Genomic DNA, 115343 nt, shown 5'->3' with positions numbered 1-115343 from the left:
AAGCGCATGCCCTTTGAGCGGGCGATACATGCCGACACGACACACCGTTACGACTTCATGAACACCTATGTCAGCGAGCTTGAACAGATTATTGATCTGGCCGCGATACGGCATTCTGGCATACGTCTGGGCGTTGATCCGCTTGGCGGTGCAGGCGTGCATTACTGGGGCCGCATCGCGGAAAAATATCAGATAGACCTGACCGTAGTCAGTGATGTCGTCGATCCGACTTTCCGCTTCATGCCGCTGGACTGGGATGGCAAGATACGCATGGACCCTTCATCACCCTATGCCATGCGCCGCCTGCTGGACATACAGTCAGATTTTGACATTGCCTTTGCCTGCGACACCGACCATGACCGCCATGGCATCGTCACGCCCGGCGCTGGCCTGATGACGCCAGACCACTATCTGGCCGTCGCCATCGATTACCTGTTCCAGCATCGCCCGGACTGGGGTAACAAACCCGGCATAGGCAAAACCGTCGTCAGCAGCCGCATGATAGAGCATGTGAGCAGACGACTCGGACGCAAGCTGTACGACATGCCAGTCGGCTTCAAATGGTTCGCTTCAGGTCTGTTTGATGGCAGCCTGGGTTTTGGTGGCGAAGAAAGCGCAGGCGCCAGCTTTGTACGCATGAACGGCAGCGCATGGACAACAGACAAGGACGGCATAGTCGCCGCCCTGCTGGCAGGTGAAATAAAAGCAAGGACTGGACGCGACCCCGGCCAGCTATATGAGCAGCTTACACAAGAATTTGGCAAACCTGTCAGCATACGGGTAGAAGCCCCAGCTACACCAGCACAGAAAAAAGCCCTGTCCAAGCTATCCCCACAACAGATCACCAGCAAATTGCTGGCGGGCAACAGCATCACAGACATCCTCACCACCGCCCCCGGCAATATGACCGCCATAGGCGGCGTGAAAGTCATCACCAACAACGGCTGGTTTGCTGCCCGTCCTTCGGGTACTGAAGAAATCTATAAGATTTATGCCGAGAGCTTCAAGGGGGAACAGCATTTGCACGAGATTGTGGCGGAGGCGCAGGGTCTTGTGGATGTGGCGCTATCAACAATAGATGAGAAGAGACAGCAGTCTTAAAGCTGGCTCCTTGAAAATTATCCATCTTATGCAGACGCTTTCTGTGCAGGCATCATGACGAAAATCAAGTTCAAATAATTCCATTGAAGACAAATTTGGTATAGAGAATCCAGATTGGGATGACTTTGAGTAGAGCCTGCTAAACGGTCGATTATCTGCTCTAAGTTGGGTCTTATGCAGCAAATGGATTGAGCTGCTGACACTGCGCTCAATGGTCAGATAGGACAAGAAGGCTTTTACCTCGACCACGCCCATCTCCAAGGTTGATGCAGGCCATGAAAGCGAGTGTGCCATAGAATCCAGTAGACATACGCTCGTTCAGTGCGTAAACTGAAGCGCTTATCACGAATGCAATTTTTACACAGCTGGGCAAGCTTAGATGTGTAGAGCTTGATTCAGATATGACTGGTGGAATGTCCATGAAGGCTGCCTGCCTTTTTCTGGTTATTATTAGTACTGAATATAAACACCGCATATTTCGGATGGCTTCACAGTTCAACAGTAATAAGCGTATTGCGGACGAACCACCACATTAGGCGGAATTTTTTTCACCCTATTTGAAGTTAAACAACATCATTCCAAGGAGACTCTAGCCATGAGTGAATCAATCGAAAAGGTAAAGCGACCGACGTCTATTACAGTCATTTGTGTAATTGGTTTTTTGGGCGCACTAATCGCAGTACCACTCATTTTTTCTCCAATTGTCCAGCAAATTGGCCCTTGGTATCCACCATATTTAGGCTTTTCATCCTTCGTCGGATTGGTGTGCATGATAGGCCTATGGATGATGAAAAAATGGGCAGCTTATACCTACACAGGTTTTGTCGCTATCAATCAGGTAGTCCTGCTTGCAATGGGGATGTGGAATGTCATTGCCCTGATTATTCCGGCAATAGTCATTTTCTTTGCCCTTAAGCATGTCTCAAAAATGTCTGCATAACATGGCGCTCAAGCTTGCGCCCTTCGGTCGCTGCACAATATCGCCGCGCAGCGTCGGCTAGCTCTACGTTAGGCTTCAAAGACATGCACTCCGGGGATCTGAAGCGAAGAATGCCACCTATTCAAAACCTCTTACGCATCGTGTAATTCAGCGTTATAGCTTACTACCATGAAGAAACTGATCACTATCATGAGCTTACTTTCTGTATTCAGCATCGCCAAAGCGGCGGATTACTCTGAAGGTCAGCTTTGGGCATACAAGACTAGAGCAGGTGAAGAAAAATCGACCGTTTTGATCAACAAGATAGAAACGCATCAGAAGCTCGGAAAAATCTTCCACATCAGTGTCGATGGCGTCAAGGTTAAGAACAATCATATTCAGGGTGGTGTTTCTTCAGAACTACCCCATTTTCCAGTTTCTGAAGAAACACTAAATAAGAGTCTTACCAAACTGCTCGGAAAGAGAAAACCAAATCCAAATTATATTGAAGGCTACAATACTTGGAAATCTGCATTCGATGCTGGCAAGGCTGGAATATTTACAATTTCAGTTTCTGAGATCGTCGGTTTTATTGAAGATGCTATTAACAAACAATGAAAATAGCTCAAGCATAACATTCGAAGATGACGTGCGAATATGCGTTCCCATTCAACTTACTGATCAGCGCGCGTACATCTCAAGTCGACATCATGCATTCTATGTTCAATAAATTACTCACTGCCGTTGGCCTTAATTTTGCTGCTTCGGGTGCAACAGCGGGCGTTTCACACTCGCCATACGCCGATGAGGCTATGAATACAATTTATAACTTACTTTTTTGCGACAACCCAGATGGGTTTAAAAGTAAGTCAGGCGACACCCCCACGCGCTGGCAATCAATTTTGTTTTCCTCGCCTGCCGATTTTTCTGCACTTGAAGCCCTAGCCTCTGACACTACGGCAGAAGGACGTGTTCGATTTTTGGCTTTCTCGCGTCTTCGCGAGCAAGGAAAAACTGTTCAACCAAAGATTTTGCTTGGTGTGATTATTGAAGTGCCACTCACAGGTGGCCTTGATACACTTGCCGCCTTCTCGGAAGGTGGGGTGCGCTATATAAATCAGTCTGGCAAGCTTGTTGTCATCGAGGGTGTTGACAGCTTTTTACCAATGGTTAAGAAATTATTTTCTGTTTCAGAGCCAGTGGTGTCACAGATAGGGCCGTGGGATAAGCCGCGATTAGCGCCGCCAAAACAAGGAAATGTACGATTAACATTTTTGGTCTCTGACGGCCTTTATTTTGGCGAAGGGCCGATGTCCGTAATGCAACGTGAAGCAATGGCGGGACCAATCATTAACCACGCGGCTGAGTTGCTTCAAGCTGTTGTTGCAACAGGCTTGAAATGAAAGTGCATAACTCGACACTCGATTCGGAAACTACGCATTCCAAGTGTAAACAAAAAATATCCCATTTCTCATAGGAGAAATGGGATATTTTTTATAATGCTTAAAACCTATACGTTAGAACGGTTATACCTACCTAAAAATGCAAACAACAAAATTTTCTCTATGAGAAAATTGATTTCTGATATTCACATCAAATTTTTGTAAAAAAAATACTCAGATAAGCATAGTTGTTTACATTTTCAGATTGGATTTGCGAATTAAATAAGCAAAAAAATAAAAACTGCTTTTTGCTTAGAAAGAAGCAAGAGACAAGGTCAATCGTTAAATTGACTATTTGTTTGATAGGATTGAAATTTTCGGGGGAGGCGTTACTGAATACATCATGCCGATGAACGACAATCAAATTGTTATCACAAGCCAAAAGAAATTCAATCACATCTTTGTTACAGCCCAGGATTAGGCCTTCACAAACAAAAACTCCCTGAAAATTATCCATCTTATATCGGCGCTTTCCGTGGAGTATTATGACGAAAATTAAATTTCAAAATCCCCTGCCGACGTGCCGCCAATCTGCAAGCATTAAAACTAGGACAGCGACTTACTGGTAATAGATCGTAAGAAGACGATCACTGCTGGATACCGAAAATCCGGCTTTCTTTAGCTTTTTTAACTAGTTTAGCTGTACAGCTAAACTAAGGTAATCCTTATAAAATTAATCAAAAATCACATTTTCTAAAAACATTAGTGCAATGACCTAAGCAGCTTACGCCGAAAATATTTGGAAAAACTATGCTGACGTAAAGTGCAACAAAAGATGAGGCAGAAATTGAAAGAGATGGGATCGATTTCAAGCAATTTGCTACATATGTCGGCGACTCAAATTGAATAGCTATTCTTGGCCGTCTCGAAGTATCTCTCGCTATACTCGCGCGGTTTCTGAGCCTCTCTGCTCGCGAAAACATTTATGACAATCTTCCCTCGCGCAGCCGCAAATCGAGCCAGTCCCGCTTTGGTCAACGCAATATAGCATCCCTCCCCCCAAATCGACTCGTCATCGATATCCACAGGACCTGCATCGCGCCACCAGACAATTCTTGCCACGATGGCTCCACTGGAGTCGATGTAAATACCAGGTGCATCTGCATGAGCACGCCATTGTAGTTGACGTAACAAGTTGGGACAGAGCACGATGGGATAGGCTACAGAGTCAAGGCCGAAGTCAACTGAACAGACTAGCCTTCTGATGAGCGTCGGTGCCGGTTCGTTGTCGAACGGCAGAACTCGTCCTATCCAGACAGCGGCAGGCAACTGCTGATAGCAGTCATCAAACTTCTCATCATCAATGGATACTCCTGGGGCGCGAATACGGTGAAGTAGAAGTTCTGCTTGCCGTGGCTTGAAAATCTTGAATTGTGAAACCTCTGCTACGACGTGCTCGCCGCCCTGGTCTGACCAAGTAGCAATGTCATCAACTACGCCTTCCGTCCACTTTCGCTCACCCTCCATCCAGCGAGCGTTCCGGGCGACAAGTGGCCGACGCACATCTTTCGGGCGCACCTGCGGAAGCGACAGGGGTAGAGGTGGAATTGGGGCATTCATGCTTTCAAGTAGCATTGGTAAGTCATTGGGTTTCAGCAGGCCTGCTTGGTGGAGCTCTCCTGCCACATGGCGAAGCGCTATTACGCCAATCAAGGCATGTGGCTTTAGATACTTGATTTTCATGTCAAGGGCGCGCAACTGATCTTCAACGCGCGTAACCGCATTTGGCCCGAACGCTTCAAGCCCGCCCCACTCTTGGATAAACATAGCCGCCCTCCGCCGGATCGTCAGCTCGTCAACGTCTGCTGCCTTCGCGAGCGCCTGCGCCGTAGAGCGCAAGATCTGCGTCCATCCAAGCTCTGACTCCACACGCATTGCGCCGGTTCTTTCATCCGTCAACTCACGGTCTACTTTCAGTGAGCCAACGAGCTCGAATTTGTAGAAGAGCGGTAGTGGCTGCCCATCCATCAAGATGGGATTACCCCAACGCTTGGAAAGCAATGTAGCAGCCTCCGCCACTGCGAAATCCCTGTGGCTCACGAGCTTGGCGGCGGTGGGGCCAAGCAGGGGCGCGAGATGATCGAGCTTACCCAAGAGCAGAATTTGAAGAGCTTGTAATGGCGCATCCAAGTCGCCATCTAGGAGGCGTCGCATGACTCGTTCAGATACCGTTTCACCATGGGTTGGCTGCACAGCCAGCTTTAGTGCACAGTTTCGCGCGTTCCGCTGAACTTCGGCGACTGGCAATCGTAGTGCAAAGTGCAACAATTCGACCAAGATTTCCTCATCGTCCAGCGGCTCTGCAGCTGGCTCGAAATTCTTACCGATTTGAAACTCGCGAGTGCAAGTCATTTGCTCTGCCAATAGCGACCAGATTGCTGGCCAGTCCGGCGCCAAACTGATCACCGGCAAGATGGAGTCAAGCTCAGTGAGCAGTGACTGCCTGTTCTCCTGGCCAGCCAATACCGAGTCCACCAAATTTTCAAATGCAGTGGGATACACAATATCGCCGTCAAGTAGCCGCCGCGCCTCAAAGTAGAGGAACTTGCCGCCTCCCATCCACTGACTCCATGAACTCCAGGGATCCTTGCCTTGCTCATAGCCCCGCACCAATTTCCTCGCATAGTCAACTTCGCCGACTTTCGCGAGTCGCTTAACCAGAAGGAAGCGGCAGCGTGTATCGGACTGCAGGCTTTCCCAACGCTCATACATACGCTGCACGAGATGTAGAGGAGCAGACTCAGCCAACTCCGCAAAGCGGTAGGGAGCGTTATGATTTAACTCATCACCATCCGCCTCGAATGCCCTCTCAAGGTCCTCAAGAGTCGGCTCAGAGTCGTACTTGCTAGGTGTATACGAATAGCGGGGTTCTGGTGCTTCTGACGACCAGCGCTCCACAGAAGCGTCAAGTTGGGCCGACTTCAACCCATGTCTGGCAGCGGCTGCGCGAAGGCGTTTGAGTAGCGAGAGTCTCTCGTGCGCTCGGCTGGCTAATTCGATCTCGTCCAGCAACATCTGTACTAACTGGGCAATTTGTCCCGGACCTGCTGCGTTCGCGGCGACGTCTATGAAGTCACCAATATGGTACGGGTCGCGGTAAAACGGTTCCATGTAGAAAGGTAAGCACAACCCGCACCAGACCGTAGTGCAGGCCACGAAGCTCTCTGGACGTCGACGGACCATCCCGATCATCAGCATATCAACCTTGTTGGACCACGGTATCAAGTTCCAGTGTGCAAGTGTCTTTGACACCTCAAACCCGAAGCGAGGACCGACTTGCATCGCTTCATCGATGAGCGGCATGGAAAGTCGACCGGCTGCGGATGACCCTTCCGTCTCCGTCATGCCTCCGACCTGACGCATGAGCACTGAGATTCGCTGAGCCCGTCGCCCCGGATCAACGCCGTTCGCAAGGACCATGATGTCCCGCCAGATGGCATACTGCGGATCCTTCTTCGGGGGCAGCGCGTACCCCAGGCATTGTTCGGGCGCAGTGGCCAGAACAAGCTTTGCGCGTTCAACATCCCCGACCGCGGCGAAGGAGATGGCTAAATCAGCCAACCCATCAAGCTGTTCACTCGGAGTGTCTTCCTGAAGCTCTACAGCGAGGGCGTCCAGCCGGGCCACGGCTGCTGCGCGGTGTCCATCAATCCGATAAGTCTCAACAGCCAACCTCCGCTTGATATACCAGAGGCCGTTCAGGGGCGACGTGGCAATCGCATCATCTATTTCTTTCAGAACAGCACAGTACTCCGACTCGTCGCATTTGGCTGCGATATTGAGCAAGGAGTGAGCAAGCACAGACACCGCCTTCATTGCTTGCTGCACGCGGTAAGAGTCACCTCCCCCTTTGGGGCTGAGTCGCAACAAATACCCCATTGCCTTGCGGGCTAGTATCTGGACACCGCCAGTGTACACAGAAGATGGATCCTTCGCGACGCACCCAAGAAGCATGCCGATTTTGGAGGCGTACGTTTGGAGAGGCTGCCAAGATGGATGCTTAGATGGCGTAACATCCGGCAATGGTTTCTCAAGCAATGCGCAAAGCCTGGCGTGATGCATCACCGCACTAACCAAGTCAACAAGTCCTGAGGGATCAGTATCATCGTCACCCATTGAAACCATGGGTGCAATCAGTTTCTCGAAGATGACTGAGGCGAGATCGCAGCGACCTAATGTAATTGCAACAAGTGCCACTGAGCGACGCAGTCCGTTGGAAATCTCGTCGAATTCTGGTAACTGTAAGGCCGCATCAAACAACGCGAGTGCCTGAGCGGAATTGCCGCGTTCATGAGCGGCGAGCCCGGCGTGAACTATCACAGATGGCCGGTCTTCAGCGGCGACACTGAGCTCGCCGCAGAGTTTCTCTGGGTCTGTTCCATTATGCTGAAGCATGGCCTCAGCAGCCTCTCGCCGGAGGTACCGCTTCACAGCGGCGGTCGTCTCTTCTGAGTCCACCTCTGATGTCTGCCTCATCCCCTCGGTGGCCAGGTGATCGATCGACTGTTGGATCTGCTCAGCGTCTCGGAAGTGAAATGCTCGCCGCGCCCATTTCTCGAACTCCTTGAGGTTGTGTTGGTCACCATAGTTCTGGAACTTCGACGCGTGCAATTGCGATAGCGGCTCTAGAGTCTCAAAGAGATCCTTCGCACGGTCGAAATCGCCGTGCTGCAGTAAGTGATCAACAACTTCGTAGCCCCTACTAGGAAAATCCTGCACGAAGGAGACGGCGGCGTCGATGTCACCGACAGCTAGCATTGCCAGGGGCAGCCGATCGGAATACTCCAGTGCAATTTCGCGCCGCCCCACTTCGTCACTGCACAGAAGTAGCCGAGTGAGGGTGGTCGCGTCGAGCGTCGAACGGACGGCAAACAAAGAGAGGCGAATATCAGCGTGAATGTCGGATATGGGGCGACCTGCTGCGAGTTGTTGTCGGAAGCGGTCAGGCGTCGCCAGCATCAGAACATCGTGTATGTCCCCCGCACGGGCTCGGTAGCGCAGTTCAAACCACCGTTGTGATGACTCCTTCAGTGCAATCTTGCTCAACTGAGCGAGGTCACGGTAGACGCGTTGGGAATAGTCAGCATCGATTCTGCCGAGCCGCATTCGGGGCTGAGCGATCACAAACAGCCGAAAACTGTTGTGAAACACGCTCCATCCTTGTGGTGTATCACGTAGCAGATGGCGTGCGACTACCAGTGCCCGCTCTATCGCGCGCTCTTCTACTACCTTGGCCAGCAACTGCAGCGGCATAGGCGCTTCGGCTCTGGCGATGAAACCCAGCACGTCCATGGCATCGCTGTCACCGGTGATCTCCCGCCATGCAGAAGTGTAGACGGACTCGATATCGCCGTCGAATTTCATACTTCCAGCGAGCAGCTGCTGCCGGCCCACATCGTCAGCATTCAATAGAGCCTGGATAAGGTATCGAGACGCCAGTGGATGTCCATGGCTGAGGTTGCTTACGTCCACGCGTGAAATCGCCGGGGCAAGACCTAATGTGTCAGCAATTCGCGCAATCGCTTCTCTTCCCAGAGGACGCATTTGCACAAGGCGGCCGCTCTTCTCTGCCTGCTCTTTGAGAGCTGGCTTCAGTTGCGCGAGGTCCAGGCGCTGGGTGCCAAGCACGAACGTAACGCCTTTGGGGATGCTAACAGGAAGTGGTAGCTCGCCAAGCAATGAGTGTGTCGGCCGTTCTTCCCGCGGTACATGGTCGAGTCCATCGACAACAATAATGGTGCGTATTCCGTCTCGTTCGTAGCGTTCACCAGCCTGCTTCAGGAGAGCGCCAAACTGCTCTCGGCGCTCATGAAGTGAGTTGTCGCGTAGACGCAGGCTTACCAGGCCACTGTTGCGCAACTGGGTATTTACGTCGTCAAAAAAACTGTCGGCCTCTCCACGTCCCACTCCCTGAGCGGCACCCGGCACATATGCCAAGTAGCGCACCAAGCGAATGTTCGGTTCTGTGGCCAGCGCTACCTGTAGCAACGTCGACTTGCCGGAGCCGGGTGGACCTATTAGTGAAAGGTAGCCTTGGTCGACGGTACGCAATCCTTCCAGCAATGAAATTTCTGTTTCACGGTTGCGCTGCACATAGGCTCCCACCGGAAACCGATGGATGTACTGCATCTTGGCCGGATCTCGCCATCCGAGCTCCTGCAGGAGTTCGTCTCGGGACCACCTGTCCTTGTCTCTGGTGTCGGTAACCAGCTTCGGCAGCGTTTTGGCAATTTCCAAGGCCAATCGAGACTGTTCGGTGCTGAGCTTGTGAGTCTGAACCAAATCCGCCGCGGCGCCATGCACCACACGCAGACCATGCAGGAACCGTTCGAACTCGGATTCGTTTAGACCCGATGCACGTAGCAGCATATCGATCAGACGACTCCAGCTGGAAAGCTGCCATTCCTTCAATGGGCGATTAGGGAAGCGTTCAAACTCATCCAGAAATGCTGCGCTGTGCCCGGGTGAGACATCGCCAGGCTTGTCTTTTACAGACGGAATGTCATTCACAATCAGACGAATCTCGACGCGGGCATCAGGGTTGTCTTTGCTCAAACACGTCCAAGCATGGATTAGTGGCGTCAGCAGACCATCCGCCCCCGTTAATATCGTTCCGATCGTAAAAGTACCTGGGAACTTGGAAGTCTTGAACTGATGGCCGATCACCAATCCGTCGAATCCGAGCACGAGGTCGTCAGCGATACCCGCGCTGCGATCGGCGATGCCAATCCACCGCAGTTGATCGCGCTCAAGTGCGACATAAATTGCAGCGCCAGATTTTTCGTATTGGCCGATGTACCCTCGGAGAGCCCTTCGCTCTCCTTCGGCCGGAGGTGTTGAGTAAACCACTTTAGGGGACCTATTATTCGAATTCACTGTTACTGACATTACCTGTCAGATCAAGCTGAATTACTATGATCGCCTTCGCGATCATAGTGATCCTGCGTTGTCTCACAGAACAAAGGCCAAAATTTCGCGCACGACTATGGCTACGCAAACCCCGTCCGCTGAGCGATTTTTGGTGCCAATCGAATCACTAAGATCCCTTACGGGGACAGATTTGAAGCGATAATCTTTTAATTGTATTTCAGAAATAATCTTCAGTGTCTGAATGTTAGTTTTCTAGCTAAACTGCCCCTGTCGGTTTGATCCACCTTTCGTGTCCCGGCGAGGGTGTCCACCCAGTCAACGATCCTTCAATTCCCACTTCTTTCATATGAAGTCGCTTTAATCTAGGCCGCTGTTTACGACTTTTATTAACTTCAATTTTAAGCAAGCCTGAAAGTTGCAATACATATTTCGATCGCACTGGTTGTTTGTTGCTTCGCATAGACTGGCTCATTATCTTTAGAGTTCAGATATTCCTTTTACTATTCTTCTAAAATAGAGAGGGCCAAATGGATTAGATTTTTTTTGTCAACTTCATTTGCTGTTGCCGTAGCCCGCAAACAAGCAGAAACTTTAGCCACTTGATCTCTAAGTATTCCAAGCTCGGTTGACAGTAATTCGTTCATCGCAGCTTCTGAAAGCTCTGCTAATCCTGCTTCTTCATGACGCTGATCAATCCAGCCAAGTGGCTTCTCAAAAGCTTCCTCAATCCTTCTCGCGATCTTCACACCAATATTACGTCTAGGATTTTTGCCTAGTAATTGACTAACTTGAGCTTCCGCCAAACCAACTTTTTCACCAAATCGCCTAAATCCACCAACTGACTCAGCAAGATATCTGGCATTCGCTCGAGATATGTCTGAGTAGATCGAGGTTCTCTCTTGAGTATTTTCAACCAATTAATTTCCCTAACACGAATAGAATTACTCTTCCAAGGATTCAAAGACCAATTCAATCCTATAGTTTCACGTAAGTATTTAATTTCATGCCCCGCAAGTCCGAGCAACCTATACAAATCTCTATTAATGCCTCTTTTTGACGTGCAAGTATTGATAGCGGATATATTGAAGTCCATATTCTGGCACGTAGCTATGTCACTAATCCGATCAACTAAACTGGGAATCTCTCTCCAGAAGGAAAGATAAGTTTGCGAACTTCAAGTGTATTAGCGCCCCACATTATTTACATCCAAAAAAGCCAATAAATGGCATCATTAGAAATTATTTCGAATCGTATATAAACAAAAAACCCATTCCTCGTAGAGAAAATGGGTTCTTGTTTACATTTTAAAAAATCTCGAGGTTAAAACGGAATATCATCATCCATATCCGAGAAATTCGGTGCCGGGCGTGAGGCTGGGGCCTGGCGTTGTTGCTGTGGGGCTGCCTGCTGGCGTGGGGCTGGAGCACCTCCACCGCCGCCACCGCCGTAGCCGCTGTCATCCATAGGTGCGCCGCCGCCCATACCCTGGCGGCTGCCCAGCATTTGCATGCTGTCTGCCTTGATGTCGGTTGCGTATTTTTCTACGCCGTCTTTGTCGGTGTACTTGCGGGTGCGCAGGCTGCCTTCAACGTAGACTTGCGAACCTTTCTTCAGGTATTGACCGGCGATTTCTGCCAGTTTGCCGAAGAAGGTAATGCGGTGCCATTCTGTCTGTTCTTTCTTTTCACCGCTGGATTTGTCTTTCCAGCTATCGGTGGTTGCCACGGTGATGCTGGTCATTGCATCGCCTGATGGCATGTAACGGGTTTCCGGGTCTCTCCCAAGGTTGCCGACGATAATGACCTTGTTCACTGATGCCATGTAATTCTCCTAATTTTTCCTGATACAAATTAATTATGCCTTGACCGCGGCGACAGTTTTGCTGCGCTTGGGTATGTTGGGCATATTGATAGCGATTATAAGCCACGCTGCTGTAAGCACAGAACTAACAACAAAAACTGATGATGGGGTGAAACTTTGCTTGAGCCATCCCCCCAACAAACCGCCGCAGAACAGGCCCAGGGCCTGCAAGGTGTTGTACACGCCCAGGGCCGCACCTTTGGCGGCTGGCGGGGCGATACGCGATACCAGGGATGGCTGGCATGCCTCAAGGATATTGAAGGCAATAAAAAATGCAAACAGCAAGCCTACCAGCATGGCTGGAGATTGCAAGTATTGCCACAAACCAAGTTCAACCACCAGCAAGAGTGCGATTGCGGCAACAAAGACCTGTTTCATTTTGCCAAATTTCTCACCGATGAAAATTGCTGGCAGCATGGCAATGAAAGAGGCGAACATGACTGGCAGATAGACTTTCCAGTGCGCAGCCACAGGCAGGTCGGCATATTGCACCAGTGCCGCAGGCACGACGACGAACATGGCCATTTGCGTGAGGTGCAGGGCAAACACGCCGTAATTGAGGCGCATGAGTTCGGTATTTTTCAAGACCACAGACAGGGGAACTGGCGCATGGCGTATGGCGGGTGCTTCTGGTGTGATGAACAAGACAACGGCGATACCGACCAATGACAAGACACCGGTCATGGCAAAGATGCCACTCATGCCTATGCTTTGGTACAGCAGAGGAGCCGCCACCAGTGAAAACGCAAAGGTCAGGCCTATGGAGCCACCTACCATGGCCATGGCCTTGGTGCGGTGTTCTTCTCTGGTGGTATCGGCAATCAGGGCAGTGATGGCGGCGGAGATCGCGCCTGCGCCCTGTATGCCACGACCGATGATGACACCAACTACTGTGGTTGCAGATGCGGCAACAAAAGCACCGATAGCGAATAACAACAGGCCGATGACGATGATGCGCTTGCGGCCAAATTTGTCAGAAGCTATGCCAAACGGGATTTGCCCGAACGCCTGGCTCAGGCCATACATGCCCATGGCGAGGCCAACCAGGCTGGCATTGTCGCCATCAGGCAGGGTTTTGGCATGAATTGCAAATACCGGCAGGATGAGGAACAGACCCAGCATGCGCAGGGCAAAGATGGAAGCGAGAGAGGCGCTGGAGCTGATCTCCTCACGGCTCATGCCTGCAGGCTCTTGCTCACTCAGTGGGGATGCATCGGAAGATGTTGCAATAGTCATATTCAAAAAACTCGTCTGATATGTTTAGTTTGCGCAAAGCAAAGACGAGCCCGCGGTAATTTTCAAAACCCGTTATAGTATCAGGTTGCACGCCTACTTCCCCCAATTCGGCCCAAATTCAGCACAGAGACTATGACGACACGCACAAAAGCAGCAAAAGCGCCCAAACCGGCAGAAATCGACTTTGATGCCAGTGATGTTCAATTGGCACAAAAACGTGAATTGATACGCGTACGCGGCGCCCGCACCCACAACCTGAAAAATATAAGCATAGACTTGCCACGCAATAAGCTGGTGGTGATCACCGGCCTGTCTGGTTCTGGCAAGTCTTCACTGGCTTTTGATACCCTGTATGCAGAAGGCCAGCGACGCTATGTAGAATCACTGTCTGCCTATGCGCGCCAGTTTTTGCAGTTGATGGAAAAACCGGATGTAGACCTGATCGAGGGTTTGTCACCGGCCATCTCCATCGAGCAAAAAGCCACTTCGCATAATCCACGTTCTACTGTTGGCACAGTCACCGAGATCCATGATTACCTGCGCCTGCTGTATGCACGCGTGGGTACGCCGTATTGCCCTGATCATCCTGAGAACCCGCTGGCTGCGCAATCGGTATCACAAATGGTGGATGCCGTGCTGGCCATGCCTGAAGATACCAAGCTGATGATACTCGCGCCTGTGGTTGCCAACCGCAAGGGTGAGCACATGGATTTGTTTGAGCAGATGCAGGCACAGGGCTTTATACGTTTTCGCGTACAGAGCGGCACGCATGAGGCGAAGATTTATGAAGTCGATAATCTGCCCAAGCTGAAGAAGACCGAGAAGCATACGATAGATGTGGTCATAGACCGCGTCAAGGTCAAGGCGGATATCAAGCAGCGCCTGGCGGAATCATTTGAGACTTGTTTGCGCCTGGCAAATGGCCGCGCCCTGATTGTGGATATGGATAGCAATCATGAGCAATTATTCTCAAACAAATTTGCCTGCCCTATCTGCGGTTATTCATTGCAGGAGCTGGAACCGCGCCTGTTCTCTTTCAATAATCCCATGGGGGCCTGCCCTGAATGTGATGGCCTGGGGCATATAGAATTTTTTGATCCTAAACGTATCGTTGCCTTCCCTAATTTGTCGCTGGCCAGTGGTGCGGTCAAGGGCTGGGACAGGCGTAATCAATTCTACTTCCAGATGCTGTCCAACCTGGCGGCTTACTATGAATTTGATATCGATATGCCGTACGAGCAGTTGCCAGAATCGGCACAGCAAATCATATTGTATGGTTCAGGCAAGCAGCAAATACCGTTTACCTATATCAATGAAAAAGGCCGCACTGTCATCAAGGAGCATAGCTTTGAAGGCGTGGTCACGAACCTGCAACGTCGTTATCGCGAAACTGATTCCATGGCCGTCAAGGAAGAGCTGGCCAAGTTCATCAATGAAAAACAATGTCCATCTTGCGATGGCGCACGCCTGCGCATAGAAGCGCGGTATGTCAAGGTGGGGACAGGCAAGCAAGAGAAGGCGATTTACGATATCAGCGCCATGCCTTTGCGCGAGACCCTGCATTTCTTTGAGCACCTGAAGCTGACTGGCTCCAAGCGCGATATCGCTGACCGCATCATCAAAGAAATCACGGCACGCCTGACTTTCCTCAATAACGTAGGTCTCGATTATCTGTCGCTGGAACGCAGTGCCGATACCCTCTCTGGTGGTGAAGCGCAGCGCATACGTCTGGCATCACAAATTGGTTCTGGCCTGACTGGTGTCATGTATGTGCTGGATGAGCCATCTATCGGCCTGCATCAGCGCGACAATGACAGGCTTATCGATACGCTCAAGCATTTGCGCGATATCGGCAATAGCGTGCTGGTGGTTGAGCATGATGAAGATGCCATACGCTGCGCCGACTTTGTGGTCGACATGGGTATAGGTGCAGGTGTACATGGTGGTGAAATTATTGCCCAGGGTACGCTGGCAGATATCATGGGCAACAAGCGTTCGCTGACTGCGCAATACCTCAGTGGTGCGCTGGAAATTGCCGTACCAAAGAAGCGTACGAAAGCAGACCCGGCCAAGCAATTGCTGATTGCCGGTGCGCGTGGCAATAACCTGAAAAAAGTCTCGATGAAGTTGCCGGTCGGCTTGCTGACTTGCGTGACCGGTGTTTCTGGTTCAGGTAAATCGACGCTGGTGAATGACACGCTCTATCACGTCGCGGCGCGTCACCTGTATGGTTCACAAACTGAACCGGCAACATTTGACAATGTCACTGGCCTTGAGCATTTTGACAAAGTCATTTCTGTCGACCAGGCACCTATAGGCCGTACACCACGTTCCAACCCAGCTACATACACTGGCTTGTTCACACCTATACGTGACTTGTTCGCGACTGTGCCAACTGCAAAAGAACGTGGCTATAGCGCAGGCCGTTTCTCTTTCAACGTCAAGGGTGGTCGCTGTGAAGCCTGCCAGGGCGATGGCGTCATCAAGGTCGAGATGCATTTCTTGCCCGACGTGTATGTACCTTGCGATGTCTGCCACGGCAAGCGTTATAACCGCGAAACCCTGGAAGTGCATTACAAGGGCAAAAACATCAATGAAGTGCTGGGCATGACGGTAGAAGATGCGCATGAATTCTTCAAGGTTGTGCCTATCATTGCGCGCAAACTGCAAACCCTGCTGGATGTGGGCCTGGGGTATATACGGCTGGGGCAAAGTGCCACTACCCTGTCGGGCGGTGAGGCGCAACGCGTCAAGCTGTCGCTGGAATTGTCCAAACGCGATACTGGCCGCACGCTGTACATCCTGGATGAACCAACCACTGGCTTGCACTTCCATGATATCGCCCTGTTGCTGAAGGTCATACACAGGCTGCGTGACCAGGGCAATACTGTCGTCATCATCGAGCATAATCTGGATGTCATCAAAACGGCTGACTGGCTGATTGATCTCGGCCCTGAAGGTGGTGCTGGTGGTGGCAAGATTATCGCGACAGGTACGCCGGAAGAAGTGGCGGCTAATCCTGAGAGTGTGACAGGTAAATATTTGCTACCGCTGTTGAAAAAGTCCAAATAAGTTTTTGATATTCATTGAAGCACCGTTCCTGTCATGGGAGCGGTGCTTTTTTATTGGCTGGCTGTGTCCGTATATGAACAAGCGAACTTGTCGCTGACTTGTTCACTTTCGGACAGTTCAGGACAGTTTTGCAAAAAAAACGCCCTGGATACTGGTTTTACCGGCACGACATGCCTGGCACAGGCTTTGCAATAGGCATACTGAGACAGCAGACAAATCCAGAGATGAACCAGCCAAATGCACGCCCCGCCATTACCGGCGAGGCGATGGACAAAGTGATACCCGGAAAGCGTAAGCAGCGCTGGCTGCGGGCTTGCTTTGCACTGATGTTGCTTGGTAGTTTAGCTGGTCTGGCCTGGTATATGATGCCGCAAGGCTTGATGGTACAGGCAACAGAGCTGCGTATTGCCAGCGTTGAACAAGGGCTTTATCTGGATGACCTGATGCTGCGTGCCACCGCAGAGCCACTCAATTCTGTCGTGCTTGATACTGTTGAATCTGGCCGTGTGGAAGAAGTATTTGCCCAGGATGGCAGCATGGTCGGGCAGGGGCAATTATTGTTTCGTCTGTCGAATCCACAGCGCAACCTGGAATTGCTGGCGCGGCAGGCAGAACATACGCAACAGATTTCCAACCTGGCAAATTTGCGCGTGAATTTTCAGTTGGGTAATACGGATCACCAGCGTCGTTTGTCAGCACTGGAATTTGAACTGGCTCAAACAAAAAAGCAACATGCCAGAAATGAAAAACTGGCAGAGAAAAATTTTATTTCTTTAGTGGCACTGGAAGAATCGGCAGACAAACTCGAGCGTGCACAATTTGCCGTCGCTGAAGAAAAAACCAGCCGTGATGCAGAGTTGAAAGTGAAACGTGATGCGCAACTGCAAATGGAAAATGGCATCAGGGGATTGCAGTCAGGTTTGCAACTGGTGAATGCCACGGTTGCTGCACTGGCCGTGCGCGCTCCGGTGGCAGGCAGGCTGACCGACTTTCATTTGCAAGTTGGCGAAACCATGACGACAGGAAAACGCATAGGCCGCATCGATGACCCAAGGCTGGTAAAACTGGTGGCACAAATAGATGAATATTATTTGAGCCGCATTAGCAGCGGGCGAAATGGCATAGTACATCTGGGGGATAGAACCCTGGCTGTCGTGGTGCGCAATGTCTTCCCGCAAATCAAGGATGGCCGTTTCAAGGTGGAGCTGGAGTTTGTACAACAGCAGGATGATGCAATCAGCCCGGGGCAAAGCCTGGAAGCCAATATTACTTTGGGTGAACCAGGCCCAGCCATGTTACTCCCTAATGCCAGCTTTATCACTGACACCGGCGGCAACTGGGTATTTGTGCTCAAACCCGATGGGACACAAGCCCTAAGGCGTGAAATAAAAATCGGCAGACGCAATAATCGCCAGATAGAAGTCTTGTCAGGCCTGGCAAAAGGAGACAAAGTGATCGTATCGAGCTATGCCAATTATCTTAATGTAAAACGCTTGCAAATCAATAAGTAAAAAACGGAGATTTACCATGATCAAACTCAAAGCCGTCAGCAAAATCCATTTCGCCGGAGAAGTACAAACCACGGCACTGGACCAGATAGACCTGGATATTGATGCAGGCGAGTATGTCGCCATCACCGGGCCTTCTGGCTGTGGTAAATCGACCTTGCTGGGCTTGCTGGGTCTGCTGGATGTGCCTACGCAGGGGAGCTATGAATTTGAAGGTCAGGACATCACGACGTGGAGTGAAAATAAACTCAATCAATTGCGTCGTGGCCGTATAGGTTTCATTTTTCAGAGCTTTAATCTGATAGAAGAATTATCCGTCGCAGAAAATGTGGAACTGGCACTGGAATATACTGCCACGCCAGCCAGGGAAAGACGCGAGCGCGTTGCTGCCATGCTGGAGAAACTGGGCATCAGCCACAGGGCTAAGCACCGGCCTTCACAATTATCGGGAGGCCAGCAGCAACGCGTGGCGATTGCGCGCGCCCTGATTGCCAATCCGGCGGTCTTGCTGGCCGATGAACCTACCGGCAATCTCGATAGTGCGCATGGTGATGAAGTCATGCGCTTGCTGCGCACCATCAATGCAGAAGGGACGACTGTGGTCATGGTCACCCACTCGCCATCACATGCGGCGCAGGCTTCACGCACCCTGCATTTGCTTGATGGCCGCATCGTCGTCGATGCCTTGCAGGCAGCATGAGGCAGAACCTGAAATGAAAATAAAAGACTTTCGCATAGGCTGGCGCGTGCTGGCACAGGAACCTGGCTATTCTGGCATCAGCATATGCATACTCAGCTTGGGCATGGCGATATGCCTTTTAATGCTCGGCTTTGTGCGCTTTGCTTTTGAATACGATAGCCAGATACCGCATGTCGATGAACTATATGTCATCAAGCATAAATACAATGTTGACCCGGCAGAAGCGCGGTTTGACCAGGCCCCGGTCTTGCTGCGTGCACCTGGCAAAAAAATCCCTGGCGTGATCGATATCAGCGGCTATTTTTTGCGGCCTGAAGTCACTGTTCGCGTGGGTGAGCGTCTCAACAGATTAAAAATTCTTCCCGTCTTGCCTGGCTTCGCAGACATGCTGGGCATGCAAGCTGTTCAGGGAGATTTGAAAACAGCACTGGAGCGCCCGGAAAATCTCGCTATCACGGAAGATGCTGCACGAAAAATATTTGACACAACCCCTGCCCTGGGTCAATCCCTGCAAATAGGTGGCAAAAGCCTGCGCGTGGCTGCTGTCGTGCGCAACCCACCAGACAATACGACGATACCCTTTGCTGTCATCATCGGGATGAATTCTTCATTGATACCTGACGATGCACGTGCTGAAGCGATGACAGGTGAGTATGGATCAAATGCCAAACTCTTCATACGTATAAAACCTGGCAGTTCGCTCAAGGCGATAACCGACAAGCTGCAAGATATCGTTGACCAAGCCAGCAGTGTGCAAAACAATATGCTGCCAGATGCCAAAGCCAGGCTGGGTACACGCAAGGCCATGGACCTGAGTCTCGTGCCTTTGCGGGATGCTTATTTTGATCAGGAAATCGCAAAAAACCCTATCACTGTACCGGGCGACCGGGGCGACCCTGTGGTGATCAAGGGGCTAGCGGCCATCGCCATCCTTATCCTGGCGCTGGCAGCCATCAACTATGTCAATCTGGCGACAGTGCGTACGCTGCGCAGGCAGCGTGAAATAGGCATGCGCAAGGTACTGGGAGCAAGCATCCCTCAAATCATTTTGCAATTTCTGGCGGAGTCCTTGCTGGTATCCATGCTGGCAACCGGGCTGGGCTTGCTGCTGGCTTACCTGGCATTGCCACTGTTTGCAGAACTGATGAACCGCAAGCTAGACAGCATAGTCTCTGGCGGCAATCTCGCTGCCGCCATTATCATCGGCCTGCTGCTGGGTCTGCTGACTGCCATCTACCCGGCCTGGATTGCCATACGTACCCGCCCTACCCAGGTATTGGCAGGACGACCTGACAGTGAATCCACGCAGGGCAGACAATTGCGCAGGCTGATGACCGTCTTGCAGATTGCCACTGCCATGGGCCTGGCCAGCGTGACGCTGGCAATCGCCTGGCAGGCAGACTTTGCCATCAAGGCCTCACCGGGTTTTGATCCTGCACCTATCCTGATCGTGGACTTGCCAGAACCTGTCAGTGAAAGCAAGAATGCCCAGGGCCTTATCGCAGCCTTGTCACAAAAACCGGATGTCGCCAGCATGGCTGCATCAACAGATGCCATAGGCCGTTATATCAACCCCTGGCTGATGGATGTCAAGCTACCAGACGGCACCGCAATTGCGCCCGACATGAAATCCGTCAGTGCCAATTTCTTTGCTACTTACCAGATCAAAGCTGTCGCCGGACGCTTGTTTGATCCCAGGCTGGACAAGGAAGGTGATGCTGAACCCATCATATTGAATAGCATTGCAGTACGCCAGCTGGGTTTTGCCACACCGGAAGCCGCTGTCGGAAAAATTCTGGTGTACAAGCAATTCGATGGCAAGCAAGCGACCAAGCGCATCATCGGCATTGCCCCTGAACTGCGCTTCCATTCGATGCGCGAAGCACCACGTGCCATTGCCTATGAACTCTGGGTGGCAGGAACCGTACTCAGCATACGCAGCCGCACTTCTGTTGCCGCGACAGCCAGCACCTTGCAAAGCCTGTGGCCTGTGTACTTCCCTGACAAGTTACTGGAGATGCACAGTGCGCGGCAAATCCTTGATACCCATTATGAAGAAGACCAGCGCCTGGCAAGATTACTCGTCATCTCAAGCCTCATCGCCCTGGCCATCGCGGCATTCGGCACCTATGCCCTGTCTGCCTATACGGTACAAAGACGCGAAAAAGAAATCGCCCTGCGCAAGCTCTACGGTGCAGGCAAGCGCCATATCGCCAGGCTGGTGATGAAAGAAATAGGCTTGCTGACCTTGCTGTCAGCCACCATCGCCCTGCCCGTTGCCGCCATCACGATAGAACGCTATCTGGCAAGCTATGTAGAACATGCCCCCATCGTCTGGTGGACGCTGGTGTTTTCGCTACTATGGTCCTGCACCATCGCCTTCATTGCTGTCACCCTGCAAGCCAGAAAGGCCACCCGCCAGCGACTAGCCCTTTCCCTGCATGCCTGAGTAAAGCCTGTGAATTCCCAGATCTGTTTCCGGGAAACCTGCAAAACAGTTGACCTGAACCTCTTTTCCCGTGCGTCATAAACTGCATGTTTTTTGAGCATGCTGGCACGGGAGTTTTTTTGAAATAAAAGTATCATTCAGAAAAGTAAATCGCCCCAGCTTTAAGAAGTATGAGTGCAGGCGTAGTGACGTCGCTTTTGCTTTTGCTTTTGCTTTTGCTTTTGCTTTTGCTTTTGCTTTTGCTTTTGCTTTTGCTTTTGCTTTTGCTTTTGGTTTTGGTTTTGGTTTTGCTTTTGCTTTTGGTTTTGGTTTTGCTTTTGGTTTTGGTTTTGGTTTTGCTTTTGGTTTTGGTTTTGGTTTTGGTTTTGGTTTTGGTTTTGGTTTTGGTTTTGGTTTTGGTTTTGGTTTTGGTTTTGGTTTTGGTTTTGGTTTTCTGCAGTTCCCATGTGTAGACGCCGTTTGTGCCGTACAGAAAATGGATTAGAAATGCCCGTGTCTGAGCGCAGCGAGTTTCGGGCATTTCCCATTTTTTGTACTGCATAAACGGGAACCCCGCAGGGGCGGCTACGCCTGGGTCGCCTTTTTGGCATCCCTTTTTGGCGAAGCAAAAAGGGATGTAGCTGTCGGGCTACCCCCGACCGGCAATCCTAAATGACGTATAAACGTATTTGAAAAACAGATACGTAAAACAATAAGAATCTGAAGTTAATACGCTTCACGATATACCACGCACGCCGGAGCGCCAGCCAGGTGGAATGACCTTATTAAGATTGTCGAATACCCCGCTTTCGCCTTAGCGCATTCAGCTTAGTTATAATAGCCCCCATTACGCAGGACAACAGTCCTGCAATAACAACAAGATACCAGCTTAGCAATGACCATACGCCTGATCGTCGGCCTGGGTAACCCCGGCCCTGAATATGAACAAACACGCCACAATGCCGGTTTCTGGCTGGTAGACCAATTGCCAGCCAGCCTGCAAAGGGACAAGAATTTCAATGCCCTTGTGGGTAAGACCCGTATCGCCAATCAGGAAGTCTGGTTGCTGGAACCACAAACCTTCATGAACCGCTCCGGGCAATCGGTAGGTGCGATTTGCCGCTTCTACAAGATCACACCTGACCAGGTGCTGGTGGTGCATGATGAACTGGATATCATGCCTGGCATTGCCAAGCTCAAACTGGGTGGTTCATCTGGCGGGCATAATGGCCTGAAAGATATTACAGCCGCCCTTGGAACACAGGATTACTGGCGTTTGCGCATAGGCATAGGCCACCCGCGCAGCCTGAATTTGACACAGGGCGTGGCGGACTTTGTCTTGCACCGGCCACGCAAGGAAGAACAGGGGCCGATAGATGATGCCATCGCCAATAGCCTGGCTGTGCTACCCTTGCTGGTTGAAGGTAAATTCCCTGAAGCGATGATGCAACTCCATACGACAAAATGAGTTTAGCCATACAAATCCATGCTGGTCGCAAAGCTTACGCACATCTGCGTGAGCATGGCTTGCGCGCGCAGGACATTGCCATTATTCCGGCAGCGGCTGGCGGCCCCAAGGGTTTGATATTGCAGGCACTGGATCAATGGATATTTGGCGAATGGCTGCCAACTGCACCGCGTGAACGCACGCTGATCGGTGCCTCAATCGGTGCCTGGCGCATGGCTGCAGCCAGTCATGCTGACCCGGTGGCAGCTTTCCAGCGCCTCGGTGATTTGTATTGTGAACAGCGTTACCCGGAAAAACCTTCTGCCCTGTATGTCACGCGCGAGATACAAAATCTTTTGCATGGCTTCATAGGCGGGTATGAATCAGAGATCGTCAACCAGCCTTTGCACAGGCTGCATTTGCTGGCGGTACGTGGTCGCGGTTTGCTGAGCGCACCAAACTCTGTGAACAGGGCCAAGGCCGGTTTTGTGGCAGCGACCTTTGCCAACCTGGCTTCGCGCTCACGTCTGGCGAAGCATATGGACCGCGTCATCGTTGGCGATACACGTGATCCGCTGTTCTGGCTGAAAGCCAGGTTCGATGGTTTTGATACCCATTTCTGCCCGCTGAAGACAGATAACCTGGGCTGGTCACTGCTGGCCTCCGGCACTTTGCCGCTGATCATGGAACCAGTCGCGCATATACCGCATGCACCGGCAGGCACTTACTGGGATGGCGGCATCATCGATTATCACCTGGCCCTGCCTTATTCACGCGTGGCTGGCAGCAAGGATGGCGACCTGGTGCTATACCCGCATTTTACCGATCACATCGTGCCGGGCTGGCTGGATAAACCCCTGCCCTGGCGCAGGGCGGGCATGGGTGCCAATCGTCAGTGGCTGGATAATGTGATCATGGTGTCGCCATCACCTTCTTTCCTGAAGAGGCTGACACGTAGCAAACTGCCGGACCGCAAGGACTTTTTCTATTACGGCACCAACCATGATTTCCGCATCCTGAACTGGAAGCTGGCGATCAGCGAAAGTTCACGCATGCGCGATGATTTTGCGGCCTTTGTCGACAAGCCAAATCTTGACTTGGTGCAGCCCCTGAATTTCTGAAGCGATCTTGTCTAGCTTGGTGATTGCAATTGCACACGCTGCCCGGCCACATACTGAATAAGCTCTGGAAAAAATTCCTGAAAGCCTTTGCTTAATTCATCGTAGTTGTTTTGCAAATCATCCAGACCAGCACGCAATAGATCACCATTCTTTGACAGTCTTTGGGAAGTGCGCTCCACCGCAATTCTGACTCCATCAAATTCATGATAAGACCCCAGCCAGTCCTGGCTGAGCATGCGTGGCAAGGCTGCCTGCAGGTTATCAGGCAAGATTATTTTTGCTTGCTCTTGCAGGGCTGCGTAGAAGCGTTGTATCAGTTCCGCACGCGGTGTCGGGCTGCCTTGTGGCCAATGCTGGCTCAGCACATGGTCATAAAAAATATCCAGCAAAATACCGGAATAGCGACGATGCTGATCCTGGAATAAGGCCTTCGCCTGCAACACGATAGGATGGCTGTCGGTAAAGCTATCGACTTGCCTGTGTATCTGTATATCAGCCTGGATATCGGGGTGATAAAGCGCCGTGTCTTTCAGTTTGACAAAGTCACCGAGCAAGGCACCCAGCATGGCTTTATCGCTATGCTGTGCCAGGTAAATGTGGGCGAGGTAGTTCATATTTGTAGCAAGTATAGCTGGCTTTCAACTTGCCTGCTGCCACCGACAAGTCCTTCAGCTTTGCCCGTCTGGCTGAGTGTCGTCATTAACATTAGCATCTACATCTGACTTTGCAGTGGGCACATGCCGTCCTTGCTGCTTCAATGCCTGCCTGAGCAGATACTCAACCTGCGCATTGGCACTGCGCAGCTCTTGCGCGGCCATGCGTTCGATCTCGTTCCACAACAGGGGATCGATACGCAGGGGGAAGGATTTTTTTCCTGGGCTGGCCATTATCTGGCATTCAAACGTGGTGTCAGATAACTGAGCAGGCGTTGTGGATCTTGCGTGCCCAGACGTATCATCTTGCCATTGTGCAGTTTCAGGCGTACAGCCAATTTGCCAGTGGCGTTATACAACATGCCTTCTGCGGTTTTTTTAATTCCCAGGCCTTCAAGAAAAGTAGTGCTCGTGCTCTCTGCAAATTGAATATCTGCCAGCGCAACTTTCCAGACAGGCCAACCCAGCCAGCCAAAACTCCAGGTCAGGTGACTGGCATCCATGCGTATGGTCAGGCAACCCAGAACCAGCAAGACCAGGGCATTGATAATGGGGACACTCAGCATGACCCACGCAGCCAGAGGCACGCCTGCCATGATCTGCGTCCCCATGGAAAACAGGGTCATCAGTGGCATGAATATCCACAAAAACCTGAACCACTGCTTTTCCACATACACTGGATGTTCCATCTTTTTATCTCGCTACAAAATCAATTATACAAAGTGCCTGTATTAATCACAGGCTGGGTTTCCTTGTCTGAACACAGCACTACCAGCAAATTGCTGACCATGGCGGCTTTTCTTTCATCGTCAAGCTCGCATATCTTGCGCTCTGACAGACCTTGCAAGGCAGCCTCTACCATGCTGACCGCACCATGCACGATTTTCTTGCGGGCGCTGATGATGGCTTCTGCCTGCTGGCGGCGCAACATGACCTGGGCAATTTCTGCTGCATAAGCCAGGTGAGTGAGCTTGGCATCTTCTACATCTATGCCAGCCGCCGTAAAGCGCTTGTGCAATTCGTCACGCATGGCACCGGCTACCACGTCCATGCCTGCGCGCAGCGTGGTCTCGCCTTCTGCAAGATCTTCACCATCGTCATAGGCATACTGGGTTGCCAGATGGCGTATCGCCGCTTCAGACTGGATATTCACAAACCGTTCAAAATCATCGACATTGTAAATCGCCAGCGCCGTGTCCTGCACCCGCCAGATGATGGCGGCACCAATTTCTACGGGATTGCCGCGCTTGTCATTCACTTTCAGCGGCGCGGTATTCAAAGTACGGGCACGCAGGCTGAGCTTGCGTTTAGAATAAAAGGGATTCACCCAGCGCAAGCCTTCACTGCGGTCTGTGCCCTTGTATTGACCAAACAGTGACAACAAAGCAGCCTCATTTGGCTGCAACATATACAGGCCGGTGATGATGAAAATACCCAGCACCACAATGGCCAGCCGCATCAGCACGCCAGCCAGGCTTGGCTGGCCTTCTCCAAGCAGACCAATAAAACTATAGGCACCGCCTGCAACAAACAGCAAACCCACAACAATCATGAAATAACCGTCCAGCGACGTAAGTGAACGTTCTTGTATTAATTTTTTACCAGTCGCTGACACTGAGGTAGTACTCATACTTTCTCCTGATAGATGGCACTTTGAAATCAAAGTGATATCACTTTAGATGGCAAATAGGAGAATGTCAAGAAAATTGAAAATACTTTGATAAGCGGCCTCAGCAAAGACAAAAGCCTGCTAATGCAGGCTTTTGCGTTCTCTGTGCTCGTAAAAATCAGGACAAGGGGAATAAATTCCTGATCCGGTTAGCCGCCAGTTTGCGACTGGCCAGCAAGACCTGACTGGCTTTCTGTGCACTCGCAGGCCTTGCCTCAGCCTCTGGCTGGACCTTGCGATCTTCCGCAGGCCTGCTGCGAGTACCGGCAAAGTACATAAGCACACCCAGCATGGCTGCCGCTATCAGGGCCCAGAACATGACGTCGCTATGAAAATGCGCCAGCAGGAAACCGCAGATGACGGGGTTGAGCGCAGCACCAAACATGGCCAGGCTTTGCGCGCCATAATAACTGCCGCGCTTGTCAGCCGGAGCGATCATATCGATGAACATGTATTCACAGGGAATGACGATGACTTCACCTACGGTAAAAGCCAGGGTTGCCACCACCCAGCTCATGGTGCTGCCAGCATGCATGAAACCCAGCAAACCCACGATATATAAACTGACACCCAGGCTAACCCAGCGAAACAGGTATTTTTGCTGCATGAGCTTGCCAACAGGATATTGCAGGATGACGACCGCCACTGCATTGGTCATCAGGATAAACGGCAACAATTGTGCCGCCGCATGCGTACCACGGCTGACCAGCAAATACTGGGATAAATAACCAGAGACAAAACGGCCAAAAACAAACGAGGTCAGCACACTGCCCACAGTAAACATAATCAGGCGGCGGTCATTTCTCAACACCTGCAATGTTGCCCTGAAACCAGCAGGGCTGGATTTGGCTTCTGTCGTGGCAACGAGCGGGCTGCCTGGCTTGCCCAGCACTTGCGATGCCAGCAAGGAAAATCCCGCAGCCAGCCACAAGGGGCCAGAGACTTTGATGGCGAACAGCCAGGCTCCCAGCAAGGGCCCCAGGGAAAACGCCACGTTAATGAGCATGTAATTGAATGAAAATGCTTTTGCTCTTTGCTCAGGCGGCAGCAAATCAGCCAGCGTGGCTTTCAGGGAGATGCCGCGCAAGGTGAGTGCCGATTCTATACACATCAAAGCCAGCAAGACAGTCCAGGCATTGGGGGCGACTGTCAGCGATACCGTACACATGGCAACTACCACGCCAGCCATTTTCATCAGTAAATTCTTGCTGAGCCGGTCTGCCAGATAACCGGCATACAGGCTGAACAAGGTGGAAAAGAAAATACTGCCACCCAGGATCCAGCCTATGACTTGCTGGTTCAAACCCAGATGCTCGGTCAGGTACAAGGCCATGAATGGCAATGCCACTGCACGCCCCATGACAAACACAAAAGAACTGCATAAAAGCCGTACGACGGGGGCGGGAAAGCGAGGCATCATCTTCCTTTTTTTACAAAGCAAATACCGGAGAACTGCAGGTGACGAGTAGAACTCATTTCATAAATAGGGTGAGGTGCGTTTGCCTCATAACGTGGGCTGGCAAGGCGGACGAGGCAGTCAATAGCTTTGCCTATTGACAACGAGTCCAACGCAGTCCAGCGCGCGTTATGAGGCAAACCCTTCGGGAACTGACGATTTGGGCGCATTGCAGCGTTGCGCCCCTCGCTAAGGCAAGAGCCTTAGCAGCGGGTCACGCCTTGCACTGCATCCCAAATCGTCTTGTTCGCACTCATCCTATTTATGAAATGAGTTCTAGTATGGTGAAAAAAGCAGAAACGAAAAATGGATATAATTTGAAAAGTTTTTTCCTCTTTTATCGATCTGGATTACGCATAGACTTTTAACCATGAAACTGCTTGATCAATACCGCAAGCTGCATGCTTTCCTGCAGCATCAGGAACAGCAACCAGGTCTGCCCGCGCTGGCGCTGGCCATGCATTGCAGCGAACGTAATATGCGCAATCTATTGGCGAAAATGCAGCAACGTGGCTGGTTGAACTGGCAAGCGGGACGTGGGCGTGGCAATCATTCGCAACTGGATTTTTTGCAAACCCCGGACAGCCTGGCGCTTGATCACCTGTCGCATCTGCTGGCGAGTGGCGACCTGGAGCAGGCCTTTGCCAGCCTGGATGACAGCCAGCGCCAGCAACTGGCGACGCGCCTGCCTGATTATCTGGGCATGTCTGACCATGCCAGCCGCAGCTTGCGCATCCCGCTATTTCGCCGGGTAGAAAGCCTGGACCCATTGAAGGTCCATGGTCGCCTGGAAGCTCATCTGGTACGTCAGATTTTTTCGCGCCTGACGAGGTTTGATCATCAGCAAAAAGCCTTGCGCCCTGGTATTGCCCATCATTGGGAAAGCGAGAAAAACTGCACGGTCTGGCATTTCTGGCTGCGCCCTGGTCTGAGTTTTCATGATGGCAGCGAACTGGGAGTGGAAGATGTGAAAGCAAGCTTTTTGCGCCTGCGTGACGAGTCGGCGATTTACCAGCGCCTGTACCGTCACTTGCAGCATATAGATACCGGCCCCAGCCAGCGCATCAGCTTTTATCTTGAACACCCGGATCATTTGTGGCCGCATTGCCTGGCCACAGCCAACTCATCCATCGTGCCACGCCATCGTGCTGCCGACTTTGCCCGTTTCCCGGTAGGCAGTGGTGCGTTTCGCATCGTGCGCAACAATACCTATCAATTGACCTTGCAGGCTTTCAAGGATTATTACCGCGAACGCCCCTTGCTCGATGAAATCGATTTATGGATGTTGCCGCCGCCATCCGGCCCCTCGGGTTTTGATTTGCAGTTTGGTCATGCCAATCAGGATTGCACAAAAAAACAAACGATTGCCGGTGCAGAATCAGGCTGCACTTACATAGTCTGCAACCCCGCACGCAGCATGTTCAAGACAATAGAACAAAGACTGGCACTGGCAGACTGGCTGGCACCTGAGACCCTGTTTGATACCGAAGAGCGCAGCAGGAAACATGCTTCAGGCTTGCTGATCATCTGGAAGCACAGACAGGCAAAAAAAACCAAATGCAGCAGTTTTAAAGCTGGCAGTAAATTGCGCATGGTCAGCGGCCAGACCAATGAAATACTGGAGCTGGCGCAAAAAATCAAAGCAAGGCTGGAGGCCGGAGGCTTCATCGTCCAGTGGACCAGCCTGCCCTTTGATCAACTACTGGCACGTGAGTGGATGAAAGATGCTGATCTGGTAGTGGCACGCGAAGTCATGCATGATGACCAGGACTTTGGTTGCTATGAATGGTTTGCGGCTGACAGTCTGTTTCGTCGCTGGATGCCTGCTGCAGCATTAAAAACCATGGACGCCGATTTAATGAAAATCAAAAGCATGGCCGATAGCAAGCGCCGCATGCTGGCCTATGCCCGCATAGGAAAGCGCCTGGTGCAGGAAGGCTGGATGATTCCTGTCTCACATGAAAACCAGCTGGTCAGTATCGCACCGCATGTGGCGGGTGTGAGAATGACGCCATTTGGCTTTGTTTCGTTCAATGAATTGTGGCTCAGGCACTAGCACTCATTTCATGCATTGAGTTCTAGCCAAATTTCGTCAACTGCAAGAGAATTGTTTTCTACGGTAAGATGCTGGTCCAATCCCTCTTTGCCTGTTCCGCATGAAAACCCGCATCCGCACCGAAGCCGCCGCCCTCTGGACCATCGCCTGGCCTGTCTTGATAGGACAACTGGCCACAGTAGGCATGAGCGTGGCCGACGTTGCCATGACCGGCCACCTGAGTGCCGATGATCTGGCAGCAGTATCGCTGGGGGCAAATGTCTGGGTCATTATCCTGGTCAGTGTGATGGGCATCATGATGGCGGTGAATACCATGATTGCCCATGAAGTTGGCGCAGAAAATCATGAGCGTGTACCGCATATGGTGCGCCAGTCCCTGTGGCTGGGTCTGGGCGTGGGCCTGATAGGTTGCCTGTTGTTGAACATCTCTACCCTGGTATTCAACTACCTGCAACTCGACCCCGCCATCAATGCCAAGGCTTCAGAATTTGTCCACGTCATCAGCCTGGGCATGCCTGCGTTTGCCATGTACCGCGCCCTGTATGGCTACACTACCAGCCTGAACCAGACCAAGCCTGTCATGATGATCGCGCTGGGTGGTTTGCTCTTCAATATCGTGGTCAACTGGTTATTCATTTACGGTCATCTGGGTTTTCCAAAACTGGGATCGACCGGCTGCGCACTGGCAACAGGTGCTGGTCTATGGCTGATGCTGGGTGCCATGATATTCTGGATACGCCGTGCTGCCGCATATCGCGAGACTTTCCCCTTCGGTCATTATGAAGGGCCAAACTGGGCAGAAATCCGTTCAACTCTACGCCTGGGCTTGCCGATAGGCGTCACGTATTTTGCTGAAGTCTCGGCCTTTGGCGCAGTTGGTTTGCTGATTGCCCGCTTTGGCGTGGTGCCGGTAGCGGCCAACCAGATCGCGCTTAACTTTTCATCACTGGTTTTCATGGTGCCCATGAGTCTGGGTATAGCCCTGACCACCCGCGTCGGGCAAACCCTGGGCGAAGGTGACCCTGAGCGGGCACGTTTTGTTTCCTGGATAGGTTATGCATTGTCGATGAGTTTTGCGGTTGTCTCGGCACTGGGCATCATGCTGTTCCGTGATCAGGTGGCGGCTGCTTACACTTCAGACCTGGCGGTGCAGGCGATGGCATCCGAGCTGCTGTTGTATGCGGCGATATTCCAGCTATCGGATGCAGCCCAGGTCACGGCATCTTGTGCCATACGCGGTTATAAAGTCACGCGCACACCCATGCTGATACATCTGATGGCCTTCTATGGTTTTGCACTACCCATAGGCTGCCTGCTGGGCCTGGCACCGGCATGGCTGCCCTGGCATCCCGAGCATGCGATGGAAGCACGCGGTTTCTGGACTGGCCTGGTACTGGGGCTGACTATTGCTGGCGTATTGCTGACAGGCTTGCTGCATAAACTCAGCCAGCGCAGGATCAGACAGCCAGCAGGCTTGTCTCATGGCATGGCCTGAATCCTTAACTGATAGCAAAAATAAGTAACTTGCTAGCAAATTAGTCACTGAATCTCTATTATTTCCAGGGCAGTTGCCCTCTTTATCAGCAAAATAAGCACCAGATTTCCTGCAATTCAGGCCAAAAACGGTCTGGAGGGCAGGCTTTCCGGTAAAATAGCGGGTTAATCAAATCCAACTGGCAAAACATCATGAGTCTCAAATGCGGCATCGTCGGCCTGCCTAACGTCGGCAAATCCACACTGTTCAATGCGCTGACCAAAGCGGGCATACCAGCAGAAAATTATCCTTTCTGCACAATTGAGCCTAACGTCGGTGTTGTTGAAGTACCTGATCCGCGTCTGAAACAACTGGCTGAAATCGTCAAACCTGAGCGCATCCAGAATGCCATCGTTGAATTTGTTGATATCGCTGGCCTGGTTGCCGGTGCATCCAAAGGTGAAGGCCTGGGTAACCAGTTCCTCGCCCATATCCGCGAAACTGACGCCATCGTCAACGTGGTGCGCTGCTTTGAAGATGACAATGTGATCCACGTCGCTGGCAAAGTCAGCCCGCTGGACGATATCGAAGTTATCCAGACCGAGCTGGCCCTGGCCGACATGGGCACGGTAGAAAAAGCCATTCACCGCGAAAACAAGAAAGCCCGTTCTGGCGATAAAGATGCACTGAAACTGGTTACCGTGCTGGAACGCATCATGCCTGCCCTGAACGATGCCAAACCTGTGCGCGCCCTGGGCCTGGATGCAGAAGAAATGCTGCTGATCAAACCACTGTGCCTGATCACAGCCAAGCCAGCCATGTATGTTGCCAACGTTTCTGACAGTGGCTTCACCAACAACCCATTGCTGGACCAGTTGACTGCCTATGCAGCATCCCAGAATGCTCCTATCGTGGCAATTTGCGCGTCTATAGAATCTGAAATCGCTGATCTCGACGATGCTGACAAAGCCGAGTTCCTGGCCGACATGGGCATGGAAGAACCTGGCCTGGACCGCCTGATACGTGCTGGTTTCAAACTGCTGGGCCTGCAAACCTACTTCACCGCTGGCGTCAAGGAAGTACGCGCCTGGACTATCCACGTGGGCGACACTGCACCACAAGCAGCCGGCGTCATCCACACCGACTTCGAACGCGGCTTCATCCGCGCACAAACCATTGCATTTGATGACTACATCAATTTCAAAGGCGAATCCGGTGCCAAGGAAGCAGGCAAGATGCGCGCCGAGGGCAAGGAATATGTAGTCAAGGATGGCGATGTGTTGAATTTCCTGTTTAACGTCTAAGTAGCTATCCAGTACCAGAAAACCCCACAAAAAGCCGCGACATTCGCGGCTTTTTTGTTTCCTTTATTGCCCTTGTGTCTGGGATGTAATATTTTAGCTGCAGTGCTGCGTTACAGTACTGCCGTACAGTGCTACGTTACCCAGTACCCTTAACCACCTCGCGGAGAGAATTTGCCTGATAAGTATTCCTGCCCTGCCACTCATGCGAGCCAGACATGAATCTTGATGTCCGCACTATCATGCTGATGTGGAGCGGTATAAATCTGCTGGGTGCTGGCATGATGGCGCTCATCAGTTTTCATGCTGACAATATCAAGGGAGCACGTCAATGGGCACTCGGGCATTGCTGCATGGGTATAGGTATTTTTACGAGTACCCAGATGTCGCCCGAATGGCCTGTATGGATTATTGCCAGCGTGCCTTTCATTACTGGCTGTGGCTTTGGCCTGCTCTTCAATGGGATTGAAGCTTTCAAGGGAAAGACCTGTCATTACTGGATCACAGTATGGATAGGCGGACAAATGATGCTGCAAAGCCTGTGGCTGGGCATGGTGCATGACAATATCCGCATGGTGGTAGCCAGCAACTCATTGCTGGTTTGCGTCATCTTCGCTGCCTGCGCCGTGAGCCTGAGGGTCAAAGCGACGCAACCACTGAAAACCGCCTACAGGCTGGCAGCTGCCTCCTTTTCATTTGTTGCATTGATGAGTTTGCTGAGGGCAATAAATATCCTGCTCAAGCCTGCTGAAGACATTACATTGTTTGCGCAAGGCAATGTCAATCCAGTGTTTCTGGTACTCGGTGGTTTGTCGCAACTTTGTATTTCCCTGTCGCTGGTGCTGCTGATCACTTTTCGCCTGGTCAGTGATTTGCGCGAACAAGCCACGCATGACAGCCTGACTGGTACCTTGAACCGGCGCAGCTTTGAAGATGAATCACGGCGTTTGCTGGCACGTGCCACCCGCACTGGTGATGCCATGTCCATCATCATGATCGATGTGGATTTCTTTAAACACGTCAATGACAAGCATGGTCATCAGGCTGGTGATGAAGTGCTGCGTCGTCTGGCAGCACTATTACAGACCGTCATCCGCAGTGAAGATTGCCTGGCCCGCTATGGTGGTGAAGAATTTTGCATTTTGCTGGCAGGCACCAATGAGCAGGGTGCAGCCCTGCTGGCTGAACGCGTGCGGCTGTTGTATGCAGACCTGCGTGTAGCCTGGAAAGGCGAAAGCCTGCAATGCACACTCAGTGCTGGTGTGGCGGACTCATTGCTGGTAGGGACAGACCTGGCCACACTGGTGGATGCGGCAGACCAGGCACTCTACCGGGCAAAAAATGCAGGGCGTAATTGCATCGCCCTGCATTCTGATTCTGTCTGATTGCTTGCTCGCTGTTTGCCTGCTTGATTGACAGATTCAGGCAGCCTTGCGCTGGCGTCCGGCCAGATGCGATTCCAACACATTACTGACAGGCAGCGCCACGCCGTCCCTGATCGCTGCCAACCAGATGTCGGTAGTTGCAACCGCCGCGAAATTGGAATGAAACACGACGCTGTAGGCACGATGAATTTCTTCGGCGCTGACATAGCCTGCCGCATTGGCATACGGCAATGAGCCTGTGGCATCGCTCAGGGTTTCGACCTGATAGCCATTGTGCGCAGCTTCATAGATGGTGCTGGCATTGCAGTTATGCGTCATATAGCCAACGATGCTGAGGGTATTGATTTCATTCTTTTGCAACCAGGCCGCAGCATCAGTACCGGTGAATACGCTGGCCATGTTTTTTTCTATATGGTGATCGGCATGGCGACTGGCGACCACATCATGCAATTCCCAGGATTTGGAACCACGGGCAAAAATCGGCGAGCTTTCTGATGCCGAATGCTGTACCACCAGGACAGGAATGCCTGCAGCTTTTGCTGCATCCATGGCGCGGCCGATATTGTGCAGGGATACTTTTGGGTCAGGATATTCAATCAGCATATTGCCGGTGAAATATTCATTTTGTACATCGATGACGATCAGGGCGCGCTTGACAGTGTTTTTAACAGTGTTGGAGGTGGTCATGACAGTTTCCTTTTGTGTGGATGATTAAATCAGTTTTGAATCGGCTTTTGCTCTGTTGATGGACTGTATGATGGGCTATAGCGCGCTGAAATATAAGTGACCCGATTGCCAATATTCGATACAATCAGGCCATGCAGATATCTCCACCTGAAAAGACCGTGAATATTGCGGTGCTGGCCTTTGATGGCATCAGCCCCTTTCATTTGTCCGTGCCCTGCATGGTGTTTGGCGAGCACCATGGCGGCATGGACATGCCAGCCTTTGATCTCAAGGTTTGCCTCGATAGCACAGGACGAATACAGCACGAGGTGCAGACCAATGCCGGTTTTGGCATACGGGTGCGGCATGGCTTGTCTACCCTTGCCAAGGCCGACATGGTGGTCGTGCCGTCCTGGCATGATGACTTGCGCCCTGCCCCGCCTGCACTATTGAAAGCCCTGCGCCAGGCGCACCAGCGTGGCGCACGCCTGATAGGTCTGTGCCTGGGTGCCTTTGTGCTGGCAGAGGCTGGTTTGCTGGATGGGCGCAGTGCCACTACACACTGGGCATTGGCCAAGGCATTCTCAGAACGTTATCCGCAAATCAGCCTGGACCCAAATGTCTTGTATGTCGATCATGGTGATGTGATTACCTCGGCAGGTACGGCGGCAGGCATAGATTGTTGCCTGCATGTCTTGCGCGCCAGCTATGGGGCTGATATCGCTGCCCATGTGGCCAGGCGTCTGGTGGTAGCGCCACACAGACAGGGCGGGCAGGCGCAATACATACAGCAACCCTTGCCGGTACTGGCAACTGATGACCGTCTGGCAAGGGTACTGGAATGGATGCTGGCTAACCTGGCCCAGCCGCAGCAACTGGATCAACTGGCACAAAGAGCCTTGATGAGCAGGCGTAGCTTTACCCGGCATTTCCAGCAACAAACTGGCACGACAGTAGGTAAATGGCTCTTGAACCAGCGCCTGGCAATGGCGCAACGGCAACTGGAAACCAGCAAGCGTGGCATTGATGATATTGCTGCAGACACAGGTTTTGGTACGGGTCTATTACTGCGACGTTACTTCGCCCGCGAATTTGGCATATCGCCATCCGCTTATCGCCGTGAATTCCAGGGGAATGCCTGAAAGCTCAGCGTGAATGCAGCTTAGCCATTAAAATAGCTGGTACTGAATTTGCTCACCTATTTTGCACCATGCCCAGCATACTTTCTCTCACTCTCTATCCCATCAAATCTTGCGCTGGCATCGCGCTGGACGCAGCTACCCTGAATGAAACCGGGCTGAGCTTTGAAGGCATCCACGACAGGGAATGGATGCTGGTAGACCAGCAAGGCCTGTTCCTGACACAAAGAGAATTCCCCAGGATGGCCCTGATACGCCCTGAGATACGCAGCGATGGCCTGTACATCCATGCACCGGGCATGCCGGTACTGTCCCTGAATCCACAAGAGGATACCAGCGACACCAGCGTCACCATCTGGGAAGAAAGCTTCACAGCCATGGATTGCGGGCAGGCCATGGCAGACTGGTTCAGCAAGGCACTGGATACACCTTGCCGGCTGGTGCGCAGCACGCAACAGACGCAACGCCATGCAAGCCAGAAATGGACTGGCGACAAGCTGGTGCCTACCCGTTTTTCTGATGGTTATCCGATCTTGCTGACGGCGACTGCCGCGCTCGACGATCTCAATCAACGCCTGGAAAAGCAGGGGCGCAGCGCCTTGCCGATGAACCGCTTCCGCCCGAATATCGTGCTGGATGGCATAGAAGCGTTTGAAGAAGACTATGCCGAGAATTTTGAAATAGGCAGCAAGATACAGTTGCGCCCGGTAAAACCTTGCCCGCGTTGCCCCATGCCTTCAATAGACCAGAGTACCGGCGAATTCGGCCCAGACCCTATGGATATACTGCAAACCTACAGGGCCAATCCTCTGGTGGATGGCGGCATCACCTTTGGCATGAATCTCATCGTTGAGCGAGGTGTGGGCCAGTTATTGCGGGTTGGTGATGTCATGAACATGAATATTGCTTTCTAAGCGACAAGACGCCAAACAAACACGACAGACACTACGGACAACAATGGAAAGCATGATGCCAGCACCTTTGGATGAAGAGCCAGATCAGGCCCAGTCTGCGCTGCTGGAATTGCAAAGCGAAAACCAGGCTTTGCGGGCAAGGCTGGATAGCTTGCTGGAACTGGCGCACCGCAATCAAAACATCATGGCGCGTCACCAGAGTTTTGACCTGAAGATTATTGGTGCCAATAGTTTTCGTGAACTGATCACGAATATTTTCAGCGCACTGGCGGTCACTTCCGAGCTGGATGTGGTGTCACTTGTGTTGTTCGACAAGCTTGGTGACTTGCAGCAAATGCTGAGTGACCTGAAGATAGATTTGAATGAATTCCCGCACCTGATTTTCTTGCGGCATGAAGTTGAACTCAGCCAGCCTGAAACTGCCTTGCGCAAACCCCAACTGGGTTTATATCAAAGCCTGGCGTATTCATCTTATTTCAGCAGCTTTAATAAAAAACCGGCCAGCATTGCCATCATCCCCATGCGCAGGCAGGGCCGCCTGATTGGTTGCCTGAACCTGGGCAGCTTTAAGGCTGACCGTTTCCAGCCGAATATGGCGACTGATTTTATCGAGCGCCTGGGTTCCATCATTGCGATCTGTCTGGAAAACGTCATCAACAATGAACGCCTGACCTATATAGGCCTGACCGACCCTTTGACCAATGTCAGCAACCGCCGCTATGTAGAACAACGCATGCTGGAAGAAATTGCCCGCGCACGCAGACAGAGATACAGCATTGCCTGCATGTATCTGGATATCGATTTCTTCAAGCAAATCAATGACCGCTATGGCCATCAAGGCGGTGACGATGTGTTGAAGGAAGTCGCAAAAAGGATCAAGGATGAATTGCGTTTAAGCGATACCCTGGGCCGTTTTGGTGGTGAAGAATTCGTGGTGGTGCTGGTCAACACCAATCTGCATGATGCGATACAGGTGGCCGAGCGCATACGTAAAAGCATAGCAGGCAATGAATTTGTCTTGAGTGAATCTGGCACTTGCCAGGCCACGATATCGATAGGCCTGACGACCATCGATGAGAACAGCAATTACGACGATGCCAGCAGCATCGCCCGTGATCTGGTGTTGCGCGCCGACCGTGCTTTGTACCAGGCCAAGAATGGTGGACGTAACCAGGTCCGCTGTTTTTAAAATTCTTATTTTTCCATAAGCTTGGCAAGCTACCCGCGTTCGCTAGCGTACAGAGCTAAACGCCGCCCCGGTTTATTGTTACCTCGTTATCAAACACTATCCATAACGAGGCCAGCATGACTACTCACAATGATTCCCTGGAAAAAATCCGTGACATGAGCAAAGATGTCAAATTTGGCATGTTGACTACAGTCGATGAAAACAGCCGCCTGAGCAGTCGCCCGCTGACGAGTCAGCAAGTCGATGCTGCTGGCAATATGTGGTTCTTTATTTCAGATGAAGCGACCTTCATCAGCGCCGTGCAACAACATCCTGAAGTCAATGTGAATTTTTCTGATGTGGATGACAGCCTGTATGTCTCTATCTCAGGTCGTGCCGAAGTCTTGCGTGACCGTCAGAAAGCAGAAGAATTATGGAATGCCATGGTCAAACCCTGGTTCCCTGAAGGTGTGGATGACCCGCACCTGCGTCTCTTGAAAGTGCAGATACATGCAGCGGAATATTGGGATAGTGGCTCCAGCAAGATGATGCAATTATTTGCCATGGCCAAGGCCGCCATCACGGGTGAACAACCGAAAAATATCGGTGAGCATGGGACATTGCGTCCTTGATGCCTTGTGAGAATTTGTGTTGAGAGCCTGATATCCATAGCACAGCATGAATAATGTTGTGCTATGAATGCCTTACGCTGATTGCGGCTTTTGCGGTTCCTGCTTTTTTTGCAGCAGTTCGTATTTCGCCTGCAATTGCTCAGGCGTCTCGCGCCAGGCGGGATTAAATGGAATGCAGCTGACCGGGCAAACCTGCTGGCATTGCGGCTCCGTGTAATGACCTACGCATTCGGTACATTTAAGCGGATCGATCTCGTAAATTTCCGGCCCCATGTAAATGGCGTCATTGGGGCATTCGGGTTCGCAGACATCGCAATTGATGCAATCATCTGTAATCATCAGGGCCATGTTTCACTTTCATGTGCTGCTGGCTTATATCTGCCTGGCAGCACCTGCTAATATTTACTTTAAGACTTGTTCTCGGCCAGCAAAGCGACCTTTTTCTTCAACCAGCGGTCGACGGAAGGGAAAACAAATTTTGACACATCGCCACCAAACATGGCGATTTCACGCACTATTGTGCCTGAAATAAATTGATATTGATCAGAAGGTGTCAGGAACAGGGTTTCTACATCTGGCAACAGATAACGGTTCATGCCCGCCATCTGGAATTCATATTCAAAGTCAGACACAGCACGCAGGCCGCGCACGATAACGCGCGCATCATTTTTGCGCACAAAGTCTTTTAGCAGACCTGAGAAACTTTCCACTTTGACATTCGGGTAATGTCCCAGCACTTCATTGGCAATTTCCAGGCGTTCATCCAGGGAGAAAAATGGATTCTTGCTTTTGCTATCCGCCACACCCACCACCAAAGTATCAAAAAGACCGGATGCGCGACGCACCAAGTCTTCATGACCGCGTGTCAGCGGATCAAATGTTCCCGGATAAACGGCTGTGACCATCTTCACTCCCTTTTTTCGCAATCTGCATAAGGATATGCACCAAGTTGAGCAGGCATTATGCCTGATTTTCGTGCGCCTCATGCGGCAAAATGTTGCGTTGCAGTATATGGAAGTAGACGCTGCCTGCTTTATCTGCGCGGATAAGCTGCCATCCGCTTAATAATTTAGCTATTTTCTCATTGCCTGCTTCATCACCTGCAGTTTCAACCAAGGGAAACTCTGATTCGACGTAAATGCAGCCCTTAGGACTCAGCACTTGTGCACATGCTGGCAAGATGCGACCTAGCCAGTCCTGCTCAAAAGGCGGGTCAAGGAAGATCACATCCATCTTTTGTGGCTGGTTTGCCATGCTTTCAATTGCCTTGAGGGCATCCCCCCTCAGCAGTTTGCACTGGCTGGCCTGCAATTTGTCGCGCACTTGCTCCAGTTGCTTGTAAGCCGGGGTATGTGCCTCCACCATAATGACCTGGGCTGCACCGCGGCTGGCAGCTTCAAAACCCAGCGCGCCACTACCGGCGAACAGGTCCAGGCAATGCACGCCGGTCCAGTTGTTGTGCAGCAGGTGGTTAAGCCAGTTGAACAGGGTTTCCCTGACACGGTCTGGCGTAGGGCGCAAACCCTCGGCGTCAACCACGCTGAGCAGGCTGCGTTTCCAGACGCCGCCTATGATGCGGATCTGGTGGTTTTGACGTTTTACCGGTGCCGCTTTTGCGGCCGCGCTTTTTGTTTTTTTATTACTATTTGTTTTCATTGCATGCTTGCTACGGCTAAATCTGTTTATCTTGCGCTGTCTGTTAAAATGGCAGCATTCTAATATCAGGGCTGGCTTTTTTGCCGCCCGCACTCCCAAATATCCCGATGTTTAGTTTTTTCAAAAAGAAGCCCAAAGAAGAGCCGCCAGTTGTTGTGGCTGAGCCGGCACCCCTTAGTACGGCGCCAGCCAGTCCTGCACCTGGTACTGCTACGCCTGCCATTGTTACTACTATTACCGCTCCTGCGCCTGTGGCTGAAGTCAAGCCAGCATCGACAGAAGTTGTAGCCCCTCAGGCCCCCGAACCTGAGCAAAAACGCTCATGGTTAAGCCGCCTGAAAGCCGGATTGGCCAAAACTTCCTCGAATCTTACCACCCTCTTCATCGGTGCCCGCATAGATGATGATTTGTATGAAGAGCTGGAAGCCGCCTTGCTGACTTCGGATGCCGGTGTCGAAGCCACGCAGTTCCTGCTGGATGGATTAAAGAAAAAGGTCAAGGAAGAGAAGCTGACGGATGCTGAGCAAGTCAAGGCAGCACTCAAAGTCTTGCTGCTGGAATTACTGACACCTTTGCAAAAACCGCTGGAACTGGGTCGTTATCAACCTCTGGTCATGATGATCACTGGTGTCAATGGTGCAGGCAAGACCACCACCATAGGCAAACTGGCCAAGCATATGCAAAGCCATCAGCAATCGGTGTTACTGGCGGCGGGCGACACTTTCCGTGCGGCAGCACGTGAGCAGTTGACGATCTGGGGCGAGCGCAATAATGTTACCGTCATCGCGCAAGAATCCGGTGACCCTGCTGCAGTTGCCTTTGATGCGGTAGCCTCGGCCCGTGCCCGTGGCACTGACGTGGTCATGGTGGATACGGCAGGCCGCCTGCCTACCCAGTTGCATCTGATGGAAGAATTGAAAAAGATCAAGCGTGTCATCGCCAAAGGCATGGATGGCGCACCGCAAGAAGTCTTGCTCATTATTGATGGCAATACTGGTCAGAATGCGCTGGCCCAGGTCAAGGCCTTTGATGATGCCCTGCAATTGACTGGTTTGGTCATCACCAAACTAGATGGGACAGCCAAGGGCGGTGTGCTGGCAGCTATTGCTAAGAATCGCCCCGTGCCTGTTTACTTCATCGGCATAGGTGAACAGATAGAAGACTTGCAACCATTTAATGCCCAGGAATTTGTTGACGCGCTGCTCAGCTAAATGTAACTGAGAACAAGTGCAGCAGCCATTGATGAAGCTCAAAAAGACCATACGCGACCATGATTGAATTTGAACACGTCAGCAAACAATATTCGCAAGATGCCTATGCGCTCAAGGATGTTTCCCTGTCGATAGGCGCTGGTGAACTGATCTTCCTGGCTGGCCCTTCAGGTGCGGGCAAGTCTACCCTGCTGAAGATGATTGCAGGCATAGAAAAACCGACTGCTGGCCAGGTCAAGGTCAATGGCCAGGACATCAGCAAACTGAAAAGCAGCAGCCTGCCCTATCTGCGCCGCAAGCTGGGCTTGATTTTGCAAGACCAAAAACTATTGACCGATCGCCATGTGCTGGCCAATGTCATGCTGCCGATTATCGTCACCGGTGCTTCGCAGGCTGAAGCCGAGACCCGCGCCCGTATTGCACTTGAGAAAGTTGGGCTGCCGGACAAGGCTTATTCCATGCCGCTGGCCTTATCAGGCGGCGAACAACAGCGGGTGGCTATTGCCCGCGCGATTGTCAACCGGCCACAAATTATCCTGGCAGATGAACCGACGGCCTTTCTGGACAGAGACAATGCCAACAAGGTGCTGGGTGCACTGAAGGCTTTCCAGAGTGCTGGCGTGACCTGCATTATTTCCAGTCACGATGAACAATTTCTCGACCAGGCCAGCCGTGTGATTTATCTGAGCCAGGGAAAAGTAGTCGAGACCTGGAAATCCTCGCTGGCGGCCTGATCTGAAAAAAAGAATAACAAGGAAGAATTCATGACCAACTGGTTTCGTCAACACTTGTTCGCCATCAAGAGTGCTTGCTCCCATTTGCGCGACAGCCCTGGCAATTTTCTGTTCAATGTACTGGTGGTGGCGATTGCATTGGCCCTGCCGATTGCTGGCCTGACACTGATAGAAAATATACGGCCCATCTCTTCGCAACTGTCTATCGAGCCAGAAATCAGTATCTTCGTCAGCCCGGACACGCCAAGGGCAACTGCTACTGCCTTGTCGATACCGCTGAAGAAACTGCTAAAAGAAAAAAATATCACGGCAAACGTGAACTTCATTCCCAAGGATAAGGCGCTGGCCAGCCTGGAGCAATCATCCAATCTGGCAGAAGTCTTATCCACCCTGGGTGGCAATCCTTTGCCAGACGCTTATATACTGTCCATGTCGAATAATGATGCTGGCAAGATAGAAGCACTGGTAGAAGAAATCAAACAGATGCCAGATGTAGATGTCGTGCAGCTGGATTCAGCCTGGGTCAAACGTCTGGCGGCGCTGGTACAAATCATGCAACTGGGTTTGTTATTCCTGGCAATCACGCTGGGCGTTGTTGTGGTGGTAGTGGTATTTAATGCCACCCGCCTGCAAGTCATTTCACACAGGGCTGAAATTGCCGTGACTCGTTTGCTGGGTGCCACCAACAGCTTTATCCACAAGCCCTATTACTATACCGGCGCACTGCTGGGTTTACTGGCGGGTGGCCTGGCGCTGGGCATGATCGCTGCATCGCTTCAGCCTCTGAACAAGGCGATTGCTGAATTTGCTAAATTATATGCCTCAGAATTTCACCTCGCTCCGTTGGGTATCGTACAGAGCGCCATCTTATTGGCGGTTAGTATGCTACTAGGGTTGGCAGGAGTTTTTCTTTCCGTGCGACGACAGCTGGCGCGCGCAAGCTAAATTATTAGCTGCTATTGCAAAATAAATCCGGTCTTGTTTCGTCTACTCGGTGTTGGCCGTATTTTTATATGGCCGACGTCAGGGTGGAGCCAGGTACCTTGATTTGCAACAGCCTCTTACAATTTGCATCAATAGAACTGCAACTTTCAAGCCTGAGCCATATCTAAGCAGTATAAATGTTGTAAATGAATGCTAGTTTTTCAATAGATTTATTTGATGAAGTTCATAGAATCTGATTATTAGCACTCTTCTCAAGAGAGTGCTAATATAGGAGCTTGAAAGTGCCAAAAGGAGTAATTGATACTCTTAAGGCAGCAATAAGGAGGAAAAATGGCAACTACATCGACACAATTGATCCCTGCAACTGACAGCACAGCACTGGCCCTGGGTTTTAGTGGCACGCTGGGTAATATTGATGCCTATATCTCTGCAGTTAATCGTCTGCCTATGCTCACGCATCAGGAAGAGATAGACTTTGCAAACAAATTACGTAATGACAATGACCTGGCTGCCGCACAGCAACTGGTTATGTCACATCTGCGTCTGGTTGTATCCATCGCCCGTGGTTACCTGGGTTATGGCTTGCCCCATGCAGACTTGATCCAGGAAGGCAATATCGGCCTGATGAAAGCCGTCAAGCGTTTCGACCCTGACCAGGGTGTGCGCCTTGTGTCTTATGCCATGCACTGGATCAAGGCTGAAATGCATGAGTACATTTTGAAAAACTGGCGCCTGGTTAAAGTAGCAACTACGAAAGCTCAGCGCAAACTGTTCTTTAACCTGCGCAGCCATAAAGAAGGCCTGGACGCGATGACACCAAAACAAATTGATGCCCTGGCATCAACTTTGGATGTCAAACGCGAAGAAGTCATAGAAATGGAAATGCGTTTGTCTGGTCACGATATCGCTCTGGATGCACCGACGGATGATGACGATGAGAAATTTGCTCCCATCGCTTATCTGAAAACTGAGTCCGACGAACCTACCCGTGTTCTGGAAACACGCCAGTATGACCGTCTGCAAAGCGAAGGCCTGGAATCTGCATTGTCCAAGCTGGATGCACGCTCACGCCACATCATAGAATCACGCTGGCTGAAAAATGATGATGGTACAGGTGCGACTTTGCACGAACTGGCTGATGAATACGGTGTTTCTGCCGAGCGCATACGCCAGATCGAAAGCGCAGCCCTGAAGAAAATGAAGGGCAGCCTCAGCAGTTTTGCTTGATCAAACATGCAGTAGGAATGACAAAGGCACTCGCGAGAGTGCCTTTTGTTTTATGCGAAGGAATTTTACTACTCTAAAGCGTTATGATTTGCGCCATCTGCCATATCTAGGCCTGAATTTACTTGAGCAAGATTTTCAAATCATGCGCAACAGGCTCCGCACCCTGACCATGACGCAAGAATAAACGTATGCGGCCCTGAGGATCAAATACATAACTGCCCGCAGTATGGTCTACGGTATAGCTGCCTGGTGTCTTGCCTGCTACCTTTTGGTAAAACACCTTGAATTCTTTTGCCACCTTCGCAGTAGCTGCAGCATCACCATACAGGCCGAGAAAGCGTTTGTCGAAGTTGGGTACATAACTGGCCAGCAAGGCCTGGGTATCACGCTCAGGATCGAGCGTCACGAACAAGACCTGCACCTTGTCAGCATCAGACCCCAGCAATTTCATGACGCTTGCCATTTCTGCCATGGTGGTAGGGCAGACATCCGGACACTGGGTATAGCCAAAAAAGATGACGACAGCCTTGCCTTTGAAATCTGCCAGGGTGCGCGGCTTGCCATTGTGATCCGTCAGGGCAAAGTCCTTGGCGTAATCGAGGCCAGTGAGATCTGTATTATTGAATTTTTCCTGAACTGGCATGCAAGCCGCCAGGCCCAGCAAACTCAGCGCCATCAGCATACTGGCCAGATGCTTGAAAATTTTCATAGCTTGATATAGTGGTCAACCAGCAAGGCTGCAAACAGCAGGGACAGGTAGATGATGGAAAATGTAAAGGTCTTGCGCGCCAGCACATCATCATAGTGCTTGTAGATGCGCCATGCATACCACAGGAAAATCAGGCCCAGGATGATCGCGCTGACGAGGTAAATCAGGCCACTCATATGCACGGCATAAGGCAGCATGGTCGTAGCAAACAAGGCAATGGTGTACAGCCAGATATGGAAACGGGTAAATTCCAGACCATGGGTAATTGGCAACATGGGCAGGCCGGAGCGCGCGTAATCATCGCGCCTGTACATGGCCAGCGCCCAGAAATGCGGCGGCGTCCAGACAAAGATGATCAAGACCAGCAACCATGCCTGCATGGGCACATCATTTGCCACAGCCGCCCAGCCCAGCGCCGGTGGCATGGCCCCGGACAGACCACCGATGACGATGTTTTGCGGTGTCGCAGGTTTCAGGATAATGGTGTACACAACGGCATAGCCAACAAAGGTGATAAAGGTCAGCCACATGGTCAGGGGATTAACCATGGTGTACAGGACCCACATACCCATGCCGCCGATTACGCCGGAAAATACCAGGGTCTGCGGCACAGTGATCTCACCCTGAGCAGTCGCACGGCGTGCAGTTCTTGCCATGCGGGAATCAATTTCTTTTTCTACCAGGCAATTAACCGCAAACGCGGCACCTGCCAGCAGCCAGATACCTATGGTAGCGGGGACAACAATGCGCCAGTCAGGCAGCTCCGGTGTCGCCAGGAACATGCCTATGACGGCACAAAACACAGCAAGCTGGGTAACACGGGGCTTGGTCAACGCCCAGTACTGAGCCAGTCGGTTGGAGGGCAAACTTAAAGTGGTCATGATCTATCTTTGGCAGCGGCAAGGCTCACATGCCTTATGCGGTAGTTTAACATGGTCAGCAAAAGCACGAGCATGGCTGCCATTCCATTATGCAAAACTGCCAGCAGCAGGGGCCAGGAAAAAAATACGGTAGAAATACCGATAATGAATTGGGCAAGGATGGCCATCAACAGCTGATTCCCCAGCTTTTCCAGCCCGGCAATCTTGCGTGCCCTTAGTGCAGCCCAGAGGCAGGCAGCCACCACCAACAGGGCAAAATTTCTATGTACCCAGTGTATGGCAACCAGGGCATTGAAGGGCAGATAATTGCCATCGACGGTCTGGCCCAGTTGACGCCAAAGGCTGAAGCCATGTTCAAAGTCCATCGCGGGGATGACCTGTCTATTACACATGGGGTAATCATGACATGCCAGAGCAGCATAGTTAGTGCTTACCCATCCACCCAGAGCGATTTGTATAAAGACCAGTAGCAAAGCCAGGGTGGCAGGCCATAGCATGCGCCTGGCATTCCCGGCAGCGATATTCACGATGGCAAGAGACGAGGCTTGCTGTTCAAGGCTGGCACTTAATAATGATAATAGCCCCATTCCCAGTATCAAGTGTATGGTCACTATGATGGGTTGCAGCTTGAGGGTGACGGTCCAGGCACCAAAAGCACCTTGCAGGCACACAAAGAACAGCAGGAAAGTCGCCAGCCAGGGGCTGGAATTGAGCTGACGGCGGCGTGCCCAGGCGATGCTCATCTGGGCAATGATGAGTATGCCCACGCTCATGGCCAGATAGCGGTGCACCATTTCTATCCAGGCTTTTTGCAAAGTCACGGGTCCACCAGGCATGGCAATTTCTGCCGCCTTGATAGCCGCATGGGATTGCAGCGGATTGGCCTGGCCATAACAACCTGGCCAGTCCGGGCAACCCAGGCCAGAATCCGTCAGGCGGGTAAAGGCGCCAAACATGATGAGTTCAAAAGTTAGCGTGACGGTGACTGCGATGAGTTTGCGGTATTTATTCTTTTCTTTGGAAAAGAAAACCATAGCCGCCGGTATCACCGCGACCATCAGTGCTGTCAATGCTATCTGCAACCACATGATTATTGTTTAACCTATCGCTAATCTATGGATTAACCTATCGCCGAAGCGCGCAATAATTTGCTGAGGTCTTTTTTGATCTTGTTGGCATCGGCATCCTTCTGGTAACGCATCATCAGATTGCCGCGTGGGTCTATCAGGTAAATATGGTCGCTGATCTGGGTGTCGCTTTCTGTCGGCAGCCAGGCTTTCAATGCCGCAGGGTCGACTTTCAGCATGCGCGCACCATCATGCTGGCGTATCAGCATGGTATCGATAGGCGCATCATCAGTGATCAGCCAGACGCGTTCTATCCTGTCCATTTCCTTGCCCTGGGCAGTGCGTAACTGGCGGATGTCATACATTCTCTTTTGGCAAACCTCAGCGCAAGCGCCGCTATCTATCTGCACCATCAGCCATTTACCTTGATAGGCTTCGAGGCCAATTGCAGGATCATTGGGCGCAGCACCCAGCAAATGCCCTGCCAGTTTAGGCATGGGGTAATTGCGCGGGTCCAGTATGGTGCCGTAATTGGTGCGGCCACTGGGTTTGATGACATAGTAGGTGAAATAAGAAAAAATCATGGGGGCGGCACAGACTGCCACTACCAGCAATAATTTCCAGCGACCACTTGAAGTTTGCTTATCAGTTTTTTCCACGACGAAATCCAGTAACAACAAAAAATAAGAAGGCCATCAAGGCCAGCGCATACCATTGAAAAGCATAGCCCCGGTGTTTGTCCGCACCCGCTGAAGGCATGGGCCAGTCACGTGACAAGCCATCGTCAAAAGCAGAAGTCTGCTCCACCACGAAGGGGTAAAAATCCCAGCCCGTCTGTTTCGCCAGGGCTGCGACATCCACATTTTGCAAAAGGCTACCAGGTTTGACGGTTTCGGCCTGGCCAAGTTGCATTACCCGGTCAAGTTTGTCACGCATCATACCCTCGATCACGATCTGCCCTGCCGGAACAGGTACGACCGGCATCTGCATCCTGTCACGTGCATTGCGTGGGTGCCAGCCTCTGGCGACCAGTACATATTTGCTACTGCCTGCCAGTTTCAGTGGCATCAGCACATATACACCAGCCTTGCCCTGCAAGGGGCGATTGTCCAGATATAGCGGCCATTCACGTATCAATTGCCCGTTGAGCTGCAATTTGCGAAATGCCAGCAGTTGCTCAGGCGGGGTCTGTGCATTCAATGACAGGGCGGGTAAATGCTGGCGCGCGGTCAATTGCACAGCCAGCATTTCTTTTTCTTCAGCTCTGTGCGTCTGCCATTGCGCCAAAGCGATACCCAGGCTGATCAACAGCAGGCAGGCAATGAAGGGGATCAGGCGGAAGCGGAAGGAAATAGGCATTCAGGTAGTAAGGTATTACAATGCAGGAGTCGATTAATTAAAGCATCAACAATAAATAGTATGAAAATTCTTGTCGCCATTGCTTTTTTCCTCATCCTTTTCAGCCTGGGATCTGCCTTGGTCTATTTAATGAAAGACAAGGGAAAAAGTAATCGCACTGTCAAAGCACTGGCATTCAGGGTGGGGTTCTCCATCACCCTGTTTTTGCTGATCTTGCTGGCCAATCATTTTGGACTGATACAACCTACCGGCATCAGGTAGAGCTGCCGACAATTACTAACCTGCAGCACCAGCACACACTTTCATATATGTAAAAAAGCCGCACTAACTGTGCGGCTTTTTTCATGCTACTTAAGCTACTTTACAGCCAGTAGACAACAACGTAGAGACCCAGCCATACCACGTCAACAAAGTGCCAGTACCAGGCAGCGCCTTCAAATGCGAAGTGATGCTCAGGAGTGAAGTGGCCTTTCATGACACGATACAAAACAACCGACAGCATGATCGCACCCATGGTCACATGGAAACCATGGAAACCGGTCAGCATGAAGAAGGTGGAACCATAGATACCGGAAGTCAGTTTCAGGTTCAGTTCACTATAAGCATGCATGTACTCATAGACCTGGAAGCCCATGAACACCGCGCCCAGCAAGACTGTGGCAAACAACCAGAATGCTGTCTTGGCACGATGACCTTCACGCAAAGCGTGGTGAGAAATCGTCAGCGTTACGCCAGATGTCAGCAGCAAGGCAGTATTGATGGTCGGGATAGGGAAAGGGCCCATGGTTTTGAAGGCTTCAATCGTACCAGCCGGGCCTACATTACCCCAGTTGGCAGCAAAATCAGGCCACAAGACTTTGTGATCCAGATCAGCCAGCCAAGGCATGGAGATAGTGCGTGCATAGAACAATGCGCCAAAGAAAGCAGCAAAGAACATCACTTCAGAGAAAATGAACCAGCTCATGCTCCAGCGGAAGGAAACGTCGATACGTGCGCTGTATTTACCACCTTCGGATTCAGCAATTGCATCACCGAACCAGTTGTACAAAACCACCAGGGTCAGGATGATACCTGCGAAATTCAGGTAAGAACCCCATGCCAGACCATTTACCCAGGCAGAAGCGCCTATCATGGTCAGCAATAAGGTAGAGCCACCAAAGACCGGCCATTTGGATGGGCCAGGCACAAAATAGTATGGCGCATTAGCGTGTTGAGAACTCATTTCCATCTCCCGATGCAATTAATGTACTACTTGAATTATTATTTTGCGACTACATGTTTGACTATCATGATCAGCACTGAAATAAAGATCAGTGCACCTATGATGCCAGCAATAATCACATGAACAGGATTCAACTGTGCTGCATCCTGCTCGTAATCATTTTTCTTGCGTATCCCCAGAAATGACCAGAATACGGCTTTCATTGTTGCCAAAAACGACGCCTTACGCTTGCTTGCTTCTTTTAAATCCGTCATAGCTTGCCCTGTCCGTTTCCAGCCTGGGCAGCGCCTGCCTGTGGCTTCATGCCCACTTCAAAAAACGTATAAGACAAGGTAATTGTCTTCACATCCTTTGGCAAGGCCGGGTCCAGATAAAACACCACGGGCATTTGCCTTGCTTCATTTGGTTCCAGCGTCTGCTGCTTGAAGCAAAAACATTCCATCTTCTTGAAGTAATTGGCAGCCTGTTGCGGTGCGTAGCTAGGTATCGCTTGCGCATCCATCTTGTAAGACTGCTTGTTGACTACTTCATAAACGATTTGCGTCATCTCACCGGGATGCACTTTCATGCTTGCCACAGTAGGACGAAAACGCCATGGGCCCTGCGTATTTGCATCAAACTCAACCGTCACTTCGCGAGTTCTGTCGATCTGGGAATTGGATATTTCTTTGACCGAGATATCCTTGGGTGTCAGAATATTCACACCTGTCAATTCACAAATCTGTTTGTAGATAGGTACCAAAGCATACCCAAATCCAAACATCAGCCCCGCAATTACCAGCAACTTGCCCAACATGTTCGCGTTCAGTTTGCGCCTGCTGCCTGCACCCTGCTCTTCTTGCGACATTTTTTACACCTTATCAGCGTAACCAGGTTTGCTTGATGAATACGCCGGCAAAAAACACCAGTGCAACAGAAAACAAAATGATGGCTGTTTTGAAGTTATTCGGTTTGTTTTGCTTACTCATTTTTTGTCTTGCCCCGGCATAACCGGGGCAAGCCTAAGCCTTGATACTATTATTTGAATTCTGGCGGTTCTTCAAAAGTATGGAAAGGCGCAGGGCTAGGCACTGTCCATTCCAGACCTTCAGCACCATCCCATGGTTTTGCTGCCGCAGGTATGCCGCCTTTGATGGACGGGATAACCACTGCCAGTATGAAGTACACCTGCATCAAGCCAAAACCAAACGCACCGATAGTAGCAATCTGATTGAAATCAGTGAACTGTGCAGGGTAGTCAGCATAACGACGTGGCATACCGGCCAGGCCCAGGAAGTGCATAGGGAAGAAGGTGATGTTGAACAAAATCAGCGAACCCCAGAAGTGGATTTTGCCGCGTGTTTCGTTGTACATGAAACCTGTCCATTTTGGACCCCAGTAGTAGTAACCGGCGAACAGGGCAAACAGGGAACCCGCCACCAGAACATAGTGGAAGTGGGCAACCACGTAGTAAGTATCCTGCAACTGGATATCGATTGGTGTTACCGCCAGAATCAGGCCAGTAAAGCCACCCATGGTAAACACGAAGATAAAGCCGACAGCAAACAACATAGGCGTCTCGAAAGTCATCGAGCCTTTCCACATTGTCGCTACCCAGTTAAACACTTTCACGCCGGTAGGTACCGAGATCAGCATGGTGGCATACATGAAGAACAACTGTGCCGTCACTGGCATACCGGTTGTGAACATGTGATGCGCCCAGACGATGAAGGACAGGATCGCGATGGATGCTGTTGCATACACCATCGATGCATAACCAAACAAAGGCTTGCGGGAAAACGCAGGGACGATCTGGGACACAATACCGAAGGCTGGCAAAATCATGATGTACACCTCTGGATGTCCGAAGAACCAGAAAATGTGTTGATACATGACAGGATCACCGCCGCCTGCAGCATTAAAGAAGGACGTACCAAAATGACGGTCAGTCAAAGTCATGGTGATCGCACCAGCCAGAACTGGCATAACAGCGATCAGCAGGTAGGCAGTGATCAACCAGGTCCAGCAGAACATCGGCATCTTCATCAGTGTCATGCCAGGAGCGCGCATGTTCAGGATGGTAGTGATGATGTTGATGGAACCCATGATGGAAGACGCACCCATGATGTGGACTGCGAAAATCGCCATGTCCATGCCAGGACCCATTTGCGTGGACAATGGTGCATACAGAGTCCAGCCAGCTGCAGTTGCGCCGCCAGGTACCCAGAAGGAACCCATCAGCAACAAGGCTGCCGGAGGCATGAGCCAGAACGAGAAGTTGTTCATGCGGGCAAATGCCATATCGGACGCGCCGATTTGCAGAGGGATCATCCAGTTGGCGAAGCCAACGAAAGCCGGCATGATCGCGCCAAAAACCATGACCAGACCATGCATGGTGGTCAACTGGTTAAAGAATTCCGGTTGCATGAGTTGCAAGCCAGGCTGGAACAATTCGCTACGGATGCCCAGCGCCATGACACCACCGGCCAGCAACATCGTGAAAGCGAACCACAGATACAGACTACCGATATCTTTATGGTTGGTGGCAAATAACCAGCGCTGCAAGCCATGAGGATGGTCATGCGCGTGGTCGTGAGAGTGATCGTGAGCGTGATCAGCTGAGGTAGTGCTCATCTTTTCTCCTGTTCTTCCTGTTTATTACTTACGCGCAGCCAGAACTTCAGCCGGTTGGACGATGTTTTCAGCAGCCTTGTTAGACCAGCTATTGCGTGTGTAAGTGATCACAGCAGCAATTTCTGTATCTGACAAATTACCTTTCCATGGCGGCATGCCTGGTGCTTTACCATTCAAGACGATATTGATTTGGGCAGCTTTCGGACCAGTCACCATAGGAGAACCATCCAGTGCAGGGAATGCACCTGGCACGCCTTTACCAGTTGCCTGATGGCAGGCTACGCAGTTCGCTGCATAGACTTTTTCGCCGCGTTGCTTCAGCTCGTCCACAGTCCAGACTTTGCTTGGGTCATCTGCCTTGGCAGCCATTTCTTTCTTCTTGCCATCTACCCACTTTTTATAGTCTTCGTCAGAAACAACAGTAACGACGATAGGCATGAAGGCATGTTCTTTACCGCACAGCTCTACGCACTGACCACGGTAAGTACCGATTTTCTCAGCCTTGAACCAGGTATCACGGACAAAACCAGGAATCGCATCCTGTTTCACGCCGAAAGCAGGGATAGTCCAGCCATGGATAACGTCATTGGCTGTGGTAATCACGCGTATTTTCTTGTTAACCGGAACCACGACTTCATTGTCAACTTCAATCAGGTAGTTGTCGCCGCGTTTTTCAGTTGGTTCTACGCCAGGCGCACCAACTTGTGTGCGTGGTGTGGACAGTGTGGACAGGAAGGAAATGCCTTCGCCCTCACCCTTGAGGTAGTCATAGCCCCATTTCCATTGCATGCCTGTGGCTTTAATGGTGATGTCGGCATTGGAGGTGTCTTTCATTGCCACAACAGTTTTTGTTGCTGGCAAAGCCATGACGATAACGATGATGAAAGGGACGATGGTCCAGGCGATTTCTACTGCGGTACTTTCATGGAAGGTAGCAGGTTTATGGCCGAGAGATTTGCGGTGTTTCAGGATGGAGTAAAACATCACCCCGAAAACTGCCACAAAAATGACCATACAGATAACCAGCATCAGGTTATGAATGGAATATATTTGCTCTGCAATTTGTGTAACAGGTGGTTGCAGATTCAACTGCTTTATCGCTGGACCGCCCTTCATATCTACCGCTGGTCCATTGACCACTGCCCACGTTGGCAAACTAGCAGCCAAGAGTGAGGCACCCAGCATGAACGACTTTAATCGCTTAGCATGTTTCATGACTTTCCCCAAAACCCGATTAGAATTCTTTTAACAGAGCGCCAGGGACACAGATTCAAAAATTTTCAAATGCGTACCGGCAACTTCCACAACTGCGAGAGTATAAGGCGTAAAGCAGTGTGATATCAAGCAGAATACAATTTTGCAAGCCCTGATCTGGCGCAAATGTCACAAAGATTTATGCAGCGATTTTGCAGTTTTCTAGCCTTCTTTGATCTATATTAAGGTGATTTTTTCGGTAAATCGAAGCGGACTATGGATTCACCTGCTGTGGTTTTACGGTTAACCGGGCGGAAGGCGTGACCGTAAACCACTTCCAGTGTCAAAGTCAGGCGTCCTTCTGCATTTTTGCCCTTGTTTAAGGCTGCCAGCAATTGCGCATGCGCTTTGCGACCCAGCAGACCTTGACGCCGGGTCATCAGGGGGTTGCCTCCAAGGGCACGCACATCTTCCAGTAGCTTGCCAGCATCGCCATAGGTCAGGGTAATTTTCTCCATATCCATGACAGGGGTGGAAAACCCGGCATTGACCAGCATATCGCCAAAGTCGTGCATATCTACAAAGGGCAGCACGTGTGGCAAATCATCCACTGTAGCAAAAGCCTGGCGCAATTCCATCATGGTATCCGGACCAAAGCAGGAAAACATCAGCAAGCCTTCAGTACGCAAAACCCGTCGCCATTCTGCAAATACCAGATCAGGCTGGGGATGCCAGTGCAGGGCGAGGTTAGACCAGATTAAATCTACACTGGCATTGGCCATGGGCAGACGGGCAAAGTCGGCACAAAACAAATGCTGACCACCATCCTGGCGCAAGGCTGCGGGTGTCCATTTTGCCAACAAACGTCCCATGGCGCTCTTGGCAGCCAGTTGCTTGTCCCTGCCTGCCGCCAGCATTGTCAAAGAAGCATCTGCACCATAAGCCTGGGCTGCGGGATAGATTTTTTGCAATTCGGCAATATCGTCAGATTCGCCGCAACCCGCGTCCAGAAAGCCGGCAGGCTGGATTTTGACCAGTTCCAGCTTTTCACGCATGCGCGTGGCTATTTCGCGACGCAAAAAGTCGGAAGCACGGATTTTTTCGGCATCGGCAAACAGGCGGCGTACCAGTTGCAGATTGATGGGAGCACTCAGCATAAGCAAAATTGCAAGGAAATGCATTTTTAAGTTAAGCTGACAGTTTACACGCTTGCATCTATGTTGACAGACAAACTCAAACTGGCCTGGAAAAATGCTGTTGCTGCATTGATACCAAATTCCTGCGCACTGTGCCGCCTGGACAGCAAGGAGGTGGTATGCGGCGCCTGTCAGCATGCTTATTTCCAGACCGGACAGGCCCGATGCCAACAGTGCGCCCTGCCCCTGCCGCCCGCCAGCGCCAGCCCGCGCTGTGGTGACTGCCTCAGTAATCCACCTGCTTTTGACAGGACTGTCACGGTGTGTGATTACGCCGCGCCGCAAGACCAGCTGGTGCTTGCTCTCAAATTCGGTCATCAACTGGCACTGGCACCCTGGTTTGCCAGCAGGCTGAGAGATAGTATCCTGCAATTATCTGAACAAGAAGGCAGCGAACTGCCGGATTTGCTCTGCGCCGTCCCCCTGGGTTCAGGCCGACTGGCAGATCGTGGATTTAATCAGGCCTGGGAAATTACCCGCCCCTTGTCAAGGCATCTGGGCGTGCCGGGCAATGCTCACCTCCTGCAACGTAGCAGAGAAACCGCCATGCAAAGCGGCTTGCCTATCACCGCCAGGGCCAACAATGTCAAACATGCATTCTGTCTTGCTGACAAGGAAATGGAAAGCGTCAGGGGTTTACACCTGGGTATTGTTGACGATGTCATGACTACTGGCATAACCATGCATGAAATAGCTACAATGCTGAAGCGCCATGGTGCGGCCAAAGTGACAGCCTATGTATTTGCCCGTACCCTGCCCCATATACACTGAATGTGCATTAAATATGCATTGAATCCACTGCATCACTACGCCACTAAGGAATCATTTTGTTTCATGTCGTCCTGGTCGAACCAGAAATACCGCCAAATACTGGCAATATTATCCGGCTGTGTGCCAACACCGGCGTGCAACTGCATCTGATAGAGCCGCTGGGCTTTCCCCTGGATGATTCGAAGATGAAACGGGCAGGTCTGGATTATCATGATTATGCCAGCATGAAAGTGCATAAGAACTGGGCAGAATTCTGTGCCAGCGAACAGCCAGATACCAGCCGCATGTTTGCCATGACCACGCATGGTTCCACGCCGTTTGCAAATCTGGCCTTCCAGCCGGGTGATTATTTCATCTTTGGTGCAGAAACCCGCGGCCTGGCCCCGGAATTACGAGAGTCCTTCCCCACCAGCCAGCGCATACGCCTGCCGATGCGGCCAGACAACCGCAGCCTGAACCTGTCAAACACAGTGGCAGTCGTGGTGTATGAGGCCTGGCGCCAGAATGGTTTTGTAGGCGGCAGCTAAGCTTTGGCGAACAGTATTCTAGAACTCATTTCATAAATAGGATGAGTGCGAACAAGACGATTTGGGATGCAGTGCAAGGCCTCATGTGTTTACCGTGCGCAGCTAAGGCGTCCGCCTTTGCAAGCGCAAGGTAACAAACTTCGCACTGCAATGCGCCCAAATCGTCAGTTCCCGAAGGGTTTGCCTCATAACGCGTGCTGGACAGCGTTGGACTCGTTGTCAATAGGCGAAGCTATTGACTGCCTCGTCCCCTTGCAGGGCGCATGTGCGCTGGTAAGCGCACATCGTACGCAGGCGTGCAACATGTTGCACGAAACCCCAGCTTTACCCTTGCCAGCCCACGTTATGAGGCAAACGCATCTCATCCTATTTATGAAATGAGTTCTAGTGTCACATATCAATTACCTAAATTACCACACGGCATCTGGAAATTTACTGCATTTACTGGAAAATCCTTTAGCATGATTAAAGGAGAGCGAATACCAAGGCCAAGACCGTGAAAAATCCGGCAATTGAGCAATTTGAAAATGACCTGCAACAACTGCGGCATCTGATTGATGCCCTTCCTGTCTGCATTTCTTATGTCGATACAAATTACCGCTACCAATTTATTAACCAGGTATACATAGACTGGTTTGGCCTTCCCCGCTCTGCGGTCATTAATAAACACATGGCCGAAGTCATAGGCGACGAAGCTTTCCTGCATGTACAACCTCAGGTAAAGCGTGCACTGTCTGGAGAGACTATCGCCTACGAAACTACAGTGCCCTATCAACATGGGGGCAGCCGCTGTATTTCTGCCCAAATTTCCCCAGCTATTGATCATGACGGCAAGGTCAAGGGTTGCTATGCCATGATTATTGATATCAGCCAGCGCAAGAAAAGTGAAGAGCAATTCCACCTGCATGAAGAACGCTGGCAACTGGCACTGGAAGGCTCTGGTGATGGCGTGTGGGACTGGTATCCACAAACTGGTATAGAAATATTGTCCGATCGACTGCGCGAAATATATGGCTATAAAAAAGAGGATATAGCCGACTTATCTGAAGAGCTCGACAGACGCACCCACCCTGACGATCTGAAACAGATGCATCTGGACAGGCAAGCCCACTTTGATGGCAAGACACCCATCTATATTAATGAACACCGGGTGCAATGCAAGGACGGCAGCTGGAAATGGATATTGACGCGCGGCACCGTCATACAACGTGATGAAGAAGGCAAACCAACCCGCGTAGTTGGCACCCACACCGATATTTCAGAGCGAAAGCAGGCGGAAGTTGCACTGCGTGAAAGCGAAGAGCGCCTGCGCATGGCACTGTCTGCTACCCATCAGGGCTTATATGATTTGAACGTGCTGACTGGCGATGCCATCGTCAACCCGGAATACGCGCACATGCTGGGTTTTGCACATGAAGGCTTTCAAGAGAACAAAAAAAACTGGATAGCCAGGGTGCATACCGAGGATATTCCCGCAGCAGCGCGTGCTTTCAGGGAGCATCTTGAAGGTAAAAGCGATGAGTACCGGGTCGAATTCAGGCAAAAGAAAGCCAGTGGAGAGTGGGCGTGGATACTGTCTGTCGGTGCAGTGGTGGAATGGGACAGGGATGGGCGGGCACAACGCATGCTCGGTACCGTGCTTGATATCACTGAAAAGAAAAAAACCGAAGCACTGATCTGGCAACAGGCGAATATCGATACACTGACCGGCTTGCCTAACCGCCGCATGTTTTACGACAGACTGGATCATGATATCAAGCTCAGCAAGCGCAATAAACTGGCACTGGCCGTGTTGTTCATAGACCTGGATTTTTTCAAGGAAGTGAACGATACTCTGGGCCACTCCACTGGTGATGCCTTGCTGGTAGAAGCCGCGCACCGGCTACGTAACTGCGTGAGGGAAAGCGATACTGTGGCGCGTCTGGGTGGCGATGAATTTACCGTCTCGCTGCCAGAGATGCATGAGGAAAACCGGGCTGAGACCATCGCGCAAAACATCATACGCAGCATGTCCACCCCCTTCCAGCTGGCGGGCGAAGAAATCTATTTATCTGCCAGCGTGGGTATCACCGCCTACCCGCGCGATGCCGACAATCTGGATGACCTCATCAAGCATGCCGACCAGGCCATGTATGCGGCCAAGGCCCAGGGCCGGAATCGCTTCAGTTATTTCACACCCGGCCTGCAGACTGCTGCATTGGCACGTCTGCGCATGACGAATGATCTGCGCACTGCGATTGCTGAAAATAGCCTGCGCGTCTATTTCCAGCCCATCGTCGATATCCATAGCGGGAAAATACAAAAAGCTGAAGCTCTGGTACGCTGGCTGCATCCCCAACGGGGATTCATCAGCCCCATGGAGTTCATACCCATTGCAGAAACCAGCGGCCTGATCATCGCCATCGGCGACCTGGTATTCCGTGAGGCATTATGCTGGGTCAGGAAATGGCGCGAGCTGTATCGCCCAGACTTCCAGATCAGTATCAATCAGTCTCCCGTGGAATTCCAGGGTGACCAGGAACGTTATATCAACTGGATACATGAGCTGGCGCTACAAAACCTGCCTGGCCAGGCCATCAGCGTAGAAATTACCGAAGGATTATTGCTGGATGCCAGCCAGAAAATCACCAGCAAACTCTTGCAGTTCCGCGATGCCGGGATACAGGTGGCGCTGGATGATTTTGGTACCGGTTACTCCTCACTTTCTTACCTGAAGAAATTTGATATCGACTACCTCAAGATAGACCAGTCCTTCGTCCGTAACCTGGCAACGGATGCCAGTGATATTGTCTTGCCTGAAGCCATCATCATGATGGCGCACAAGCTGGACCTGAAAGTCATTGCCGAAGGGGTAGAGACGCAACAGCAACATGACTTGCTGAAGCAGGCAGGCTGCGATTTTGCACAAGGTTATTTATTCTCGAAACCCTTGCCACCGGAAGAGTTTGAGATGTTACTGCAGCGACAAAAAACTTAAGCGCCTGAGCGTACTTTGGCCAGCAATTTGCTGGTCGAGCGGTCATGCTCAAAATCGATCGCCGCCACCGTGCCACCATAAGCCAGTACTGCCTGGCCTTCTGGTATGGCCGTCATATCATAGTCGCCGCCTTTGACATACACATCGGGATGCGCTGCCAGTACCGCTTGCAAGGCGGTGTCTTCATCAAACTCCACCACCAGGCTGACAGACTCCAGCGCCGCCAGTACTGCCATGCGGTCTTCACAGGAATTGACCGGCCTGTCATCGCCCTTACCCAGGCGCTTGACCGAGGCATCAGTATTCACCGCCACCACCAGCGAAGCACCAAATTCACGGGCGTCGGCAAGATAGCTGACATGACCGCGGTGCAAGATGTCGAATACGCCATTGGTCATGACCACGGGCTTGGGCAAGGAACGCACACGCTCGGCCAATTCTTCGCGGGTGGTCAATTTTTTTTCGAATTCTGACATAGGAAACTTTGTGGGTATTTTACGAAAACCTCTCACCACAGAGGCACCGAGACACAGAGGAAGCACAGAGAAATGCGAGAGGAAATAAACGCGAATGCTTGCAACTCGTAGGTTGGGCTACGAATTATCAGCCCAACACTTGGCGTGTAAATAACGTACTCGTTTATCAAAAGCGCAGTGTTGGGCTGGTAAACCGTAGCCTAGCGAGGCCCGGCCCAACCTACGAAAATTACAATTTTGCTTTTCTCTATGCTTCTCTCTGTGTTTCGGTGCCTCTGTGTTGAGAGGTCTTGAATTTATAAACAAAAACGCCGCTAATGATTAGCGGCGATTGTACAGGCTCAAGCCAGGTTTATGCTGCGCTAGGCATGCTGCCGGGCAAAATAACCAGTCTTTGTGCGACTTCCTTGCGATAACGGTTCAGGTCTTGCACTGTCTCAAAAGTACGCTCGAACAGCAGCGACATATTGTGAAGGATGCGGTCGACGACTTTCTTTTCCCATACACCATCAAACTTGATCTGGCCATCGAGCCAGCGTTCCAGCCAGTCCGGGTCAGGCAGGCGCGACTGTATGGTGTCGTTCGGGAACAATGCCTGATTGACATGCAAGTTGGTCGGGTGCAAAGGTTTTTCCGTGCGTCTGGCCGATGCCATCAGGACACCAATCTTGGAAAACGCCGCGCGTGCCACATCACCCACCTCTGCCAGGGATTTTTTCATATAGCGCAGATAAGCACCGCCATGGCGTGCCTCATCCTGGCTGATGATTTTGTAGATGTGCTTAATAACAGGCTCGGTATGCCAGTCAGAGGCACAGCGATACCAGTGGTTCAGGCGGATTTCGCCGCAGAAGTGCAGCATCAGGGTTTCCAGCGGTGGTGCGGGGTCAAACTCGAAGCGTACATTGTCGAGTTCTTTTTCCGTAGGCACCAGCTCAGGGTGGAAGCGGCGCAGGTATTCCATCAAGACCAGGGAATGTTTTTGTTCTTCAAAAAACCAGATGGACATGAAAGCACAAAAATCACTGTCACCACGGTTATCGCGCAAGAACATTTCTGTCGCAGGCAGGGCAGACCATTCGGTGATGGCATTCATCTTGATGGTTTGCGCCTGCTCTGGTGTCAATTTGCTGGCATCATATTTATCCCAGGGGATATCTGACTCCATATTCCAGCGCACTTGCTCTAAAGACTTAAACAATTCAGGGTAAAGCATGGTCAACCTCTGATAAAAAATGCAAAAATTAGAATGATTTGCCTAATTTTACCAGAGAGATGTGACGCCTTCACGACAGCGGCTGAATTGCTTAAAATTTAGGCGGGAATGCAACAAGAGCGGTTTTGCGCGAGTCTACGCTAATTCGTTTTCACTGACTGCTTGTCGCACTTCATCCCTGTCCAGGTTAGGCGCAAACTGTTGTATGAATTCATAAGTATAAGCACGCAGGTAAGCACCGCGACGTACCGCCAGACGCGTGACATTAGATGCAAACAAGTGACTTGCGGAAATAGTCCTCAAGCCGTGTGCACGCTGCACTTCTATGGCCATCGACGCTACCAGGCCTACGCCCAGACCCAGTGCCACATATTGCTGGATAACGTCAGAATCCATGGCAGTCAGCACGATGTCGGTGCGCAAACCAGCGAGGCGGAATGCATCATCAATATGACCACGACCGGTGAAGCCTACGTCATAGGTAATTAGTGGATAATTCGACAAATCTTCCAGCGTCAGTTCTTCTTTTTCCAGTAAAGGATGGCCTTCAGGAACGACGACGACGTGATTCCATTCATAGCAGGCGAAAGAGGCCAGGTCCTTGAACTGAGACAGGCCTTCGGTAGCGATACCGATATCAGCCTTGCCAGACAATACCCATTCTGCAATATGTTCCGGTGAACTTTGTTGCAGGGCGATGCGCACGTCAGGGAAAGCCTGACGGAAACCTTGTACTACCTTGGGCAAGACATAACGTGCCTGGGTATGGGTAGTGGCTATCGTCAGCGTGCCCTTGGACTGGTCAGAATAATCCTCACCAGCCTGACGCAGGTTTTCTGCTTCCAGCAACAGTCTTTCTATGATGGGCAAAATATCCTTGCCTGGCTCAGTCAGGCCGGTCAGGCGTTTGCCATTACGTTCGAAAATATCGACGCCCAGTTCTTCTTCCAGTTCACGGATCTGGCGGCTGACACCGGGCTGGGAAGTGAACAATACATTGGCCACTTCAGTCAGGTTATAACCGCGGCGTGAAGCTTCGCGGATGGAGCGTAATTGTTGGAAATTCATGGCTTACCTTATTCTTTATTATTGGGTGTCAACGAAGACATGGAGACGCTTGGGTCGTACAACCAGGGCTTCACCTACTTTGAGTTTCAGTTGTTCATAGCGTTCTGTAGAAATCATGGCTTCGACCAGTTCACCGTTGTCATCTCTTTCCAGTTCCAGCTGGGCCAGCGGGCCTATGCTATGGACGCGGCGCAGTTGTACATTGAGACCTGTAGCACCGGGAGAATAGCGGTCAATTTCAAGTTCATGCGGGCGCACATAACCGGTACCAAAAGCATCACGGGTTTCAGCATGGCCAGGGGCTTCAAAAGGCACACCACCGGCATCGAGTATCCCTTCATGGATGCGGCCACGGAACAGATTCACATTGCCGAGGAAGCCATACACAAAAGGCGTGGCCGGATGATGGTATACCTCAGCCGGGGCACCTACCTGCTCCACCTTGCCGTGATTCATGAGAACAATTTTGTCAGCCACTTCCAGCGCTTCTTCCTGATCATGTGTGACGAAAATACTGGTGACATGCAATTCATCATGCAGGCGACGCAACCAGCGGCGCAATTCCTTGCGCACCTTGGCATCGAGGGCACCGAAAGGTTCATCCAGCAACAGTACGCGCGGCTCCACTGCCAACGCACGTGCCAGCGCAATACGCTGACGCTGGCCGCCAGACAATTGTGGCGGATAACGGTCAGCCAGCCAGTCCAGTTGCACCAGCTCCAGCAACTTGGTGACTTTCTCCTTGATCTCGCTTTCTGAAGGACGCACATGGCGTGGCTTGACGCGCAAGCCAAAAGCAATGTTTTCAAAGATCGTCATATGCTTGAACAAGGCATAGTGCTGGAACACAAAGCCAACCTGACGTTCACGCACATGTTGTGCCGAAGCATCTTGTCCGTCGAGCAAAACCTGACCACTGTCAGCATATTCCAGACCGGCGATGATGCGCAGCAAGGTAGTCTTGCCACAGCCTGATGGCCCCAATAAAGCGGTCAGTTCACCATTTGGAAAATCCAGCGAGACATTGTCCAGGGCAGTGAAACTACCAAAGCGTTTTTGTAATTGATTAACAGCGATACTCACGGTGAACCCCTTCTCTCTTTATTCTTGTGGTACTTGGCGGTTTTCATTGGTACGCCATTCAACTAATGTTTTCAAAGCGAGTGTCAGCAAGGCCAGCAGGGTCAGCAATGAAGCGACAGCAAAGGCGGCAGTGAAGTTGTACTCGTTATATAAAATCTCGACTTGCAGCGGCATGGTATTGGTCTCGCCACGGATATGGCCAGACACGACAGACACCGCACCAAATTCGCCCATGGCACGTGCATTACACAGGATCACGCCATACAGCAAACCCCATTTAATATTTGGCAAAGTCACATACCAGAAAGTCTTCCAGCCAGATGCGCCAAGCACCAGTGCAGCCTCTTCTTCTTCACTGCCCTGCGCCTGCATCAGCGGTATCAATTCACGTGCGACGAATGGAAAAGTCACGAAGATGGTTGCCAGCACGATGCCTGGCACAGCAAACAAAATCTTGATGTCATGTTCGCGCAACCATTCACCAAACCAGCCCTGCGCGCCGAACAGCAAGACATAGATCAGGCCAGAAATAACCGGTGATACCGAGAACGGCAAATCGATCAGCGTCAGCAAGACATTCTTGCCGCGGAATTCAAACTTGGCGATAGTCCAGGCAGCAGCCACACCAAATACCAGGTTCAAAGGCACGGATATGCCCGCTGCAATCAGGGTCAGCTTGATGGCTGACAAGGCGTCTGGTTCTACAATCGCGGCCAGATAAACTTCCCAGCCTTTTTTCAGTGCCTCGGCAAAAACAGCAGCCAGTGGTACAAATAAAAACAGTGTCAGGAAAGCCAGTGCAATCGCTGATAAAAGAATACGTACCCACAGTGGTTCCAGCGTTGCTGCTGGCGTAATCACAGGTTCATGTCTGCGGGCAGTGACCTGTGCCTTGACAGGATTAGCCGGCGTAGGAATGGTGGCGCTGGTCATGATCAGTCTCTCCCTGAATTTTGACGGCTGCGTGTCCAGGCTTGCAGGGCATTAATCGTCAGCAACAGGCTGAAGGACAGCAAGAGCATGACTACGGCTATCGCCGTTGCCCCGGCATAATCATATTGTTCGAGTTTGGTAATCATGAACAGTGGAGTAATTTCAGAAATCATGGGCATGTTGCCAGCGATAAAAATCACTGAACCATATTCGCCAGTAGCACGGGCAAAGGCCAGCGCAAAACCAGTCAACAGGGCTGGCAAGATGCTGGGCAAGATTACGCGCAAGAAAGTTTGCAGATGGCTGGCACCTAGGCTGACGGCTGCTTCTTCCAGTTCTTTTTCAGCTTCTTCCAATACGGGCTGGACTGTACGAACCACGAAAGGCAGGCCGATGAAAGTCAGGGCAATCAAAATACCGAGCGGTGTGTAGGCAACCTTGATACCCAGCGGTGTCAACAATTTGCCTATCCAGCCATTCGGTGCATACAGGGTTGCCAGGGTGATACCTGCAACAGCGGTAGGCAGGGCAAATGGCAAATCCACCAGCGCATCGATGAGGCGTTTGCCAGGAAACTTGTAACGCACCAATACCCAGGCAACGATGCCACCAAAGAAGACATTGATCAGCGCACCCAGCAGGGAAGCGCCGAAAGTCAGGCGATAAGAAGCCATCACACGGTCAGATGTCACGGTGTTCCAGAAAGCTTCCCAGGTCATGGTAAAGGTTTTCAAGAACACGGCAGAAAGCGGTATCAGGACAATCAAGCCCAGATAAAACAAGGTAAAACCCAAAGACAAGTGGAATCCGGGTATGACCCGTCTTGCCTTTTTATTTGATCCTGGAAACTGCGCCATGCTTAGCCTTTATTACAGATATGACTATCGATGAGCAATCTTCTCAGCATTTGGTTATATAGAAAACGAATTTTTTCTTATGCCTAAATACGTTTTTCGCATATGGGTGGCCATATTTGAAGCAAATATAGGCAAAAATGATAAAGATATCAATGAATTAGTGGTTAATTTATTCATTTTTTTATCAAACACCGGGTTAAACATGCATCTGGCCCCTTATGCGCTATCCGCATAAGGGGCCAGATGATCAAATCAACAGATGAATAAGGTTTTTATTCTGGCTTGCCCGCCAGATGGAAGGGACTCAGGCCAGCTTGAATTCTTCCTGATAATCGAAGACCAGATGTCCTTCATCCCGGCTCAACAAAGCGGCCTTCGGCAAATCAAATAAAAAGCCCTGCAACAAATACGGGCTGGCAGTCTGGTTGGCCAGACGCAATGCCTGCAAGCGTTTCTGGTTTTCTATACGACGGAAGATGATATGACACTGGCCACGGTCTGCCTGCTCCAGCAAGCGCACCTGTGCCTGTTCATCATTGGCCAGGCTGATATCCACTTTGATGGACGCGGGACGTATGCGTTCCAGCAAGTCTGCTGCCTGTTCCAGGCTGGCAGCATGCAAGCCTATGCGGAAACCATTGCGCCTGTAATTCTCGGCAACATGGGTCAAGACCCAGCGCTGGCTGGGCGTAATCAAGGGCAATTGCAGGACAACATCAGGATGCGGCAATTCCAGCACATCAAGTATGCGGCGGAAAGCCATGCCATGATTACCCTCGACTGCGGCCAGCAAGCGGCTGTGCACACTGAGGTATAAATCCAGGTTGGCACTTTCTGGCTGCCGGTAAAAGTTCAAGGTATGCAAGAGCCGGCACAAGCGGTCCAGCTCTACCGACTCATCATCATTGGCGGCGTTTTCCAGCAACTTCCAGATATTCAGGCCCTGGTCATCGCTGGCATAGCTACGTGCATATGCTTCATAAGCAACAATACGGCCATCATCACCAGCGCGTATGGCCTGGAAGGCGCTGGTCAGAGTGGAATTAAAATAGCGTCCGCGTGCACGCCCTTGCTCATCCAGCCATAAATTGGTAGTGGCCAGTGTACTTTGCAGACGACTCAGGTAGTTTTGCAATGCGGGATTATGCATTTCTGCCTCTATAAAAATTCAGTCTCTACAGCTTGGCTATAGAAACCTCGGTCGCTTTCACGAGTGCCACGACTTCTGAACCGATGACCAGGTTCAAATCCTTGATGGAGCGTGTCGTGATGACAGAAGTGACTATACCTGCCGGTGTTTCCACATCCACCTCGGAGACAACCGAGCCTTCGATGATGGCCTTGATCTTGCCGCGGAATTGATTACGCACATTAATAGCCTGGATACTCATGATGATTCCTTAAAGTTAGATAGCCCAGGCAACCTGATGCACAGTTCTGTGCAAGGACAGATCGCCAAGTTCAGTGTCAGGTGTTACTGACGGTTTTTGTAAAACGCGCTGCAAGATACTTTCTTCCAGCGCGGCAAATTGTGGATTGCCACGCGCACGCGGGCGCGGTAAAGCGATGCGGGTATCGAGTGTGATCTGGCCATCTTCGATCAGGATCACACGGTCTGCCAGGGCGATGGCTTCCTGTACATCATGGGTCACCAATACGGCAGTAAAGCCGCGCTGTTGCCACAGGCTTTCAATCAGGTTTTGCATTTCTATGCGGGTCAGTGCATCAAGTGCGCCCAGAGGTTCATCAAGCAATAGCAAGGCGGGTTCATGCACCAGTGCTCTTGCCAGCGCAACACGCTGACGCTGGCCACCGGACAATACCGATGGCCACTCGTCAGCGCGCTCTGCCAGCGCGACTTTTTCCAGTGCCTGACGGGCAAGGTCTTTTTCATCCTTCAGACCCAGGGCGACGTTGGCGATGACGCTTTTCCAGGGCAACAGGCGCGAGTCCTGAAACATCACCCTGGTGTCTGGCTTCTTGTTGAAATTGCTGGAATTTTCTTCACCAAATTCCAGGCTGCCACTATCGGCCTGCTCCAGCCCGGCAATCAGTCGCAGCAAAGTACTCTTGCCACAGCCGCTGCGGCCGATGACGGCTACAAATTCGCCCGCCTCTACCTGCAGGTTCAAGGACTTCAACACCTGGCGGCCCTGGTAGGATTTTTGTATGACCCGCAAATTCAAGGCCGTGCCACGACTACCCGTCTTAGATTCTTTTGTTTCTCTGGATTCAGCAGTCCCCCACTCACCGATAGCAGTCTGTTCCCAGCCACCATCCAGTTCTTCACGCAAGGCCACAATGTCTGCAACAGCACTCATGGGAAACTCCGGAAATTGACGCATCATGCTCCCCTCCTCTGATAGCCCGGATGCCAGCGAAGGAAATACTGTTCTCCTGCCTTTGACAACACATCGGCCAGCTTACCCAGCAAGGCATATAAAAGTATGCCAACCAGCACCACATCGGTCTGTAAAAATTCACGTGCATTCATGGTCATATAGCCTATGCCAGCCTGGGCAGATATGGTTTCAGCCACAATCAGCAAGACCCACACCAGACCAAGGGAAAAACGTACACCAACCAGTATCGAAGGCAGGGCACCAGGCAAGATCACATCGCGGTACAAAGCCCAGCCAGACAGGCCATAGCTTTGCGCCATTTCTATCAAACCCTTGTCTACGGTACGTATGCCATGAAAGGTGTTCAGGTAGACCGGGAAGAAAACGCCCACCGACACCAGGAACAGCTTGGCTGCCTCATCAATACCAAACCACAAAATTACCAACGGTATCAAGGCCAGGGCAGGAATATTCCTGACCATTTGCAGTGTCGTATCCAGCAAGGTTTCTGCAAAGCGGAAACTACCTGTCAGCAAACCCAGCAAGAGACCCAGTCCGCCACCTACTGCAGAGCCGGAAATCGCACGCCATAAACTGGTCTTGGCATGCACCCATATTTCACCAGAGACTGCCAGTGTCCAGAATGCTTTTACCACTGCCAGAGGTTCAGGCAAGATACGGCTGGATAACCAGCCAGTCTGCGCTGCCAGTTGCCAGGACAGGATCAATGCTACTGGTACTAACCACGGCAAACCCCGCTTCAGCAAGCGCACGCTGACCTGGCGAAAGGCATCCGGCTTTTTTGCGGCAAACTGTGCTGCATGGGCAGAACCGCCCGGCGCATAGGTGGCAGCAAATTCGCTCACTTCAGTAATCATTGGTCCCATATTGCCTCCCTAGCTTTGCGATACCTTGGGGACGATGCCATTGGCCATGACTTCACCAAACGGGCCAGTAAGACTGCTGGAAACGCCGGGCACTTCCTTGCCTATCAGAGGGAATACCAGTTCTGAAAAACGGTAAGACTCTTCCAGATGCGGATAGCCTGAGAAAATAAAGGTGTCTATGCCCAGTGCCTGATATTCCTTGATGCGTGCAGCCACAGTTTCAGGGTCGCCCACCAAAGCAGTTCCCGCACCTCCACGCACCAAGCCTACGCCAGCCCACAGATTGGGCGACACTTCCAGCTTGTCGCGCTTGCCGCCATGCAGGGCTATCATGCGTTGCTGGCCAACTGAATCCATCTTGGAAAATGCAGCCTGAGCACGGGCGATGACATCATCATCGACATAACGTATCAGGTCTTCTGCGGCTTTCCAGGCTTCGTCATTGGTTTCACGGACGATGACATGCAGGCGTATGCCAAAGCGCAAAGTTCTGCCGTGTTTGGCGGCGCGTTCACGCATATCAGCAATCTTGGCGGCGACTGCTGCCGGTGGTTCGCCCCAGGTCAGGTAGACATCCACCTGTTCTGCTGCCAGCTCATGCGCGGGTTCAGAAGAACCGCCAAAATACAAGGGCGGATAAGGCTTTTGTAAAGCAGGATACAAGGTTTTGGCACCCTTGACCGTAATATGCTTGCCTTCGAAATCATAGCCAGCGTCCCCACCTTCGCCGGACAGCGAAGCGCGCCAGACGCGCAGGAATTCGTCAGTGATTTCATAGCGTTTTTCATGGTCGGCAAATACGCCATCGGCTTCCAGCTCGCCCTGGTCACCACCGGTGACGATATTGATCAGCAAACGTCCCTTGGACAAACGATCAAAGGTAGCGGCCATGCGCACTGCCAGGCCGGGGCTGCTCAAACCCGGACGTATCGCCACCAGAAATTTCAACTTGGTGGTGGCACCTATCAGGCTGGAGGCAACTACCCAGGCATCTTCGCAAGACCGGCCCGTGGGCAAGAGCACACCATCGTAACCCTGGGTATCTGCCGCCACCGCAATCTGCTTCAGGTAGTCATGGCTGACCTGGCGTGCGCCTTGTGTAGTACCCAAGTAGCGGCTATCACCATGGGTAGGGATAAACCAGAATATATTCAAACTCATTATTTGCTCCTGTATTTTCTAGTGTCGTGCTTATAATTTAGTACCAGGCGGAAGCCATACTGCATCACGCACATTGACTGCCTTGGGTATCAGTTTTTGCTGATAAAAATTGTCAGCCACTCTTTGTTGTTCATCGATGATGTTTTGCGTCAGGTAGACGACGGGTGAACGTGGCCGGCGTTCCAGGAAACTGGCTATGGTTGGTTTATCCAGACCAGTGCTGGCAGCAATGATGGCAACGGCTTCATCACGACTTTTTTGCACGAAGCTGTCGCTGCGCGTCAGTTCTTCAAACAGCACTTGTATGACTTTGGGATATTTGTCGGCAAAGCTGCGGGCCGACAAATAGTGCGAAAGATTGTTGACCAGGCCCTTGCCCGTCGCCAGTATTCTTGGTGCTGCACTTTGCTCGATCGCTGCCCAGTACGGGTCCCAGATGGCCCATACATCAACACTGCCACGCTCGAAAGCTGCGCGGGCATCCGCAGGAGCCAGATAGACTGGCGTGATATCTAACCATTGCAGGCCAGCCTGTTGTACTGCACGTAAAACATGGTAATGCGCGCTCGAGCCTTTTTGTATGGCGATCTTCTTGCCTTTCAAATCTGCCAGTGCGCGTATGGCTGAATCAGGCTTCACCAAAATCGCGCTGACACCTGGCTTGGCAGGTTCAGCGCCTACATACACCAGGTTGCTGCCAGCCGCCTGGGCAAAAATCGGTGGAGGTTCGCCAGTAGTGGCAAAGTCTATGCTGCCGACTGACAGGGCTTCCAGCATTTGCGGGCCTGCAGTAAATTCAAACCAGGTGACTTTCACACCTTTCAATTGCTGTTCCAGCGCCTGCCTGTGTTTCAGCAAAGTCAGGTTGACTGAGCTTTTTTGAAAACCTATGCGTAGCTCCTTGGGTAAGTCTTTGGGCAAATCAGTGCCAGCGGCAAAGGCGGCTACAGGCAGCATGCTGCTCAAAGCAAATGTCAATAGCAGGCGGCGGATGGCAGACAATTTCATCATTCACCTCAGGTCTTGACTGCAAATACCGCATCGCGGATATTGATACGCTTGGGTATCAGCTTCAGGTCTGCAAAAGTGTCCGCTATGCTTTGCTGTTCCTTGATGACTTGCTCAGTCAAAGGTTTGACACCAAAACCAAAACGGGAAGTCGATAATTCCACGATACTGATTTCCAGCCCGGTTTGCGTCGCCAGTATGCTGGCGACTTCCTTATGGTTTTTTGCGGCCCACTCATCGACCTTGGCCAGCTCTTCGAGGACGATGCGCAAGACTTCAGGGCTTTTTTGTGCATAAGGCCGTGCTGCCAGATAAAACTGGTGATTGCTGACCGCACCTTTACCGTCAGCCAGTATTTTGGCCCCCAGTTGCTTTTCAGCGGCAGCCAGGAAAGGGTCCCAGATCACCCAGGCATCAACACTGCCACGCTCGAAAGCAGCACGTGCATCAGCAGGCGGCAAGAAGATGACTTCTACATCCTTGTAATTCAGACCGGCTTTTTCCAATACCTTGACCAGCAGGTAATGGACGTTGGAACCCTTGTTCAAGACGACTTTTTTGCCTTTGAGTTCAGCCACTGATTTCAAGCTGGAATTCTTGGGCACGATGATGGCTTCACCACCCGGCGCTGGCGGCTCATTACCGACATACAGCAAATCTGCGCCAGCTGCCTGGGCAAAAATTGGTGGTGCTTCGCCTGTCGTACCAAAATCAATACTGCCTACATTCAAGCCTTCCAGCAATTGCGGGCCTGCTGGAAACTCTGTCCATTTGACATCAACTCCCAGGCCTGCCAGACGTTTATCCAGCGCCCCTGTCCCTTTCAGTACGGTCAATGTCCCATACTTCTGATAGCCTATGCGCAGACTGCTCTTGTTCTGGGCAAAGGCTTTTGGCAAGACTACGCTCAGGGCAGCGGCTGTCAGGGCAGACAGACGGGTCAGGGTAAGACGTTTTGCTTTGCTGGTGACTTGAAATTTGCGACTCATTTTCTACTTTCATTTTTTTGACAAGGCTTCCCCCTGCCAGGCTCGCCAGCATGAAAGGAAATGTATTTTTGAGGTTTAAATCTGTGCTTGGGTCATCAAGATCATCAACAAGGCAGGAGTGCTTCAGGTGCTGCCTGTACCGGGCTGCGCAATAAACTCAGGCTGTCAAGCAAGAGTTGTAAGCCATCTTCCACCCTTTCCTGTATTGCAGTATCGAGTTGCAAGCCTTGCAGTTCAGACCAGCTGACTTGCGCATCAGTCGCATAAATACTGGGCAGAATATGGCGAGCCGACAAGGAAGCAAGCACCGGGCGCAGACCATAATCCAGCGCCAGCATATGTGACTGGCTACCACCCGTTGCCAAAGGCAACACCAGTTTCCCGGCGAGACCATCTTGCGGCAGGATATCCAGGAAACTTTTCAACAAACCACTGTAGGCCGCTTTGTAGATAGGCGTGGCAATGACGATTGCATCGGCTTTTGCCAGCAGGTTTTTTGCTGCCGCCAGTTCAGGATCAGAAAAATCGGCATGCATTAAAGCCTGGGCAGGCAAGTCACGGACATGCAGACTGCTGGTACGCTGCCCCTGTTCATTGAGCTTGGTACCCACGTGATTCAGCAAGCGTGCTGAGCGTGAGGGGGAAGACGGGCTTCCCGATAACAATAAGATGCGCATGTTCTTGCCTCCGGTTTTTACTAAAGCTTATTTTTTGCCTGGTTGATAGATCTGGTCGAAAATACCGCCATCAGCAAAATGCTCTTTTTGTGCCTTGGTCCAGCCACCGAAAGCTTCATCGATCGTGAACAGCTTCACTTTAGGAAATTGCGCCGCATATTTTTTCGAAGCTTTTTCTGTCGTAGGACGGTAGTAATGCTTGGCGATGATGTCCTGGCCTTCATCGGTGTACAGGAAGTTCAGATAAGCTTCTGCCACTTTACGCGTGCCCTTGCGGTCAGCCACTTTATCGACCACGGCAACTGAAGGCTCAGCCAGAATACTGGTGGATGGAGCAACGATCTCTACCTTGTCAGGGCCCAGTTCTTTAATAGCCAGCAAGGCTTCGTTTTCCCAGGCCAGCAAGACATCGCCTATGCCGCGTTCAACAAATGTCGTGGTGGCACCGCGTGCACCGGAATCAAGTACAGGGACGTTTTTATACAGCTTGGACAAAAACTCTTTTGCCGTGGCTTCGCTACCGCCTGGCAATTTCAGGGCATAACCCCAGGCTGCCAGATGGTTCCAGCGTGCACCGCCTGAAGTTTTTGGATTAGGAGTAATCACGGCAACGCCAGGTTTAACGATATCGCCCCAGTCCTTGATACCCTTGGGATTACCCTTGCGTACCAGGAAAACAATCGTCGAAGAATAGGGTGAGGCATTATGTGGCAAACGCTTTTGCCAGGCTTTGTCAACCAGTCCTTTTTCTGCCAGAGCGTCAGTGTCATAGGCCAGTGCCAGCGTGGCCACGTCTGCATCCAGGCCATCAATAATGGCACGTGCCTGCTTGCCAGAACCGCCGTGGGATTGCTTGATAGTGACATTGTCACCGGTCTTGGCTTTCCATTGTTTGGCAAAAGCCTGGTTCACATCCTGATATAACTCACGGGTAGGGTCATAGGAAACATTGAGCAAATTGACATCTGCCGCCAGTGCGACAGCAGAAAAAGTTGCGGCAAAGCTTGCTGCGAGGGTTGCTATGAGGCTAAGTTTTTTGATCATCATCTCTAGTCCGGGTAAATAATAATTTTTATGAGGAGTACAGGATAAAACGGTCCTATATAAATTAAAACGAAGTGTTTCGATGTTTTATATACGATTTAGGCATATAAGGAAGTAGATGCCTTAAAACCAGAATTTCACAACCGGGATAGGTAGCGGAGACCGCGGCGCGTCAGAATGGCCGATGTCAATATAGTATGGTTTTCATGATGCTGTCTGTTTATCGAGAGATGTGAGCTGCCACCCTCTGCTTAAACACTTTAAACACTTGGCCTTCAATCTACATATTTGTTTAATACTGCGCTAAGATGACATTCTCTTCTTCTGGAGTTGACCATGCTGCGACGCACACCAATACAAGTTGCTGTTTTCCTGGGTTTGATCAGTTGTTCTTTGGGAGCATGGGCAGATACCGGTGATGCCTGCCCGGCTGTACTAAACCATAAATTCAAACGCCTGCAGGATGAGACGCCGCAAGACCTCTGCCAATACAAGGGCAAGGTAGCGCTGGTTGTGAATACGGCAAGTTATTGCGGCTTCACCAAGCAATACGAAGGCCTGGAAGCCATGTATGCAAAATACAGCGACAAAGGCCTGGTGGTACTGGGCTTTCCTTCGAATGATTTTGGCAAGCAGGAACCGGGCAATGACAAGCAAATCGCCGATTTTTGCTTTAATACCTATGGCGTAAAATTCCCCATGTTCACTAAGTCTGCGGTCATGGGCAAGGATGTCAATCCCATGTATGCGCAAATGATCAAGGCCACGGGGACGACACCGAAATGGAATTTCTACAAATACCTGATAGACCGCAAAGGTAATGTAGTTGCTGCCTATTCCAGCGTCACTACGCCGGACGACAAGAAGCTGGTGGCAGACGTAGAGAAAGCACTGGCAGCGCAATAAGTCGCAGCACTTGAAACCTTCCTTTTACGGCCTGGGCATATGGCCCAGTTGATGTGACAAGGAACTGGCACTGGTGCGCAAAGCCTGTGCCAGCTCGCCATTCCAGGCTGTATCAAAACTGCCCTTGGGGCCAGTAGCAGTAATCACCAGGCTCAAGGCATGGGCATGGTTAAAGACTGGTGCACTAAGGGCGTTGATGCCGGGTATGGGCAGGCCTTGCGCCCTTGCCAGCCCCTGTGCTCTTACCTCGGCCAGTATGCTGGCGATATCCTGCGTCGTCATCTGCACACCCGCCTGCCCTATCACCAGTTCATCCCTGACTTCCCTGGCGATCACCTTGTCGACCAGCGCTTGCGGCAAGAAGGCAGAAAACACCAGGCCCGTTGCAGTACCCAGCATGGACATGACCGAACCTGCATGCATATTCACATGGATGGGCCTGCTCGATTCTGCGATATACACCACGGTAGGGCCATGGCTGCCCCACACCGCCAGCGCCACAGTCTGATCCGTGGCAGCAGCAAGACGGGTGATCTCTGGTATCGCCAGTTTGACGGGCGACATTTGCTGCAGACTGACCAGGCCTATCTGCAAGGCAAAGGGGCCTAGCTGGTACGCACCAGTCACCACATCCTGCTCGACCAGGCCAAGTTTGCCAAAGCTGACCAGATAGGCATGGGCCTTGGAAGCAGGCATGCCACTCTCACGCGCCAAGTCACCGAGGGACATGGCGCGACCAGAGCTGACCAGGGCATTCAGGATCAGGCCACCGACTTCTATCGCGCCTATGCCGCGTCTTTCCTTGTTTTTCTCTGTCATGGCAGCTCCTTGATTGATGAATTCATTTTACTATTAACAAATGCATTTACAAATAACGAATTAATGCTTATTCTTATCCGACATCGTTTCCTCTATCTTGAGTACCACACATCTCAAAGGTTATCCCCATGAGCACCAAGCAATTTGCCTCCCACGCTGACCTGGAAGAAAAGAAAGTCAGCTTCCAGCAATTATCCGAACATGCCTACGCCTATACGGCTGAAGGTGATCCGAATACCGGCATCATCATCGGTGATGATGCCGTCATGGTCATTGATACCCAGGCGACGCCCATCATGGCGCAGGATGTGGTGCGCCGTATCCGTGAAGTCACTGACAAGCCGATTAAATATGTGGTGATGTCGCATTATCATGCGGTGCGCGTACTCGGTGCCAGCGGCTATGTTGCAGAAGGTCTGGAACACATCATCGCCAGCCGCGATACTTACGACCTCATCGTCGAACGTGGTGATGCGGACATGAAAAGTGAGATAGGCCGCTTCCCACGCCTGTTCCGCAATGTCGAAAGCGTACCCGGCCTGACCTGGCCAACGATTACCTTCAAGGGTGAAATGTCGATTTGGCTGGGTAAGCTGGAAGTCAAGCTCATGCAGGTAGGCCGTGGCCATACCAAGGGCGACACCATCGTCTGGCTGCCACAGGAAAAAGTCTTGTTCTCTGGTGATTTGGTGGAATTTGGCGCGACACCGTATGCGGGCGATGCCTATTATTCAGACTGGCCACAAACCCTCTCCAATCTGGAAGCGATGAAAGCCGAGAAACTGGTGCCTGGCCGCGGCGCGGCGCTGACGACACCAGAACTGGTGGCAGCAGGCCTCAGTGAAACCCGTTCTTTCATCAGCGATTTGTTCACCAGCGTCAAGGCGGGCCAACAGCAGCAACATGATCTGAATACCATCTACAAAAATACTTATGCCGCTTTGAAACCCAAGTATGGCCACTGGGTGATTTTTGATCACTGCCTGCCATTTGATGTGACACGGGCTTTTGATGAAGCGTCTGGACATGTTGATCCGCGGGTGTGGACGGCGGAGCGGGATGTGGAGATGTGGAAGAGTTTGGAGGGATAAGGTCAAGACCCCTCAACACAGAGACACCGAGACACAGAGAAATTCAAGAGAAGAACCAGTTTTGTTTACAGTCTTGATATAAATACCTGAGTCTCACTTTTTTCCTTAGCCTGAATGTTGTAGCTGGAGTCATGTCTTGCTTAGCACTTATCAATATCAAAAATTCCCTTTTGTGACTCCACCGGAGTTGCAGACGAAGGAAGTCACACGCCGCAAAGTTGTGATAGTCGGTGCTGGCCCTGTAGGTCTGGCAGCGGCAATAGATTGTCATTTGCAGGGGCTGGATGTGCTGGTGGTCGATGATGATGACACCGTGTCAGTAGGCTCACGCGGCTTGTGCTATGCCAAACGCACACTGGAAATACTCGACAGGCTGGGCGTGGCATCGGCAGTGCGTAACAAGGGTGTGGAGTGGAATGTAGGGCGCACTTTCTTTCGCAAGGATGAAGTTTTCAATTTCAATCTCTTGCCTGCGCCTGACCATAAGCACCCTGGCATGGTGAATTTGCAGCAATACTATCTGGAAGATTTCCTGGTGCAGCGGGCGATGGAAGTCGGCGTAGAGTTGCGCTGGAAAAGCCGTGTCACTGCGATTCAGCAAGGCGATGATTTTTCCACCTTGCAGATAAGCACACCAGAAGGTGAATACGGCCTGCAGGCAGACTGGCTGATCGCCTGCGATGGTGCGCGCAGCCCCTTGCGCCATATGCTGGGGCTGGAAGTCGAAGGCAAGGTCTTCATGGATAGATTCCTGATTGCCGATGTCGTCATGAAGGCTGACTTTCCAGCAGAACGCTGGTTCTGGTTTGACCCACCATTCCATCCCAATCAATCGGTATTGCTACACCGCGAAGCCGACAATGTCTGGCGCATAGACTTTCAACTGGGCTGGGATGCCGACCCGGTGGAAGAACGCAAACCTGAAAACGTGATACCACGCATCAAGGCCATGCTGGGAGACGACAGGGAATTTGAACTCGAATGGGTCAGCGTGTATACCTTCCAGTGCCGGCGCATGGAAAAATTCCGTCATGGCCGCGTACTGTTTGCTGGCGATGCCGCACATCAGGTTTCCCCCTTTGGCGCACGCGGTGCAAATTCTGGCATACAGGATGCAGATAATCTGGTGTGGAAACTCAAGCTGGTCGTTGATGGCAAAGCAGCAGACAGCCTGCTGGATACTTATTCAGATGAACGCGTATTTGCTGCGGATGAGAACTTGCTGAATTCCACCCGCTCCACGGATTTCATTACACCCAAGAGTGCTGTCAGCAAATGCTTCAGGAACGCGGTATTAAGCCTGGCGCAAGAACATGCATTTGCGCGCAAGCTGGTCAATTCCGGGCGTTTGTCTGTGCCTGCCATTTTGTCAGAATCGAATTTGAATACAGAAGACAGCGAAGGATTTGATACAGCTATACGAGCTGGTGCACCGTTTGAAGACGGGCCAGTCATTGATCAAAAAAAATCAGCTTTCCTGATCGATTATTTGCGGCCAGTTTTTCATGGCCTGTATTTTTGCGATACTGTATCTGACATCCCTGATGCACATCTGGCAGCGATCAAGGCTTTGGAACAGGAGACAATTCCAGTAGCCACGATCATCATCAGCAAACAGGAAAGTTCACTTGATGGCCACCTGGTCCTGACTGACATCAAGGGTCTGCTACACCAACGTTACGGTACGGGCAATGGCAGCTATCACTTGCTCAGGCCTGATCAACACCTGGCCGCACGCTGGCAGCAGTTTGAATTTAACCAGGTATGCCGGGCAGTACAAACTGCCTGTGGCAATTCATCAGGAGTGGCATGATGCCTTTGAACCTGCAAGCAAATTTCCATTATCCTGATAAATCAGCACAACGCGATTACAGTGCGGGTGATGATTTTTATCAGTTATTGATAGACAGCCATCGCGACCTCAGCGATGAAGCCAGCGCTGCCCTGAATGCCAGGCTGATCTTGCTGCTGGCGAATCACATTGGTGATATCAGCGTCTTGCAGGAAGCCTTGCGCCTGGCTGGGGAAAATAGAGATGCAAAGTAAGCACTTGAATACGCAACTAGCATTGATTTCGTAGGAGCGGCTTTAGCCGCGAACAGCTAGCCGAGTCAATCAGTCCAGTTGTTTTGGCATTCGCGGCTGAAGCCGCTCCTACAAGAAGGAAACACCAAACTGATTCGGTGCATCCTTAAACCTTCCTCGCTTCATTCGACAAAAACCCACCTATGGTCGCATGCACCATGGCGTCGACGATTTGCTCATGCGTCAGGCGCTTGTCGCGCAATAAAAATTCCATGGTTGGATCACAGGCGCGTGAATACAGGGTATAGACCAGCACATCATCTGGCACCAGCGGCGTCAAAGCGCCCTGCTTTCTGGCCTCAGCTACCAGCGCATAAAAGCGTTTGTTGACGCGCAAGGCCACCATCACGTAATCAAGGTTCAGCATCAGGCTGCGCTGCAATGCCAGGCTGGTTGAGGGTAGATGTGGCACTCCACCTTGCAGCCGAAGACGCAAAGACCAGGCCAGGATATGCCTGATCTTGTCTATCGCTGGCATATCTGCCGCCAGAGTATCGAGCTCAGCCTGGGTTGCCTTCAAGAGACGCGTCATGGCGGCGCCAGCCAGCTTCTCCTTGGAAGAAAAATGCTTGTACAGGCTGCCCTTGGCAATGCCCACCGCGTCCGCAACATCATCCATGGTCATCAAGTCATAGCCTTTTTCTGACAAAAGGCGATTGACGGCATCGATGATGGCTTCTTCCCGCGCATCAAACTGTTGTTTTTTAAAGGGAATCCGGATTTCCATTATTTTTTCTGCACAAATAAAAACTTTGTAGTATATTTTGTGACTGATGAGTCACAAATTGAAATTCATAGTCACATTCTAACCCAGTAAGGCTTTATTACCAGTGAATTCTAGCAATTGCTGTGGCATTGCCTGAAAAGGTGTATTGCAAAGATGGCATCCGGGGATGAATCCGCTGTTGAATCCAAAAGTACAGGTTTTGCGTATGAATGAATAAGTAAGCCAAACGACGCAATGCAAATAAGTACCTTTTTTACAGCAAGTGTATTTTTAATAATTTTTACTTCTTATTTATCAGCATAATCAGACTATGAAAATCGCTGTCATCGGTTCCGGCATCTCCGGCCTGTCTTGCGCATACGAGCTTTCTAAAGCAGGGCATGAAATCAGCCTGTTTGAAGCCAATGATTATTTTGGCGGGCATACCCATACCGTCGATGTCAGCCTTGAAGGCCAGACCTATGGTGTCGATACCGGTTTCCTGGTGTTTAACCACAAGACTTATCCAAATCTGGTCAGGCTGTTTAAAGAACTGGACATTGCTACCGTCGCAACGGATATGTCGTTCTCAGTCAAGATGCCTGCCGGTAAAAATGGCAGCCGCTCACTGGAATGGGCAGGTGCCAACCTCGACACCGTGTTCGCCCAGCGCAGTAATTTACTGAGGCCAGCCTTCCTGCGCATGTTGCGCGATATCCTGCGTTTCAATAAACAGACCACGGCCCTGGCAAGCACACAAGAGCATAAAGATTTCCAGCAACCGCTGGGGAGCTTCCTGGATCAGCATGGCTATAGCAAGGAATTCCGCCAGTGGTATTTGCTGCCCATGGCGGCCTGCATCTGGTCTTGCCCGACCGAGACCATGATGGCATTTCCATTATCGTCTTTCGTGAACTTTTGCCATAACCACGGCTTGCTGCAGGTGAATGACAGGCCACAATGGCAAACCGTAAAAGGTGGAGCCAGGCAATATGTAGAAAAGATTTTGCCTGCGATTGCACACAAACATTTGCAAACACCCGTGCTGAGTGTGCGCGAAAAGGCGCCTGGTGCCATCGTGGTGCATAGCGAGCAGGGCTCGCAAACATTTGAACACGTGGTCTTTGCCAGCCATAGTGATCAAAGCCTGAAATTACTGGTCGATGCTGATCTGGCAGAACGGCAGATTTTGTCGTCCGTTAAATACCAGCCTAACCGCGCTGTATTACATACCGATGCCAGCGTCTTGCCACAAAATAAAAAAGCCTGGTCGGCCTGGAATTATCAAAGCGAAAGCGGCAATGAACCGCGTGTCTGCGTGCATTACCTGATCAATCAATTACAGCCCCTGCCCTTCAAGACGCCTGTCATCGTCACGCTCAATCCCATAGAAGAACCAGCATCTGCCAGCATTATCAACAGCTTTGATTATTCTCACCCGGTATTTGATGCGATGGCCATCAATGCACAGCATCAACTGGCGAATATCCAGGGCAGGAGAAATATCTGGTTTGCCGGTGCCTGGACAGGCTATGGCTTCCATGAAGATGGCTTGAAATCTGGCTTGCGCGTTGCAGAGTCCATACTCGCGCGCGCAGAAGCCGCCTATGAAGACATGATACGTGCGGCATGATTATATGAACACGCCTGAACCCAAACCATCTGTCATTTTATGCACGGGCGAAGTCATGCACAAACGCTTGCGCCCTGCAAAAAATGCTTTCCGTTATGGCGTGTTTTTTATCCGTGTACCTGTACGTGATATCAATCGTTTGAGCACCAGCACACTGTTTTCCGTGAATCGTTTCAATGCACTGTCTTTTCATGAGCGCGACCATGGTGATGCCAGGCAGCCGCTGGATCAGTGGATAGATGGCTTGTTGCAAAGCGAAGGCATTACGGATGCCGATGGTGACATCTGGCTGCAATGCTTCCCGCGTGTATTTGGTTATGTGTTCAATCCCGTGTCTTTCTGGTTTTGTCATCGCCAGGATGGCAGCTTGCGTGCCATCGTCTGTGAAGTGCGCAATACCTTTGGTGAAAAGCACTTATACCTGCTGGAAAATGGCAGCAAGCTGGCAAATGGCGAAGAGTTGCAAGCAAAAAAAATCTTCCATGTCTCGCCTTTTTGCAAGACCGAAGGAAGCTATCGATTCTGCTTCATGCAAGCTCAACACGACACGGTCGGGCCGGACACACAGCAGGCACAAAAAAAACATCTGGCCCGCATCGATTATGCCGATACAGAAGGCCCGCTGCTGCTGACCAGCATTTCTGGGTGCGAGCAAAGCATGAGCAATGCGCACATCGCCAGGGTCATGCTGCGTTACCCCTTCATGACCATAGGCGTCGTACTGCGCATCCATATTCAAGCACTGCGCCTGTGGATCAAGCGCGTGCCATTTATTTCCAAACCTGTCCCTCCTACTGAAGAGTTAAGCCGATGAGCAGCCTGCATCCTACCTTTGCCGATCGTACTTCCGGCACATCTGCCAATGCAGATACCCATGTTGCAGCAAGTACGCAGTTAAATAGCAAGCATTTTCCTGCGCAAGCCAGATTAGTCCTGAGCCTGCTCAAAAAACTTGAGCATGGCTGTCTGACCATACAATTCCCGGATGGGCAAACCGCCAGCTTTGGCCGTGCGCTGGAAGGCTGGCAACATGTCAGCCTGCATTTGAAAAACTGGGAGTTGTATCGCGCCATACTCAAGTCTGGTGACATCGGTTTTGCCGAAAGCTATATCGCTGGTCACTGGACCACCAGCAGCCTGACAGGCTTGATAGAACTGATCTCGCATAACCGCCAGCAACTGGAAAGCCTGATCTATGGTAGCTGGTGGGGTAATCTGGCATACAGGATCAAGCATTTGCTGAACCGTAATTCACGCACAGGCAGCAAGAAAAACATCCATGCCCATTACGACATAGGAAATGAGTTTTACAAGCTGTGGCTGGACCCATCAATGACATACTCCAGCGCAATCTATTCTGACGAGCAGGAGCAATCACTGGAAGAAGCCCAGCAAGCAAAATATCGCCGCATCTTGCACCAGTTGGCCTTACCAGAAAATGCCAAAGTGCTGGAAATAGGATGTGGCTGGGGTGGTTTTGCCGAGATGGCGATACGTGATGCAGGTGCTCACGTAACAGGACTGACACTCTCTGTCGAGCAATTGCAATATGCTCATGCGCGTCTGCAAAATGCTGGCCTGCATGCGAAGAGCGATTTGAAGATAGAAGATTATCGCGATGCAAAAGGCAACTATGACGCCATCGCCTCCATAGAAATGTTTGAAGCCGTAGGCGAAGCATACTGGCCAGGTTATTTTGAATGCCTGCAGCGTAATCTGAAACAAGGTGGCCGGGCCTGCGTGCAAAGCATCGTCATTGCCGATGAATTATTCGAGCGTTATCGCAAGGGCACGGATTTTATACAGCAATACATCTTCCCTGGCGGCATGTTGCCATCAATAGAAAAATTCCATGCGATGGCCGCCAGCTACGGCATGGAAATTCTGGACACTTATAACTTTGGCCTGGACTATGCACGCACCCTGCTGCACTGGCGCCATGCCTTCATGGAAAAACTGGCACAGGTCAAGACCCAGGGTTTTGATGACGAGTTCCTGCGTACCTGGGAATTTTATCTGGCGTATTGTGAGGCTGGTTTCCGCGCTGGCAGTATCAATGTCACGCAATTCACCCTGAGAAAAAAATGAATCTCCTGCCATTCATGCGTGGTTTGAGTTTGTCGCTGCTGCTTGCGATCGCAGCCGTGGCTGCCATGACTGCGCATGCCGAAGACAAACCTGCAAATGTGGCCCCGGCACATATCAGTGAAGAAATCCCGCAAGCCAGCCTGCAGGGCACGGGAAGTTTTCGCTGGTTTGGACTGCATGTCTATGATGCGAACTTATGGTCTGCTCCTGAAGGCTATAAGCCTGATAGCGAAAAACCACAAAAATTTGCGCTGGATCTGGTCTATGCGCGCACTTTATATGGCGGCAAAATCGCTGATGCCAGCATAGATGAAATAGAAAAGCTAAAACTGGGTACCGCCGAAAAACGGGAACGCTGGCTGGCCCAGATGAAGAAAATTTTTCCCGATGTAAAACAGGGTACGCATATCACCGGCATACACATACCTAATGAAGCAGCCAGGTTTTACCTGAACGGGAAATTACTGGGCGAGATACGTGACGCAGAATTCACCCATGCATTTTTTGCGATCTGGCTGGACAAGAATACTTCTGCACAAGGCTTGCGCAGCAAATTGCTGGGCAGCAAAGCACAGGGTAATTAAGAATTTTCTGAAGTCTCACCAATCACAACAGGCAAGCATATGTTTAGAAGAAACTACCGGTTATTTTTTTGCAGCCTGATCTGCAGCTTTAGTCTGCTGCTGACATCCTGTGCCAGCCAATATGAACCCGGCCGCTACCGCAATGAAATGCCAAAACTGGATATGCAAAGCTACTTCAATGGCAAGCTGGATGCCTGGGGCATATTCCAGGACAGGTCGGGTGCGATAGTCAAACGCTTTACCGTGGTCATGGATTGCCAGTGGTCAGGCGATACCGGCACACTCAATGAAGACTTCACTTACTCAGATGGTAGCAAGCAAAAGCGCATCTGGACCTTGAAAAAAACAGGCAATGATCAATTTACCGGCACAGCGTCAGATGTGATCGGTGAAGCAAGAGGGCAGGTATCAGGCAATACCCTGCACTGGAATTATGTATTGGCATTACCGGTCGACGGCAGCATCTACAACGTGGATTTTGACGACACCATGGTCTTGATGGATGACAAGGTGATGCTGAACCGCGCCATCATGCGCAAGTTTGGAGTGGAGCTAGGCAGCGTCACTTTATCTTTCACCAAACGCAGTAATCCCACACCATGAATCCCGCTATCCGCGACTGGCAGGGAAAACGCATCTGGGTAATAGGTGCATCCAGCGGCATAGGTGAGGAAACTGCCAGACTGCTATTGTCGCTTGGCGCAAAGGTCGCACTGTCAGCGCGCAAACTGGTACAGCTGGAAAAAATCGCCGCAGATTATCCGCTGGCCGAGGCCATGGCAGTAGATATCTGCGATCATTCCAGCATAGCAGCCTGTCATGCCAGCCTGATGCAGAAATGGGGTGGCATAGACCTGGTACTGGTTGTTGCAGGCAGCTACAATGAAATGCGGGCAGACAGTATTGATATGGCGGCAGTCAACAGCTTGATAGACATTAATGTGCGTGGAGTTTATCACTGCCTGGATGTGATCTTGCCTGCGTTGCTACTACAGGGTAAAGGCGGCATAGGCATCGTTGGCTCAGTTGCCGGCCTGTCTGGCTTGCCCAAGGCCCTGATCTATGGTCCTACCAAAGCTGCGCTCATCAATTTGTGTGAGTCCCTGTACCTCGATGTGCGCCCTAAAAACATTGCTGTGTATATGATCAATCCCGGTTTTGTAGAAACGCCGATGACAGAGGGTAATAGTTTCAAGATGCCCGCCCTGATCAGTGCACCTGAAGCAGCATTGGCCATCGTCAAGGGCATGCAAAGGGGGGACTTTCATATTCACTTCCCCCATCGTTTCACGAACTGGTTAAGGCTGGCGCGACTGCTGCCTTACCGCAGTTATTTTTATCTGGTTCATAAAGTCACAGGTTTATAAATGCCCGCCATTCAATTGCCAGCAACGTTGGATCACCAGGCCAGCCTTGACAGGCTTATCGCCTTCTTTGAAAGTATTTCGCTGGCGGCCTGCCAGGACATGTCCGGCGTGTATACCGAAGATGCCTATTTCAAAGATCCCTTCAATGAACTGCGTGGCCTGCCTGCGATTGATCAGGTATTCCAGCATATGTTCGTGCAAGTCCATGAACCACGCTTTCGTATTACTTCATCGGTCTTGCAAGGCGACACAGCTTTTCTGGTCTGGGATTTTTTATTTACGATGAAAAACTTCAATGCAAAACCACAGTGCATACGAGGTGCCACACATATACGCTTTGCAGAAGATGGCAGGGTAAGCTTCCACCGCGACTATTGGGATGCGGCTGAAGAATTGTATGAAAAACTGCCCGTGCTGGGCAGCTTCATGCGCTTTCTCAAAAAGCAGGCGCGTAAGTAATATTATTTGGTCGCTTTATAGGCAGGCAGGTATTGCGCCAGCCTTGCACCCATTTCCTGCCCCAGTGCCTGCAAGCCACTCATGGGTCTGACCATGACTTCAAAGTCAACGATCTTGCCATCGGCGTCGAAGCGTATCATGTCTATGCCCTTGAGTTGCTTGTCGCCGACACTGGCACTGAATTCCAGCACGATGTTAAGGCCATCATCCGACGATAACTCGCGGTGATAAGTGAAATTCTCAAACACCTGGACCACCGTACTCAGTATCAGCACAACCGCTTGTGCACTGGCATAGGGCTGATGCGCCATCGGTGAACGAAATACGGCATCGGCATGCACGATGGATGGCAAGGCACTCAGGTCTTTATTGGCAATCATGGCATGCCAGGTTTGCAGGGAAGCGGCGACTGCTGTTGGTACATTGTTCATCATCATCCTTTCAGTATGGTTTGCTGAAATCCGTTCAGAATTTTTTCGTAAAGGCGAGGGTGTAGTGATTTGTGTGCTCGCGTGTCATCTCATCTTTTTCTAAACGGATAATGACAAACATATAGACGTTCAGTGTGCGGTCATCCAGTTCTATGATGATGGTGGGCGCACTTCCATACACGGGCTCGGGTTTGTAGAAGCGTACCTCGTCTTCTGTATGCAAGACTTTGCGGTCTTTGAATACTTCATCCAGATCCAGGGCATAACTATGCTCAGTACCATCCTGCGACTTCCAGGCGATATCGACTGGTCCGGCAAATGTGATGTAGGTGCCCGAACCAAAGCCAGGAACGCGCTTTTCATCTGCAGCAGTTTTGGCGCGCATGAGCTTGCCTGTACTGAGCCTGTGTGGTGAGCCTGCATAAACAATATTGACATCACTGACGCTGTAAATATTGATGCTGAGTGTATGCTTGTTGAACGTCAAGCCTTGCGTATCTGCCATTGCACTATACCCCGTCTGCATTTGCAAAATGCCAGCAGTGAATAATCCCAGAAAGTGTCGCCTGGAGCATTCATTGCTGGCCCATGCTTAATCAAAAACCTGAATTATATCGTTGCTGCCAGACGCGTACCCTGATTGATGGCGCGTTTGGCATCAAGTTCTGCCGCCACATCGGCACCACCAATCAGATGCACAGGCTTGCCTGCTGCTTCCAGCATGGCTTGCAGGTCACGCCTTGGTTCCTGGCCTGCACACAGAATCACATTATCGACAGGCAGCAGCTTTTGTTCGCCACCGATGGTGACATGCAAACCCGCATCATCTATCTTGTCGTAGCTGACACCGGCGATCATTTGCACTTCACGGTTTTTGAGACCTGTGCGGTGTATCCAGCCTGTGGTTTTACCAAGGCCATCACCTACCTTGGAAGTCTTGCGCTGTAACAGGAAAATCAGGCGTTCTGATTTTTCCAGATGCGCAGGGCGCAAGCCGCCTACTTTTTTATAGTCGGTATCGATGCCCCATTCTGCATAGAATTTTTCAGGGTCCAGGCTAGGACTGATGCCGCTATGACTCAGGTACTCGGCCACGTCGAAGCCTATGCCGCCTGCTCCGATAATCGCAACAGATTTACCAACAGCTTTCTTGTCACGCAAGACATCCAGATAACTGAGGACTTTGGCATGTTCTATACCCTCAATAGGAGGAACACGCGGTGTGATACCTGTTGCCAGTACCACCTCGTCAAAGTCTGCCAGGTCAGCCGCATCAACCTTGGTATTAAGCTTTAGCGTGACGCCAGTCAGCTCGATTTGCTTGCCGAAATAACGCAGGGTTTCATAAAACTCTTCCTTGCCCGGCACTTGCTTGGCGATGTTGAACTGACCGCCAATTTCAGAACCGGCATCAAATAAAGTCACGGCATGGCCGCGATTGGCTGCGGTCGTGGCAAAGCTCAGACCGGCAGGACCAGCACCAACTACGGCGATACGCTTGGCTTTTTCCAGAGGTGCATCGACCAGTTCAGTCTCATGACAGGCGCGTGGATTGACGAGGCAGGACGTGACCTTGCCGCCAAAAGTGTGATCCAGGCAGGCCTGGTTGCAACCTATGCAGGTATTGATTTCATCTGCCCTGCCCTCTTCTGCCTTGCGCATGAACAACGGGTCTGCCAGCAATGGGCGCGCCATCGACACCATGTCGCAATAATCTTCTGCCAGCAATTGCTCGGCAATCTCAGGAGTATTGATACGGTTAGTCGCGATCAGGGGGATATTCACCTGGCCTTTGAGTTTCTTGGTAACCCAGGCAAACGCAGCGCGTGGCACCTTGGTGGCAATGGTCGGGATACGAGCTTCATGCCAGCCTATGCCGGTATTGATAATCGTGGCACCAGCGGCTTCTATAGCCTTTGCAAGTTGCGTGACTTCTTCCAGGGTAGATCCACCGTCAACCAGATCCAGCATGGAGAGGCGATAGATGATGATGAAATTGGTACCCACTTTTTCACGTATACGGCGCACGATTTCTATAGGAAAACGGATGCGGTTTTCATACGCACCGCCCCATTCATCGTCACGCTGGTTGGTGCAGGCGGCGATGAATTCATTGAGCAGATAACCTTCTGAACCCATGACTTCGACACCATCATAGCCGGCTGATTGCGCCAGTGCGGCACAGCGAACGAAGTCAGAAATGGTTTCTTCCACTTCTTCTGTCGTCAATGCATGCGGCTTGAAAGGATTGATCGGTGCCTTGATGGCACTAGGCGCGACCAGGGTAGGCTGGTAAGAATAACGGCCAAAATGCAAAATCTGCATGGCGATCTTGCCGCCAGCATCATGCACGGCCTTGGTGACTATCTTGTGGTGTTCGGCTTCTGCTTCAGTAGTGAGCATGGCACCGCCATGCATGGGGCGCGCTCTTTCATTCGGGGCGATGCCGCCAGTCACGATGAGACCTACGCCGCCACGGGCGCGCTCTGCATAAAATGCCGCCATGCGCTCAAAGCCATTGTCGACTTCTTCCAGCCCCACGTGCATGGAACCCATTAAGAGGCGATTAGGTAAAGTAGTGAAACCCAGATCGAGTGGCTTTGTCAGGTGAGGATAAAAAGACATGGCGTATTCCTAAATAAAGAGGGGTTCTATCAAGCAACAGTTATTGGGTATATATTTTATGCAACTGAGTGCATAAGAGAATAACGAAACTGCTTTATTTATGCAACCAGTTGCATATAAAATATCTGAAAACCACACCGACTATTTACTCTAAAACATGTCCCTGCCTCACGCCTTGCTGACCTCGATTGCCGAAAAGCCATGTTCAGGCTATGACCTGGCGCGGCGTTTTGACAAGTCCATAGGTTATTTCTGGCATGCGACCCACCAGCAAATCTACCGGGAACTGGGGCGCATGGAAGCTCAGGGCTGGGTCATTTCTACCGAAGTAGAAGGTGGCCGTGCAGGTAAAAAACTCATCGCCATCCTGCCTGCAGGCCGGGATGAATTACGGCGCTGGGCCAGTGAAAGCAGTGCGCCAATGAGATTGCGGGATGACATGATGGTCAAGTTGCGAGCCGATGCCGCGATAGGACCGCTGGGTCTGGCGGAAGAATTTGAGCGCCGCCTGCAATTGCATGAGCAGGAACTGCAGACGTATAAAGAGATAGAAAAGCGCGACTTCAGCGCCGTAAAACTGTCACATGAACAGCAATTGCGTTATCTGATCTTAAAAGCAGGTATCACCTTTGAAGAAAGCCGTGTGCAGTGGACCAAAGAAGCACTGCGCATCCTGAAGGATGGTACAGAAACGAAGTGAGCAAATTCCGCGTCCTTATTTAGGTCGTGGTCGCTTCACGTCAGCCTGCACCGCCTGCAAACGGCCAGCACGCAATTCAGTCACCGCTTTAGCAACTGCAATAGCCACATTGCGTGATTCCTGCTGTATGGCGACATCGGCATCCAGGGTTTCATGGCTATTCGCATAGGGTTCGTAATAACCTATGTAGCGGCCCAATCGCGCCTGTGTACCGGCATCGATAAAACCCATCCAGTCCAGCCAGTCTGACAATGCACGACGAGAGTCATCGACGCCTGTCACATCACCATGCACGATCAAACCATAAGCACGGCCTGCCAGATGCTGGGGATAATTCCAGCCTGCCATTTCCAGCTCCTTGGCCTTGGCGGCTTTTTTGCCTGATGTGGAAGTCGGATCAGGGTTGCCGCCATCCGCGCAGACCAGGCGATCTATCATCAGTTTCAAAGGGCTGGGGCTTTGATACCAGTAGACTGGGGTGATGATGATGACGGCATGGGCAGCAGTCCAGCGCTCATAGATTTCTGCCATCCAGTCATTGGTCTGGTTCAGTGCATGATTGGGATAACAGCTACAGGGCCAATGGCACAGGGGCATGGCTGTCGAGGCACAGCCCTTACAGGGGAAAATATTTTTGCCATATTCTGAGGTCAACAAACTCAGGTCGAGTACATCAGGCTGGATATGAGCTTGCTCCAGTTCTTCTTTGGCGAGTTGTAGCAGACGAAAGCTCTTGGACATTTCACCAGGACAAGTAGCATCATTGCGTGCCGAGGCACAGATGAGCAAGACACGTGATGGCGTTGATGTATCGCTCCACTTTGCTTGCGCTGCATCCAGACGGTCTTTGGTCGCCTGCCACTCCACCGATAAATCATAATCAGGGTCTGCATAGCCAGCACCTGCTTTTTGCGTGAAAGGTGCTTTGCGTCCCTCTTCGTAAGCTTGCCATGCGATTTCTTCCAGTCTGGCGATGGCTGATTCTTCCGCACGGAAAGCCGGATCAATAAAACTGGCACGGTAGCGCTGACCAAACTCTTCACGGCTGAGATGTTTTTTTGCCTGACCCAATCGTATCTGTATCATGATGCATCTCCCTTTTTACGAGCGTAGCCAAGTGCAAAAACAGCCGTACTGAATACTTAGCTACACACTAAATGATGTACGAATCATTCTCTGTACGTTGCTGCACATACGACGCCTGCAAATAAATATTCTTCCTTATTTCTTCTGTGCGCCAGCGTACAGATGTCTTTGAATGGGAGGCATAGGCTAGTTACTTACATTACACAAAAGGTAGCGCCATGACTGAAAAAACTGCGAGCGTACATTGGGAAGGTTCGGGCAAAACTGCTTTCGGTAGCATCAGCACTGAGACGGCTGCATTGAAAGACTACCCCTATGGTTTTGCCAGCCGCTTTGAAGATAACAGGCGCGGCAGCAACCCTGAAGAATTACTGGGAGCTGCACATGCTGCCTGCTTCACGATGGCATTTTCATTTGCCTGTGAAAAGGCTGGATTCAAAACCACGGATGTCGACACCAAAGCCAGCGTCAACCTGGCCAGGCAAGGCGAGGGCTTTGTCATTGACCGTATTTCACTGACGATGGAAGCGACGGTCGCAGGCATGGACGATGAAAAATTTCAGGAAATTGCGGCGGCAGCAAAACGTGACTGCCCACTGTCAAAAGCACTCGCCAGCGTACCGGAGATAACACTGCAGGCGAAGCTGCGGGTGGATACCACGCCGTAATTGCTCACAGGAAGGAATACCATGCTGCATACTTTACCTGAGCTAGCCTATGCGATGGATGCATTGCAACCGCATATTTCCAGAGAGACACTGGAATATCACTACGGAAAACATCATCAAGCCTATGTGACGAATTTGAATGCCCTGATCAAGGACACGGAATTTGCCGATGAATCGCTGGAAAATATCATCAAGAAATCGACAGGTGCCATATTCAATAATGCGGCACAAGTGTGGAATCACAATTTTTACTGGCAAAGCCTGACACCTGGCGGTGGTGGCGTTGCCACTGGCGCATTGGGTGATGCCATCAGTGCGCAATGGGGTTCATTTGAAAAATTCAAGCAGGAATTTACCCAGTCCTGTATCAGCAATTTTGGCTCTGGCTGGACCTGGCTGCTGAAGCGCTTTGACGGCACACTGGCAATTGCCAACACCTCAAACGCCGCCACACCCCTGATCGGTGTCGACAAACCACTGCTGACCTGCGATGTATGGGAACATGCCTACTACATTGACTACCGCAACCAGCGCCCGGCTTATATGGCTGCCTACTGGAGCCTGGTGAACTGGGATTTCGTTGCGGCAAATTTTGCAGAAGCCTGAACAAACAAATTGCAATATCAAAGTCCCTGCATTAGTACAAGTCCGCTTACATCTTGTTGCGCTTGAATGCAAAATGTACAAGTATTTAATTGACATGGTTTTGCGTGTCATGCCACCATCATCAGGCCCTGCATACTTCATGCAGGGCGCGTGCATCCTCCTTCCCGGATCAGACCTCTAGCAATCACATGAAAAGATCATCTCCCTTTAAGACCCTGAGCCTGTTGTCAATCAGCCTGTCTTGCCTTGCTGGGTCTGCCCTGGCCGCAGATTACAGCCCCTATCCAAAGGCAGGTGTCTATGATGCCAGCGACAGCGGCTTTGAGCGCCTGCTGACAGTCAAGCCTGACGGCAAATTCACTTTGGAAGTCGCCGAAAAAGGCAAGCCGGGCAATTTACGCAGTGGTGCAGGCGAAGGCAAGTTGTCAGATGCACCAGGTGGCTGGAATTTCAGCGAAGGCCGATGCAATATGACTTTAAAGCGCGCGGCAGGTGGCATGCAATTACATGTGGAAGCATGTGCCAGTTCCTGGGGTGATGTACCGTTTGATGGTAAATACAAATATCAGGGCGAAGAAGTTGCTGCGGCACCAGCCAAACCTATACCTGCAGCCGCTCCCATGCCAGTAGCAAAAACCACCGTGCCTGCTACTCCTGCAGCCCCGGCACCTACAGTAGCAGTTACTCAGGCCGCACCGCCCCCGACAGCAAATGGCTTGCCGTCGCGCAAAGAAATAGATGAGAAATGGCAAGCCATCAGTGTGAATAGAATTGGCAACAAAGACATACTCTTCGTCGCTAAACCCATAGAAAATAAATCCAGCACGCCTAACCCGATAGAGCAATTTTCCAAAGCCGTATTCGTCATTGATACAAGCACTCAATATAGAGAAATGTCAGCTACGGAAAAAGCGAAATCTCCCTTGCAACTGGTAGAAATCACTCTACCTGAAACTGGCCCTAAAGAAGGTCTTGATTTTTTAACTGATTGTATCTACGGCAAATCGGATAAAGTCATTGTCATCAACAAGACCGGTGGTTCGAAACTGAAACGCATGTCTGCCTGGATGTTGGATAATAATTTAAAAGCAGTAGAAATCAAGCAAGTCAGCAAGGTCAACTGCAAATCTCCGTTCTATTGAAATTCTGAACTGCTGAATAGTCGATGCTGATCTCCAGCATCGACTCCCGTGTAGATGATTTTTACTTGCTTGTTTTTGCAGGTTTACTGACAGGTTTTACAGCAGGCTTGACTGCGGTTTTAGTGCTTGCTTTGGCTGGTTTGCCAGCAGTTGCAGATTTGGCTTTGCTCACTGGTTTGGTCGTTTTTGTCGCAGGCGACTGAACTGTGGATTTGGTAGTGGTTTTGCTTGCGGCTTTCTTTGCAGGGGCCTTCTTTTCTGGCGCTGTTTCTTTCGCAGCCTCTGCCTGCTCTCCTTCCATCGCCTTGCTGACAGCCTGCTTGAATTGCTCTTGCAACAGCCCCCACCAGGCGGCCGGGTTGACGAATGGGGTACTGGTATCTGTTGTCTCTGCAGATTTGGCAGACTGAGTGTTCTCCCCTACCGGTACTTCGGCTTCTACAGAATTTGCGCCAGCTTCTGGCGGCATGTCTGCACTATCTTCTTCAACTTCTTCATCTGGATCAGGTTCTGCGACCTTTGCCTTGGCAGCATTGGGATGCATGGGCCAGTCGGCATTGCTGCCTGGATTGCCCACTCCTGTTGTTCCTGTTGTGGCCGCAGTTGTAGCCGACACGGCCTGCTCTGCCATCGCACCAGCCTGTTGTGCATGCTGGGCGAAACTTTCACCCAGTGACTGCAAGGCCGCCAGGGTAGCGCGTTGCACTTCCAGTGCCTGTATGGTGCCGCGCAACATGTTCATGTTGACCGTGAGCCAGGATTCCACCGTCTTCAAATCCTGAATTTTCTTGTCCAGCTCATCGACCGACATGGGTGGTGCCACCATGCCGGGTACCTGCATATTGCCCCAGAGTTTTTTAACGAAAGAGAGGGTATCGCCCATGGCATTCATGCCGGGGATCTCAGAACCAGAAAACGGATTACTCATACGATGCTTCCTTTATATTTTCAGGGTTGCAGTTTATTTAATTCTAAGCATCTTGCATGAGCTGGGCAAGGCCGTCAATCGCGCATCGAAATAACGCTCGGTTTTAAAGCCATAGCCACTGCCTTCGTTATCAAAACGCACCCCGTTCTCGCCCTTTTTTTGCATGACCGAGACATATAAGGGCTGTATCAGTTGATGGTCTTCTGCACGCATGACGGCATCATGAAAAGCATTCTTGTAGCGTGCGCCTTCCAGGGCACGGGCCACGGCGGCAGCTTCTGTGGTTTTGGCTTTTTCTATGGCAGTGACCAGCATTTCCACCATGGCTTGCATGCGCAGATGCACATAGTCGTCCCTGGGGTCAGGATAACGCTGGCGGAATTGCTGGTAAAAGGCATCACTGTCGGCCCCGCCCGCATTGGGATGCCATTCAGCCACTGCACGCACCCTGCCCAGGCCAGCATCACCCAGTGCAGCCGGCGCACCCAGGCCATTGCCATAGAAAGTGTAAAACTTGGTACTCATGCCTGCGTCCCTGATGGCCTTGACGAGCAGGCTCAGATCATTGCCCCAGTTGCCAGTGATGACGGCATCCGCACCACTGGCCTTGATCTTGGCGGCATAGGGAGAAAAATCCTTGATCTTGCCTATGGGATGCAAGTCTTCACCGACGATGCTGATGTCGGGCCGTTTTTCTGCCAGCATGGCGCGGGCAGATTTATTCACCTGGCGGCCAAAACTGTAGTCCTGGCCTATCAGGTAAATTTTGCTGGCGCGACTGTCTGTCTTGATGACTTCGGTCAGGGCATGCATGCGCATATCTGCATGGGCATCGAAACGGAAGTGCCAGTAACTGCATTTTTCATTGGTCAGCGTGGTATCCACCGCTGAATAATTGAGAAATAGCACGCGATGCTCAGGCACGCGCTGGTTATGCTTGTTGATGGCATCGACCAGTGCCAGTGCCACGGCAGAGCTATTGCCCTGTACTACAAAGGGTATCTGCTGATCAGTCAGGTGTTTGAGCGCGGTCAGTGACTCTTCCACCCCCTGCTTGTTATCAAAGCTGCTAAGTTGCAGGGGATGCAGACCATCCGGCAGGCGTACCCCGCCACGGGCATTCACCCGCTCGATAGCGATTTGCAGGTTTCTTTGCACTGCCTCACCGGCATTGCTGAAAGCCCCGCTCAGGCCATCTATCATGCCTATGCGGACAGGGCTGAGGGTTGCGACGGAAGTGGCCGAGCCAGGTGCAGCACTTGCGTTATTCAACACGGATATTGCCAGTAAGCCAATCAGGCCTGGCCTCAGGTAGTTTTTTATTGTTGTTAACATCAGAATCTTTCTGTACGCCAGCAAAAAGTAACTTGCTGTAAAAAATTGACATTTTACCCGCCTGCAAAACAGCCTGGTCATCCAAAATAAGGCGACTGCGTTTACACTAGCAGGATGAAGACAATTGCACCTCAATTCGATACCTATATACTGAAACGCCAGAATCTGCTGTTTTTGGTCGCAGCGGTATTACTGCATCTGTTCGCTTTGCATGGTTACAATCCAGATAAGCCAGCTGCCAAAGCCAGAATGCAGGAAAACTCTATCGCCGTGCAATTCAGGGATGTCCCTGAAGAGGCAGAAAAAAAGCTGGCTGGCATCAGCGCCAAACCCGGGCCGCTGGCAGCGCCAACATCGACTTCCCCGACTGCAGTAAAGAAAACAGTGGTGGCGGCACCTGTCAGGCAGATAGAAGTAGAGACAGCACCAAAGGAGGCTGCAACGAACGAGCCTTTAGTACAAACTCCACCTCCACCAGTAAAAGCCGAAACCGAAGTCCAGGCTGCCGACACCAGTAGTCCCGTCAGCAATGACAGTGTGAACACTGATGGTCCGCAAACTTACCCAGTATACTTGCCACCAGCAGGAAAAATCACCATGCGCATAGTCAGGACAGAGCCTAACCGCCACCCGGCTTATGGTGACAGCACAATCAACTGGAGTTTCAACAACAGGAATTACAAGCTGAGCATAGACGCATCTCTGGACTTGTTGCTGACTTCCGTCAATTTGTATCAAATCAGTAGTGAGGGCAGCATTATGCCAAACGGACTCGCCCCCTCAGTCAATACAGAAAAAAGACGCAGCCGGAGTGAGACAGCGACCCATTTCGACAATGAAAATAAGCGTGTCAGTTTTTCTTCTTCCAATAAAACGCTTGAGATGCAAGAAGGTATCCAGGACAAGGCCAGTATGATCATGCAATTGGCGGGCATTGCGCGTGCTGAACCTGGCAAGATCCAGGTGGGACGCGAAATACGCATACAAGTTGCTGAAGAGCGCGACCTGGCCATATTCTCTTTCGTGGTGGTGGGTCTGGAAGAAATTGACACCAAAATAGGCAAGATCATGGCCTGGCATTTGGTACGCCCGCCGCGTCCAGGCTCCTACAATTCCAAACTTGAAGTATGGCTGGCACCAGATCAACACTGGTATCCCGTACAGATACAGAATACTGAAAGCAATGGCGCAGTCACGACACAAACAGTCACCAATATCGTCAGCATTCCTGGAAATTAATCATGCTTAAACCTATCTCCATTTGCGTAATCATTCTGGCGCTTTCGGCGTCTTACCAGACTTCATTTGCGCAAGGCAGTGAAATAGCTACCAGGCAGGCTTACAAGTTACCGCCAGGTGCTGAACTGCAATACAGTATTAAAGCCAAACAAAGCGGCTTGCCGTTGAGTGGCTCGGCCTCGGTCAAATGGCATGTGGCTGACCAGAAATACAGCATAGTCACTGAAACCCATGCCATGCTGGTTGGTAAAATTCTTGATGCCAGCAGCCATGGCAGTATTGATGAATATGGTCTGGCGCCAGACAAATTTGTCGAAAAACGGTTTCGCAAACCAGCCACTACCACCAGTTTTGAACGCGATAGCAAAACCCTGCGGTTTAGTGCCTCCACTGAAACCTATGTCCTGAAAGGTGGAGAACAGGACAGGACCAGCGCCAGCTGGCAATTGATTGCCATCGCCCGTGCTGCTGGCGAAGCTTTCAAGGCAGGTTCAGAATGGAAGATGCTGGTCGCAGGACGCCGTGATGCCGACCCCTGGACCTTTAAAGTGCTGGGGTCGGAAAACATCAAGACGCCCATGGGTGATATGGTCGCCATCCATGTCAGCAAGGCACCACCGGCCGATTCCAAGGACCAGCAACTGGACTTATGGCTGGCTCCCAGCCTGGAATGGTATCCGGTACGCCTGAAGTTCAGCGATGCTGATGGCGATTTTGTTGATCAGGTACTGGAAAGCATAAAAAAATAGAGCCGCTATTTTTCATTGGCTTTCACAACTGTCACCGTACATTCAGCCTCGGCCACGACTTGCGCCGAGACACTGCCCAGATAGCGGCGTAGCGCAGAACTGCCACGCGAGCCGATGATGATGTGATCCACCTGGTTGCTGTGGGCATAGTCAATAATCGCACCGGCCGGGTCCGACGCTTCCAGTACGTGGAAAGTAATCTTGTCGGGATTCAGATTCAGTGGCCTGGCCCAGTGCTTCAGGTCCACCAGTTGTTTGACATGGATATTTTCACCCTGTTGTATCAGGCTCTCATCCATGCCTATGCGGCTGACCTTGCGTATGGTAAGGCAAGCCAGACGCGCACCTGGCTCCGTCTGTAACATACGCCGGGTGATATTGCGCAGGCTTTCTGCCAGTGCTTCTGTGCCACCAGTCAAATCCAGTGCAGCGACAATGATGGGTGCCCGGGACAATTGATCTGATGCACTCTGTGACAAGGCAGGCTCAACACCAGCAGCCTGGAAACGCCGCTTGAGCACTGATAAATAACCATCCTGTACCTGCTTTTCTGCCCTGGCTGTCAATTGCAACTGATCAGGATGCTGCAGCAATAAGGCTAGTTGGGCGGCCGTGTCAAAGCGGGCGCGCGGCTCCACTTCCAGGCAGCGCAGTATGATTTCCTGCAGCCAGGATGGCAGATCGCTACGATGATTGCGTGGTGGAATGGGGTCACGGTACAGGCGTTTTTTCAGGCCTGCGACTGAAGTTGGATGACCAAAGGGCCGCTGTCCGGTTGCCAGGTGATACAGCAATACCCCCAGCGAAAACAGGTCGCTGCGCGGCTCATTGCGCACACCCAGTACCTGCTCGGGAGATATATACGGCCCCGTGCCCATGGGCAGACGGAATTCTTCATCCAGCAAATCCGGCAGACGGTCATGGCGCGATAAACCAAAGTCGATGAGGACGGCAGTACCGTCAGGGCGGAACATGATATTGCTGGGTTTCACATCAAGATGGATGACATGTTGCCTGTGCAGGTCCTGCAAGGCATGCGCTACCCTGATACCGATATCCACCACTTCGGCAATTGGCAGCGGCGCTTGTTCAAAACGGCTGCGCAGGGAGGTACCGGCAATCTGCTCCATGACGATATACGGCTGGGCATCAAAATCACCTGCGCCAAAATAACGTGGCACATGCGCGCCCTTGAGCTTGGGCATGATCATTTGCTCAACTTCAAAAGCGACGATGGCAGTAGGGTCATCGCTTGAGTACAGCAGAGGCACTTTCATGATCAGGGGCAGTTGAGTGCCGTCCTCCTGTGTTGCCGGATGGCGCTCACGCAAGTCAGTGACCCGCCATAAAGCGGCCATGCCACCGGTATGCAGTTTTTCTTCGAGACGATAGCCATCGAATTCCATACCGCTGTGCAGTTTGTGATGTCCGGGGCCGTTCATATTATTACCTGGCTAATTACCGTGCAGCAGCCGGTGCCCGAGAACAGCAGGCAAACCCGCTGCAATGATTTTCTGGCAGGCAGTTTCTGCATCGTAGGGCACGCGGTAATAAGTCAGTACCTGGCTGTCAGTATCAAAGCTTGCATAGCAGGCTGCCGGATTGCCATCACGCGGCTGGCCTGCTGAACCGGGAATGACCAGCCAGCGTCTTTGCCTGCTCAGGGGTATGCCTTCTTCAGGCATGGGAGTAAATTCCCCGGTCTTGCCAGTCAGGCTGATATGGAACAGGGTGGGCATATGCACATGCCCGCAAAAGGTGATGCTGGCCTTTGTCGCATGCATGCTGCGCGTGGCTTCCATGACACCGTCTATATAATCCCATTTCTCGGGCGCCCAGGCATTGGCATGGACAAACAGTATGTCTTCCCACTCTATGCGGTAAGGCAGTTTGGCGATGAAATCCAGTTGCTCTGCCGTGATCTGGGCACGTGTCCAGTCCACCACTTTTCTGGCCACCGGGTTCATGCTCTGGCCATCTCCCTGCAGCAAGGCGGCATCATGGTTGCCTATCAGTGCCCATGCCCCCTGCCTGACATAGTCCATCACGGTATCGAGTACCCAGCGGGGGTCAGCGCCATAGCCGACCAGATCACCGAGAAAAGCATAGCGTGTCACCTTATGCTTTTCTGCATGCGCAAGGCAAGCCTGCAAGGCTTCGCGGTTGGCATGCAGGTCGGTGATGATGGCAATCAGCATAGGATGTCATTCATGGAGTAAGCCGCTATTCTAAGCCAGCAAGTTAACAGCAAGCTTACAGTCAACGTCACAGGTCGAAATTACAGATCAAAATTACCGTTGCGATAATACTCATAGCCACGGGCGCGCAAGGCACAGGCCGGACAAGTGCCACAGCCATGGCCCCAGGGATGCATGGCACCACGCTGGCCCAGATAACAGGTGTGGGTATCTTCGCGTATCAGGTCGACCAGGGCAATACCGCCAAGCTGCTCAGCCAGTTGCCAGGTTTGCGCCTTATTGATCCACATCAGCGGGGTTTCCAGCTTGAGTCTGGTATTCATGCCCAGGTTCAACGCTACTTGCAGGGCTTTCATGGTGTCGTCGCGACAATCCGGATAACCGGAAAAATCGGTTTCACACATGCCGCCAACCAGTACATTCAAGCCACGGCGATAAGCCAGTGTAGCGGCGGTCATCATGAACATCAGGTTACGGCCTGGCACAAAAGTATTCGGCAAGCCATTCTCTTGCATTTCTATGGCAATATCCTCTGTCATTGCCGTGTGTGACAATTGCGAGATCAGGGACAGGTCTATCATATGATCTTCACCCAGGCGGCTTTGCCATTCTGGTGAAAACTGGCGCATTTTTTCTATCAGCGTGGGCCTGACACTGAGTTCTATGGCATGGCGCTGGCCATAATCAAAGCCTATGGTTTCGACATGGGCATAGCGGGACAATGCCCAGGCCAGGCAGGTGGCAGAGTCCTGACCGCCGCTGAAAAGCACCAGGGCACGGTCTTTAGTAGTCAAATTATTCATAAATGTTTGAAAATGAGAGTTAAGCCATTGTAAAAGAATGAAATACTTTGTGTATCAACTCATCCTGATGTTATGTTTCTGTTGCAAAATACAGAGGTCTGCTCATGAAGTCAGCTCATGCTTTGCAATCGCGCATCTTAAGTCAGGATCATAAGCCAGGACCACCCCGTGCAAGCTCATGAGTTTTTATAAAAAATTTCTTTCTTCTTCCATATTATCGGTCATTGACCAGGGCATGCTTAGCGCCCTGAATTTTGTCATTGGCATTTTGCTCATGAATCTGGTGGCCAAGGATGATTATGGCCTGTATGGGCAATTGTATGCAGGTGGTTTGCTGGTCGGCCTGATCGTTGATTCATGGATAGCCGGTCCACTGACCACGGTCGCCCCGTCTGTCCAGGGCGATACCCGTAAATCCCTGCTGCGTCACTATTGGTACAAACAAGTATTCTGGACTTTGGCGATAGGATCGCTGGCCTTCGTGATTGTGGAGTTTGTGCCAGCGGCTACGCATTACAGCAACAAGAGCTGGTTGCTGGGTGCGGTATTTGCCACCTATCTGTTTGGCAATGGCATACGTGAATATGGCCGAACTGTAGGTTTTATCCAGTCTGACATCATTTCTGTCCTGCGGCAGGATATCTTGTATGTGAGTCTGGTTGCCATTGGCCTGGCATCCCTGTATTTCAGCAAGAATTTTGATCTGGTGACTGTGTTCAGCTTGCTGGCCGCTTCGTCTTTGCTGTGTACCCTGGCCAGTCGCCAGCATTTTCTGGCACATACTTCGACCGATGTCGAAGCCCACGCAGAAGAAGAAATCCGCCAGGCCATCAATGCCCATCAGGAAACCATTTCAGGTCATGGACGCTGGGCGGTGTCCGGTGTCATCGTAGGCTGGTTGTCGAATTACAGCTATGTGTATCTGTCGGGAGCCTGGCTGGGCGTCGTCGCAATTGCCGATTTGAATGCTTCGCGCCTGATGCTCATGCCCATTCCCTTAGCGGTGGCCGCATGGTCCAGAGTGGCAAGACCGGAGGCCAGCCGTCTGATGGCGAAAAAAGACTGGCATGGCCTGAAGCGTCTGACACTGTTTTCCATCGCGGGTATAGAACTGGTGGTGCTGGCCTATGTCGCCCTGCTCTTGCTTGCCCTGCCCTGGCTGGAAAGCCATGTCATCAGCGCCAAGTATAGCGGGCTTGATCCTCTGGTCATGATGTGGGGCGCTTATTTCGCCATCAATGCAGCACGCTGGGTGGGCACATCCTGGCTATCCAGTGGCGGTGCTTACAAGCAAATGTTTTTCCTTGGCAGCGTGACTCTCGCCATGGTGCTGTTGATTACTTATTTCAGCATCCCGCGCATGGGAGCACCAGGCGCCATCCTGGCTCTGATCGTGGTGGAGGTGTTTGAACTGATCGTAGTCTGGCGTTTTATTTTGCCACGTCTGCAGAAACAGGTTCATCTGCAGGATGCTGCTTAACTGAAGCTGAAGCAGAAGCTGGTGCAGGCACAGATGCAGGTACCAGCTGGCGATGACTGAAGCGATGCAGCAATTGTTTGCCTATGAAGTCTACTACCGCCAGTTGTGACCAGCGCGGTGTAAAGGTATGGTCAGCCCCATTAAAAAATTTGAGGCAGATGCGCTCACTGCTACCTAATAATTTGGCATGTCTGCCGAATTGTTCGGTCATGATATCGACTGCGGTATCACTGGCTTCATAGATCAGTACCAGCTCAGTGCCACGCGCTTCCAGATTTCTTAAATTACGTGCCACCTGCCCGATAAAAAGATTATTGTGCATCAACGTGGTACTCAACAACTGCCATTGGGTACGCAGGCGCTTGCCTATACGGCGTAGCAAATTGCTGCCTATCTGACGGAAATCTACCTGCCCCTTGATGACCCGTTTCCAGGTACCGCCTTTAGCCAGCGCCTGCACGTAAAAATGGGTGGATTTAATGGTGGCTTTCTTGCGCCCCTCTATGGTGTCGCCTTCACGCCAGCGATATGTCAGCTGGTTTATCAGGACCAGACCACTGACGCGCTCATCCCTGAGCGCACTCAGATAAGCCAGATAAGCACCTGAGCACAAACCCGTCAGGACAAAAGAGGGGCTATGGTATTTGCCCTGCATGAAATACATGGCACTGCTGAGATCATCGACGCCTGAGACAGAATGGACATCATTTTCCTTATCATCCGGCGTCATCCGGCTATAGCCTATGCCGGACTTATCAAAGCGCAAAACGCAAAAGCCCTGGCTGGCCAGGCTACGCGCCAGAGTGACGTACAGGCGGTGATTACCTACCCGGTGATTCGCACCAATATTGCACAGTATCACGCAGGGTAAGGCGCGGGCATCTATACTTGCCTGACGACTGACAATACCGCTCATGCCTTCAAAATCAACCAGCTCTTCCATGACCACGCTATTGCCAAGACGGATGCTGGCGGTATGGCGATAGGCAGGCAGTTCACGGCCAGCGGCTTCGCGCAAAGGGAAATAACGCTCCAGCCAGGTTTGCATGGCTTGCCAGATGGCCACAGGCACGACTGTATCATGCGCATCTTCGCGCATCATGGCGGCATAACCCGGCAAGTCTGACAGATGCAGGGCATGGTCATGATGATGCCAGGCTTGTACCAGCTTGTTGTCCTGGCCAATAATATCGTCACGCTGCTGTAAAAAGACGGGCATGGCTGGCGCAGGCAATTTGCTTAAGTCCAGCTTGCCCAGGCTGCTGCGGGTTGCTGCTGTGAACTCATAACCCGTCAATTCATCGTCGGTAGCGACCTGGTTGGGGTCTATGGTTTGCTCGGGATAAACTTCGGGCTGCAAGGAACTCATATTGCGCAAAACCAGCATTTCACGTGCATAGGCACGTCCTGATATCACGGGAGCCATCAGCATGAGCGCCCTGGCATCAATGTCTGCCGCTACGGTTCCTGCCAGCAAGGCCCCCAGACGCAAACCAAACAGGGTGATATGCTCCACCCCTGCCATCTGGCGCAATTGCCTGGCGGCCTGGCGTATATTTTCCTGCCACAAGGCCACCCTGTCGCCACCATCAATATCAACATCGACAGCATCACCACTATTGTTATAGTCAAAAAAGCAGACATCAAAACCAGCTTTAGCCAGATGATTGGCCAGGTGTTTGTACGACAGGTAGGACACCATGTATTCATGGCCAAAGGGAGGGCAAAGCACGACACCACACTGACGGCTGCCGCCAGCATCACGTACCCTGGCAGGGTGATACCAGCCCAGCATGGGCGCAGCAGTATCTCCAAACCAGAAGGCCTGTGGCGTGTACAAAATGTCTTTGCTTGGATACTGTTGTGCTGCCAAATCTGCCCCGCTAAGTTGCCACGCTATTTAACGCACCAGTTACTGCCCCATTCACCACAGCCACTCTGACACTGCCCTGCGCATTTTGCGCCTGTACATGACCAGACTTGATGGGTTTGCCATGTATTACGGACAGTCGTACTTCTCTGCAGCTGGCAGGTGCCATATGAAAATAATTATCCTCAGGCAGCAAGCCAGGTATTTGTATGGACACTGCTTGCGCCAGTCTTTGGGTACTCAAGTGCAGCACGTATCCGCCATCGGCATCCATACTGCAATGTGCCTGCAAACCCGTATCCGCCTGTACTGCCAACTGATGAGACTGCGGGAAATGGAAGTCGGTGGCAATTGCCTGCTCATGCCCTTGCCGACCTTGTTGAGCTTGTTGATACAGCACCGCCGCCACTACATCATGTCCAGCCGGACCAAAGCGATAGGCATAGCTGGTATCGATAAAATGCGGCAACAGCGCATAATCCTGTATTTTTATACTTGTATGCGGCGCTAGCTTTACTGCCGTGCGGCCATGGGCCACGCGGGTTTCTGCTTGGCGGTAGAAATTCAGTTCCAGCTCACCCTCGAATGCCTCAGGCCCATCATTGATGACATGCAGGGCCAGGCCATTCAAACCTTCATCCGTAATCAGGACTGTCAGCGCTGCCATGGCACGCTTCAGATAATAATAGGCTGCCTTGGGCTTGCCACTGGCATCGATAATGCCCCAGCCTGCGCCTGGTCTCAAATCACGCCAGAACCAGATCAGGGCGCCATGGCAGCTTGATCCTGTACTACGCCATTCAGCGATAGTTTTGGCCATGACTTCACCAGTCGTGCTGCGTGCCAGTGACAGGAAACGTTCACGGTCGGTATAGCGCAGGCTGGCAGGGTTGACTTGATACAACTCAGCCATATAGTGATCGCGCACGTCTTCAAAATCCCAGCCTGTGCCATTGTCACGCGGTATGCCCTGCTTCCATGCAGGATGCGGGCCTGGCGTTTCGCCATTCTTCAACATGCTGTCAAGCAGCTCATCGTCTGGCATGTTCGAGAAGCCCAGGCATTCCGAAGTAAAACGCACAGCACTGCGGCGCGCATCATCGAGTGGCCGTAAATACGCACCAACACCAAAATAATGGGCAACCCCGTTATCAAGCTGGAAGGGCATGACGCCGCCGCTGGGGCTGGATGGCCAGTACTGCACATCGGGCCGGTATTGCTGGCATAGCCCGGGCAGGGTCTCGGCAAAAAACGTATTGCGCCAGAGTTCAGCAGGCTGGCCCAGCATGGCTGCCTGCTGTTCCACCTCACTATTGCCACAGACGACGGCAATACAGGGCGATGCCTGGGTACGCAACAGGAATTGCTGCACTTCCTTCTCGATACTGGCGGCAAATGCAGCATCTGTCACCGGGTAATCCATATTCGCAAACATGCAGTCTTGCCAGACCAGAATACCGAGTTCATCGCATAGCTGATAAAACGCATCCGTCTCATACACCATGGTGCCGACCAGGCGTAGCATATTCATGCCGGCATCGCGTGCCAATATCAGCATATGGCGCAAACTGGCGGCTTCATTTTGCAAACTGATGATATCCATCGGCGTCCAGCAGGCACCACGGCAAAACACGGGGATGCCATTCACATGCAGATTGAAATCACCCTCGCGTTGATCGACTTTTATCTGGCGAAAGCCGGTATGACCAAGCCTGATGGTTTGCCTGTCATCGCCGTAGGCCATACTTAATTCCAGCGTATATAGTGCCGCATCGCCATGCGTATGCGGCCACCATTTTTTGACCTGCTGCATTTGACACAAACCAAGAATACGGTATTGCCCTTCCCCCAGTCTTTGCCAGTTCAAGACAAATTCTTGTTCACCAATGTGGATGCTGCAGGCTGTCGGTGCATGCACACTTTGCAGTGTCAATTCGATTTCCAGACTGCCATCTGCGCCCTCAAGCTTGCTCCTGATGCGATGGTCAATAATGCGGGCCGGGCTTTGCAATTCCAGCATGATGGGCCGGTATGGCCCTACCGGCGCAACTGGTGGTGACCAGCCCGGCATACGCCCCAGCAAGCTGGTGCGAAGCCAGCGCAATTGCTGCTGTTCCACCAGCCTGGTTTTCCAGCGCGGACGGGGACGACGTTGTGCCAGTTGCGTATTCAATGCCAGGAAGCGCAGGCTCAAGCGCCCCTTGCCACTCACGGAATGAGCTGCCAGATCCAGCTTATGGGCAATGAACATATTCTCGCTCTGCAGTATGAGGCTCTCATTCCAGTAAACTTCAGCGTGCGTGGCGAGACCTTCAAAATGCAGATGTGCTGCATTTCCGGGCAAATCCAGATCACAAAAATACCAGACATCAAGCTCGTCAAAATCGTTTTTGCCATAGTCGAATTGCCCGGCAGCGCGTAGCGCACTGGCGATAGTGCCCGGCACTGGTGCTGGGAATATTACAGACTTTGCCTCGCTCAATGTCGATGGCAAGGCATGGCTGCCAGCAGGCACCTGCATGACTTGCCAGTCGGCAGTGAGCGGAATAAGCTGATTTTTTATATCCACAAAATCACTCGCTGACCTGGCTGACAAGGCTAGCCAAGCTGACATCCAGCGCATCCATGCCCTGTTGCCAATGCAGGGAAATCTGTTCCAGCAAAGGCGCCAGGTCCACGGCTTTTTTTCCCATGACGGCTCTGGCGGTTTTCAGCAGCAAGGTCTTGGTGATGTCAGAAATGCTGTCAAATTCTGTTGCTGCCGCATCAAACTGCAAGGTCTGGTGTTGCGGGTGTTGCTGGTTTTGCTGGTTTTGCTGGTTTTGCTGCAGCCACCGCAGATAATGTGCCCCCAGGCTAAAGCCTGCGCCAAGTTGACGCAGACAGGCAAAGGCATAGGCGTGATAGGCCGCCATGCCATCTTCTTTCAATCGCTCTACGTCGTTGATGAAGACTGGCAGAAACTGGCTGACAGGATTACAGCGCGGGCGTCTGGCCAGGTATTTACGCAAGAGTGGCAAAGAGATGGCGGCCAGTTCTGCATCTGTTTTTTTCTGTACATGGTCAAGGCGTACGAACTCGGCAAACAGTGGCATGAATGTCGCATCATGCGGCTTGCCTATCCTGAAGGTTTCGACAAAATCTTCGCCCTGCAATTCATGGTAGCTGCTGTTATGGAAGTAGCCCAGTTTTTGCTGTTCAATATCGATTTCCTGTATGGCTATCGTGGTCTTGACATGGTTGGTACGGTAGTCTGTACCCGCCGTATCGGGCAGGTAGAAGGAATCTGTCTCTGTCAGCACCAGACGGCCACGGCCTAGCTGTACGCTGGCGTTGCTGAGCAAGCCGCGCCAGACATTGAGTTCCTGCACGTCTATGCCATATAGGGCAAACAAGTCTTCATGCGGCGGCTTGTAGAAAGTCCACTGGTCGCCATCGAAATCATTGGCAAATACCATGGGCAGGCAGGCCAGCGGATTCAGCCCCTGGGCATGCAGGACTTCTATCCAGACATCGATATAGCAATTGGTTTCTGCCCAGGCACGGTCAGCACCATGCAGGGCATGTGGCTGATAGGTGCTGGCAATAATCGGATGTAAAGCGTGCAGGCTCATGAGCACATCATGACCACAATAAGTCGCGAGTAGCCTGAGGCCAGTTTTCTGGCTGCATGCCATGCGTCTTGAACAAGGCCATGACGATGCGCTCCAGGCCAAAACCCAGGCAGGCGGTATGAGCAAGCTCGCCATTTTGCTGGTAAATCTCAAACAGCTTGCCGAAATGATCCTGGTGATAATTGAAAGAACAAACCGCCGTTGGTTTGGCTTCAGAGATCACTGGCACCAGCACTTCAAACTTCAATTGCTGTTCACGCTGGTTAGCGGCCAGCATGCGACCACCGCGACCAAAGAAAGGGTCGGAGGCAACATCAGAGTGTGCAGGCAAACCCAGTGACTTTAAAATATCCAGACCACGCTGCAACCAGATATCGCGCCAGGCCACCACCATGTCGGGCGTACCCACGCGTACAAATTCACGCACGCGAAAAGATTGCATGCGGGTAGGCTCAGGTGAAGGTTCATTCCTGAATACCCAGTTTTGCATATCCACCAGGCGTCCCTCAGCAGGAACAGTACCAGTGAAACTGGGGTAGACCGGATAACAGGCGGCTGGCGTCAGGCAGACTGCCGTCATGGTTTGCAGATGGGTCCAGGGACGGCCTTCATGGACGTTTTCTATGAGTTCCTTGTGCTGGGCTTCATTGCCGGTAAAACTGAAAATGGTGCCCGCCAGTTGTGGGAAAGAATCGAGGTATTCACTGCGCTCCAGCACCTTGCGGTCCAGGCAGGGTGGGAAAGACATTTTGACAGCACCATCATTGGCAGCCACGCGGCTGACATAATCATCGAAGCGGCGCAACACATCTTCAAATACCGGGCCACGGCCAAAAATGCCTTGTACACCTACGGGGATGATGTGACCGGCAGCAACAAGATCATCGGTCAGGCCTTCAGGAGAAAAATCGATAGACATGTCAGCCTTTCCTAGTCGTCTTTAAGTACCAGCAACAAATTGGCATTGGTTGCCAATATGCGGTCATTGCCCACCATGATGGCGGCTGAATGTGCATCACGCAGATGGCGGCTCATGCTGAACTTGCTATCATTTTTATAGCCCAGTATGCCGCAAATGGATAAGGCCTTCGTAACAATTTGCGGCAGAGCCTGGGTCGCATCTATCTTGAGGTTATTCATCTTCAGCGAATAGCCCATGGAAGTCAGGATGCCAACTGCCGCATCATCGGCAACTGACAGGGCTTCATATTCAGTCAGACAGGCTTGCACGGAGGTACGCAGGCTTTGCATCATGCTGACCAGTTCAGCCAGACGCAATGCTGTCGGTGGCACGGTGCCGGGATTGGCACGTGCCTGGCCACGTACAAAAGCCCTGGCCTTGTTGACGGCAGCGGCTGCACAACCCATCCAGCATCCACCCCATAACAGATGCGATACCGGCACCACGGTTTGTGCCGACATATCGCCAAAGGGCACGTCAATAATCTGCGCGACATCACCAGCAGCTGTCATCAGGAAAGGTGGGCTGCAAGTGCCGCGCATGCCCATGGTATCCCAGCCACCTTTTTGTTCCAGCGTGTAATCGGCCTTGCGCACCAGTATCAATGATTGATCACTGTGCGCGGCATCGGGATTGCGTCTGGCCGTCACCAGCAAATCATCGGCCTGTGCTCCGTAGGAAATCGTGGTCGCATCCTTGACCAGTTTGAAGCGCTGGCCATCCGCTTCCACCGCACAATTACTGCGACGCATTTCACCACCCACGCCAACCTCAGATGTCACCGAGGCGATCAGGTATTGATGGGCAACCAGCTTACGCAAATAATTCTGATACCAGGGATTATCCAGCGCATGCCTGACTATGCTGATGACCTGTATCTGGTGCATGGCATAGATCATCGCCGTGGCAGCACATTCACGCGCCAGGATTTCCACGATCTGTACCAGTTCAGTCAGGCCAACGCCCGCCCCGCCAAGTTCAGCAGGCACATAGGCACTCAGTAATTTCTCTCGCTTGAGTGCCGTGACGGCTTCGAGCGGAAAGCGCGCCTCATGATCAACTGCATTGGCATGCGGCGCGGCAAATTCTCTGGCGACCAGCCTGGCCGCCAATATCATGGGAGTGGCCGGGGTATCCATATCATGCCGTCAATTCTTGTATAGCTGCATCGATGGCATTGATGCTTTCAAACACGCTGCGTTTGAGCATGCGGTCAGGGAATTCCAGGTCAAAAGCATCTTCCAGGGCCAGCATGACATTCACGCTGGCATGTGATGTCATGCCAGCTTCGTACAGGTCGGCATCATCAGCCAGGCTATCGATATTGGCAGAAAATTTGCCATGTTCCTTCAATACCTGGCGTATCTGTTCTTTGCTCATAATGACCTTTCTTATGGATTTTTTTGACCGACAAATTCTTGTTCAAGAATACGGATGTACAGGCGTAGCAATACAATCTGGGCAGGCAGAATACCTCTTGCTTTACGATTAATAGCATAGCCGAATGCCAACAAAAGCGAAGTTAAATTTGGTTAAGTTTATTTGCGTTGCAGCAAGCAAAAGCGTGATGAAATGCTAGATGACATGTTGCCCTCAGGCCAGTGAATCTGGCACTGAAGGCAAATGAGTGAGGTGCCCGACTGGGCAAAAAAGAGAGTCTTAAAGAGAGTATTATTTGGTACGTACGATCAGACTGCTATTGGCATCTTCCTTATACGCATAAGCAACCTTGCCACGTCTGATTTCTCCTATGAAAAGCATATTCCTTGCGATGGCTTCATGGTCGTTTTTGGAGAAGGGTTTTTTATAGCGCGATATGACGGTAGAGGTAGTGTCATATTTCATGTCTTCCAGCGCCAGTTTGATCTTGTCGCCATCCGTAGTATTGGCCTGCATCAGGGCCAAAGTCAGGATTCTGAGGGCGTCATAAGTCTGCGCGGCCGCCACAGCCGAGGGAATAGATTTAACATTATTTATGCGGAAATAATTAAGTACGAAATCATTGCTGCGGTTGCTGGCATCGTTTTCTATGAAAGTCACAGGCATGCGCGTGCCTTCTGCATTGCCGCCAGCCAGTTCGGCAAAGCTGCGCTGCGACAGGGTCCAGGAACCTGCCAGCGGCACATTGAGCTTGATCTTGCTCATGCTATTGGCAACCATGGCACCTTCAGAACTCAGGCAATACACCACCACTACCTGTGCCCCGCCCTGCTTGGCCTTGCTCAGTTGAGCAGTCATGTCCTGGTCACCAACCTTGAAGCTTTCCAGGGCCACAGGCGTGATTTTACGGCGCTGCATTTCTGCCATCAGGTTTTCCTTGCCGTACATGCCGTAAGGGCTGTCATCATGCAGGATGGCGATTTGCGTGAGTTTGCGCTTGTCGATGACATCACTCAGAATGACTGAGGGCTGCAGATTATCGCTGGCCGCCAGACGAAAAACATAACTGTCAGGAATAGCCGGTGGCATATATTGCTTGGTGACTGCCGCACCAGTGGCTGCCGTGATGATGAGTGGTTTTTTACTGTCCTGGAAAACCTTGGCAGCCTGCAAGGCCACGCCTGTATTGGCAATACCAATGACGGCCACGACTTTTTCCTTGTCCACCAGCTCTTTTGCCATGGCCACACCCAGCTCAGGCTTGGCCTGGTCATCCCGTTCAACCAGCTCTATGCGCCGCCCCATGACACCACCGATCTGGTTGATATCCTGCAGGAACACCCTGGCACCACCGCGTATGCTTTCCCCCATGTCAGTAGAAGATTTGCCTGTGAAGGGGCCGATGATGCCTATCCGTATGGTAGCTTGGGTGCCCTGATTGCCTTCATCGGCATGTGAATACATGGGCAGGCTCAGTGTCAATAACAGCCCGGCAAGAAGTTGTGGAACGGCACGCATGCATTTGTCTCCAGATTAATATTGTTTGCAAGCAATAGTTTATGCTGCTGACTGGCGTTTTTCACGTTTATTTACAATTTCATTAAACTCTTGTTACACTTTTATTGGTATTTCCCTGGCAGCCTTGCCTGGAATTAAGAGAAATGGCACAGTTAGGCTGCGAATCAGCCCCTCCCTCCATAAGGACAAGTTCAGTGTTCCCTGCTCATCTCATCCATCAGGCGGCAGAATTAGTTGACCAGGCAGACAGCCTGGTAATTGCTGCAGGAGCGGGCATGGGCGTGGACTCTGGTTTGCCTGATTTTCGTGGCAGTGATGGTTTCTGGAAGGCTTACCCTGCCCTGGGCCAGCAAGCCATCCCTTTTTATGAAATCGCCAATCCGGCTGCTTTTCGCCGCTACCCGCGACTCGCCTGGGGTTTCTATGGCCACAGGCTGGGCCTGTATCGCAAAACCCTGCCACATGCGGGTTTTGAGATACTCAGGCAATGGGGTGTCGCCAAGCCCCATGGTCTGAGTGTCTACACCAGCAATGTCGATGGACATTTTCAGCAGGCTGGCATGGAAGAGGCGCACATCAATGAATGCCATGGTTCCATCCATTATCTGCAATGCCTGCTTCCCTGCCGCAACAGCATCTGGCAGGCAGATCCATTTATTCCCGAAGTTGATGAGCTACAGTGCCAGCTCTTGAATGCAGCACCTGCCTGCCCGCATTGTGGCGGCATGGCGAGGCCAAATATCCTGATGTTTGGCGATAGCGACTGGCTGGAGCAAAGAGCGCAGCAGCAGGCCGCGCGCCAGGCACAGTGGTTAAGTAGCGCCAGCCGTCCTCTGGTAATAGAACTGGGGGCGGGTACGGCCATCCCCAGCGTGCGCAACTTTAGCCATCGTGTCATGCTGGATCATGGCGGGAGGTTGCTGCGTATCAACTTGCGCGAATCCCAGGTTCCCTTTGCACGGGATGTGGGTCTGGCCATGGGTGCGCTGGAAGCACTGACTGCCATCCAGGCCATTCTGGAAAAATAGCTTCAGGCGACTTGTATGCCGTCGCGCCAGGCAGCAATCACAACTGGTAACTGGTCCAGCATACGCACCCGGATGAAATCTGCTTTCAGGCCTATGGCAATTTCCCCCCTGTCATGCAATCCCAGTGAGTGTGCCGGTGCCCGGCTGACAGTGGCGATTGCCTTTGGCAAGTCATAGCCATCTTCCTGCAACATGAAAGCTGCCTGTAACAGGCTGGCGGGTACATAGTCGGATGACAGGATATCCAGCAAATCATGCCTGGCCAGCTCACTGGCCGAGACATTGCCAGAATGCGAGCCTCCGCGTACACGATTAGGCGCACCCATGACGATAGCCAGCCCCTGCTGCCTGGCTGTTTGCGCCGCCAGCAAGCTGGTAGGGAACTCTGAAATACTGACGCCACCAGCCACGCCTTCGTGCACATGTTCAGCCGTGGTGTCGTCATGGGAAGCCAGCGGGATGGGGTGAGCATGTTGCTGGCAGGCCTGTATCACCAGATTGCGGTTTTCAGCCACATGGCGTTGCTGGCGCTCCAGCAAAAGACCCAGCATCTTGTCGACTTTTTGCTCACTCCAGCCACGCTTGCCTGTCACATAGACGCGGTAATGCGTTAAATCTGTCCACTGGCGCTGGCCCGGCGTATGGTCCATCAGCGAGACCAGCTTGAGTCTTTCATCTTGCAGGAAGGGTGAAAACATCGCCAGCAAATCCGGCTCAGCCAGTTCCAGGCGCATATGCAGGAAATGCTGGACACGCAATAAGCCAGCCTGCTGGGCAGTACGCAAACCCGTGACACAGGGTTGCAGGGTTTGCATGCGCACACTATCAGGGTCTATATCACCCACGGCAATGGCATCCAGCACTGTGGTAATGCCTGCTGCCGCTATCTGAGCATCATGCGCCAGTATCGCTGGCATGACCGGCCAGTGAACCTTGGGTCGTGGCATCAGATGTTTTTCCAGGTTGTCGGTATGCACTTCGACCAGACCTGGCAAAAGATAATCGCCCTGCCAGTCTTCCCCCGTCAGGCCTGAGACTTCGCTATCCAGCGCATTGATCCTGCCCTGGCTGACTGTCATGGAGCCGGAAAAAACGCGATCTGCACTGACGATGCGAGCGTTGCGTATTGTTAACAAAGAAGGGGAATGTGGACTGGCGTCGGATGAAAAAATCATGGCGATGAAAAAGCGATAAGAATGCCGTCACCTTAGCATGATTTGCCCATGAGCCAGCAAGCAAGGAAGCACTGACTTGCCGACCAGCAATCATGGCAAAAAAACAGCTTACTAACTCAGTTATTGTGACCAGGCAATATTATTTTACTTTTTTTACTAAATCTTGTTTAGTGGATGCGCTTGAATTTCATACTTTGTCTTGTACCATGGCTGTTAGAGTCGGTTGGCAACAGGCGCGAGCTCACGAGGTTAATCACATAATTACAGGTGGAAAATATGATGCGAAAAGCAATTAGTGGCATGACTGCCGTGATGTGCCTGGCCCTGCCCCTGCTGGCAGAAGCGGGCGATACCATAGGCAAGATACGCAAGACCCAGACCCTGGTGATAGGCATACGTGAAACCGCCCCTTTTTCCTATACGGATGAAAACAAACAGCCGCTGGGTTATTCAGTCGACCTGTGTCTGAAAGTAGCCGAAGCCATCAAAAAAGAACTGAAGATGCCCGCCATGAAGATACAGTTCTTCCCGGTCGATTCAGCCACCCGCTTTAGCGCCCTGCTGGAAGACAAGATAGACCTGGAATGCGGCAGCACCACCAATAATGCAGAGCGACGCAAGAAAGTGGCATTCACCATCCCGCATTTCTTTTCCAGCGTACGCGCCCTGGTCAAAGCTGACAGTGGCATCAAGAACTGGCCGCAATTGCGCAACCGTACCGTCGTGACCACCAAGAGTACTACCACTGTCAAACTGCTGAATGACAGGAATGACACCAGCTCACTGAACATCAAACTGGTAGAAGGTAATAGCGACCAGGATTCTTTCAAGATGGTCGAAGAAGGCAAGGCAGATGCCTTCCCTATGGATGACGTATTGCTGTACAGCCTGCGTGCAGAATCCAAGGCACCGACAAGCTTCGCCATCGTTGGCGACCCTTTGTCGATAGAACCCTACTCCATCATGATGCGCAAGGACGATCCGGCTTTCAAGAAAATCGTCGACAACGAGATGCTGAGGCTCATCCATGACAATGAAATCTACCGCATCTACGAAAAGTGGTTTACCAAACCGATACCACCGAAGAACATCAATATGAATATGTCCATGGGCTTCTTGCTAAGGGATTCGCTGCGCTTCCCTACTGACCAGGTTGCTGACTGATCCAGGATAAAAGCTGCATGACCAGGTATGCCCTGTATTTTGCTCCTGATGGTGCATGGTGGCAGCAAGGCAGTCACTGGCTGGGTCGCGATGCGGCAAACGGCCAGTTGCTGCCCCAGCCCGCCATCGCCGGGCTGGATAGCAGCTTGCAGCGAGAACTGAGCACCGACGCACGGCGCTATGGTTTTCATGCCACGCTGAAAGCGCCTTTTCAGCTTGCTGATGGCCGGACTGAGGCTGACTTGCGCCTGGCCTTGCAAGAATTTTGCAGGCAACAAAACCATATCCAGATACAGGCACCCGAGGTGCAATGGATGGGAAAATTCCTGGCATTGCGCCCGACCGGCGACCAGGCTGCGCTGAACGCATTTGCCTTTGCCTGCGTCAGTCATTTCGATGATTTCCGAGCACCCATGAGCCAGGCTGACCTGGCACGCCGCCAGAAAATGCCATTGAGCGCACGGCAAAATGAATTACTGCTGGAATGGGGCTACCCTTATACAGCAGAAGAATTCCGCTTCCACATGACGCTGACTGACAGGCTGGATGCAGGGCCAATTGCAGACAGTCTACATGCTGCCGCCATCCAGCATTTCAATCTGTCTGAAGCCCTGGTCATTGACGCTATTGCGCTGTTCATGGAGCCTGAGGCGGGTGCAGATTTTGAATTGCTGGCGCGTTTTCCATTTGGCTGAATCACGTATCCCCTTCACACGACGAATTTGGCGACATGTTCTGCCAGCAAGGCCAGGGCATGACGTACCTTGGCTGGCTGTTCATCACGGCGCGGCGTAATCGCATGCAAGACCAGATCCGGCAATTTCCAGTCAGGCAAAATAGGCACCAGGCTGCCATTTTCCAAAGCACGGCGGTCATCTTCACTCACTGCGATACTGATACCCCAGCCTGCCACGCATAGCGCATGCAAGGCAGTGACCTGGGTTGCCCGTATCCTGACTGGCAGTTTTATATCAATGCTGGCCTTGCTTGGCCCGGACAGCTGCAAATGACGGGTAGATGCGCCCCCCAGCCACACATGTTGTTCCAGATCATCAGGATGCTGTGGCCAGCCATGCTCATTCAAATAGGCAGGCGCTGCGCATAGCTGGGCAGGCATGCTGCCCAGCTTGCGTGCCACCAGGCTGGAATCAGGCAAGTTACCTACCCGCAGTGCTATATCTATGCGTTCATCAATCAGGTCAACCACGGCATCATCCACCAGCAGACATAAACTCAGGCTGGGATATTTTTGCAAAGGCATCAGGGCTCGTGCCAGCATGCCGCCAAAACCTATGGGCGCAGCGATACGCAATTCACCCTGAGGCTCATCCCTGTGGCGGGCCAGCGCCTGCTCGGCAGAACGGGCGGCCGCCACCATGGCAGCACAACCTTCAAAATAGCGCGCACCCGCCTCTGTCAGTGTCAGTTTGCGTGTCGAACGATGCAACAAGGACAAGCCCAGGTCTGATTCCAGCGCCCGCAAATGCTGGCTGACTGCAGACGGCGTCATCCCCAGCTTGCGGGCAGCACTCGTCAGCGAACCCGCGGTAACCACTTCGGCAAACAGGGCCATGCGTTTGTACTGTTCCATCTCCACTCCAGATAAATCAATGATTTGTTAGCACAGCTTCACAGTGTTAGTGATTTTGACTATCTATTCAAGAAATCATTAAGTATTCAAACTATGCATCACAAACTAAGCATACACACAAAGGAGTTTCAAATGAAAATCGCATTAATTGGCGGCACCGGTTTTGTAGGCACACCCGTTTTGGCAGAACTGCTGAGCCGCGGCCATGAAGTTACCCTGCTGGCACGCACTCCATCCAAAGTGGCCGCGCAAACCGGTCTTACGGTGGTAAAGGCAGATGTGCTCGATGCGGCACAGGTCGCACAGGCGGTAGCCGGGCAAGATGCCGTAGTCAGCGCCTACAACCCTGGCTGGGGTGAAGCGCAAATCCATGACCTGTTCCTGCAGGGCACACAAGCCATCTTTACAGGCATCAAGCAAGCAGGCGTCAAGCGTCTGCTGGTGGTTGGTGGCGCAGGAAGTTTGTTCGTGGCACCTGGCGTGCAACTGGTGGATGTACCTGAATTCCCGGCGGAATATAAACAAGGTGCACTGGCAGCCAGGGAAGCCCTGAATCGCATCAAAAAAGAAGACACGCTGGAATGGAGCTTCCTGTCGCCACCGATAGGCCTGGCACCTGGCGAGCGTAGTGGGCAGTACCGGGTAGGTGCAGACAATCTGCTGCCCGGCGTTGGTGATGCACCAGCGGGCATATCGGTACAGGATCTGGCTGTCGCTATCGTGGATGAACTGGAAACGCCCAGGCATATCCAGAAGCGTTTCACTGTCGCCAATTAATTTTCTTCTGATTGTTCATCATGTCCAATACCATATCGACTGCCGCAGCATCGGCTGCCGCAGCAAGTGCGACGCAAAGTATCAAATCGAGTGAGCATACCCAGCGCCGGTTTCTATACGCTGTCACTGCATTGGGTCTTGGTGCCTTTGCCATAGGCACAGGTGAATTCGCCATGATGGGCTTGCTGCCAGAAGTAGCGCAAGATCTTGCTGTATCCATACCAGAGGCTGGTCATGTCGTCAGCGCCTATGCCTTTGGTGTGGTCATCGGTGCCCCCATGTTTGCCGTG

The 115343-nt window shown here is 51.6% G+C and carries 110 protein-coding genes (2 of these 110 only partly in view); 49 read left to right on the top strand and 61 right to left on the bottom strand.

All coding sequences use genetic code 11. The features are described 5' to 3' along the window. The 4 genes from pgm to DFR42_RS18345 all read left to right on the top strand — a co-directional run. Positions 1 to 1101: the 3' portion of a phosphoglucomutase (alpha-D-glucose-1,6-bisphosphate-dependent) gene (gene pgm / locus DFR42_RS18360; protein ID WP_110256477.1), read on the top strand. It extends 603 nt beyond the left edge of the window; 1101 of the gene's 1704 nt are visible here — the last part of the coding sequence; the start codon falls outside the window, past its left edge; the stop codon is at positions 1099 to 1101. 595 nt (positions 1102 to 1696) lie between these two features. Continuing rightward, a complete protein-coding gene (locus DFR42_RS18355) occupies positions 1697 to 2041 on the top strand; it encodes a hypothetical protein (protein ID WP_110256476.1) in 345 nt (114 codons plus the stop codon). 189 nt (positions 2042 to 2230) lie between these two features. Beyond that, positions 2231 to 2638 (top strand): hypothetical protein, encoded by a 408-nt coding sequence (locus DFR42_RS18350; protein WP_211324346.1) that lies wholly within the window; start codon positions 2231 to 2233, stop codon positions 2636 to 2638. 92 nt (positions 2639 to 2730) lie between these two features. After that, positions 2731 to 3423 carry a hypothetical protein gene (locus tag DFR42_RS18345; protein WP_170133573.1) on the top strand — a complete coding sequence of 231 codons (693 nt, stop codon included), beginning with the start codon at positions 2731 to 2733 and terminating at the stop codon, positions 3421 to 3423. Positions 3424 to 4299: 876 nt separating this feature from the next. Here the strand turns inward: DFR42_RS18345 and DFR42_RS18335 are convergent. The 4 genes from DFR42_RS18335 to DFR42_RS18320 form a co-directional block, all read right to left on the bottom strand. Then, complete coding sequence (locus DFR42_RS18335) at positions 4300 to 10311, bottom strand: ATP-binding protein (RefSeq protein WP_245937010.1); 6012 nt, start codon at positions 10309 to 10311, stop codon at positions 4300 to 4302. Between the two features lie 521 nt (positions 10312 to 10832). Then, on the bottom strand, positions 10833 to 11249 hold the full coding sequence (locus tag DFR42_RS18330) for a hypothetical protein (RefSeq protein ID WP_110256471.1): 417 nt from the start codon (positions 11247 to 11249) through the stop codon (positions 10833 to 10835). Between the two features lie 403 nt (positions 11250 to 11652). After that, positions 11653 to 12153: a single-stranded DNA-binding protein gene (ssb, locus tag DFR42_RS18325; RefSeq protein ID WP_110256470.1), complete on the bottom strand. Its 501-nt coding sequence runs from the start codon at positions 12151 to 12153 to the stop codon at positions 11653 to 11655. A 33-nt stretch (positions 12154 to 12186) separates the two neighbouring features. After that, entirely contained in the window at positions 12187 to 13371 is a 1185-nt protein-coding gene (locus DFR42_RS18320) for an MFS transporter (RefSeq protein ID WP_211324355.1), read from the bottom strand. 189 nt (positions 13372 to 13560) lie between these two features. Between DFR42_RS18320 and uvrA the strand changes: the two genes are divergently transcribed. From uvrA to DFR42_RS18300, 4 genes are all read left to right on the top strand, one after another. Continuing rightward, positions 13561 to 16500, top strand: a complete 2940-nt coding sequence (uvrA, locus tag DFR42_RS18315) for an excinuclease ABC subunit UvrA (protein WP_110256468.1) — start codon at positions 13561 to 13563, stop codon at positions 16498 to 16500. Between the two features lie 128 nt (positions 16501 to 16628). Continuing rightward, on the top strand, positions 16629 to 18011 hold the full coding sequence (locus DFR42_RS18310) for an efflux RND transporter periplasmic adaptor subunit (protein WP_245937009.1): 1383 nt from the start codon (positions 16629 to 16631) through the stop codon (positions 18009 to 18011). A 16-nt stretch (positions 18012 to 18027) separates the two neighbouring features. Next, positions 18028 to 18708 carry an ABC transporter ATP-binding protein gene (locus DFR42_RS18305; RefSeq protein ID WP_110256467.1) on the top strand — a complete coding sequence of 227 codons (681 nt, stop codon included), beginning with the start codon at positions 18028 to 18030 and terminating at the stop codon, positions 18706 to 18708. Positions 18709 to 18721: 13 nt separating this feature from the next. After that, positions 18722 to 21157: an FtsX-like permease family protein gene (locus DFR42_RS18300; protein ID WP_110256582.1), complete on the top strand. Its 2436-nt coding sequence runs from the start codon at positions 18722 to 18724 to the stop codon at positions 21155 to 21157. Between the two features lie 161 nt (positions 21158 to 21318). Here DFR42_RS18300 and DFR42_RS29545 read toward each other — a convergent pair whose 3' ends face one another. Next, positions 21319 to 21603 carry a hypothetical protein gene (locus tag DFR42_RS29545; RefSeq protein WP_211324345.1) on the bottom strand — a complete coding sequence of 95 codons (285 nt, stop codon included), beginning with the start codon at positions 21601 to 21603 and terminating at the stop codon, positions 21319 to 21321. A 428-nt stretch (positions 21604 to 22031) separates the two neighbouring features. On the opposite strand from DFR42_RS29545, the gene pth reads away from it, so the two are divergent. Together pth and DFR42_RS18285 are read left to right on the top strand one after the other, a co-directional pair. Then, positions 22032 to 22604, top strand: a complete 573-nt coding sequence (gene pth, locus DFR42_RS18290) for an aminoacyl-tRNA hydrolase (RefSeq protein ID WP_110256466.1) — start codon at positions 22032 to 22034, stop codon at positions 22602 to 22604. Further along, entirely contained in the window at positions 22601 to 23704 is a 1104-nt protein-coding gene (locus tag DFR42_RS18285; protein ID WP_110256465.1) for a patatin-like phospholipase family protein, read from the top strand. Before pth ends, DFR42_RS18285 begins: the two co-directional genes overlap by 4 nt. 11 nt (positions 23705 to 23715) lie before the next feature. On the opposite strand, the gene DFR42_RS18280 is transcribed toward DFR42_RS18285, so the two are convergent. From DFR42_RS18280 to DFR42_RS18260, 5 genes are all read right to left on the bottom strand, one after another. Further along, entirely contained in the window at positions 23716 to 24318 is a 603-nt protein-coding gene (locus DFR42_RS18280; RefSeq protein ID WP_110256464.1) for an acyl carrier protein phosphodiesterase, read from the bottom strand. Positions 24319 to 24372: 54 nt separating this feature from the next. Next, positions 24373 to 24591 carry a type II toxin-antitoxin system antitoxin gene (locus DFR42_RS18275; RefSeq protein ID WP_110256463.1) on the bottom strand — a complete coding sequence of 73 codons (219 nt, stop codon included), beginning with the start codon at positions 24589 to 24591 and terminating at the stop codon, positions 24373 to 24375. After that, the gene (locus DFR42_RS18270) at positions 24591 to 25046 is read right to left on the bottom strand and encodes a hypothetical protein (protein WP_110256462.1); all 456 of its coding nucleotides are present in this window, start codon (positions 25044 to 25046) and stop codon (positions 24591 to 24593) included. Before DFR42_RS18270 ends, DFR42_RS18275 begins: the two co-directional genes overlap by 1 nt. A gap of 20 nt (positions 25047 to 25066) precedes the next feature. Continuing rightward, a complete protein-coding gene (locus DFR42_RS18265) occupies positions 25067 to 25987 on the bottom strand; it encodes an SPFH domain-containing protein (protein ID WP_110256461.1) in 921 nt (306 codons plus the stop codon). A gap of 157 nt (positions 25988 to 26144) precedes the next feature. Next, positions 26145 to 27443, bottom strand: coding sequence for an MFS transporter (locus DFR42_RS18260; protein WP_170133571.1), 1299 nt, complete (start codon positions 27441 to 27443; stop codon positions 26145 to 26147). 409 nt (positions 27444 to 27852) lie between these two features. Here DFR42_RS18260 and DFR42_RS18255 point away from each other — a divergent pair, with 409 nt between their 5' ends. The 4 genes from DFR42_RS18255 to DFR42_RS18240 all read left to right on the top strand — a co-directional run bounded on the left by DFR42_RS18255 (position 27853) and on the right by DFR42_RS18240 (position 33698). Continuing rightward, positions 27853 to 29538 (top strand): SgrR family transcriptional regulator, encoded by a 1686-nt coding sequence (locus DFR42_RS18255; RefSeq protein ID WP_110256459.1) that lies wholly within the window; start codon positions 27853 to 27855, stop codon positions 29536 to 29538. A gap of 100 nt (positions 29539 to 29638) precedes the next feature. Then, entirely contained in the window at positions 29639 to 31033 is a 1395-nt protein-coding gene (locus DFR42_RS18250) for an MATE family efflux transporter (protein WP_110256458.1), read from the top strand. 191 nt (positions 31034 to 31224) lie between these two features. Continuing rightward, on the top strand, positions 31225 to 32316 hold the full coding sequence (gene ychF / locus DFR42_RS18245; RefSeq protein ID WP_110256457.1) for a redox-regulated ATPase YchF: 1092 nt from the start codon (positions 31225 to 31227) through the stop codon (positions 32314 to 32316). Positions 32317 to 32531: 215 nt separating this feature from the next. Beyond that, positions 32532 to 33698, top strand: a complete 1167-nt coding sequence (locus tag DFR42_RS18240; RefSeq protein WP_110256456.1) for a GGDEF domain-containing protein — start codon at positions 32532 to 32534, stop codon at positions 33696 to 33698. A gap of 36 nt (positions 33699 to 33734) precedes the next feature. On the opposite strand, the gene DFR42_RS18235 is transcribed toward DFR42_RS18240, so the two are convergent. Continuing rightward, positions 33735 to 34385 carry a cysteine hydrolase family protein gene (locus DFR42_RS18235; protein ID WP_110256455.1) on the bottom strand — a complete coding sequence of 217 codons (651 nt, stop codon included), beginning with the start codon at positions 34383 to 34385 and terminating at the stop codon, positions 33735 to 33737. Positions 34386 to 34516: 131 nt separating this feature from the next. Between DFR42_RS18235 and DFR42_RS18230 the strand changes: the two genes are divergently transcribed. From DFR42_RS18230 to DFR42_RS18215, 4 genes are all read left to right on the top strand, one after another. Next, the gene (locus DFR42_RS18230; RefSeq protein ID WP_110256454.1) at positions 34517 to 35506 is read left to right on the top strand and encodes a GlxA family transcriptional regulator; all 990 of its coding nucleotides are present in this window, start codon (positions 34517 to 34519) and stop codon (positions 35504 to 35506) included. A gap of 68 nt (positions 35507 to 35574) precedes the next feature. Beyond that, complete coding sequence (locus DFR42_RS18225; protein ID WP_110256453.1) at positions 35575 to 36417, top strand: MOSC domain-containing protein; 843 nt, start codon at positions 35575 to 35577, stop codon at positions 36415 to 36417. A gap of 55 nt (positions 36418 to 36472) precedes the next feature. Further along, positions 36473 to 37606, top strand: a complete 1134-nt coding sequence (locus DFR42_RS18220) for a GGDEF domain-containing protein (RefSeq protein ID WP_211324344.1) — start codon at positions 36473 to 36475, stop codon at positions 37604 to 37606. Positions 37607 to 37722: 116 nt separating this feature from the next. Continuing rightward, positions 37723 to 38217 (top strand): pyridoxamine 5'-phosphate oxidase family protein, encoded by a 495-nt coding sequence (locus DFR42_RS18215; RefSeq protein WP_110256451.1) that lies wholly within the window; start codon positions 37723 to 37725, stop codon positions 38215 to 38217. A gap of 72 nt (positions 38218 to 38289) precedes the next feature. Here the strand turns inward: DFR42_RS18215 and DFR42_RS18210 are convergent, their stop codons facing one another. From DFR42_RS18210 to rsmD, 3 genes are read right to left on the bottom strand one after another with little or no spacing between them, the layout of a single operon-like run. Beyond that, the gene (locus DFR42_RS18210) at positions 38290 to 38565 is read right to left on the bottom strand and encodes a YfhL family 4Fe-4S dicluster ferredoxin (RefSeq protein WP_110256450.1); all 276 of its coding nucleotides are present in this window, start codon (positions 38563 to 38565) and stop codon (positions 38290 to 38292) included. 59 nt (positions 38566 to 38624) lie between these two features. Then, positions 38625 to 39122: a pantetheine-phosphate adenylyltransferase gene (gene coaD, locus DFR42_RS18205; protein WP_110256449.1), complete on the bottom strand. Its 498-nt coding sequence runs from the start codon at positions 39120 to 39122 to the stop codon at positions 38625 to 38627. Between the two features lie 55 nt (positions 39123 to 39177). Next, positions 39178 to 39873 (bottom strand): 16S rRNA (guanine(966)-N(2))-methyltransferase RsmD, encoded by a 696-nt coding sequence (rsmD, locus tag DFR42_RS18200; protein ID WP_110256448.1) that lies wholly within the window; start codon positions 39871 to 39873, stop codon positions 39178 to 39180. A 107-nt stretch (positions 39874 to 39980) separates the two neighbouring features. Here rsmD and ftsY point away from each other — a divergent pair, with 107 nt between their 5' ends. The 4 genes from ftsY to rpoH all read left to right on the top strand — a co-directional run bounded on the left by ftsY (position 39981) and on the right by rpoH (position 43990). Further along, complete coding sequence (gene ftsY, locus DFR42_RS18195) at positions 39981 to 41084, top strand: signal recognition particle-docking protein FtsY (protein ID WP_110256447.1); 1104 nt, start codon at positions 39981 to 39983, stop codon at positions 41082 to 41084. A 59-nt stretch (positions 41085 to 41143) separates the two neighbouring features. Next, a complete protein-coding gene (locus tag DFR42_RS18190) occupies positions 41144 to 41818 on the top strand; it encodes a cell division ATP-binding protein FtsE (RefSeq protein ID WP_110256446.1) in 675 nt (224 codons plus the stop codon). A gap of 30 nt (positions 41819 to 41848) precedes the next feature. Continuing rightward, a complete protein-coding gene (locus DFR42_RS18185; RefSeq protein WP_110256445.1) occupies positions 41849 to 42763 on the top strand; it encodes a cell division protein FtsX in 915 nt (304 codons plus the stop codon). Between the two features lie 330 nt (positions 42764 to 43093). Continuing rightward, positions 43094 to 43990: an RNA polymerase sigma factor RpoH gene (rpoH, locus tag DFR42_RS18180; protein WP_110256444.1), complete on the top strand. Its 897-nt coding sequence runs from the start codon at positions 43094 to 43096 to the stop codon at positions 43988 to 43990. A 118-nt stretch (positions 43991 to 44108) separates the two neighbouring features. On the opposite strand, the gene DFR42_RS18175 is transcribed toward rpoH, so the two are convergent. From DFR42_RS18175 to DFR42_RS18155, 5 genes are read right to left on the bottom strand one after another with little or no spacing between them, the layout of a single operon-like run. Continuing rightward, the gene (locus DFR42_RS18175) at positions 44109 to 44672 is read right to left on the bottom strand and encodes an SCO family protein (protein WP_425450890.1); all 564 of its coding nucleotides are present in this window, start codon (positions 44670 to 44672) and stop codon (positions 44109 to 44111) included. Between the two features lie 23 nt (positions 44673 to 44695). Further along, positions 44696 to 45580 (bottom strand): heme o synthase, encoded by an 885-nt coding sequence (cyoE, locus tag DFR42_RS18170; RefSeq protein WP_110256442.1) that lies wholly within the window; start codon positions 45578 to 45580, stop codon positions 44696 to 44698. Further along, positions 45577 to 46668: a COX15/CtaA family protein gene (locus DFR42_RS18165; RefSeq protein WP_110256441.1), complete on the bottom strand. Its 1092-nt coding sequence runs from the start codon at positions 46666 to 46668 to the stop codon at positions 45577 to 45579. The genes cyoE and DFR42_RS18165 overlap by 4 nt, the downstream gene beginning before the upstream one ends. A 32-nt stretch (positions 46669 to 46700) precedes the next feature. Continuing rightward, entirely contained in the window at positions 46701 to 47306 is a 606-nt protein-coding gene (locus tag DFR42_RS18160) for an SCO family protein (protein WP_342766853.1), read from the bottom strand. Then, on the bottom strand, positions 47293 to 48006 hold the full coding sequence (locus tag DFR42_RS18155) for an SURF1 family protein (protein ID WP_110256439.1): 714 nt from the start codon (positions 48004 to 48006) through the stop codon (positions 47293 to 47295). The genes DFR42_RS18160 and DFR42_RS18155 overlap by 14 nt, the downstream gene beginning before the upstream one ends. Positions 48007 to 48066: 60 nt before the next feature. Between DFR42_RS18155 and DFR42_RS18150 the strand changes: the two genes are divergently transcribed. Further along, positions 48067 to 48267, top strand: a complete 201-nt coding sequence (locus tag DFR42_RS18150; protein ID WP_110256438.1) for a twin transmembrane helix small protein — start codon at positions 48067 to 48069, stop codon at positions 48265 to 48267. A 100-nt stretch (positions 48268 to 48367) separates the two neighbouring features. Here the strand turns inward: DFR42_RS18150 and DFR42_RS18145 are convergent, their stop codons facing one another. From DFR42_RS18145 to DFR42_RS18120, 7 genes are all read right to left on the bottom strand, one after another. Beyond that, positions 48368 to 49228, bottom strand: coding sequence for a cytochrome c oxidase subunit 3 (locus DFR42_RS18145; RefSeq protein WP_110256437.1), 861 nt, complete (start codon positions 49226 to 49228; stop codon positions 48368 to 48370). 38 nt (positions 49229 to 49266) lie between these two features. Beyond that, positions 49267 to 49482, bottom strand: coding sequence for a DUF2970 domain-containing protein (locus DFR42_RS18140; protein ID WP_110256436.1), 216 nt, complete (start codon positions 49480 to 49482; stop codon positions 49267 to 49269). Further along, positions 49479 to 50075, bottom strand: coding sequence for a cytochrome c oxidase assembly protein (locus tag DFR42_RS18135; protein WP_110256435.1), 597 nt, complete (start codon positions 50073 to 50075; stop codon positions 49479 to 49481). The genes DFR42_RS18140 and DFR42_RS18135 overlap by 4 nt, the downstream gene beginning before the upstream one ends. Before the next feature lie 13 nt (positions 50076 to 50088). Continuing rightward, complete coding sequence (locus DFR42_RS29540; protein WP_211324343.1) at positions 50089 to 50196, bottom strand: cytochrome oxidase small assembly protein; 108 nt, start codon at positions 50194 to 50196, stop codon at positions 50089 to 50091. Between the two features lie 49 nt (positions 50197 to 50245). Further along, the gene (gene ctaD, locus DFR42_RS18130; protein WP_110256434.1) at positions 50246 to 51841 is read right to left on the bottom strand and encodes a cytochrome c oxidase subunit I; all 1596 of its coding nucleotides are present in this window, start codon (positions 51839 to 51841) and stop codon (positions 50246 to 50248) included. A gap of 24 nt (positions 51842 to 51865) precedes the next feature. After that, positions 51866 to 53056, bottom strand: coding sequence for a cytochrome c oxidase subunit II (gene coxB, locus DFR42_RS18125; RefSeq protein WP_110256433.1), 1191 nt, complete (start codon positions 53054 to 53056; stop codon positions 51866 to 51868). A gap of 221 nt (positions 53057 to 53277) precedes the next feature. Continuing rightward, complete coding sequence (locus tag DFR42_RS18120; RefSeq protein ID WP_245937008.1) at positions 53278 to 54192, bottom strand: methyltransferase domain-containing protein; 915 nt, start codon at positions 54190 to 54192, stop codon at positions 53278 to 53280. 60 nt (positions 54193 to 54252) lie between these two features. On the opposite strand from DFR42_RS18120, the gene DFR42_RS18115 reads away from it, so the two are divergent. The 3 genes from DFR42_RS18115 (at position 54253) to DFR42_RS18105 (ending at position 58506) form a co-directional block, all read left to right on the top strand. Further along, complete coding sequence (locus DFR42_RS18115) at positions 54253 to 55002, top strand: phosphoribosyltransferase family protein (protein WP_110256431.1); 750 nt, start codon at positions 54253 to 54255, stop codon at positions 55000 to 55002. Positions 55003 to 55058: 56 nt separating this feature from the next. Next, on the top strand, positions 55059 to 55529 hold the full coding sequence (gene trmL, locus DFR42_RS18110) for a tRNA (uridine(34)/cytosine(34)/5-carboxymethylaminomethyluridine(34)-2'-O)-methyltransferase TrmL (RefSeq protein ID WP_110256430.1): 471 nt from the start codon (positions 55059 to 55061) through the stop codon (positions 55527 to 55529). A 496-nt stretch (positions 55530 to 56025) separates the two neighbouring features. After that, positions 56026 to 58506 carry a sensor domain-containing protein gene (locus DFR42_RS18105; protein ID WP_110256429.1) on the top strand — a complete coding sequence of 827 codons (2481 nt, stop codon included), beginning with the start codon at positions 56026 to 56028 and terminating at the stop codon, positions 58504 to 58506. Here DFR42_RS18105 and rfaE2 read toward each other — a convergent pair. The 15 genes from rfaE2 to DFR42_RS18030 form a co-directional block, all read right to left on the bottom strand. Beyond that, on the bottom strand, positions 58503 to 58982 hold the full coding sequence (gene rfaE2, locus DFR42_RS18100) for a D-glycero-beta-D-manno-heptose 1-phosphate adenylyltransferase (protein ID WP_110256428.1): 480 nt from the start codon (positions 58980 to 58982) through the stop codon (positions 58503 to 58505). The genes DFR42_RS18105 and rfaE2 overlap by 4 nt on opposite strands. 352 nt (positions 58983 to 59334) lie before the next feature. After that, positions 59335 to 60198, bottom strand: coding sequence for a ferritin-like domain-containing protein (locus DFR42_RS18095; RefSeq protein WP_110256427.1), 864 nt, complete (start codon positions 60196 to 60198; stop codon positions 59335 to 59337). Positions 60199 to 60333: 135 nt separating this feature from the next. After that, entirely contained in the window at positions 60334 to 61266 is a 933-nt protein-coding gene (locus DFR42_RS18090; RefSeq protein WP_110256426.1) for a CysB family HTH-type transcriptional regulator, read from the bottom strand. An 18-nt stretch (positions 61267 to 61284) separates the two neighbouring features. After that, a complete protein-coding gene (locus DFR42_RS18085; RefSeq protein WP_110256425.1) occupies positions 61285 to 62349 on the bottom strand; it encodes a sulfate/molybdate ABC transporter ATP-binding protein in 1065 nt (354 codons plus the stop codon). An 18-nt stretch (positions 62350 to 62367) separates the two neighbouring features. Beyond that, positions 62368 to 63282 (bottom strand): sulfate ABC transporter permease subunit CysW, encoded by a 915-nt coding sequence (gene cysW, locus DFR42_RS18080; protein ID WP_110256424.1) that lies wholly within the window; start codon positions 63280 to 63282, stop codon positions 62368 to 62370. A gap of 2 nt (positions 63283 to 63284) precedes the next feature. Beyond that, the gene (gene cysT, locus DFR42_RS18075) at positions 63285 to 64139 is read right to left on the bottom strand and encodes a sulfate ABC transporter permease subunit CysT (RefSeq protein ID WP_110256423.1); all 855 of its coding nucleotides are present in this window, start codon (positions 64137 to 64139) and stop codon (positions 63285 to 63287) included. Between the two features lie 304 nt (positions 64140 to 64443). Further along, entirely contained in the window at positions 64444 to 65289 is an 846-nt protein-coding gene (locus DFR42_RS18070; protein WP_110256422.1) for an EAL domain-containing protein, read from the bottom strand. A gap of 25 nt (positions 65290 to 65314) precedes the next feature. Next, positions 65315 to 65530, bottom strand: coding sequence for a TOBE domain-containing protein (locus DFR42_RS18065; protein ID WP_110256421.1), 216 nt, complete (start codon positions 65528 to 65530; stop codon positions 65315 to 65317). Between the two features lie 15 nt (positions 65531 to 65545). Further along, a complete protein-coding gene (locus DFR42_RS18060; RefSeq protein ID WP_110256420.1) occupies positions 65546 to 66487 on the bottom strand; it encodes an ATP-binding cassette domain-containing protein in 942 nt (313 codons plus the stop codon). Further along, entirely contained in the window at positions 66484 to 67368 is an 885-nt protein-coding gene (gene ssuC / locus DFR42_RS18055) for an aliphatic sulfonate ABC transporter permease SsuC (RefSeq protein ID WP_245937007.1), read from the bottom strand. Before ssuC ends, DFR42_RS18060 begins: the two co-directional genes overlap by 4 nt. 9 nt (positions 67369 to 67377) lie before the next feature. Then, on the bottom strand, positions 67378 to 68523 hold the full coding sequence (gene ssuD, locus DFR42_RS18050) for an FMNH2-dependent alkanesulfonate monooxygenase (protein WP_211324352.1): 1146 nt from the start codon (positions 68521 to 68523) through the stop codon (positions 67378 to 67380). A gap of 36 nt (positions 68524 to 68559) precedes the next feature. After that, entirely contained in the window at positions 68560 to 69537 is a 978-nt protein-coding gene (locus DFR42_RS18045) for an aliphatic sulfonate ABC transporter substrate-binding protein (protein WP_110256581.1), read from the bottom strand. 8 nt (positions 69538 to 69545) lie between these two features. Then, entirely contained in the window at positions 69546 to 70526 is a 981-nt protein-coding gene (locus DFR42_RS18040; protein WP_110256417.1) for a sulfonate ABC transporter substrate-binding protein, read from the bottom strand. Positions 70527 to 70630: 104 nt separating this feature from the next. Continuing rightward, positions 70631 to 71203 carry an NADPH-dependent FMN reductase gene (ssuE, locus tag DFR42_RS18035; protein WP_110256416.1) on the bottom strand — a complete coding sequence of 191 codons (573 nt, stop codon included), beginning with the start codon at positions 71201 to 71203 and terminating at the stop codon, positions 70631 to 70633. Positions 71204 to 71230: 27 nt separating this feature from the next. Further along, complete coding sequence (locus DFR42_RS18030) at positions 71231 to 72247, bottom strand: sulfate ABC transporter substrate-binding protein (RefSeq protein ID WP_211324351.1); 1017 nt, start codon at positions 72245 to 72247, stop codon at positions 71231 to 71233. Positions 72248 to 72583: 336 nt separating this feature from the next. Between DFR42_RS18030 and DFR42_RS18025 the strand changes: the two genes are divergently transcribed. Next, positions 72584 to 73153: a glutathione peroxidase gene (locus DFR42_RS18025; protein WP_110256414.1), complete on the top strand. Its 570-nt coding sequence runs from the start codon at positions 72584 to 72586 to the stop codon at positions 73151 to 73153. A gap of 24 nt (positions 73154 to 73177) precedes the next feature. Here the strand turns inward: DFR42_RS18025 and DFR42_RS18020 are convergent, their stop codons facing one another. Further along, the gene (locus DFR42_RS18020; RefSeq protein ID WP_110256413.1) at positions 73178 to 73972 is read right to left on the bottom strand and encodes an IclR family transcriptional regulator; all 795 of its coding nucleotides are present in this window, start codon (positions 73970 to 73972) and stop codon (positions 73178 to 73180) included. 128 nt (positions 73973 to 74100) lie between these two features. On the opposite strand from DFR42_RS18020, the gene DFR42_RS18015 reads away from it, so the two are divergent. From DFR42_RS18015 to DFR42_RS18005, 3 genes are all read left to right on the top strand, one after another. Further along, positions 74101 to 75063: an MBL fold metallo-hydrolase gene (locus tag DFR42_RS18015; protein ID WP_110256412.1), complete on the top strand. Its 963-nt coding sequence runs from the start codon at positions 74101 to 74103 to the stop codon at positions 75061 to 75063. A gap of 136 nt (positions 75064 to 75199) precedes the next feature. Continuing rightward, positions 75200 to 76876 carry an FAD-dependent oxidoreductase gene (locus tag DFR42_RS18010; protein WP_110256411.1) on the top strand — a complete coding sequence of 559 codons (1677 nt, stop codon included), beginning with the start codon at positions 75200 to 75202 and terminating at the stop codon, positions 76874 to 76876. Continuing rightward, the gene (locus tag DFR42_RS18005) at positions 76876 to 77109 is read left to right on the top strand and encodes a DUF2783 domain-containing protein (protein ID WP_110256580.1); all 234 of its coding nucleotides are present in this window, start codon (positions 76876 to 76878) and stop codon (positions 77107 to 77109) included. The genes DFR42_RS18010 and DFR42_RS18005 overlap by 1 nt, the downstream gene beginning before the upstream one ends. A 145-nt stretch (positions 77110 to 77254) precedes the next feature. Here DFR42_RS18005 and DFR42_RS18000 read toward each other — a convergent pair whose 3' ends face one another. Then, the gene (locus DFR42_RS18000) at positions 77255 to 77875 is read right to left on the bottom strand and encodes a TetR/AcrR family transcriptional regulator (RefSeq protein WP_110256410.1); all 621 of its coding nucleotides are present in this window, start codon (positions 77873 to 77875) and stop codon (positions 77255 to 77257) included. Between the two features lie 310 nt (positions 77876 to 78185). Here DFR42_RS18000 and DFR42_RS17995 point away from each other — a divergent pair, with 310 nt between their 5' ends. The 7 genes from DFR42_RS17995 to DFR42_RS17965 are packed head-to-tail and all read left to right on the top strand — an operon-like array spanning position 78186 to position 83985. Then, the gene (locus DFR42_RS17995) at positions 78186 to 79487 is read left to right on the top strand and encodes an NAD(P)/FAD-dependent oxidoreductase (protein ID WP_110256409.1); all 1302 of its coding nucleotides are present in this window, start codon (positions 78186 to 78188) and stop codon (positions 79485 to 79487) included. A 4-nt stretch (positions 79488 to 79491) separates the two neighbouring features. After that, positions 79492 to 80301, top strand: a complete 810-nt coding sequence (locus tag DFR42_RS17990; protein ID WP_110256408.1) for a DUF1365 domain-containing protein — start codon at positions 79492 to 79494, stop codon at positions 80299 to 80301. Continuing rightward, positions 80298 to 81575 (top strand): SAM-dependent methyltransferase, encoded by a 1278-nt coding sequence (locus DFR42_RS17985; RefSeq protein ID WP_110256407.1) that lies wholly within the window; start codon positions 80298 to 80300, stop codon positions 81573 to 81575. Before DFR42_RS17990 ends, DFR42_RS17985 begins: the two co-directional genes overlap by 4 nt. Further along, on the top strand, positions 81572 to 82159 hold the full coding sequence (locus DFR42_RS17980; RefSeq protein ID WP_110256406.1) for a chalcone isomerase family protein: 588 nt from the start codon (positions 81572 to 81574) through the stop codon (positions 82157 to 82159). Before DFR42_RS17985 ends, DFR42_RS17980 begins: the two co-directional genes overlap by 4 nt. A 39-nt stretch (positions 82160 to 82198) precedes the next feature. Then, entirely contained in the window at positions 82199 to 82762 is a 564-nt protein-coding gene (locus DFR42_RS17975; RefSeq protein ID WP_110256405.1) for a DUF3833 domain-containing protein, read from the top strand. Beyond that, the gene (locus tag DFR42_RS17970; RefSeq protein ID WP_110256404.1) at positions 82759 to 83526 is read left to right on the top strand and encodes an SDR family NAD(P)-dependent oxidoreductase; all 768 of its coding nucleotides are present in this window, start codon (positions 82759 to 82761) and stop codon (positions 83524 to 83526) included. The genes DFR42_RS17975 and DFR42_RS17970 overlap by 4 nt, the downstream gene beginning before the upstream one ends. Then, the gene (locus tag DFR42_RS17965; RefSeq protein ID WP_110256403.1) at positions 83527 to 83985 is read left to right on the top strand and encodes a nuclear transport factor 2 family protein; all 459 of its coding nucleotides are present in this window, start codon (positions 83527 to 83529) and stop codon (positions 83983 to 83985) included. It abuts the gene before it with no gap. 2 nt (positions 83986 to 83987) lie between these two features. Here the strand turns inward: DFR42_RS17965 and DFR42_RS17960 are convergent, their stop codons facing one another. From DFR42_RS17960 to DFR42_RS17950, 3 genes are all read right to left on the bottom strand, one after another. Next, entirely contained in the window at positions 83988 to 84416 is a 429-nt protein-coding gene (locus DFR42_RS17960; RefSeq protein WP_110256579.1) for a nuclear transport factor 2 family protein, read from the bottom strand. Positions 84417 to 84450: 34 nt separating this feature from the next. Next, the gene (locus tag DFR42_RS17955) at positions 84451 to 84921 is read right to left on the bottom strand and encodes a hypothetical protein (protein ID WP_110256402.1); all 471 of its coding nucleotides are present in this window, start codon (positions 84919 to 84921) and stop codon (positions 84451 to 84453) included. A 104-nt stretch (positions 84922 to 85025) separates the two neighbouring features. After that, complete coding sequence (locus tag DFR42_RS17950; protein ID WP_110256401.1) at positions 85026 to 87041, bottom strand: NADPH-dependent 2,4-dienoyl-CoA reductase; 2016 nt, start codon at positions 87039 to 87041, stop codon at positions 85026 to 85028. Positions 87042 to 87198: 157 nt separating this feature from the next. Here DFR42_RS17950 and DFR42_RS17945 point away from each other — a divergent pair, with 157 nt between their 5' ends. Continuing rightward, on the top strand, positions 87199 to 87741 hold the full coding sequence (locus DFR42_RS17945; RefSeq protein WP_110256400.1) for a PadR family transcriptional regulator: 543 nt from the start codon (positions 87199 to 87201) through the stop codon (positions 87739 to 87741). A 15-nt stretch (positions 87742 to 87756) separates the two neighbouring features. Here DFR42_RS17945 and DFR42_RS17940 read toward each other — a convergent pair whose 3' ends face one another. Then, complete coding sequence (locus DFR42_RS17940) at positions 87757 to 88827, bottom strand: flavodoxin family protein (protein WP_110256399.1); 1071 nt, start codon at positions 88825 to 88827, stop codon at positions 87757 to 87759. A gap of 218 nt (positions 88828 to 89045) precedes the next feature. Between DFR42_RS17940 and DFR42_RS17935 the strand changes: the two genes are divergently transcribed. The 3 genes from DFR42_RS17935 (at position 89046) to DFR42_RS17925 (ending at position 91243) form a co-directional block, all read left to right on the top strand. Then, on the top strand, positions 89046 to 89495 hold the full coding sequence (locus tag DFR42_RS17935; RefSeq protein ID WP_110256398.1) for an OsmC family protein: 450 nt from the start codon (positions 89046 to 89048) through the stop codon (positions 89493 to 89495). A gap of 21 nt (positions 89496 to 89516) precedes the next feature. Next, on the top strand, positions 89517 to 90101 hold the full coding sequence (locus tag DFR42_RS17930) for a superoxide dismutase (RefSeq protein WP_110256397.1): 585 nt from the start codon (positions 89517 to 89519) through the stop codon (positions 90099 to 90101). Between the two features lie 188 nt (positions 90102 to 90289). Continuing rightward, positions 90290 to 91243: a hypothetical protein gene (locus DFR42_RS17925; protein WP_110256396.1), complete on the top strand. Its 954-nt coding sequence runs from the start codon at positions 90290 to 90292 to the stop codon at positions 91241 to 91243. Between the two features lie 61 nt (positions 91244 to 91304). On the opposite strand, the gene DFR42_RS17920 is transcribed toward DFR42_RS17925, so the two are convergent. Both DFR42_RS17920 and DFR42_RS17915 read right to left on the bottom strand, forming a co-directional pair. Then, on the bottom strand, positions 91305 to 92171 hold the full coding sequence (locus DFR42_RS17920; RefSeq protein WP_110256395.1) for a PhaM family polyhydroxyalkanoate granule multifunctional regulatory protein: 867 nt from the start codon (positions 92169 to 92171) through the stop codon (positions 91305 to 91307). A 33-nt stretch (positions 92172 to 92204) separates the two neighbouring features. After that, a complete protein-coding gene (locus tag DFR42_RS17915) occupies positions 92205 to 93506 on the bottom strand; it encodes a branched-chain amino acid ABC transporter substrate-binding protein (protein ID WP_110256394.1) in 1302 nt (433 codons plus the stop codon). Positions 93507 to 93620: 114 nt separating this feature from the next. Here DFR42_RS17915 and DFR42_RS17910 point away from each other — a divergent pair, with 114 nt between their 5' ends. Both DFR42_RS17910 and DFR42_RS17905 read left to right on the top strand, forming a co-directional pair. Further along, positions 93621 to 94745 carry a DUF3108 domain-containing protein gene (locus DFR42_RS17910; protein ID WP_110256393.1) on the top strand — a complete coding sequence of 375 codons (1125 nt, stop codon included), beginning with the start codon at positions 93621 to 93623 and terminating at the stop codon, positions 94743 to 94745. A 2-nt stretch (positions 94746 to 94747) separates the two neighbouring features. After that, positions 94748 to 95494: a DUF3108 domain-containing protein gene (locus tag DFR42_RS17905; protein ID WP_110256392.1), complete on the top strand. Its 747-nt coding sequence runs from the start codon at positions 94748 to 94750 to the stop codon at positions 95492 to 95494. Positions 95495 to 95499: 5 nt separating this feature from the next. On the opposite strand, the gene DFR42_RS17900 is transcribed toward DFR42_RS17905, so the two are convergent. The 3 genes from DFR42_RS17900 to queC all read right to left on the bottom strand — a co-directional run bounded on the left by DFR42_RS17900 (position 95500) and on the right by queC (position 98495). Then, positions 95500 to 96936 (bottom strand): bifunctional serine/threonine-protein kinase/universal stress protein, encoded by a 1437-nt coding sequence (locus DFR42_RS17900; RefSeq protein ID WP_110256391.1) that lies wholly within the window; start codon positions 96934 to 96936, stop codon positions 95500 to 95502. A 12-nt stretch (positions 96937 to 96948) separates the two neighbouring features. Beyond that, complete coding sequence (locus DFR42_RS17895) at positions 96949 to 97692, bottom strand: metallophosphoesterase family protein (protein WP_110256390.1); 744 nt, start codon at positions 97690 to 97692, stop codon at positions 96949 to 96951. A gap of 80 nt (positions 97693 to 97772) precedes the next feature. Then, positions 97773 to 98495: a 7-cyano-7-deazaguanine synthase QueC gene (queC, locus tag DFR42_RS17890; RefSeq protein WP_110256389.1), complete on the bottom strand. Its 723-nt coding sequence runs from the start codon at positions 98493 to 98495 to the stop codon at positions 97773 to 97775. 178 nt (positions 98496 to 98673) lie between these two features. Between queC and DFR42_RS17885 the strand changes: the two genes are divergently transcribed. Next, the gene (locus DFR42_RS17885; protein ID WP_110256388.1) at positions 98674 to 99975 is read left to right on the top strand and encodes a lipopolysaccharide biosynthesis protein; all 1302 of its coding nucleotides are present in this window, start codon (positions 98674 to 98676) and stop codon (positions 99973 to 99975) included. Here DFR42_RS17885 and DFR42_RS17880 read toward each other — a convergent pair. From DFR42_RS17880 to DFR42_RS17850, 7 genes are all read right to left on the bottom strand, one after another. Then, complete coding sequence (locus DFR42_RS17880) at positions 99926 to 101848, bottom strand: serine aminopeptidase domain-containing protein (RefSeq protein ID WP_110256387.1); 1923 nt, start codon at positions 101846 to 101848, stop codon at positions 99926 to 99928. The two genes, DFR42_RS17885 and DFR42_RS17880, sit on opposite strands and share 50 nt — an antisense overlap. 10 nt (positions 101849 to 101858) lie before the next feature. Next, complete coding sequence (locus DFR42_RS17875) at positions 101859 to 104459, bottom strand: glycoside hydrolase family 2 protein (RefSeq protein WP_146218886.1); 2601 nt, start codon at positions 104457 to 104459, stop codon at positions 101859 to 101861. After that, positions 104419 to 105459, bottom strand: coding sequence for a DUF1839 family protein (locus tag DFR42_RS17870; RefSeq protein ID WP_170133570.1), 1041 nt, complete (start codon positions 105457 to 105459; stop codon positions 104419 to 104421). The genes DFR42_RS17875 and DFR42_RS17870 overlap by 41 nt, the downstream gene beginning before the upstream one ends. A 7-nt stretch (positions 105460 to 105466) precedes the next feature. Further along, the gene (locus DFR42_RS17865) at positions 105467 to 106378 is read right to left on the bottom strand and encodes an amino acid--[acyl-carrier-protein] ligase (RefSeq protein ID WP_110256384.1); all 912 of its coding nucleotides are present in this window, start codon (positions 106376 to 106378) and stop codon (positions 105467 to 105469) included. 11 nt (positions 106379 to 106389) lie between these two features. Continuing rightward, positions 106390 to 107559, bottom strand: coding sequence for an acyl-CoA dehydrogenase family protein (locus DFR42_RS17860; RefSeq protein WP_110256383.1), 1170 nt, complete (start codon positions 107557 to 107559; stop codon positions 106390 to 106392). 1 nt (position 107560) lies between these two features. After that, a complete protein-coding gene (locus tag DFR42_RS17855; protein ID WP_110256382.1) occupies positions 107561 to 107800 on the bottom strand; it encodes an acyl carrier protein in 240 nt (79 codons plus the stop codon). Between the two features lie 291 nt (positions 107801 to 108091). Continuing rightward, positions 108092 to 109318: an ABC transporter substrate-binding protein gene (locus DFR42_RS17850; protein WP_245937006.1), complete on the bottom strand. Its 1227-nt coding sequence runs from the start codon at positions 109316 to 109318 to the stop codon at positions 108092 to 108094. 194 nt (positions 109319 to 109512) lie between these two features. Here DFR42_RS17850 and DFR42_RS17845 point away from each other — a divergent pair, with 194 nt between their 5' ends. Further along, complete coding sequence (locus DFR42_RS17845) at positions 109513 to 110346, top strand: SIR2 family NAD-dependent protein deacylase (RefSeq protein WP_245937005.1); 834 nt, start codon at positions 109513 to 109515, stop codon at positions 110344 to 110346. Between the two features lie 2 nt (positions 110347 to 110348). Here the strand turns inward: DFR42_RS17845 and DFR42_RS17840 are convergent, their stop codons facing one another. Next, the gene (locus tag DFR42_RS17840) at positions 110349 to 111521 is read right to left on the bottom strand and encodes an alpha-D-ribose 1-methylphosphonate 5-triphosphate diphosphatase (RefSeq protein ID WP_110256381.1); all 1173 of its coding nucleotides are present in this window, start codon (positions 111519 to 111521) and stop codon (positions 110349 to 110351) included. Positions 111522 to 111800: 279 nt separating this feature from the next. On the opposite strand from DFR42_RS17840, the gene DFR42_RS17835 reads away from it, so the two are divergent. Continuing rightward, a complete protein-coding gene (locus DFR42_RS17835; protein WP_245937004.1) occupies positions 111801 to 112685 on the top strand; it encodes an amino acid ABC transporter substrate-binding protein in 885 nt (294 codons plus the stop codon). 17 nt (positions 112686 to 112702) lie between these two features. Beyond that, positions 112703 to 113380: a DUF1045 domain-containing protein gene (locus DFR42_RS17830; protein ID WP_110256379.1), complete on the top strand. Its 678-nt coding sequence runs from the start codon at positions 112703 to 112705 to the stop codon at positions 113378 to 113380. Between the two features lie 14 nt (positions 113381 to 113394). Here the strand turns inward: DFR42_RS17830 and DFR42_RS17825 are convergent, their stop codons facing one another. After that, positions 113395 to 114276, bottom strand: a complete 882-nt coding sequence (locus tag DFR42_RS17825; protein ID WP_110256378.1) for a LysR family transcriptional regulator — start codon at positions 114274 to 114276, stop codon at positions 113395 to 113397. 132 nt (positions 114277 to 114408) lie between these two features. Here DFR42_RS17825 and DFR42_RS17820 point away from each other — a divergent pair, with 132 nt between their 5' ends. Both DFR42_RS17820 and DFR42_RS17815 read left to right on the top strand, forming a co-directional pair. Continuing rightward, the gene (locus tag DFR42_RS17820; protein WP_110256377.1) at positions 114409 to 115053 is read left to right on the top strand and encodes an NAD(P)-dependent oxidoreductase; all 645 of its coding nucleotides are present in this window, start codon (positions 114409 to 114411) and stop codon (positions 115051 to 115053) included. Between the two features lie 20 nt (positions 115054 to 115073). Beyond that, positions 115074 to 115343 carry the start of an MFS transporter gene (locus tag DFR42_RS17815; RefSeq protein WP_110256376.1) on the top strand. It continues 951 nt past the right edge of the window, so only the first 270 of its 1221 coding nucleotides appear in the window; its start codon is at positions 115074 to 115076; its stop codon lies off the right edge, out of view.

Origin of the sequence: Undibacterium pigrum, from assembly GCF_003201815.1 — a bacterium.
GTDB classification, from domain to species: domain Bacteria; phylum Pseudomonadota; class Gammaproteobacteria; order Burkholderiales; family Burkholderiaceae_D; genus Undibacterium; species Undibacterium pigrum.
This window is presented reverse-complemented; position numbering and strand designations above follow the sequence as displayed.

Excerpts from the sequence above, each read along its gene's own strand:
- DFR42_RS18355 (WP_110256476.1), top strand. The coding sequence starts at position 1,697 with ATGAGTGAATCAATCGAAAAGGTAAAGCGACCGACGTCTATTACAGTC.
- DFR42_RS18350 (WP_211324346.1), top strand. The coding sequence starts at position 2,231 with ATGAGCTTACTTTCTGTATTCAGCATCGCCAAAGCGGCGGATTACTCT.
- DFR42_RS18345 (WP_170133573.1), top strand. The coding sequence starts at position 2,731 with ATGCATTCTATGTTCAATAAATTACTCACTGCCGTTGGCCTTAATTTT.
- ssb (WP_110256470.1), bottom strand. The coding sequence starts at position 12,153 with ATGGCATCAGTGAACAAGGTCATTATCGTCGGCAACCTTGGGAGAGAC.
- DFR42_RS18320 (WP_211324355.1), bottom strand. The coding sequence starts at position 13,371 with ATGAGCCGTGAGGAGATCAGCTCCAGCGCCTCTCTCGCTTCCATCTTT.
- uvrA (WP_110256468.1), top strand. The coding sequence starts at position 13,561 with ATGACGACACGCACAAAAGCAGCAAAAGCGCCCAAACCGGCAGAAATC.
- DFR42_RS18305 (WP_110256467.1), top strand. The coding sequence starts at position 18,028 with ATGATCAAACTCAAAGCCGTCAGCAAAATCCATTTCGCCGGAGAAGTA.
- DFR42_RS18300 (WP_110256582.1), top strand. The coding sequence starts at position 18,722 with ATGAAAATAAAAGACTTTCGCATAGGCTGGCGCGTGCTGGCACAGGAA.
- DFR42_RS29545 (WP_211324345.1), bottom strand. The coding sequence starts at position 21,603 with ATGGGAACTGCAGAAAACCAAAACCAAAACCAAAACCAAAACCAAAAC.
- pth (WP_110256466.1), top strand. The coding sequence starts at position 22,032 with ATGACCATACGCCTGATCGTCGGCCTGGGTAACCCCGGCCCTGAATAT.
- DFR42_RS18285 (WP_110256465.1), top strand. The coding sequence starts at position 22,601 with ATGAGTTTAGCCATACAAATCCATGCTGGTCGCAAAGCTTACGCACAT.
- DFR42_RS18280 (WP_110256464.1), bottom strand. The coding sequence starts at position 24,318 with ATGAACTACCTCGCCCACATTTACCTGGCACAGCATAGCGATAAAGCC.
- DFR42_RS18275 (WP_110256463.1), bottom strand. The coding sequence starts at position 24,591 with ATGGCCAGCCCAGGAAAAAAATCCTTCCCCCTGCGTATCGATCCCCTG.
- DFR42_RS18270 (WP_110256462.1), bottom strand. The coding sequence starts at position 25,046 with ATGGAACATCCAGTGTATGTGGAAAAGCAGTGGTTCAGGTTTTTGTGG.
- DFR42_RS18265 (WP_110256461.1), bottom strand. The coding sequence starts at position 25,987 with ATGAGTACTACCTCAGTGTCAGCGACTGGTAAAAAATTAATACAAGAA.
- DFR42_RS18260 (WP_170133571.1), bottom strand. The coding sequence starts at position 27,443 with ATGCCTCGCTTTCCCGCCCCCGTCGTACGGCTTTTATGCAGTTCTTTT.
- DFR42_RS18255 (WP_110256459.1), top strand. The coding sequence starts at position 27,853 with ATGAAACTGCTTGATCAATACCGCAAGCTGCATGCTTTCCTGCAGCAT.
- DFR42_RS18250 (WP_110256458.1), top strand. The coding sequence starts at position 29,639 with ATGAAAACCCGCATCCGCACCGAAGCCGCCGCCCTCTGGACCATCGCC.
- ychF (WP_110256457.1), top strand. The coding sequence starts at position 31,225 with ATGAGTCTCAAATGCGGCATCGTCGGCCTGCCTAACGTCGGCAAATCC.
- DFR42_RS18240 (WP_110256456.1), top strand. The coding sequence starts at position 32,532 with ATGAATCTTGATGTCCGCACTATCATGCTGATGTGGAGCGGTATAAAT.
- DFR42_RS18235 (WP_110256455.1), bottom strand. The coding sequence starts at position 34,385 with ATGACCACCTCCAACACTGTTAAAAACACTGTCAAGCGCGCCCTGATC.
- DFR42_RS18230 (WP_110256454.1), top strand. The coding sequence starts at position 34,517 with ATGCAGATATCTCCACCTGAAAAGACCGTGAATATTGCGGTGCTGGCC.
- DFR42_RS18225 (WP_110256453.1), top strand. The coding sequence starts at position 35,575 with ATGCCCAGCATACTTTCTCTCACTCTCTATCCCATCAAATCTTGCGCT.
- DFR42_RS18220 (WP_211324344.1), top strand. The coding sequence starts at position 36,473 with ATGCCAGCACCTTTGGATGAAGAGCCAGATCAGGCCCAGTCTGCGCTG.
- DFR42_RS18215 (WP_110256451.1), top strand. The coding sequence starts at position 37,723 with ATGACTACTCACAATGATTCCCTGGAAAAAATCCGTGACATGAGCAAA.
- DFR42_RS18210 (WP_110256450.1), bottom strand. The coding sequence starts at position 38,565 with ATGGCCCTGATGATTACAGATGATTGCATCAATTGCGATGTCTGCGAA.
- coaD (WP_110256449.1), bottom strand. The coding sequence starts at position 39,122 with ATGGTCACAGCCGTTTATCCGGGAACATTTGATCCGCTGACACGCGGT.
- rsmD (WP_110256448.1), bottom strand. The coding sequence starts at position 39,873 with ATGAAAACAAATAGTAATAAAAAAACAAAAAGCGCGGCCGCAAAAGCG.
- ftsY (WP_110256447.1), top strand. The coding sequence starts at position 39,981 with ATGTTTAGTTTTTTCAAAAAGAAGCCCAAAGAAGAGCCGCCAGTTGTT.
- DFR42_RS18190 (WP_110256446.1), top strand. The coding sequence starts at position 41,144 with ATGATTGAATTTGAACACGTCAGCAAACAATATTCGCAAGATGCCTAT.
- DFR42_RS18185 (WP_110256445.1), top strand. The coding sequence starts at position 41,849 with ATGACCAACTGGTTTCGTCAACACTTGTTCGCCATCAAGAGTGCTTGC.
- rpoH (WP_110256444.1), top strand. The coding sequence starts at position 43,094 with ATGGCAACTACATCGACACAATTGATCCCTGCAACTGACAGCACAGCA.
- DFR42_RS18175 (WP_425450890.1), bottom strand. The coding sequence starts at position 44,672 with ATGCTGATGGCGCTGAGTTTGCTGGGCCTGGCGGCTTGCATGCCAGTT.
- cyoE (WP_110256442.1), bottom strand. The coding sequence starts at position 45,580 with ATGACCACTTTAAGTTTGCCCTCCAACCGACTGGCTCAGTACTGGGCG.
- DFR42_RS18165 (WP_110256441.1), bottom strand. The coding sequence starts at position 46,668 with ATGTGGTTGCAGATAGCATTGACAGCACTGATGGTCGCGGTGATACCG.
- DFR42_RS18155 (WP_110256439.1), bottom strand. The coding sequence starts at position 48,006 with ATGCCTATTTCCTTCCGCTTCCGCCTGATCCCCTTCATTGCCTGCCTG.
- DFR42_RS18150 (WP_110256438.1), top strand. The coding sequence starts at position 48,067 with ATGAAAATTCTTGTCGCCATTGCTTTTTTCCTCATCCTTTTCAGCCTG.
- DFR42_RS18145 (WP_110256437.1), bottom strand. The coding sequence starts at position 49,228 with ATGAGTTCTCAACACGCTAATGCGCCATACTATTTTGTGCCTGGCCCA.
- DFR42_RS18140 (WP_110256436.1), bottom strand. The coding sequence starts at position 49,482 with ATGACGGATTTAAAAGAAGCAAGCAAGCGTAAGGCGTCGTTTTTGGCA.
- DFR42_RS18135 (WP_110256435.1), bottom strand. The coding sequence starts at position 50,075 with ATGTCGCAAGAAGAGCAGGGTGCAGGCAGCAGGCGCAAACTGAACGCG.
- DFR42_RS29540 (WP_211324343.1), bottom strand. The coding sequence starts at position 50,196 with ATGAGTAAGCAAAACAAACCGAATAACTTCAAAACAGCCATCATTTTG.
- ctaD (WP_110256434.1), bottom strand. The coding sequence starts at position 51,841 with ATGAGCACTACCTCAGCTGATCACGCTCACGATCACTCTCACGACCAC.
- coxB (WP_110256433.1), bottom strand. The coding sequence starts at position 53,056 with ATGAAACATGCTAAGCGATTAAAGTCGTTCATGCTGGGTGCCTCACTC.
- DFR42_RS18120 (WP_245937008.1), bottom strand. The coding sequence starts at position 54,192 with ATGCTGAGTGCTCCCATCAATCTGCAACTGGTACGCCGCCTGTTTGCC.
- DFR42_RS18115 (WP_110256431.1), top strand. The coding sequence starts at position 54,253 with ATGTTGACAGACAAACTCAAACTGGCCTGGAAAAATGCTGTTGCTGCA.
- rfaE2 (WP_110256428.1), bottom strand. The coding sequence starts at position 58,982 with ATGTCAGAATTCGAAAAAAAATTGACCACCCGCGAAGAATTGGCCGAG.
- DFR42_RS18095 (WP_110256427.1), bottom strand. The coding sequence starts at position 60,198 with ATGCTTTACCCTGAATTGTTTAAGTCTTTAGAGCAAGTGCGCTGGAAT.
- DFR42_RS18090 (WP_110256426.1), bottom strand. The coding sequence starts at position 61,266 with ATGAATTTCCAACAATTACGCTCCATCCGCGAAGCTTCACGCCGCGGT.
- cysW (WP_110256424.1), bottom strand. The coding sequence starts at position 63,282 with ATGACCAGCGCCACCATTCCTACGCCGGCTAATCCTGTCAAGGCACAG.
- cysT (WP_110256423.1), bottom strand. The coding sequence starts at position 64,139 with ATGGCGCAGTTTCCAGGATCAAATAAAAAGGCAAGACGGGTCATACCC.
- DFR42_RS18070 (WP_110256422.1), bottom strand. The coding sequence starts at position 65,289 with ATGCATAATCCCGCATTGCAAAACTACCTGAGTCGTCTGCAAAGTACA.
- DFR42_RS18065 (WP_110256421.1), bottom strand. The coding sequence starts at position 65,530 with ATGAGTATCCAGGCTATTAATGTGCGTAATCAATTCCGCGGCAAGATC.
- DFR42_RS18060 (WP_110256420.1), bottom strand. The coding sequence starts at position 66,487 with ATGATGCGTCAATTTCCGGAGTTTCCCATGAGTGCTGTTGCAGACATT.
- ssuC (WP_245937007.1), bottom strand. The coding sequence starts at position 67,368 with ATGGGACCAATGATTACTGAAGTGAGCGAATTTGCTGCCACCTATGCG.
- DFR42_RS18045 (WP_110256581.1), bottom strand. The coding sequence starts at position 69,537 with ATGAAATTGTCTGCCATCCGCCGCCTGCTATTGACATTTGCTTTGAGC.
- DFR42_RS18040 (WP_110256417.1), bottom strand. The coding sequence starts at position 70,526 with ATGAGTCGCAAATTTCAAGTCACCAGCAAAGCAAAACGTCTTACCCTG.
- ssuE (WP_110256416.1), bottom strand. The coding sequence starts at position 71,203 with ATGCGCATCTTATTGTTATCGGGAAGCCCGTCTTCCCCCTCACGCTCA.
- DFR42_RS18030 (WP_211324351.1), bottom strand. The coding sequence starts at position 72,247 with ATGATCAAAAAACTTAGCCTCATAGCAACCCTCGCAGCAAGCTTTGCC.
- DFR42_RS18025 (WP_110256414.1), top strand. The coding sequence starts at position 72,584 with ATGCTGCGACGCACACCAATACAAGTTGCTGTTTTCCTGGGTTTGATC.
- DFR42_RS18020 (WP_110256413.1), bottom strand. The coding sequence starts at position 73,972 with ATGACAGAGAAAAACAAGGAAAGACGCGGCATAGGCGCGATAGAAGTC.
- DFR42_RS18015 (WP_110256412.1), top strand. The coding sequence starts at position 74,101 with ATGAGCACCAAGCAATTTGCCTCCCACGCTGACCTGGAAGAAAAGAAA.
- DFR42_RS18005 (WP_110256580.1), top strand. The coding sequence starts at position 76,876 with ATGCCTTTGAACCTGCAAGCAAATTTCCATTATCCTGATAAATCAGCA.
- DFR42_RS18000 (WP_110256410.1), bottom strand. The coding sequence starts at position 77,875 with ATGGAAATCCGGATTCCCTTTAAAAAACAACAGTTTGATGCGCGGGAA.
- DFR42_RS17995 (WP_110256409.1), top strand. The coding sequence starts at position 78,186 with ATGAAAATCGCTGTCATCGGTTCCGGCATCTCCGGCCTGTCTTGCGCA.
- DFR42_RS17990 (WP_110256408.1), top strand. The coding sequence starts at position 79,492 with ATGAACACGCCTGAACCCAAACCATCTGTCATTTTATGCACGGGCGAA.
- DFR42_RS17985 (WP_110256407.1), top strand. The coding sequence starts at position 80,298 with ATGAGCAGCCTGCATCCTACCTTTGCCGATCGTACTTCCGGCACATCT.
- DFR42_RS17980 (WP_110256406.1), top strand. The coding sequence starts at position 81,572 with ATGAATCTCCTGCCATTCATGCGTGGTTTGAGTTTGTCGCTGCTGCTT.
- DFR42_RS17975 (WP_110256405.1), top strand. The coding sequence starts at position 82,199 with ATGTTTAGAAGAAACTACCGGTTATTTTTTTGCAGCCTGATCTGCAGC.
- DFR42_RS17970 (WP_110256404.1), top strand. The coding sequence starts at position 82,759 with ATGAATCCCGCTATCCGCGACTGGCAGGGAAAACGCATCTGGGTAATA.
- DFR42_RS17965 (WP_110256403.1), top strand. The coding sequence starts at position 83,527 with ATGCCCGCCATTCAATTGCCAGCAACGTTGGATCACCAGGCCAGCCTT.
- DFR42_RS17960 (WP_110256579.1), bottom strand. The coding sequence starts at position 84,416 with ATGAACAATGTACCAACAGCAGTCGCCGCTTCCCTGCAAACCTGGCAT.
- DFR42_RS17955 (WP_110256402.1), bottom strand. The coding sequence starts at position 84,921 with ATGGCAGATACGCAAGGCTTGACGTTCAACAAGCATACACTCAGCATC.
- DFR42_RS17950 (WP_110256401.1), bottom strand. The coding sequence starts at position 87,041 with ATGTCTTTTTATCCTCACCTGACAAAGCCACTCGATCTGGGTTTCACT.
- DFR42_RS17945 (WP_110256400.1), top strand. The coding sequence starts at position 87,199 with ATGTCCCTGCCTCACGCCTTGCTGACCTCGATTGCCGAAAAGCCATGT.
- DFR42_RS17940 (WP_110256399.1), bottom strand. The coding sequence starts at position 88,827 with ATGATACAGATACGATTGGGTCAGGCAAAAAAACATCTCAGCCGTGAA.
- DFR42_RS17935 (WP_110256398.1), top strand. The coding sequence starts at position 89,046 with ATGACTGAAAAAACTGCGAGCGTACATTGGGAAGGTTCGGGCAAAACT.
- DFR42_RS17930 (WP_110256397.1), top strand. The coding sequence starts at position 89,517 with ATGCTGCATACTTTACCTGAGCTAGCCTATGCGATGGATGCATTGCAA.
- DFR42_RS17925 (WP_110256396.1), top strand. The coding sequence starts at position 90,290 with ATGAAAAGATCATCTCCCTTTAAGACCCTGAGCCTGTTGTCAATCAGC.
- DFR42_RS17920 (WP_110256395.1), bottom strand. The coding sequence starts at position 92,171 with ATGAGTAATCCGTTTTCTGGTTCTGAGATCCCCGGCATGAATGCCATG.
- DFR42_RS17915 (WP_110256394.1), bottom strand. The coding sequence starts at position 93,506 with ATGTTAACAACAATAAAAAACTACCTGAGGCCAGGCCTGATTGGCTTA.
- DFR42_RS17910 (WP_110256393.1), top strand. The coding sequence starts at position 93,621 with ATGAAGACAATTGCACCTCAATTCGATACCTATATACTGAAACGCCAG.
- DFR42_RS17905 (WP_110256392.1), top strand. The coding sequence starts at position 94,748 with ATGCTTAAACCTATCTCCATTTGCGTAATCATTCTGGCGCTTTCGGCG.
- DFR42_RS17900 (WP_110256391.1), bottom strand. The coding sequence starts at position 96,936 with ATGAACGGCCCCGGACATCACAAACTGCACAGCGGTATGGAATTCGAT.
- DFR42_RS17895 (WP_110256390.1), bottom strand. The coding sequence starts at position 97,692 with ATGCTGATTGCCATCATCACCGACCTGCATGCCAACCGCGAAGCCTTG.
- queC (WP_110256389.1), bottom strand. The coding sequence starts at position 98,495 with ATGAATAATTTGACTACTAAAGACCGTGCCCTGGTGCTTTTCAGCGGC.
- DFR42_RS17885 (WP_110256388.1), top strand. The coding sequence starts at position 98,674 with ATGAGTTTTTATAAAAAATTTCTTTCTTCTTCCATATTATCGGTCATT.
- DFR42_RS17875 (WP_146218886.1), bottom strand. The coding sequence starts at position 104,459 with ATGTCAGCTTGGCTAGCCTTGTCAGCCAGGTCAGCGAGTGATTTTGTG.
- DFR42_RS17870 (WP_170133570.1), bottom strand. The coding sequence starts at position 105,459 with ATGAGCCTGCACGCTTTACATCCGATTATTGCCAGCACCTATCAGCCA.
- DFR42_RS17865 (WP_110256384.1), bottom strand. The coding sequence starts at position 106,378 with ATGTCTATCGATTTTTCTCCTGAAGGCCTGACCGATGATCTTGTTGCT.
- DFR42_RS17860 (WP_110256383.1), bottom strand. The coding sequence starts at position 107,559 with ATGGATACCCCGGCCACTCCCATGATATTGGCGGCCAGGCTGGTCGCC.
- DFR42_RS17855 (WP_110256382.1), bottom strand. The coding sequence starts at position 107,800 with ATGAGCAAAGAACAGATACGCCAGGTATTGAAGGAACATGGCAAATTT.
- DFR42_RS17850 (WP_245937006.1), bottom strand. The coding sequence starts at position 109,318 with ATGCGTGCCGTTCCACAACTTCTTGCCGGGCTGTTATTGACACTGAGC.
- DFR42_RS17840 (WP_110256381.1), bottom strand. The coding sequence starts at position 111,521 with ATGATTTTTTCATCCGACGCCAGTCCACATTCCCCTTCTTTGTTAACA.
- DFR42_RS17835 (WP_245937004.1), top strand. The coding sequence starts at position 111,801 with ATGCGAAAAGCAATTAGTGGCATGACTGCCGTGATGTGCCTGGCCCTG.
- DFR42_RS17830 (WP_110256379.1), top strand. The coding sequence starts at position 112,703 with ATGACCAGGTATGCCCTGTATTTTGCTCCTGATGGTGCATGGTGGCAG.
- DFR42_RS17825 (WP_110256378.1), bottom strand. The coding sequence starts at position 114,276 with ATGGAACAGTACAAACGCATGGCCCTGTTTGCCGAAGTGGTTACCGCG.
- DFR42_RS17820 (WP_110256377.1), top strand. The coding sequence starts at position 114,409 with ATGAAAATCGCATTAATTGGCGGCACCGGTTTTGTAGGCACACCCGTT.